Origin of the sequence: Paludifilum halophilum, from assembly GCF_002245355.1 — a bacterium.
Taxonomy (GTDB): Bacteria; Bacillota; Bacilli; order Thermoactinomycetales; family DSM-45169; genus Paludifilum; species Paludifilum halophilum.
On sequence record NZ_NOWF01000002.1, the window covers coordinates 173015 to 285947 of the forward strand.

129 protein-coding genes, 2 pseudogenes and 2 other annotated features (1 of these 133 only partly in view) are annotated in these 112933 nt (G+C 51.5%); of the genes and pseudogenes, 37 read left to right on the forward strand and 94 right to left on the reverse strand.

Annotation, left to right across the window (positions count from 1 at the left end):
• Positions 1 to 231: the 5' end (the start) of a S8 family peptidase gene (locus CHM34_RS03680; protein WP_094263241.1), read on the reverse strand. 906 nt of this gene lie to the left of the window's left edge; only the first 231 of its 1137 coding nucleotides appear in the window; its start codon is at positions 229 to 231; the stop codon falls past the left edge of the window.
• 63 nt (positions 232 to 294) lie between these two features.
• On the opposite strand from CHM34_RS03680, the gene CHM34_RS18925 reads away from it, so the two are divergent.
• On the forward strand, positions 295 to 744 hold the full coding sequence (locus CHM34_RS18925) for a hypothetical protein (RefSeq protein WP_141201624.1): 450 nt from the start codon (positions 295 to 297) through the stop codon (positions 742 to 744).
• A gap of 47 nt (positions 745 to 791) precedes the next feature.
• On the opposite strand, the gene CHM34_RS03690 is transcribed toward CHM34_RS18925, so the two are convergent.
• The 6 genes from CHM34_RS03690 to CHM34_RS03715 form a co-directional block, all read right to left on the reverse strand.
• Positions 792 to 1151 carry a hypothetical protein gene (locus CHM34_RS03690; RefSeq protein ID WP_094263243.1) on the reverse strand — a complete coding sequence of 120 codons (360 nt, stop codon included), beginning with the start codon at positions 1149 to 1151 and terminating at the stop codon, positions 792 to 794.
• 536 nt (positions 1152 to 1687) lie between these two features.
• Positions 1688 to 2314 (reverse strand): cyclase family protein, encoded by a 627-nt coding sequence (locus tag CHM34_RS03695; protein WP_094263515.1) that lies wholly within the window; start codon positions 2312 to 2314, stop codon positions 1688 to 1690.
• Between the two features lie 18 nt (positions 2315 to 2332).
• Entirely contained in the window at positions 2333 to 3877 is a 1545-nt protein-coding gene (zwf, locus tag CHM34_RS03700; protein WP_094263244.1) for a glucose-6-phosphate dehydrogenase, read from the reverse strand.
• A 502-nt stretch (positions 3878 to 4379) separates the two neighbouring features.
• On the reverse strand, positions 4380 to 4910 hold the full coding sequence (locus tag CHM34_RS03705; protein ID WP_094263245.1) for a hypothetical protein: 531 nt from the start codon (positions 4908 to 4910) through the stop codon (positions 4380 to 4382).
• A 58-nt stretch (positions 4911 to 4968) separates the two neighbouring features.
• On the reverse strand, positions 4969 to 6552 hold the full coding sequence (locus CHM34_RS03710; RefSeq protein WP_094263246.1) for an acetate--CoA ligase: 1584 nt from the start codon (positions 6550 to 6552) through the stop codon (positions 4969 to 4971).
• A gap of 148 nt (positions 6553 to 6700) precedes the next feature.
• Positions 6701 to 6925 (reverse strand): alpha/beta-type small acid-soluble spore protein, encoded by a 225-nt coding sequence (locus CHM34_RS03715; RefSeq protein WP_094263516.1) that lies wholly within the window; start codon positions 6923 to 6925, stop codon positions 6701 to 6703.
• Between the two features lie 226 nt (positions 6926 to 7151).
• Between CHM34_RS03715 and CHM34_RS03720 the strand changes: the two genes are divergently transcribed.
• Genes CHM34_RS03720 through CHM34_RS03730 form a run of 3 tightly spaced genes read left to right on the forward strand, consistent with a single transcriptional unit; the run spans position 7152 to position 8244 of the window.
• Positions 7152 to 7403: a spore coat associated protein CotJA gene (locus tag CHM34_RS03720; RefSeq protein WP_094263247.1), complete on the forward strand. Its 252-nt coding sequence runs from the start codon at positions 7152 to 7154 to the stop codon at positions 7401 to 7403.
• Positions 7384 to 7647 carry a spore coat protein CotJB gene (locus CHM34_RS03725; protein WP_439116306.1) on the forward strand — a complete coding sequence of 88 codons (264 nt, stop codon included), beginning with the start codon at positions 7384 to 7386 and terminating at the stop codon, positions 7645 to 7647. Before CHM34_RS03720 ends, CHM34_RS03725 begins: the two co-directional genes overlap by 20 nt.
• A gap of 27 nt (positions 7648 to 7674) precedes the next feature.
• The gene (locus CHM34_RS03730; protein ID WP_094263249.1) at positions 7675 to 8244 is read left to right on the forward strand and encodes a manganese catalase family protein; all 570 of its coding nucleotides are present in this window, start codon (positions 7675 to 7677) and stop codon (positions 8242 to 8244) included.
• Between the two features lie 70 nt (positions 8245 to 8314).
• On the opposite strand, the gene CHM34_RS19205 is transcribed toward CHM34_RS03730, so the two are convergent.
• Positions 8315 to 8476, reverse strand: coding sequence for a hypothetical protein (locus tag CHM34_RS19205; RefSeq protein WP_169713569.1), 162 nt, complete (start codon positions 8474 to 8476; stop codon positions 8315 to 8317).
• 175 nt (positions 8477 to 8651) lie between these two features.
• Positions 8652 to 9110, reverse strand: a complete 459-nt coding sequence (locus CHM34_RS03735; RefSeq protein ID WP_094263250.1) for a hypothetical protein — start codon at positions 9108 to 9110, stop codon at positions 8652 to 8654.
• Positions 9111 to 9457: 347 nt separating this feature from the next.
• Here CHM34_RS03735 and CHM34_RS03740 point away from each other — a divergent pair, with 347 nt between their 5' ends.
• Positions 9458 to 10261 (forward strand): hypothetical protein, encoded by an 804-nt coding sequence (locus tag CHM34_RS03740; protein ID WP_094263251.1) that lies wholly within the window; start codon positions 9458 to 9460, stop codon positions 10259 to 10261.
• Between the two features lie 26 nt (positions 10262 to 10287).
• On the opposite strand, the gene CHM34_RS03745 is transcribed toward CHM34_RS03740, so the two are convergent.
• The 8 genes from CHM34_RS03745 to CHM34_RS03785 form a co-directional block, all read right to left on the reverse strand.
• A complete protein-coding gene (locus tag CHM34_RS03745) occupies positions 10288 to 10578 on the reverse strand; it encodes a cell division topological specificity factor MinE (RefSeq protein ID WP_094263252.1) in 291 nt (96 codons plus the stop codon).
• Positions 10579 to 10599: 21 nt separating this feature from the next.
• The gene (gene minD / locus CHM34_RS03750) at positions 10600 to 11400 is read right to left on the reverse strand and encodes a septum site-determining protein MinD (protein WP_094263253.1); all 801 of its coding nucleotides are present in this window, start codon (positions 11398 to 11400) and stop codon (positions 10600 to 10602) included.
• 221 nt (positions 11401 to 11621) lie between these two features.
• The gene (locus CHM34_RS03755; protein WP_169713570.1) at positions 11622 to 12002 is read right to left on the reverse strand and encodes a YkvA family protein; all 381 of its coding nucleotides are present in this window, start codon (positions 12000 to 12002) and stop codon (positions 11622 to 11624) included.
• Positions 12003 to 12053: 51 nt separating this feature from the next.
• Entirely contained in the window at positions 12054 to 12659 is a 606-nt protein-coding gene (locus tag CHM34_RS03760) for a zinc ribbon domain-containing protein (RefSeq protein ID WP_094263255.1), read from the reverse strand.
• Between the two features lie 1035 nt (positions 12660 to 13694).
• Complete coding sequence (tnpB, locus tag CHM34_RS03770) at positions 13695 to 14825, reverse strand: IS200/IS605 family element RNA-guided endonuclease TnpB (protein WP_094263257.1); 1131 nt, start codon at positions 14823 to 14825, stop codon at positions 13695 to 13697.
• 4 nt (positions 14826 to 14829) lie between these two features.
• Positions 14830 to 15231, reverse strand: a complete 402-nt coding sequence (gene tnpA / locus CHM34_RS03775; protein WP_094263258.1) for an IS200/IS605 family transposase — start codon at positions 15229 to 15231, stop codon at positions 14830 to 14832.
• A gap of 238 nt (positions 15232 to 15469) precedes the next feature.
• On the reverse strand, positions 15470 to 16711 hold the full coding sequence (locus tag CHM34_RS03780; protein WP_094263259.1) for an MFS transporter: 1242 nt from the start codon (positions 16709 to 16711) through the stop codon (positions 15470 to 15472).
• A gap of 167 nt (positions 16712 to 16878) precedes the next feature.
• The gene (locus tag CHM34_RS03785) at positions 16879 to 17118 is read right to left on the reverse strand and encodes a YlbG family protein (RefSeq protein ID WP_094263260.1); all 240 of its coding nucleotides are present in this window, start codon (positions 17116 to 17118) and stop codon (positions 16879 to 16881) included.
• Between the two features lie 230 nt (positions 17119 to 17348).
• On the opposite strand from CHM34_RS03785, the gene CHM34_RS03790 reads away from it, so the two are divergent.
• Positions 17349 to 17678: a hypothetical protein gene (locus tag CHM34_RS03790; RefSeq protein WP_094263261.1), complete on the forward strand. Its 330-nt coding sequence runs from the start codon at positions 17349 to 17351 to the stop codon at positions 17676 to 17678.
• A 6-nt stretch (positions 17679 to 17684) separates the two neighbouring features.
• Here the strand turns inward: CHM34_RS03790 and CHM34_RS03795 are convergent, their stop codons facing one another.
• From CHM34_RS03795 to CHM34_RS03815, 5 genes are all read right to left on the reverse strand, one after another.
• Positions 17685 to 18095, reverse strand: coding sequence for a YlbF/YmcA family competence regulator (locus CHM34_RS03795; protein ID WP_240511858.1), 411 nt, complete (start codon positions 18093 to 18095; stop codon positions 17685 to 17687).
• A 157-nt stretch (positions 18096 to 18252) separates the two neighbouring features.
• The gene (locus CHM34_RS19210) at positions 18253 to 18426 is read right to left on the reverse strand and encodes a hypothetical protein (RefSeq protein ID WP_169713571.1); all 174 of its coding nucleotides are present in this window, start codon (positions 18424 to 18426) and stop codon (positions 18253 to 18255) included.
• Positions 18427 to 18610: 184 nt separating this feature from the next.
• Positions 18611 to 19048, reverse strand: a complete 438-nt coding sequence (locus CHM34_RS20325; RefSeq protein WP_439116307.1) for a zinc ribbon domain-containing protein — start codon at positions 19046 to 19048, stop codon at positions 18611 to 18613.
• Between the two features lie 95 nt (positions 19049 to 19143).
• Positions 19144 to 21036, reverse strand: a complete 1893-nt coding sequence (locus CHM34_RS03810; protein WP_094263263.1) for a helicase-associated domain-containing protein — start codon at positions 21034 to 21036, stop codon at positions 19144 to 19146.
• Entirely contained in the window at positions 21037 to 22719 is a 1683-nt protein-coding gene (locus tag CHM34_RS03815) for a DNA repair helicase XPB (protein WP_094263264.1), read from the reverse strand.
• A 304-nt stretch (positions 22720 to 23023) separates the two neighbouring features.
• Between CHM34_RS03815 and CHM34_RS03820 the strand changes: the two genes are divergently transcribed.
• Positions 23024 to 23935, forward strand: a complete 912-nt coding sequence (locus tag CHM34_RS03820; protein WP_169713572.1) for a protease complex subunit PrcB family protein — start codon at positions 23024 to 23026, stop codon at positions 23933 to 23935.
• A 51-nt stretch (positions 23936 to 23986) separates the two neighbouring features.
• Here the strand turns inward: CHM34_RS03820 and CHM34_RS19215 are convergent, their stop codons facing one another.
• Complete coding sequence (locus tag CHM34_RS19215) at positions 23987 to 24133, reverse strand: hypothetical protein (RefSeq protein ID WP_169713573.1); 147 nt, start codon at positions 24131 to 24133, stop codon at positions 23987 to 23989.
• Between the two features lie 424 nt (positions 24134 to 24557).
• On the opposite strand from CHM34_RS19215, the gene mgtE reads away from it, so the two are divergent.
• Positions 24558 to 26384: a magnesium transporter gene (gene mgtE, locus CHM34_RS03825; RefSeq protein ID WP_240511859.1), complete on the forward strand. Its 1827-nt coding sequence runs from the start codon at positions 24558 to 24560 to the stop codon at positions 26382 to 26384.
• Positions 26385 to 26486: 102 nt separating this feature from the next.
• Here mgtE and copZ read toward each other — a convergent pair whose 3' ends face one another.
• From copZ to CHM34_RS03840, 3 genes are read right to left on the reverse strand one after another with little or no spacing between them, the layout of a single operon-like run.
• A complete protein-coding gene (gene copZ, locus CHM34_RS03830) occupies positions 26487 to 26693 on the reverse strand; it encodes a copper chaperone CopZ (RefSeq protein ID WP_094263266.1) in 207 nt (68 codons plus the stop codon).
• A gap of 13 nt (positions 26694 to 26706) precedes the next feature.
• On the reverse strand, positions 26707 to 29106 hold the full coding sequence (locus CHM34_RS03835) for a heavy metal translocating P-type ATPase (RefSeq protein ID WP_094263267.1): 2400 nt from the start codon (positions 29104 to 29106) through the stop codon (positions 26707 to 26709).
• A 20-nt stretch (positions 29107 to 29126) separates the two neighbouring features.
• A complete protein-coding gene (locus tag CHM34_RS03840) occupies positions 29127 to 29426 on the reverse strand; it encodes a metal-sensing transcriptional repressor (protein WP_439116308.1) in 300 nt (99 codons plus the stop codon).
• 281 nt (positions 29427 to 29707) lie between these two features.
• Here CHM34_RS03840 and CHM34_RS19220 point away from each other — a divergent pair, with 281 nt between their 5' ends.
• Positions 29708 to 29881 (forward strand): hypothetical protein, encoded by a 174-nt coding sequence (locus CHM34_RS19220; protein WP_169713574.1) that lies wholly within the window; start codon positions 29708 to 29710, stop codon positions 29879 to 29881.
• Between the two features lie 367 nt (positions 29882 to 30248).
• Entirely contained in the window at positions 30249 to 31607 is a 1359-nt protein-coding gene (locus CHM34_RS03845) for a hemolysin family protein (protein WP_094263269.1), read from the forward strand.
• A 30-nt stretch (positions 31608 to 31637) separates the two neighbouring features.
• Here CHM34_RS03845 and CHM34_RS03850 read toward each other — a convergent pair whose 3' ends face one another.
• Genes CHM34_RS03850 through CHM34_RS03860 form a run of 3 tightly spaced genes read right to left on the reverse strand, consistent with a single transcriptional unit; the run spans position 31638 to position 34558 of the window.
• Positions 31638 to 32537, reverse strand: a complete 900-nt coding sequence (locus CHM34_RS03850; protein ID WP_094263270.1) for a sulfotransferase family protein — start codon at positions 32535 to 32537, stop codon at positions 31638 to 31640.
• A 6-nt stretch (positions 32538 to 32543) separates the two neighbouring features.
• Positions 32544 to 33530, reverse strand: a complete 987-nt coding sequence (locus tag CHM34_RS03855; RefSeq protein ID WP_169713575.1) for a CgeB family protein — start codon at positions 33528 to 33530, stop codon at positions 32544 to 32546.
• A 17-nt stretch (positions 33531 to 33547) separates the two neighbouring features.
• Positions 33548 to 34558: a CgeB family protein gene (locus CHM34_RS03860; protein ID WP_094263272.1), complete on the reverse strand. Its 1011-nt coding sequence runs from the start codon at positions 34556 to 34558 to the stop codon at positions 33548 to 33550.
• 243 nt (positions 34559 to 34801) lie between these two features.
• Between CHM34_RS03860 and CHM34_RS03865 the strand changes: the two genes are divergently transcribed.
• Entirely contained in the window at positions 34802 to 35563 is a 762-nt protein-coding gene (locus tag CHM34_RS03865) for a sulfotransferase domain-containing protein (RefSeq protein ID WP_206093744.1), read from the forward strand.
• A gap of 78 nt (positions 35564 to 35641) precedes the next feature.
• A complete protein-coding gene (locus CHM34_RS03870; RefSeq protein ID WP_094263273.1) occupies positions 35642 to 36439 on the forward strand; it encodes a PHP domain-containing protein in 798 nt (265 codons plus the stop codon).
• A 108-nt stretch (positions 36440 to 36547) separates the two neighbouring features.
• Here the strand turns inward: CHM34_RS03870 and CHM34_RS03875 are convergent, their stop codons facing one another.
• The 6 genes from CHM34_RS03875 to CHM34_RS03900 form a co-directional block, all read right to left on the reverse strand.
• The gene (locus tag CHM34_RS03875; protein WP_094263274.1) at positions 36548 to 36856 is read right to left on the reverse strand and encodes a hypothetical protein; all 309 of its coding nucleotides are present in this window, start codon (positions 36854 to 36856) and stop codon (positions 36548 to 36550) included.
• A gap of 24 nt (positions 36857 to 36880) precedes the next feature.
• Entirely contained in the window at positions 36881 to 37093 is a 213-nt protein-coding gene (locus tag CHM34_RS03880; protein WP_094263275.1) for a hypothetical protein, read from the reverse strand.
• 172 nt (positions 37094 to 37265) lie between these two features.
• Positions 37266 to 37463 carry a hypothetical protein gene (locus CHM34_RS03885; protein WP_094263276.1) on the reverse strand — a complete coding sequence of 66 codons (198 nt, stop codon included), beginning with the start codon at positions 37461 to 37463 and terminating at the stop codon, positions 37266 to 37268.
• A gap of 222 nt (positions 37464 to 37685) precedes the next feature.
• Positions 37686 to 37886 (reverse strand): hypothetical protein, encoded by a 201-nt coding sequence (locus CHM34_RS03890; protein ID WP_094263277.1) that lies wholly within the window; start codon positions 37884 to 37886, stop codon positions 37686 to 37688.
• Positions 37887 to 38015: 129 nt separating this feature from the next.
• Positions 38016 to 38267, reverse strand: a complete 252-nt coding sequence (locus CHM34_RS03895; protein ID WP_094263278.1) for a hypothetical protein — start codon at positions 38265 to 38267, stop codon at positions 38016 to 38018.
• A gap of 185 nt (positions 38268 to 38452) precedes the next feature.
• Entirely contained in the window at positions 38453 to 39556 is a 1104-nt protein-coding gene (locus CHM34_RS03900) for a S8 family peptidase (protein WP_094263279.1), read from the reverse strand.
• A gap of 229 nt (positions 39557 to 39785) precedes the next feature.
• Here CHM34_RS03900 and CHM34_RS03905 point away from each other — a divergent pair, with 229 nt between their 5' ends.
• From CHM34_RS03905 to CHM34_RS03915, 3 genes are read left to right on the forward strand one after another with little or no spacing between them, the layout of a single operon-like run.
• Entirely contained in the window at positions 39786 to 40874 is a 1089-nt protein-coding gene (locus CHM34_RS03905) for a class II aldolase/adducin family protein (RefSeq protein ID WP_094263520.1), read from the forward strand.
• Between the two features lie 11 nt (positions 40875 to 40885).
• A complete protein-coding gene (locus CHM34_RS03910) occupies positions 40886 to 41707 on the forward strand; it encodes an SDR family NAD(P)-dependent oxidoreductase (RefSeq protein WP_094263280.1) in 822 nt (273 codons plus the stop codon).
• Between the two features lie 57 nt (positions 41708 to 41764).
• Positions 41765 to 42637: a diacylglycerol/lipid kinase family protein gene (locus tag CHM34_RS03915; protein ID WP_094263281.1), complete on the forward strand. Its 873-nt coding sequence runs from the start codon at positions 41765 to 41767 to the stop codon at positions 42635 to 42637.
• A gap of 7 nt (positions 42638 to 42644) precedes the next feature.
• Here CHM34_RS03915 and CHM34_RS03920 read toward each other — a convergent pair whose 3' ends face one another.
• The 3 genes from CHM34_RS03920 to CHM34_RS03930 all read right to left on the reverse strand — a co-directional run bounded on the left by CHM34_RS03920 (position 42645) and on the right by CHM34_RS03930 (position 44890).
• Positions 42645 to 42890 carry a hypothetical protein gene (locus CHM34_RS03920; RefSeq protein ID WP_094263282.1) on the reverse strand — a complete coding sequence of 82 codons (246 nt, stop codon included), beginning with the start codon at positions 42888 to 42890 and terminating at the stop codon, positions 42645 to 42647.
• A 396-nt stretch (positions 42891 to 43286) separates the two neighbouring features.
• Entirely contained in the window at positions 43287 to 44306 is a 1020-nt protein-coding gene (gene aroF / locus CHM34_RS03925; RefSeq protein ID WP_094263521.1) for a 3-deoxy-7-phosphoheptulonate synthase, read from the reverse strand.
• Positions 44307 to 44351: 45 nt separating this feature from the next.
• Positions 44352 to 44600, reverse strand: a binding site (T-box leader).
• Positions 44601 to 44626: 26 nt separating this feature from the next.
• A complete protein-coding gene (locus CHM34_RS03930) occupies positions 44627 to 44890 on the reverse strand; it encodes a hypothetical protein (protein ID WP_094263283.1) in 264 nt (87 codons plus the stop codon).
• Positions 44891 to 45120: 230 nt separating this feature from the next.
• On the opposite strand from CHM34_RS03930, the gene CHM34_RS03935 reads away from it, so the two are divergent.
• Positions 45121 to 45891 carry an HAD family hydrolase gene (locus tag CHM34_RS03935; protein ID WP_094263284.1) on the forward strand — a complete coding sequence of 257 codons (771 nt, stop codon included), beginning with the start codon at positions 45121 to 45123 and terminating at the stop codon, positions 45889 to 45891.
• Positions 45892 to 46020: 129 nt separating this feature from the next.
• On the opposite strand, the gene CHM34_RS03940 is transcribed toward CHM34_RS03935, so the two are convergent.
• The 7 genes from CHM34_RS03940 to CHM34_RS03975 form a co-directional block, all read right to left on the reverse strand.
• Positions 46021 to 46680 carry an SGNH/GDSL hydrolase family protein gene (locus CHM34_RS03940; protein WP_094263285.1) on the reverse strand — a complete coding sequence of 220 codons (660 nt, stop codon included), beginning with the start codon at positions 46678 to 46680 and terminating at the stop codon, positions 46021 to 46023.
• 76 nt (positions 46681 to 46756) lie between these two features.
• Complete coding sequence (locus CHM34_RS03945; RefSeq protein ID WP_094263286.1) at positions 46757 to 48070, reverse strand: short-chain fatty acid transporter; 1314 nt, start codon at positions 48068 to 48070, stop codon at positions 46757 to 46759.
• Positions 48071 to 48253: 183 nt separating this feature from the next.
• A complete protein-coding gene (locus CHM34_RS03955) occupies positions 48254 to 48439 on the reverse strand; it encodes a hypothetical protein (protein ID WP_094263288.1) in 186 nt (61 codons plus the stop codon).
• Between the two features lie 51 nt (positions 48440 to 48490).
• Positions 48491 to 48895, reverse strand: a complete 405-nt coding sequence (locus tag CHM34_RS03960; protein WP_094263289.1) for a YhjD family protein — start codon at positions 48893 to 48895, stop codon at positions 48491 to 48493.
• Positions 48896 to 49038: 143 nt separating this feature from the next.
• Positions 49039 to 49392 (reverse strand): hypothetical protein, encoded by a 354-nt coding sequence (locus CHM34_RS03965; protein WP_094263290.1) that lies wholly within the window; start codon positions 49390 to 49392, stop codon positions 49039 to 49041.
• Between the two features lie 256 nt (positions 49393 to 49648).
• Positions 49649 to 50077 (reverse strand): CBS domain-containing protein, encoded by a 429-nt coding sequence (locus CHM34_RS03970; protein WP_094263291.1) that lies wholly within the window; start codon positions 50075 to 50077, stop codon positions 49649 to 49651.
• Positions 50078 to 50155: 78 nt separating this feature from the next.
• Positions 50156 to 50863: a DUF421 domain-containing protein gene (locus CHM34_RS03975; protein ID WP_206093745.1), complete on the reverse strand. Its 708-nt coding sequence runs from the start codon at positions 50861 to 50863 to the stop codon at positions 50156 to 50158.
• A 218-nt stretch (positions 50864 to 51081) separates the two neighbouring features.
• Here CHM34_RS03975 and CHM34_RS03980 point away from each other — a divergent pair, with 218 nt between their 5' ends.
• From CHM34_RS03980 to CHM34_RS04005, 7 genes are all read left to right on the forward strand, one after another.
• Positions 51082 to 51828, forward strand: coding sequence for a hypothetical protein (locus CHM34_RS03980; protein WP_141201625.1), 747 nt, complete (start codon positions 51082 to 51084; stop codon positions 51826 to 51828).
• A gap of 42 nt (positions 51829 to 51870) precedes the next feature.
• Positions 51871 to 51993, forward strand: coding sequence for a hypothetical protein (locus CHM34_RS19940; RefSeq protein WP_276207676.1), 123 nt, complete (start codon positions 51871 to 51873; stop codon positions 51991 to 51993).
• Entirely contained in the window at positions 51983 to 52369 is a 387-nt protein-coding gene (locus CHM34_RS03985; protein WP_094263293.1) for a GntR family transcriptional regulator, read from the forward strand. Before CHM34_RS19940 ends, CHM34_RS03985 begins: the two co-directional genes overlap by 11 nt.
• Complete coding sequence (locus tag CHM34_RS03990) at positions 52366 to 53082, forward strand: ABC transporter ATP-binding protein (protein ID WP_094263294.1); 717 nt, start codon at positions 52366 to 52368, stop codon at positions 53080 to 53082. The genes CHM34_RS03985 and CHM34_RS03990 overlap by 4 nt, the downstream gene beginning before the upstream one ends.
• Before the next feature lie 13 nt (positions 53083 to 53095).
• On the forward strand, positions 53096 to 54022 hold the full coding sequence (locus tag CHM34_RS03995) for an ABC transporter ATP-binding protein (protein ID WP_094263295.1): 927 nt from the start codon (positions 53096 to 53098) through the stop codon (positions 54020 to 54022).
• Complete coding sequence (locus CHM34_RS04000) at positions 54015 to 54968, forward strand: ABC transporter permease (protein WP_240511860.1); 954 nt, start codon at positions 54015 to 54017, stop codon at positions 54966 to 54968. Before CHM34_RS03995 ends, CHM34_RS04000 begins: the two co-directional genes overlap by 8 nt.
• Positions 54969 to 55061: 93 nt before the next feature.
• Positions 55062 to 55403, forward strand: a complete 342-nt coding sequence (locus CHM34_RS04005) for a YugN family protein (RefSeq protein WP_169713576.1) — start codon at positions 55062 to 55064, stop codon at positions 55401 to 55403.
• 117 nt (positions 55404 to 55520) lie between these two features.
• On the opposite strand, the gene CHM34_RS04010 is transcribed toward CHM34_RS04005, so the two are convergent.
• On the reverse strand, positions 55521 to 55901 hold the full coding sequence (locus CHM34_RS04010; protein ID WP_094263297.1) for an Asp23/Gls24 family envelope stress response protein: 381 nt from the start codon (positions 55899 to 55901) through the stop codon (positions 55521 to 55523).
• A gap of 247 nt (positions 55902 to 56148) precedes the next feature.
• Positions 56149 to 56964 carry an NYN domain-containing protein gene (locus CHM34_RS04015; RefSeq protein ID WP_094263298.1) on the reverse strand — a complete coding sequence of 272 codons (816 nt, stop codon included), beginning with the start codon at positions 56962 to 56964 and terminating at the stop codon, positions 56149 to 56151.
• 138 nt (positions 56965 to 57102) lie between these two features.
• Here CHM34_RS04015 and cax point away from each other — a divergent pair, with 138 nt between their 5' ends.
• Positions 57103 to 58209, forward strand: coding sequence for a calcium/proton exchanger (cax, locus tag CHM34_RS04020; protein ID WP_439116309.1), 1107 nt, complete (start codon positions 57103 to 57105; stop codon positions 58207 to 58209).
• A 149-nt stretch (positions 58210 to 58358) separates the two neighbouring features.
• A complete protein-coding gene (locus tag CHM34_RS04025) occupies positions 58359 to 59183 on the forward strand; it encodes a sulfotransferase family protein (protein ID WP_169713577.1) in 825 nt (274 codons plus the stop codon).
• A 106-nt stretch (positions 59184 to 59289) separates the two neighbouring features.
• On the opposite strand, the gene CHM34_RS04030 is transcribed toward CHM34_RS04025, so the two are convergent.
• The 12 genes from CHM34_RS04030 to glsA all read right to left on the reverse strand — a co-directional run bounded on the left by CHM34_RS04030 (position 59290) and on the right by glsA (position 69806).
• The gene (locus CHM34_RS04030) at positions 59290 to 59586 is read right to left on the reverse strand and encodes an Fpa/YlaN family protein (protein WP_094263525.1); all 297 of its coding nucleotides are present in this window, start codon (positions 59584 to 59586) and stop codon (positions 59290 to 59292) included.
• Positions 59587 to 59815: 229 nt separating this feature from the next.
• Complete coding sequence (locus CHM34_RS04035; protein ID WP_169713578.1) at positions 59816 to 60481, reverse strand: phage tail protein; 666 nt, start codon at positions 60479 to 60481, stop codon at positions 59816 to 59818.
• On the reverse strand, positions 60420 to 60722 hold the full coding sequence (locus tag CHM34_RS04040; protein WP_094263301.1) for a hypothetical protein: 303 nt from the start codon (positions 60720 to 60722) through the stop codon (positions 60420 to 60422). The genes CHM34_RS04035 and CHM34_RS04040 overlap by 62 nt, the downstream gene beginning before the upstream one ends.
• A gap of 5 nt (positions 60723 to 60727) precedes the next feature.
• Entirely contained in the window at positions 60728 to 62383 is a 1656-nt protein-coding gene (locus tag CHM34_RS04045) for a right-handed parallel beta-helix repeat-containing protein (protein ID WP_094263302.1), read from the reverse strand.
• A gap of 13 nt (positions 62384 to 62396) precedes the next feature.
• Complete coding sequence (locus CHM34_RS04050; protein ID WP_094263303.1) at positions 62397 to 64727, reverse strand: LamG domain-containing protein; 2331 nt, start codon at positions 64725 to 64727, stop codon at positions 62397 to 62399.
• A 1-nt stretch (position 64728) separates the two neighbouring features.
• Positions 64729 to 66132, reverse strand: a complete 1404-nt coding sequence (locus tag CHM34_RS04055; protein ID WP_094263304.1) for a phage tail protein — start codon at positions 66130 to 66132, stop codon at positions 64729 to 64731.
• A 460-nt stretch (positions 66133 to 66592) separates the two neighbouring features.
• Positions 66593 to 66781, reverse strand: a complete 189-nt coding sequence (locus CHM34_RS19750) for a hypothetical protein (RefSeq protein ID WP_240511861.1) — start codon at positions 66779 to 66781, stop codon at positions 66593 to 66595.
• Between the two features lie 44 nt (positions 66782 to 66825).
• Positions 66826 to 67194, reverse strand: a complete 369-nt coding sequence (locus tag CHM34_RS19755; RefSeq protein WP_240511862.1) for a gene transfer agent family protein — start codon at positions 67192 to 67194, stop codon at positions 66826 to 66828.
• Between the two features lie 13 nt (positions 67195 to 67207).
• The gene (locus CHM34_RS04065; RefSeq protein ID WP_094263306.1) at positions 67208 to 67633 is read right to left on the reverse strand and encodes a phage tail tube protein; all 426 of its coding nucleotides are present in this window, start codon (positions 67631 to 67633) and stop codon (positions 67208 to 67210) included.
• A 26-nt stretch (positions 67634 to 67659) separates the two neighbouring features.
• Positions 67660 to 68070 (reverse strand): DUF3168 domain-containing protein, encoded by a 411-nt coding sequence (locus tag CHM34_RS04070; protein ID WP_094263307.1) that lies wholly within the window; start codon positions 68068 to 68070, stop codon positions 67660 to 67662.
• A gap of 69 nt (positions 68071 to 68139) precedes the next feature.
• Entirely contained in the window at positions 68140 to 68670 is a 531-nt protein-coding gene (locus tag CHM34_RS04075; protein ID WP_094263308.1) for a sigma factor-like helix-turn-helix DNA-binding protein, read from the reverse strand.
• 224 nt (positions 68671 to 68894) lie between these two features.
• Entirely contained in the window at positions 68895 to 69806 is a 912-nt protein-coding gene (gene glsA, locus CHM34_RS04080; RefSeq protein ID WP_439116310.1) for a glutaminase A, read from the reverse strand.
• 161 nt (positions 69807 to 69967) lie between these two features.
• Here glsA and CHM34_RS04085 point away from each other — a divergent pair, with 161 nt between their 5' ends.
• On the forward strand, positions 69968 to 70333 hold the full coding sequence (locus CHM34_RS04085) for a hypothetical protein (RefSeq protein ID WP_094263310.1): 366 nt from the start codon (positions 69968 to 69970) through the stop codon (positions 70331 to 70333).
• A gap of 118 nt (positions 70334 to 70451) precedes the next feature.
• On the opposite strand, the gene CHM34_RS04090 is transcribed toward CHM34_RS04085, so the two are convergent.
• The 5 genes from CHM34_RS04090 to CHM34_RS04110 all read right to left on the reverse strand — a co-directional run bounded on the left by CHM34_RS04090 (position 70452) and on the right by CHM34_RS04110 (position 73359).
• On the reverse strand, positions 70452 to 70943 hold the full coding sequence (locus tag CHM34_RS04090) for a PaaI family thioesterase (protein ID WP_094263311.1): 492 nt from the start codon (positions 70941 to 70943) through the stop codon (positions 70452 to 70454).
• 26 nt (positions 70944 to 70969) lie between these two features.
• On the reverse strand, positions 70970 to 72022 hold the full coding sequence (locus CHM34_RS04095) for a M42 family metallopeptidase (protein ID WP_094263312.1): 1053 nt from the start codon (positions 72020 to 72022) through the stop codon (positions 70970 to 70972).
• A gap of 122 nt (positions 72023 to 72144) precedes the next feature.
• Positions 72145 to 72399 carry an AbrB/MazE/SpoVT family DNA-binding domain-containing protein gene (locus tag CHM34_RS04100; RefSeq protein WP_094263313.1) on the reverse strand — a complete coding sequence of 85 codons (255 nt, stop codon included), beginning with the start codon at positions 72397 to 72399 and terminating at the stop codon, positions 72145 to 72147.
• 271 nt (positions 72400 to 72670) lie between these two features.
• Positions 72671 to 72949: a hypothetical protein gene (locus CHM34_RS04105; RefSeq protein ID WP_094263314.1), complete on the reverse strand. Its 279-nt coding sequence runs from the start codon at positions 72947 to 72949 to the stop codon at positions 72671 to 72673.
• Between the two features lie 164 nt (positions 72950 to 73113).
• Positions 73114 to 73359 (reverse strand): hypothetical protein, encoded by a 246-nt coding sequence (locus tag CHM34_RS04110; protein ID WP_094263315.1) that lies wholly within the window; start codon positions 73357 to 73359, stop codon positions 73114 to 73116.
• Positions 73360 to 73533: 174 nt separating this feature from the next.
• Between CHM34_RS04110 and CHM34_RS04115 the strand changes: the two genes are divergently transcribed.
• On the forward strand, positions 73534 to 73878 hold the full coding sequence (locus tag CHM34_RS04115) for a hypothetical protein (protein WP_141201626.1): 345 nt from the start codon (positions 73534 to 73536) through the stop codon (positions 73876 to 73878).
• Between the two features lie 79 nt (positions 73879 to 73957).
• Here CHM34_RS04115 and CHM34_RS04120 read toward each other — a convergent pair whose 3' ends face one another.
• A complete protein-coding gene (locus tag CHM34_RS04120; RefSeq protein WP_094263317.1) occupies positions 73958 to 75076 on the reverse strand; it encodes an aminopeptidase in 1119 nt (372 codons plus the stop codon).
• A gap of 169 nt (positions 75077 to 75245) precedes the next feature.
• Here CHM34_RS04120 and CHM34_RS04125 point away from each other — a divergent pair, with 169 nt between their 5' ends.
• Complete coding sequence (locus CHM34_RS04125) at positions 75246 to 75743, forward strand: free L-methionine (R)-S-oxide reductase MsrC (RefSeq protein WP_094263318.1); 498 nt, start codon at positions 75246 to 75248, stop codon at positions 75741 to 75743.
• 119 nt (positions 75744 to 75862) lie between these two features.
• On the opposite strand, the gene CHM34_RS04130 is transcribed toward CHM34_RS04125, so the two are convergent.
• The 5 genes and pseudogenes from CHM34_RS04130 to CHM34_RS04155 form a co-directional block, all read right to left on the reverse strand.
• Positions 75863 to 76291: an NUDIX hydrolase gene (locus CHM34_RS04130; protein ID WP_169713579.1), complete on the reverse strand. Its 429-nt coding sequence runs from the start codon at positions 76289 to 76291 to the stop codon at positions 75863 to 75865.
• 40 nt (positions 76292 to 76331) lie between these two features.
• Positions 76332 to 76808 carry a PaaI family thioesterase gene (locus tag CHM34_RS04135; protein WP_094263320.1) on the reverse strand — a complete coding sequence of 159 codons (477 nt, stop codon included), beginning with the start codon at positions 76806 to 76808 and terminating at the stop codon, positions 76332 to 76334.
• 222 nt (positions 76809 to 77030) lie between these two features.
• Positions 77031 to 77243 carry an SDR family oxidoreductase gene (locus CHM34_RS04145; protein WP_338048643.1) on the reverse strand — a complete coding sequence of 71 codons (213 nt, stop codon included), beginning with the start codon at positions 77241 to 77243 and terminating at the stop codon, positions 77031 to 77033.
• A pseudogene (locus CHM34_RS04150) lies at positions 77242 to 77805 on the reverse strand (GntP family permease); the annotation flags it as partial. The pseudogene CHM34_RS04150 and the gene CHM34_RS04145, both read right to left, overlap by 2 nt.
• A 273-nt stretch (positions 77806 to 78078) precedes the next feature.
• Positions 78079 to 78870, reverse strand: coding sequence for an SDR family NAD(P)-dependent oxidoreductase (locus CHM34_RS04155; RefSeq protein ID WP_094263323.1), 792 nt, complete (start codon positions 78868 to 78870; stop codon positions 78079 to 78081).
• A 265-nt stretch (positions 78871 to 79135) separates the two neighbouring features.
• Between CHM34_RS04155 and CHM34_RS04160 the strand changes: the two genes are divergently transcribed.
• Positions 79136 to 80143, forward strand: a complete 1008-nt coding sequence (locus tag CHM34_RS04160) for an LLM class flavin-dependent oxidoreductase (RefSeq protein WP_094263324.1) — start codon at positions 79136 to 79138, stop codon at positions 80141 to 80143.
• On the opposite strand, the gene CHM34_RS04165 is transcribed toward CHM34_RS04160, so the two are convergent.
• The gene (locus tag CHM34_RS04165) at positions 80140 to 80841 is read right to left on the reverse strand and encodes an AAA-type ATPase lid domain-containing protein (RefSeq protein WP_094263325.1); all 702 of its coding nucleotides are present in this window, start codon (positions 80839 to 80841) and stop codon (positions 80140 to 80142) included. The two genes, CHM34_RS04160 and CHM34_RS04165, sit on opposite strands and share 4 nt — an antisense overlap.
• Positions 80842 to 81033: 192 nt before the next feature.
• Between CHM34_RS04165 and CHM34_RS04170 the strand changes: the two genes are divergently transcribed.
• On the forward strand, positions 81034 to 82548 hold the full coding sequence (locus CHM34_RS04170; RefSeq protein WP_094263326.1) for an MDR family MFS transporter: 1515 nt from the start codon (positions 81034 to 81036) through the stop codon (positions 82546 to 82548).
• Positions 82549 to 82629: 81 nt separating this feature from the next.
• Here CHM34_RS04170 and CHM34_RS04175 read toward each other — a convergent pair whose 3' ends face one another.
• Both CHM34_RS04175 and CHM34_RS04180 read right to left on the reverse strand, forming a co-directional pair.
• The gene (locus tag CHM34_RS04175) at positions 82630 to 83277 is read right to left on the reverse strand and encodes a histidine phosphatase family protein (RefSeq protein ID WP_169713580.1); all 648 of its coding nucleotides are present in this window, start codon (positions 83275 to 83277) and stop codon (positions 82630 to 82632) included.
• 4 nt (positions 83278 to 83281) lie between these two features.
• Complete coding sequence (locus CHM34_RS04180; RefSeq protein ID WP_094263328.1) at positions 83282 to 84484, reverse strand: hypothetical protein; 1203 nt, start codon at positions 84482 to 84484, stop codon at positions 83282 to 83284.
• 233 nt (positions 84485 to 84717) lie between these two features.
• On the opposite strand from CHM34_RS04180, the gene CHM34_RS04185 reads away from it, so the two are divergent.
• On the forward strand, positions 84718 to 85284 hold the full coding sequence (locus CHM34_RS04185; RefSeq protein WP_169713581.1) for a GNAT family N-acetyltransferase: 567 nt from the start codon (positions 84718 to 84720) through the stop codon (positions 85282 to 85284).
• On the opposite strand, the gene CHM34_RS04190 is transcribed toward CHM34_RS04185, so the two are convergent.
• The 4 genes and pseudogenes from CHM34_RS04190 to CHM34_RS04205 all read right to left on the reverse strand — a co-directional run bounded on the left by CHM34_RS04190 (position 85259) and on the right by CHM34_RS04205 (position 89311).
• On the reverse strand, positions 85259 to 85708 hold the full coding sequence (locus CHM34_RS04190) for a hypothetical protein (protein ID WP_094263330.1): 450 nt from the start codon (positions 85706 to 85708) through the stop codon (positions 85259 to 85261). The two genes, CHM34_RS04185 and CHM34_RS04190, sit on opposite strands and share 26 nt — an antisense overlap.
• Before the next feature lie 187 nt (positions 85709 to 85895).
• Positions 85896 to 86724, reverse strand: a pseudogene (locus CHM34_RS04195) (carbohydrate ABC transporter permease).
• 17 nt (positions 86725 to 86741) lie between these two features.
• The gene (locus CHM34_RS04200; RefSeq protein ID WP_094263526.1) at positions 86742 to 88046 is read right to left on the reverse strand and encodes a carbohydrate ABC transporter permease; all 1305 of its coding nucleotides are present in this window, start codon (positions 88044 to 88046) and stop codon (positions 86742 to 86744) included.
• Positions 88047 to 88051: 5 nt separating this feature from the next.
• Positions 88052 to 89311 (reverse strand): ABC transporter substrate-binding protein, encoded by a 1260-nt coding sequence (locus tag CHM34_RS04205; RefSeq protein WP_094263527.1) that lies wholly within the window; start codon positions 89309 to 89311, stop codon positions 88052 to 88054.
• Positions 89312 to 89653: 342 nt separating this feature from the next.
• Between CHM34_RS04205 and trmB the strand changes: the two genes are divergently transcribed.
• Both trmB and rpsD read left to right on the forward strand, forming a co-directional pair.
• Positions 89654 to 90301 (forward strand): tRNA (guanosine(46)-N7)-methyltransferase TrmB, encoded by a 648-nt coding sequence (gene trmB / locus CHM34_RS04210; protein WP_094263331.1) that lies wholly within the window; start codon positions 89654 to 89656, stop codon positions 90299 to 90301.
• Between the two features lie 252 nt (positions 90302 to 90553).
• Positions 90554 to 91153: a 30S ribosomal protein S4 gene (gene rpsD / locus CHM34_RS04220; RefSeq protein ID WP_094263333.1), complete on the forward strand. Its 600-nt coding sequence runs from the start codon at positions 90554 to 90556 to the stop codon at positions 91151 to 91153.
• 175 nt (positions 91154 to 91328) lie between these two features.
• Here the strand turns inward: rpsD and CHM34_RS04225 are convergent, their stop codons facing one another.
• Complete coding sequence (locus CHM34_RS04225) at positions 91329 to 91610, reverse strand: hypothetical protein (protein ID WP_094263334.1); 282 nt, start codon at positions 91608 to 91610, stop codon at positions 91329 to 91331.
• On the reverse strand, positions 91588 to 92616 hold the full coding sequence (locus CHM34_RS04230; RefSeq protein WP_094263335.1) for a hypothetical protein: 1029 nt from the start codon (positions 92614 to 92616) through the stop codon (positions 91588 to 91590). Before CHM34_RS04230 ends, CHM34_RS04225 begins: the two co-directional genes overlap by 23 nt.
• A 690-nt stretch (positions 92617 to 93306) precedes the next feature.
• Here CHM34_RS04230 and CHM34_RS04240 point away from each other — a divergent pair.
• The 3 genes from CHM34_RS04240 to CHM34_RS04255 all read left to right on the forward strand — a co-directional run bounded on the left by CHM34_RS04240 (position 93307) and on the right by CHM34_RS04255 (position 96095).
• Positions 93307 to 94257 carry an ABC transporter permease gene (locus tag CHM34_RS04240; protein ID WP_094263337.1) on the forward strand — a complete coding sequence of 317 codons (951 nt, stop codon included), beginning with the start codon at positions 93307 to 93309 and terminating at the stop codon, positions 94255 to 94257.
• Between the two features lie 703 nt (positions 94258 to 94960).
• Complete coding sequence (locus CHM34_RS04250) at positions 94961 to 95464, forward strand: P-loop NTPase family protein (RefSeq protein ID WP_094263339.1); 504 nt, start codon at positions 94961 to 94963, stop codon at positions 95462 to 95464.
• A complete protein-coding gene (locus CHM34_RS04255; RefSeq protein WP_094263340.1) occupies positions 95457 to 96095 on the forward strand; it encodes a hypothetical protein in 639 nt (212 codons plus the stop codon). Before CHM34_RS04250 ends, CHM34_RS04255 begins: the two co-directional genes overlap by 8 nt.
• A 432-nt stretch (positions 96096 to 96527) precedes the next feature.
• Here the strand turns inward: CHM34_RS04255 and CHM34_RS04265 are convergent, their stop codons facing one another.
• Together CHM34_RS04265 and tyrS are read right to left on the reverse strand one after the other, a co-directional pair.
• A complete protein-coding gene (locus CHM34_RS04265) occupies positions 96528 to 96938 on the reverse strand; it encodes an ASCH domain-containing protein (RefSeq protein WP_094263342.1) in 411 nt (136 codons plus the stop codon).
• A 167-nt stretch (positions 96939 to 97105) separates the two neighbouring features.
• Positions 97106 to 98371, reverse strand: a complete 1266-nt coding sequence (gene tyrS / locus CHM34_RS04270) for a tyrosine--tRNA ligase (protein ID WP_094263343.1) — start codon at positions 98369 to 98371, stop codon at positions 97106 to 97108.
• A 66-nt stretch (positions 98372 to 98437) separates the two neighbouring features.
• Positions 98438 to 98650 (reverse strand) — a binding site (T-box leader).
• A gap of 55 nt (positions 98651 to 98705) precedes the next feature.
• Here tyrS and CHM34_RS04275 point away from each other — a divergent pair.
• Positions 98706 to 101339 carry a transglycosylase domain-containing protein gene (locus tag CHM34_RS04275; protein ID WP_094263344.1) on the forward strand — a complete coding sequence of 878 codons (2634 nt, stop codon included), beginning with the start codon at positions 98706 to 98708 and terminating at the stop codon, positions 101337 to 101339.
• A 48-nt stretch (positions 101340 to 101387) separates the two neighbouring features.
• Here the strand turns inward: CHM34_RS04275 and acsA are convergent, their stop codons facing one another.
• From acsA to CHM34_RS04340, 13 genes are all read right to left on the reverse strand, one after another.
• On the reverse strand, positions 101388 to 103106 hold the full coding sequence (gene acsA, locus CHM34_RS04280; RefSeq protein ID WP_439116311.1) for an acetate--CoA ligase: 1719 nt from the start codon (positions 103104 to 103106) through the stop codon (positions 101388 to 101390).
• A 469-nt stretch (positions 103107 to 103575) separates the two neighbouring features.
• Positions 103576 to 103758, reverse strand: coding sequence for a hypothetical protein (locus tag CHM34_RS04285; RefSeq protein ID WP_141201627.1), 183 nt, complete (start codon positions 103756 to 103758; stop codon positions 103576 to 103578).
• 111 nt (positions 103759 to 103869) lie between these two features.
• The gene (locus CHM34_RS04290; RefSeq protein WP_094263347.1) at positions 103870 to 104292 is read right to left on the reverse strand and encodes a hypothetical protein; all 423 of its coding nucleotides are present in this window, start codon (positions 104290 to 104292) and stop codon (positions 103870 to 103872) included.
• Positions 104289 to 105392 carry a hypothetical protein gene (locus tag CHM34_RS04295; protein ID WP_141201628.1) on the reverse strand — a complete coding sequence of 368 codons (1104 nt, stop codon included), beginning with the start codon at positions 105390 to 105392 and terminating at the stop codon, positions 104289 to 104291. Before CHM34_RS04295 ends, CHM34_RS04290 begins: the two co-directional genes overlap by 4 nt.
• A gap of 220 nt (positions 105393 to 105612) precedes the next feature.
• A complete protein-coding gene (gene cas6, locus CHM34_RS04300; RefSeq protein ID WP_141201629.1) occupies positions 105613 to 106380 on the reverse strand; it encodes a CRISPR-associated endoribonuclease Cas6 in 768 nt (255 codons plus the stop codon).
• Positions 106381 to 106512: 132 nt separating this feature from the next.
• Positions 106513 to 107226 carry a 5'-methylthioadenosine/adenosylhomocysteine nucleosidase gene (locus CHM34_RS04305; protein ID WP_094263350.1) on the reverse strand — a complete coding sequence of 238 codons (714 nt, stop codon included), beginning with the start codon at positions 107224 to 107226 and terminating at the stop codon, positions 106513 to 106515.
• A gap of 41 nt (positions 107227 to 107267) precedes the next feature.
• The gene (ccpA, locus tag CHM34_RS04310) at positions 107268 to 108305 is read right to left on the reverse strand and encodes a catabolite control protein A (RefSeq protein WP_094263351.1); all 1038 of its coding nucleotides are present in this window, start codon (positions 108303 to 108305) and stop codon (positions 107268 to 107270) included.
• Between the two features lie 247 nt (positions 108306 to 108552).
• Positions 108553 to 109644 (reverse strand): bifunctional 3-deoxy-7-phosphoheptulonate synthase/chorismate mutase, encoded by a 1092-nt coding sequence (locus CHM34_RS04315; protein WP_094263352.1) that lies wholly within the window; start codon positions 109642 to 109644, stop codon positions 108553 to 108555.
• A gap of 342 nt (positions 109645 to 109986) precedes the next feature.
• A complete protein-coding gene (locus CHM34_RS04320; RefSeq protein ID WP_094263353.1) occupies positions 109987 to 110751 on the reverse strand; it encodes a zf-HC2 domain-containing protein in 765 nt (254 codons plus the stop codon).
• Between the two features lie 12 nt (positions 110752 to 110763).
• Positions 110764 to 111300 carry an RNA polymerase sigma factor gene (locus tag CHM34_RS04325; RefSeq protein ID WP_169713583.1) on the reverse strand — a complete coding sequence of 179 codons (537 nt, stop codon included), beginning with the start codon at positions 111298 to 111300 and terminating at the stop codon, positions 110764 to 110766.
• A gap of 203 nt (positions 111301 to 111503) precedes the next feature.
• Positions 111504 to 111926 carry an EamA family transporter gene (locus tag CHM34_RS04330; protein WP_094263355.1) on the reverse strand — a complete coding sequence of 141 codons (423 nt, stop codon included), beginning with the start codon at positions 111924 to 111926 and terminating at the stop codon, positions 111504 to 111506.
• A gap of 118 nt (positions 111927 to 112044) precedes the next feature.
• Positions 112045 to 112395, reverse strand: coding sequence for a YtxH domain-containing protein (locus tag CHM34_RS04335; protein WP_094263356.1), 351 nt, complete (start codon positions 112393 to 112395; stop codon positions 112045 to 112047).
• A gap of 19 nt (positions 112396 to 112414) precedes the next feature.
• Positions 112415 to 112837, reverse strand: coding sequence for a DUF948 domain-containing protein (locus tag CHM34_RS04340; protein WP_169713584.1), 423 nt, complete (start codon positions 112835 to 112837; stop codon positions 112415 to 112417).
• Positions 112838 to 112933 lie beyond the last annotated feature (96 nt).

The following is a 112933-nucleotide window of genomic DNA, read 5'->3' on the forward strand; positions in this document are numbered from 1 at the left end:
ATAGGCGATATCCGGATGCCCTTCCAAACTGAATAGACCGTCCTCCCGATAAAACTCCCCGATGACCATTCCCAAATGGGGTAAAACCCGAATCGGACGGCCTCCGCATCGGTTCATCTCTCGAAGGCACTGATGCGGATTGCGGTAGTTTCTGAGATGGAAGATTCGCCGCACCCGCGATCGGCGATTGAAAAAAGGTAACGGTCCCGGAAACCCATCCGGTTTGATCATGTCCTCTTCACTCCTTCTCCTCACTGATGAACCACGGGGTGAATATATTGAGACCGACCGACGATGCACAAAGAGGAGGGTGGTACCATCAAACCGCCAAAGCTGTACACCTCCCAAAACAGGAGCCCCCGTCGCTCCCGCCGTCCCTCGTCCTCCGGAAAAAATAAAGCGGATGTTTCAATTTCAGAAGGGACGGAAAACATCCGTAACATTTCCCGGCGGATCTCCTCAGCAACTTCTACGATGGAGCAATGGGTGAATGCGATGACCAATCTGTCCCACGCCGCCAAAGACCGGAAAGCGTTGAATGAATTGATATCCGCACTTTCGAAAGTAAAGCTGAACAACCCGCCATCCAAGGGATCCTCCTCCCAGCCGAAGTCCAAAAGCGGCGGGAAGACTCCCAGCAAACCCTACTCCCAGGATGGAGACAGCTTATACGATTTGATCAATTCCCCGACTTTTCCCGAGATCATCGACAAGGTCATGAAAAATAAAAAGAAAAAAAAGTAATCCGTAAAATGGGCTACCACGGTTGTAGCCCATCTTTAGTTTTTCCGTCACTTTTTTCGACGGCGTTTTCTTTTGGTGGCTTTTCGGGTTCTCTCTTCCACAGCATTTTCAATCGCTTGAGCTTGTTTTTCAGACAGCTTAACCTGGTTTACCATCCTGCTCAAAGCCTGTTCCGGACCTGTTGAATCCTTGATCGACTCCATCAATTGCCGCATCTGACCATCAGAAAGGGAGGTCTGAGTCATATTTCGGACATATTCGAAAAAACCGTCCAATCCTCTGTTCCGGTAACTTTGTTTTGCTTCCAGCAGTAGACGGTCCATCTTTTTTTCGTTCATCACGTTTTGACCGACCAACTGATTGATGCAATCGGCAAAATCCTTTTTCGAAGGGATGGAATCCGCCACGGAATATCCTCCTTTCAGCACCGGTCCAACGAGAAACAACCTCTATGATTTTCGGTATGGCTCCTACACCCTACATGTATGTATCGCCTAGGGGAATGCACACGTTAAACACCCAACGGAGAAGGAAAGAGGCGGTGGCCCAACGCCAACCCACAGGACTTTTGATGATCCAGTAGCTAGGTGATAAAAAAGGGGAGCCGTTCTGCCTAAGCGACCTTTGCCATCCTACTTAGCGGAGAAGCTAGAAGTCCGGTGAAAAAGTCCCCTGTTCGGGAGGGTGGGATTCCACACGGAGTGCCTTTGGCTCGTCAGAACAACGAAACGGAGTGTGGAACCCCACCCCGACCCACCAAGGACGTGCTCAATAATCACCAGTCTTCTAGTGGGAGGGCGTTTAGGGGCAATGCTTCCGATCGGCTTTGCCCCTGCCTGCACACAAAAAAGACCGGGCGGAAGATCCCGCTCGGTCTTTGTCGACAACCGGCTGTTTTTTATCACATTTCGGACACAAGTTACCGTGATCGAGAAATCCGTACTTATGGATTGTCGAAGAGGAGTACCCGAGCGGGAGCGGCTTCCGTATCCCGCAACTTGATCGGAGCGGCCACCATGAAATATTCTCCCTCGGTCACCTCGGCCAAGCGCAGCCCTTCCACAATGATGACACCGGCCCGGAACAACGTTTTGTGGGTCGGGTGACCCGGCTGGCTCCGCTCCACTCCCAAAGCATCGATTCCGACGCCTCTTACCTTGCGTTCGGCCAAATACCGGGCACCGTCTTCCGCGAGGTAGATGAATTCAAAATCAAAGTGATCCTGGGAGGAATTTCGGGTTTTAAACAGCAGAAATTCCCCCTCTTTTACATGATGAGGCTTGAGATCCTCCGCGGAAATTCCCCCTTCCACTCCGGTCAGATCCAACACCCGTGCCGTTCCTGTCAGCGGTTCGAGAGGAAGCGATTCCATCGTCCCGCCCTCTGGGAGCATATGCAAAGGGGAATCAACGTGGGTCCCGGTGTGAACGTCGAGGCAAACCCGGGACTCACGCGCCGAACCCGTATCAAAGTCCTGTACCACCTCGATGACCGGCTTTTTCTCCGGTTTGTTTTTATAAACCGGCATCTCCTCGGAAATTGTCATGGAAATGTCATAAAACTTGGCCATCATCTCTTCTCCTTCCCATTATTTTTCGATCCGGCTTCCCTGAACGATCGATTTGGTCCCGTGCCGGTAAGCGCGATGCCATCGATGTCCTTCTTCTTTCAAAATCTGGTCCGCCTCAGCAGGTCCCCAGGATCCGGACTCATAAAAGGTAAGGGATTCCGGATCCCGGTCCCAGGCCTCCCGGATCGGGTCCACAAACTTCCAAGCCAGAGATACCTCATCCCAGTGAGTAAAAAAGGTCAAATCCCCTTCCAATGCATCATGAAGAAGACTCTCGTAGGCTTCCGGCGTATCCTCAGCACAATTATTGCAAAAATCCATGGCGATCGGGATTACTTCGTTATCCCCGCCCGGCTTTTTGGCATTGAATTGAAGGGAAAGACCTTCTTCCGGACTGACGGTGATCACCAGCAAATTGGGGCCCAGATCATTGTTTTTGTTGAAATAGAGATTTTGGGGAACATCTTTAAACTGGATCACGACCTCCGTCGATTTTTGCCGCATCCTCTTTCCTGTACGGATATAGAAGGGAACACCGGACCAACGGAAGTTATCCACAAAAAGACGCCCGGCGACATAGGTTTCGTTGACGGACCCCGCAGGAACCCCTTCTTCTTCCCGATAAGGCGGCACCTCCTCCCCGTCAACCCGGCCCGCGAGATACTGACCGCGGACGATATTTTGCGACACCTCATCATCGCTCTTCCACCGGCGCAGGGAGCGAAGCACCTTGACCTTCTCGTCCCGGATCGCTTCCGGGTTGAGCCGGCTGGGGGGCTCCATGGCCACCATCATCAACATTTGCAGGATATGATTTTGAACCATATCCCGCAAGGCTCCGGCGCGATCATAATAAGAAGCCCGGTCCTCCACTCCCACCGTCTCGCTGGCGGTAATCTGCACATTACTGATGTAGCGATTGTTCCATAATGCCTCAAACAACGTATTGGCGAAACGGATGACTTCGATGTTCTGAACCATTTCCTTCCCGAGATAATGGTCGATCCGATAGATCTCCTCCTCTTGGAAGGATTGACGGATCTGATCGTTCAGTTCCCTGGCCGACTCATAATCATGGCCGAAGGGTTTCTCGATGACCAGCCGTTTCCATCCCTCCGTCCGGGTGAGGTGTTCTTCATTGAGGAGACTGGACACCCGGCCAAAAAGCTCAGGGCCGATCGCTAAGTAAAAAAGGCGATTTCCGGGAATCCCTCTCTCCCGCTCACAACGTTCCACCCGTTCGCGAAGTTTTCCGTACCCCTGAGCCGTTCCCACATCCAGGGAAACATAGTGAAACCGCTCGGCAAAGGAAGACCAATCCTCCTCATTCTCCACATCCATGCGGGAGTGGGAGTCTACAGACTCTCGCACGATTTGCCGGTACTGTTCATCCTCCCGTTCCGATCGTCCCACTCCCACTACAGCAAACCGGCGGTCGAGCAGTCCGCTGCGGTACAGGCTGTACAGGGCCGGAAACAATTTCCTCCGGGCCAAATCTCCCGCTCCTCCGAAAATAACCATTACGAAGGGATGTTTTTCACTGGGTCGAGCGCTCGTCAACATGATTCACTCCTATTTCGACCTGTTGTTCGATCCAAATCAGGTGGATAAGATTAACCATATCATTGGACAAGGATGATCGTATTTTGTCACGCTCCCCTTGTTGGACCCAAAGGGCACAAGTCAGCCTAAGGCCTGTCTGATCATAAACGATACGGGGGGCGGACCGATTTCCCACTTCCCTCTCTACAGATTCTCAAAACTGAGTCGGATGGCAAATGTCACTCTGTCAAAATACAATCCCCTTTCAACTCACAGTCATTTGGATAATCACAGCCCTGAAATCCAAAGGGTAACGAACAAGAGGAGTATCAATTAAAAGCGTGATACCTTGGCTCTCTATCCTTCCTATTCCACTCCTTTGACTTTCTCATGCCGATTCCTCAGGAGTTGGATAAAGAAATGATTGGAAAATCATACGCGATACGGAAGAAAAAAAGCTGTTGACCCGGAAAACAGCGTCAACAGCCTTCTATCCGGCGGGAGTACTCCCACCAACCATTTTTCAGTCTCTTCTGATGTTTCGTTTAAAATCGGGAGAGACGGAACAACCGGGAGAAAGAAATTGTGTATCTCTGCCGATTTCACCGGCTTGACTCCAAAACTCAACCACGCAGTCCAAAGGGTTGGACACTTTCCCCTCTTCCGTGAGGAACAGGGTCACTTCATTTCTAGAAGATTCCCCTTCCTCCTCGAAGGTGACATAATAAACGGAGTGACGAAGCAATCCGTGGGTCGGATCTTCAATATCGAAATGCGTTTCATGGCTGATCGTCAAATGGGAAAGATGATAGCCAACCTGATGAGATTCATCGTTCTCCAACCGGGTGATGAAATGGATCGTTTCCCCTTCCAGAGAAACAGCTTCCACATGTCCATAGACGTAGATCTCCCCGCGGGAGACGTCTATAAGCCCTCCGATCATGGACTCACCTTCGGAAATGACGCGATTGAACAGCTCTGTCAATTCCGGGGCGGTCATCTCACGGACGGAAGCTTTAAAATTGACCATATTTCCGTGGGGAAAAACTCGCATGTCCAACTGACTCCTTCTTTGCAACTCCCCAGATTATACCTCAAGAGCCGGTGAAGGATCAAGACGAGCTTGTTTTATGGCCCATCTCCTTTTCCCGCAGTTCGATTCTCCTGATTTTACCACTGGTAGTTTTAGGAAGTTCGCTTACAAATTCAATTTTACGGGGATATTTATAAGGAGCCGTCACCTTTTTCACATGTTCCTGCAATTTTGCTTTTAATTCTTCCGAGGGCTTGCGATCCGCCTTCAGCAGGACAAAAGCTTTTACCACCGAACCTCGTACAGGATCGGGACTAGCCACAACGGCACACTCTCTGACAGCCGGATGTTGGACCAGTGCGTCTTCCACTTCGAAAGGACCGATAGTGTATCCGGCACTAATAATGATGTCATCGGAACGCCCCTCGAACCAAAAGTACCCCTGTTCATCTTCCCGAGCCTGATCTCCGGTCAGATACCATTCTCTCCGGAAAGCCGCCCGGGTCCGTTCAGCATCGCGAAAATACCCTTTAAACAACGCAGGAGAGTCCCGGTGAACCGCGATATCCCCCATCTCGCCCGGGGAGACGGGTTTTCCGTCGGAATCGATGATCGCTACGCGATTACCCGGAGTGGGCTTTCCCATCGAACCCGGCTTCACTTTCATCCCCTTGAGAGTACCGACCAACAGGGTGTTTTCCGTCTGTCCGTAACCGTCCCGCACCTCCACTCCGAAATGGCGGCGGAAGGTGTCAATCACTTCCCGATTGAGAGGCTCCCCCGCACTGGTGGCGCTCTTCAGACTGGAAAGATCGTATCGATCCAAACCGTCCACCTTGGCCATCATCCGATACTCCGTCGGTGTGCAACAGAGGACGTTCACCTGGTAACGCTGCATTAGGGACAAATAAGTTTCCGGATCGAAACGTCCCTGGTACACGAGAGCTTCCGCCCCGCTCCCGAGAGTGGAGATAAAGGGGCTCCATACCCACTTGGCCCACCCGGGACCTGCCGTCGCCCATACCGTATCCCCTTCGCGGATGCCCAGCCATTGCTCGGCCGCCACCGCCTGATGGGGAATGGCCCAACTATGATGATGGATAACTCCTTTCGGCCCGCCGGTGGTACCGGAGGTATAGGAGATAAAGGCGACATCGTCACTTCGGGTTCGGGGCAGTTCTTCCTCCGTCCCGCCCCGACCGACACGGTCCAGCCGTTCCCAGCTTCCCGAATTATCCGCTCCGTGGACAAAGCCGCATTCCAAAGCGGGAGTGTCCGCTGCGGCCTTCTCCACCCGGTTCTTCAATCCAGCATCGAAAATAATCGCTTTTACCTCCGCATGCTGAAGGCGGTAACGGATATCCCCCGCCTGGAGCATCTCTGAACCGGGTAAAACCGTCAACCCCGCTTTCAAGACACCCAAGTAAGCGATATAAGCTTCAGGAATACGGGGAAGCAGAATCATCACCCGATCCCCGGGTATCAAACCCCGATCCAGCAGTCCCAGAGCCAACCGGTGGGACTCTTCTTTCAAATGGCGGTAAGTGAGGCTTCTCTTCTCTCCGCAGTCATTTTCCCATCGAATTGCGATTTTGTCCGGATTTTCCGCATGCCGGTCCACATCTTGAGATATGTTGTAATATTCGGGAATTTGATGCGCCATATGTCTACTCCCCTTTTAAAAAATGATACATTCCGATTCTCTTTATTTCGACAAAAAATGCTCCCTCCCCTTGTCACCAAAAAATAAAAGGTAAAGGCAGCGGAAAATCCGCTGCCTTTTTGAACACCAGATTATTAACTTATTTCACTTACTGCAGGCCGCCACCCAGTTGCTGTTCGGCCAAAGAAACCAGGCGTTTCGTAATTTCACCACCTACAGAACCGTTGGCACGAGACGTAGTGTCAGCACCCAGTTGAACACCAAACTCGGAAGCGATTTCGAACTTCAGCTGATCCAGGGCTTGAGCAGCGCCGGGAACCAGCAGTTGGTTCGTGTTCCGCTCGCGTACTTGCTGTTGTTGTTGTTGGACCATTCTCGGTTTCACCTCCTTGTAGATGGTACTCTTATCATGCATTTGACCGGCAACCCCAATGCGTGTGAATTTCTGGGAACGAGTGAGATCAAACGGCTCATCGATCCCTCTGGTGAAGAAAGCCGCTTCCGCCCAAAAATAGGCGATTTCCCTATTCACATCCGTCTAGAGCCGGCCATAGGATATTCCATATCCGCCCAGTCATACACAAAGGGGTGTTAACAAAATGCAACCGTCCTTTAACCCGTTCAGAGATCAGGTACGAAGTTGGCGACCCTATATCAGTCCCTTTGATCCCTGCCCTCCACAACGAGTCAAGTATTATGTCGTACCGCCCAATCAGTATCTCGGGTTTCAGCCGCCCTGTCTTCCACAATTTCCTCCCCAGCTGGCCTTAAAATACGGAACCCTGTGGCCCATTCTTTACAGTCCATACAGAAAAACGGCTCATACAAAGGGTGTGGAACATGAAAGCTGATTATTATCGACTCCTGGAAGAGTTACAAGCCATTGATTTCGTTCTTGTGGAATTGAATCTGTATCTCGATACGCATCCGGGCGACCCTCAAGCCACCCAGCAATACAATAAGTACTGCCGAATTCGTGATCAGTTGAAAAAGCAGTATGAGGCCCATTTCGGACCGCTGCAACATTTCGGACGCAGTTGTATGGACCCCAGAGGCCAACATTGGAACGAACCCCCTTGGCCCTGGCAGGTATAACCTTCACCTCCAAGGAGGTATTCATCGATGTGGATTTATGAAAAAAAACTGGAATACCCCGTCCGTGTCAGTAAATGCAACCCCCGCCTGGCTAAATTTCTGATCGAGCAGTACGGTGGAGCCGACGGAGAACTGGCGGCGGCTCTCCGCTATCTGAACCAGCGTTATACGTTGCCTGATAAAGTAAAAGGTCTGTTAACCGATATCGGCACGGAAGAGTTGGCACACTTGGAAATGATCGCAACCATGGTTTATAAACTGACCAAGGATGCCACTCCGGAACAAATGAAGAAAGCGGGTCTGGGAGCTCACTACGCGGACCATGACAAGGCCCTTTTTTATCATAATGCTGCCGGAGTTCCCTTCACAGCGACTTATTTCCAAGCCAAGGGAGACCCCATCACCGACTTGTACGAAGATATCGCCGCCGAAGAAAAAGCCCGTGCCACTTACCAATGGTTGATCGATATGTCCGACGACCCGGATATCAACGATGGCCTTCGATTTTTACGGGAACGGGAGGTGGTTCACTCCCAACGCTTTCAGGAAGCGGTGGAAATACTTAAGGAACATCGGGATAGTCAAAAATATTTTTAATCGAAAAACCCCCCGTATCCCGGACCGATACAGGGGGTTTTTCCATATTCCTTCTATCGATAACAGCGGATCATGAAATCCCTTTCGTCATCTGGTGCCACTCCATTTTCAATTGTTCGATTTCTTCCTGAATTACATGCTGTTCCAAAAACTCATGGCGTTCAACCGCCTGTCTGTACTCCTCTTTCTTTAATTTCATTTTGTTTTTCAATTCACGCAATTGGTCTTGCACGGGACAACACCTCTTTGCTGTGAAAAAAGTTGATGTTATATAAATACCCCCTTTTCCCTTTGGTAAACTTTTTTCACCATGCTCCTTTTTCTCGAACCGATTCGGGATTCAATCGCTGATCGGTTTCACAAAACAAACTGCCCATCCCGAGGAGGGCAGTTTGCTGTGATCGACCCTATGCCTGATCCTTCGATTTCACCACGGTGGTACCGGAATTTCGAAACTGACGAACCAACACCGATGTGCGAAATAGTTGGTACATTTTAGACGCATCCACCGCAGTCCACAAGCGCGTCCCGGCTGTAATCGTACGTTCATCCCGAAAACGGATGTAATCATATTTTTTCAACTGCGCCAACACCTCTTGCCATTTTCGGGCGGATCCTAAATGCTCCTGAAAAAGACGATATACTTCATCGAACCGAACACTCCGTTCCCCATTCTTTTTTTTCATGTCCGGGTCCAGCTGGGGATAGATCAGCAAACCCCATAAAACGACTAACGATGCCCGGGAAGGATCATCCCAGTCCCGGTGAATAGGGCGGTCCTCACCGATGTTGTCGTGTTCCCTTCCGCTTGAAGAAAGTCGTGATGTCAATAGAGAACTGATTTTGCCGACGGAACCGTTTTCCATTTCCCTCCTCCTTCCCTGCTTGCTGGAGTTCGTTTTTCTATAACAAATCTTTTATGTATAAATGTTCCATTAGTATATTTATCGCCAGCGAAGAGTTGGTTTATACTATAAAAAAGCTCTGTTTCACCTTTTTTCCTCATTCCCTCTCTTCATTTTTCCCCTATCACGATTTTCTTTTAAATAGTTAATTAAGGGTTCTTAAGCGAAAGTTTTTTACATGGAAAGGGTCCCTTTGTTTAAACCTTATACAAAAGGGTACATTTTCTAACTTTTTGGTGGAAAACGGGATTTCTTTTCTGTTATATTAGTAAATATAGAAGTTTAAAAACGGGGGGGAGAGGGAGGAAATGTTCGATACAAAAAAAGGGAAATATACGGACGAAGAGAATGAACGAATTATTCGAACAATAAATAAAGGCTTGGAACAGGGAATGCGGGAACGGGAAATCCTAAAAAATTTGTCTGTAGAACTAAATCGAGGGTTTGCAGGGATTATGTCCCATGTCAGAAAATTGCGGAGTGAATTTCCTGAACGTTTTATATCGAAGGGAAATTCCGGAGAACGCACTCCGGAAAGCCGATTAAACAGCTGGTCGGAGTCGGAGGAAGAAGTGGTCGTCGAACGGGTTAACCAATACATGGATCAAGGAAGGTCCCTCTCCTCCGCCATCGCCGAGCTGGAAAAAGAACTTCACCGGACACAGGGGGCCATCTATCAACGGATTTATACCTTGCGCAGAAAACATCCCGAACGTTTTACCCGAATGCCCGAACCCCGCCCCCGACGTCGCCGAAAATTGGAAAATTGGCAGATCCAACGGCCGGTCATCCGCGACTTAGACGGAAGCTCTCCGGAAGCGCTCGGCCAGAAAGAAACAGCCGCCTCACTGGAGTCGTCAGCCGCATTGTCTGAGGATCGGGAAAACCATCTGGAATCGGATGTTTCCGAAGAGGAAATGGTCATTAAAGCCTTTGAAAACCGTTACGGTCGTCCCAATTCCGCCACGAGGAGAAAATTGTTGAACCTGATGAAAGAGTACGGGCACACCCGGGTTTCCATCGCTTTGTTCACCCTCCCGGAGGATAAAGAATTCCCGGCGGTCATCACCGGCTTTTTAGAAGATTATCTGGAGAAAAACAAACTGTTTTAACTGGAATAAAAAAGAGCGCGGGGTCTTTAGACACCCGCGCTCTCCTCATCCTCGGAATTTCCCCGGAGTCGAACCGGAATACTGGCATTCAGCACCGTAGTATTATCCTGTTGCCTCGACTGGGGCCGGATCTCCACTTGCCCGACCACGTCGTATCCAAAATCGTCACACAGATCAATCAATCTCACTTGAAATTGCTTTAATTTGCGTTCATCGATATCCGACCGTTGATAACTCAATACCAGCGACAAACGGTTGTCCGCAGTCGCCGCCGTCGGACGCTCCTTCTCTTTACCAAACATATTTAAAAACGCCACAGCATTCACCTCGATAGTTGATCAAGCGATGTGAAAAATTCGCTTGATCCGATTGATGAGGCTCGTTTCCTCCATTTCCAGGAAGGGAACTTCTTCCCCGTGAATTCGGCGACCGATGTGATTAAATGCACGACCCGCCAACGACTTGTCATCGAGTACCACCGGTTCCCCCGTATTGGAAGAACGAATAATACGCCGATCCTCCGGAACGACCCCCAGTAAGTTGATAGCCAAGTGGTTCTGTACCCGTTCGACACTTAACATATCCCCATCCTTGATCATCCCCGGCTGAACCCGATTGACTACGAGGTCGATCTGATCCAAATCCGCCGATTCCAACAATCCGATCACCCGGTCGGAATCCCGAACCGAGGGAATCTCCGGGTTCACTACCAGAATCGCCCGATCGGCAGGGGCGATTGCATTGCGGAAACCGCCTTCGATTCCGGCAGGGGAATCGATCAAAATAAATTCAAATTCATTGCGCAACTCGTCCACCAACTGCTTGATCTGTGCCGGTGTGACCTCTTCCTTGTAGCGGGTTTGCGCCGCCGGTAGCAGTGCAAGATGAGGATACTCTTTATGGCGGACCAAGGACTGGCGCAGTTTGCTCGTTCCTTCGATGACGTCGATCAGATCGTAGACGATCCGGTTTTCCAAACCCAGCATCAGATCCAGCTTTCTGAGGCCGATATCCGTATCCATCACGCATACCTGCCTGCCCAACTGCGCAAGTGCCAGCCCGACAGAGGCCACCGTCGTCGACTTTCCCACCCCGCCTTTGCCACTTGTCACCGTAATCGCTACGGATTTCTGCTCCATAAATCTTTGCCCCTTTCCCTTTGCCCATTCTATCTGTATAGACAGTTCGCAGGGGAAACCATTCCCGGTTTGTTCCACTATGTCGATGGATGGTCACATAAGGTATTTCGTATTTAAATAAAAATTCCAATGATTTTGTTTTATTGACATAGCCCAACAAGTTTCCCTATTATTGTATCAAAAAAATGCCTAAAAAAGAAGGGAGTGGTTCATATTCGGTTTCACCCTGTGTCCGAAGAATGATGGTGATCGCTTGCAAACCGGTCCAATTCCTTCGTCAGTAAGTTCCAGACGAATGCCACGGCCGCGGCGTCATCTCCGTAACCCAACAAAGGAATGAAATCCGGTACGACGTCACTGGGCAAAATAAAGTATAACAATGCCGCACCTGCCAACGCTTTTTTCGCCCGACTGGTTTCAGGATGTCGAAAATACTCGTAAAGCAAATTCAACTTATCGATAATCCGTCCGATTCCACCGACTCGACGAACCTTGTCGTTAAATTCATCCAAAATTTTTCGTTTCCCCGCAGGAGTATCCGCTTTTTTACGTAAAGATCCCAGTAAATGGACGACTTTCTCATTCGTAGTATCAGAAGACATGACCATGATCACTCCTTTCCGAAAAGATCCACCGCCAATCACCACGCTTTTTTAATCATAAACATGTTTGTGACAGTGGGGACAAACCTCCGTATCTTCCTTCACCCTGTTTCCGCAATGGGGGCAAATGAAGATCGCTTCCATGTCAATCCAGTCATCGGCCGCTTCCATTTGTTCCTCTTCCCGATAAACGTTTGCCCCTTCGCCGGTCAACCGGTTGCCAGATTGAAAACGGGCATCGGATGAACCTATCTGATAAGCATACTCTCCATCGTTTGGGCTTTGGCCGGTCTGAAACGGTCCCTGTTCGACGGTTCCCGCCGGCTCCGCGCTTTCCTGAACCGGATCCGATGACTCGACGGCATTTTGTTGCCTTCTCAGCTCCATCAGCCGATCTTCCAATTCAGCGATCACTTGACGCAAATGGTCGATCCGCTCCAAGGTCTCCTGAGTCTGCTCAGTCAATTCCACCTTTTTTTCTTTCTCCCATAGGCTATAAATTTCCCGGCCGAGCCGGATGTAAAGTTGTTCTTCTGTCTCTTTCCTTCCCCGGAGCGTAAGGGTTAAACGGCTCATATCCAGCATCTTGCGGGATTTTTGGCTCGTGGATTCAATCCCTTTTTCCAATTTTTGCTTAATATCCGTTAAAAAACTCACAGGTACTTCTCTCCTTTGATGATACCGAAATGCTACACTCTGACACAGAGTGGGGCAGGAAAACGATCCCTTCAGGCAACTTTGATCTACGTTGAACCGTTGCTGGGTGGTCGGGCCGGTAAGCCGCCTCCCCTCTCTTGCCAAAAACGCATAGCGAGACCCGGAAGCGAAGCGAAGAGGCGAGACTTGTGCCCTTCGGGTGCATAGCGAGACCGGGAGCGAAGCGACCTTGGGCGAGTCCTGTACTGGTGAGTGCAAAGGATCTACGATGGCCTACCTCCTCCCTCACTCGATTTCCGGATGGGGGACGATGCAAGTTCAGTTCTTCATCATTTCTTTTTATTTTACGATGAAATTGTGTTTTCTTCCAGGAGGTTGAAACGATCTTTACATAGAAAAAGGATTGGGATTCATGAACTTCCCGTAATTATTCTCCCGAATCAACGGATCCCATATAAAAAAGCTCCGGTTTCCCGGAGCTTGCTTCACTATTAAAAATCATCAGGGCCGAAGTCACCCGGAAACGGCCCATCCCAAGGTTCCGGACCCCAATCCCAGCCCAATCCGTCTATATCCGGTCCGGGACCGGGGCCGAATCCTCCGAGTTCCGGATCGAATCCAGGTCCAGGACCAGGGCCGGGGCCAGGACCGGGACCAGGACCGAATCCGGGACCGGGACCCGGCGGTCCGCCGAATGCCCCCGCTCCTCCCGGTCCGAACAGTCCCCCTTTACCTATCCGACCCGGGCCGCTAAAACCTTTTCTGCCAAGACCTTTCGGCCGAGGAGCAAAACCGGGTGGTCTTTTTTTACCAAATAGGCCGAACATCTCCCTATCTACCCCTTCCGTGTGGATTAACGACAAGGCCCAGACTTCTGTCTCTGACCCTCACCCTATATCTATGCTCTAGGGGTTTCCCGCGAGTGGACCACCCGCGAGGAACAGGTGCGGATTTTTCAAATCCTTGACCACTCCCCATGCCTAAAGGCAGGGGATTCTTGGGTAATCTCCCGCAACTGGGAGAAATGGACCAAGCTCAAACCGTGAGCCCCACGGCGATGACTCTTAAACCTTCTTGCAGAATGTTTTTGGCGGCGTTGATGTCCCGATCGTGATGAGCACCACATTCTGGGCATGTCCAATATCTCAGGTTTAGATTTTTTACGTCTCTGTTTCTATTCCCGCAGCAGGAACAGAGTTGGCTGGAAGGAAAAGTTCTACCGACTTTGACAAGGGTTCTTCCAAACCATGTAGCCTTATACTCCAACATGGCGGCAAACTCAGACCATGACGCATCGGTGATGGATTTTGCCAACTTGTGGTTCTTTACCAGGCTTTTGACTTGCAAGTCTTCCAAACAGATCCCTTGGTTTTCGTGAATCAGTTTGGTGGACAGCTTATGTAGAAAGTCACGCCTTACGTTGACGATCTTTTCATGAATCTTTGCCACCTTGACTCTGGCTTTGTGCCAATTGGAACCGCCTTTTTGACGGCGGGACAGGATTCTTTGCCAGTGAGCTAATTTCTTTTCGTATTTTCTGAAGTACTTCGGTGCGTTTACCTTCGTTCCATCCGAGAGGATTGCAAAGTCTTTCAAACCCAGATCCACCCCTACCGCTTTCTCACGGTTGACGGGAACATAGGGACAAGCATTCATTTCACAAAGGAGAGAAACAAAGTATTTCCCCGATGGATTTCGACGGATGATGGCAGAAAGAATCCGCCCCTCCACTTCACGAGACTTCGCAAATTTCACCCAGCCGAGCTTGGGGAGCTTCATTTTGTTTCCCGCTACTTCAATCGTAGGTTTCCCGTTTTTCGGGTAGTTGCACTGGCTGGTGTAAGACTGGACGGGATTTTTTCTGCTTTTGAAGCGGGGACGGTCATTTTGTTTCTTGAAGAAACGGGAGAAGGCATCTCCCAGATTTTTTAATGCGTTTTGCAGGGAGGTAGAGTCCACTTCCCTTAACCATTCCCGTTCTTTCTTAAGTTCAGTGAGCAACTTGGAGCAAGCGTTGTAAGTCAATCCTTTCCCCGTTTGCTCGTACTGTTCATTCCACTTTGCCAGAAAGGAATTAAATATGAACCGGCTGCAACCAATGGATTGGTTGATGAGAGTCGCTTGTTCTTTGGTTGGGTACAAACGAAACTGAAATGCCTTGTACATGGGTTCACCTCCTTGTTTGAGTCTCCATGTACTGCTTGATCACTTCCAGGGTGACCGTTCCAACGGTTGCAACAAAATAGGAGTTTGTCCAAAGGGATGGGATTCGTGATTTCAAATGCGGAAATTCCTGTCTAAGGACTCGCGATGTGTACCCTTTGAGATGCTTGACTGCCTTGTGTATGCCAAATTGAGGGTCACATTGTATGAATAAATGCACATGATCGGGCATGATTTCCATACGGGAAATCGTAACTTCCAGCTCTCTTGCTTTTTCTACGAACAGCTCTTTCAGCCGATCACTTACAGGCGAAACCAGCACTTTTCGTCGATACTTGGGACAAAAAACAACATGATACTTGCAGTCGTACACGACATTTCGATTACTTTGAACCGTTCTCAAATTCATCACCTATTGCCAATTTTACAACGAACATTAGATAGATTCAAGATATCTAGTTAAACAGGCGCAAAAAAAGAGAGCAAAAGATGGTCAGGCTTGCGAGAGGAGGAAAACCAACCCCCTCCCTCGCCTGACGCTCACTCTCATCCCCATAGCTGAAGCTAGAGGTTTTCTCGCTCGCAAAGATATAAAAAAAGAACCCCGGTACGGGTTACCGGGGTGTAGCTAACATTTTCCGAATGGGTCACGAAACTTTGTGAGAAACAGAAGCATCGGCCTCATTTTTGGAAGCCTTATAAGAAGAGACCGGGCCACCGAGACCGAGCCGCAACCACCAAGCGCCCAGTAAAAGCATGCCGGCGGTCACGATAAACAATCCCCGAATCCCGATCAAACCGGTCAGAAAACCTCCGGTAATCGGCCCCAACATATTTCCCAGGAAAGTGGCGCTGGTACTGTAACCGTAAGCCGTACTCTCTTTACCCACCGGAGCATGCCGGCGGATCAACGCATTCAGAGAAGGAAGCAAGCCTCCGACGCACAATCCCAGGAAGAAACGAAGCGCCAACAACTGCCAGACGTCAGCCACCACGGAATGCGGGATAAAGATGACAGCGGCTCCCAGCATGGAGAGGAATAAAACCTTTTCCGACCCGTACCGGTCACCGAAACGACCCAACCAAGGAGAAGCCAGCATATTGGCCAAACCGGTGAGAGCCGTTACCAAACCGGCGAAAAAGGCAATATAGCCTCCGGGGGCACCCAGGTTCGATACGAACAAGGACATCTGAGGCATCGGGGCCAACATGGCAAACTGCAACATGAAACCGACGGTGAAGAGAATCAGCAACGGTCGCTGATGCAGGATAAAGGAACCCTCGGCAAAGAATCCGGGCCGCGTCTGATTCCGGTCGGGCTTCACTTCCTCTTTGACCAGAAACAAAACTACAAAGGTGGCGATGGCAATGGTGACACTGGTGAAAAAGAAAATCGTGCGGAAAGGCATGACTTCCGCCAGCAGCCCGCCGATAAAAGGGCCCATGATATTGCCGGCAACAGCGCCTGATTGAAGCATTCCCAGGGCATACCCCGCCTTCTCTTTCGGGGTATTCGTCGCTGTAAGCGAGATGGAGGCAGGGATAAATCCGGAAATCGTCCCGTTTAACAGGCGTAAAAACAGGAGCTGTAAGGGACTGACCGCCATCCCCGTCAACAGGATAACGATCGACATGCCGAATCCCGACCGGAGTACCATAATCTTTCGACCGACTTTATCGGCCAGACTCCCCCAGACCGGAGCCATCAAAAAGGCGGACAGGAAGTTGATACCAAAGATGAGCCCCGCCCACATCTGGGTTTTTTCGGGATCGGTCACTCCCATCTCCTTCAGATAAAGGGGAAGGAAGGGAATGATCATACTCATCGCACCCATGACCAAAAACTGGCATACCATTAAAATGTATAAATTTCGTTTCCAAGACTCCATCGTTCTCTCTCGCTCTCCCTCCTACTCATTTCCCATTGACATTTCGTATAACAGAAGTTCCATATAGCGAAATATACAACCAAAAAAAGCTGCCTCGTCCGTTCACCAGGCAGCGACTTCTCGTTCAGCGTTTCATCAAGCTCATTTCATTCACTCGTTATTCCTGTTTATGAATGGAATTCCGTAGCCAACTCCCGACGAAGAGAGCGCTCTACCCGAGTGACGAAGGGCATCCGCTCGATCCGTGGAATCATCCGGTCGGCTTTCCGTCCGTCGATATAAAGAAACACATACTTCAAGCGCTTGGATACATAGTGAATATTGCCCATGCGCCCCAATGAACGGGCTGCCTTGAGATCCTTAACCCAAACAGCCAAGCCGAGCCGTTCCGCGATCTCAATAGACATGAACCGTATCTCCTTTTCCTCGGGGTTGAAAAGGTGCTTACTTCCTAAGAAAACAACTCCTCAACGGGATTGTCAAACTTCCTTGAAGAGAATTTTTCTGGAACCTTTTTTCTTACAACGTTAACAATATCTCTATATATATGGTAGCACGCTTTTTTCCATAAAGCAAACCCGCGTCGTTTTCGCCCCGGGCGGATTCCGATGTTACAATGGGCCGGGGAGGGAACAAAATGCTGGAACGAATGCGCGATCGACTTATCCGACGGCTGATATCCGCCGAAACGTGTCTGAAAGTGACTTCCCGTACTTATGCGGGAGTTCCCTTTCTGTATATCTTGCCCGGGAAATCCCAGGACGAGAAAAAGATCAGCCAGTCCATCCGTCGCACGGCGGCTCATCTTACACGGCATACGGAGCTTTCCTGGGAGTGCAGCTATGTCCGAACCTCGGGCGAGGAATTGGTCTACCGGTTTCGGTTTTTGTATCCCGACCAAAAGAGTTTTTGTTGCGGAAATCAGTGTTCCGACTGTGTCCTTCAGCGCCGACAAACAAAGGGATAACCTTTTTTACCCGCAGCCTTTATTGGCCTTTTTCAGCTCTCTGGGATCGTTGATGGGTACTTTGATCGAATCGGAAACAGAACGAGCAAGCGTACGACTCACCTCGCTCAGCAGATCATCTAATTTTTCTTCGATCTCCAGATACTCGCGAATCTTGGGGTGCTCCTTCATATGTTTGAGAAAAGCCTCCGCCTCTTCCTTAGCGGCGTGGTAGTCGGGATGGAAATGGCCGAACCGCTGGCAATCCTCGAAGATCTCCTTTTTCCTTTGAAAACGTCGGATCAGCTTTTGCGCTTCCTCATCCTGACCCAATTCACTTTTCAGTTCCAAATAACGGTGCACTTCGGCGGATTCATTGATTCGATCCGCCAGGTTATATGCTTCAAGTACTAAATCTGCCATATTTAACGAACTCACATCGATCCCTCCAACCTTATCTTAACATATAAGGAATTTATCTTCACACAGGGATCCGGGAAAAATGCCTTCATGATCCATTGAATGTTGCCGGAAAAAAAGACCCGCCAACCCCCTGGGGATACCCAGGAATCCGGCAAGCCATGAACATAAGGAGTCAGACGATCTGTTTTCCGGAACGCTCCGTATGAAGGACAACCGCCCGGATCGCCTGCTCCACAGCCCGGTCGATCCGCTCCGGAGTCCAAGCGCGTTCCGTGTCCAATACACGCAGTTTTTTAAATTTCCCCCTGGCGTTGATCGGTTCATGGTCCGAATTCTTTTCGATCAAACCACTACCGCCTTTCTGCCGTCAGCGTCCTTCGCCAAACGCTGTATCCGGCGGGTTTTCAAAATTCGGGCCGCCACCAACAACAGATATTTTCTCTCTAACATTATATCATTTGACCACTCCCCATGCCTAAAGGCAGGGGGTTCTTGGGTAATCTCCCGCAACCGGGAGAAATGGACCAAGCTCAAACCGTGGGCCCCACGGCGATAACTCTTAAACCTTCTTGCAGAATGTTTTTGGCGGCGTTGATGTCCCGATCGTGATGAACACCACATTCTGGGCATGTCCAATATCTCAGGTTCAGATTTTTTACGTCTCTGTTTCTATTCCCGCAGCAGGAACAGAGGCTGAAGCTAGGGGTTTTCTCGCTCGCAAAGATATAAATCCCGGCGAAGGCGAGATGGTCGACCCACACCCGGCGAATATCCTCCACAAACAGTGGCGTTAAAAATAACACCGTTACCCGTGTGGCCCCATAGTTGTACCATTCGCCCAACCTTCCCGTCCACATGACCAGGGAAGCGAAAAAGGCTCCAATGAATTTCCACACAAAATCTCCGCTGAAACGGGGGAATGGCTCCGCTTCGCGCCTTCCCCCCCGCTCTGCAGGCAATGGCTCCATCAACTCCCCTCCCCTGTACTCTTTCGCGCTGGGGAAGGAAAACCCTTCCTTTCCTCTCGAACGATCGATCGAGGAAAGTCCCGATCATCCGCAGATTACAGCTCTTGCCAAGGAGGGAGAATTTGCACCGCCCGGACACGATCCAGGTGAATCCGCTCCGTTTTACCCGTGTCATTCACTCCCTCCGCCATCCAGAATCCACCGATGCAAGCCAAACGTCCGGGGGAAAACCGTCGATGCCCCCCTTCCCGATCCTCCCACTTCAAGTCGAGGCGCATTTGGACAGCTTTGCGAAAAATATCCCGAAGGGTGGAGGGATGGTACGGGCGAAGCGCCGAACTCCACATCCGGGGCAAATGTTGAAAACCGGGAACCGCATCTTCCACTTGAGGAAAGCCGCTGACAGTATTCACAGGCAAGTCCGCCGATTTCCCTTCCCATTCCTCAACAGTCAAAATCGGTTCCCGGGTATCCAGCCACCATGGGTCCTCCGCCTCTTCGCTCAACCGAGAGGAAAATCCTCGTTTTTCCAGCCAATCACGAAGGCCTTCCATCTCTTCTTCTTCAACCAGAAAAGTTCCGGAGGCTCCCACCTGTTTCACACGGGCCTCAACCTCGGGATTTTGGATTAACTCCCGCCGAATCCGATCTTCCCGGATTTCCATCAACCACACCCGGCGAAACGAAATTCCTCCGCCCCGATCGGCCCATTGGCGAACACCGTTTTCCACATTTTTCGGTAGCTTTTCTGCAGACAGATTTTGCAGGGTTTCGATCATTCTTTCCCCGGTCAGCCCTTGATCCACCCCTCGACAGACGGAATCGGCATTGAGATCGTAAACTTGAATTTGTTCTCCGCCCATCCAGTCGGCAAATTGGGCCAATACCCACCGCTGGGATGGGGGAAAGGAAACCGGGACCATCACCTCAAAGTCCGGTTTCACAACCCCTTTCAGCCGGGACTGTTCCCCGGGAACATCGGGGAAAAGGGAGGACCAGCGCCATACACTCTCTTTACGATCCCGTCCCGTTTCCATCCACCCCATAGCAGCCAGGGGACGGATCCATCTCTTTTCCAAATCCTCCGCCAAAGCGCTGACTTTTCCCATGGCTCCGGCTTCCGCCTTCCAGTCCAGCACCCATTGTCTGAGAGCGACAGGATTTTTCCTCCCCCGCCGTTCCATCAACCGCCACAGACTGTCCCGTTCCGGACACGGCCCCAACAGTCGGTCCCGAGAAAACCGATATAGAAGTTCCGTTCGCTTTCCCCATGAAAGATGCAACCAGCTGTGCACACGTTCCGCCTGCAGGGACAGACAACCTTGTTCCTCCCGAACCAGTCCCAGCCATCTGGCGGCATCCAGAACCATTGAAACCACGGGAAAGGCGTCCCCCTCTCCCCAGACGGTCCCGGCCAGATCATCGGCGTCCGCCTCCAGCTCCGCATCCAGCTTCTGCAACATTCGCCTGTGAATCCGGCCTTCCTTTGTCAGCGTCACTTTTTCCCGGTTCACCAAGATAAGAAAATGAAAAAGGAGGTTCCACAATCCATTTCCCGAGGGAACTTCCCATTCCGACTCACTGGCAATCCCGCCGTCTTCCTCCCAAACTGAAGAAAGGAAGGCTTGACGAACCTCATCCGGGCACCAAAAAACCGGGTTTCCCCGGGGCCGTTGCAGCAAAAAGCAGACCCCTTTCTGCCGCAGCAGCGTCAAACCGAGGCGAAGACGGGCCGGTGACAGATTCCCCTTTTCCCAGACGGGATCCTGATCATGGAAGGGACGACAACCGATATGGAAGACGATTTCCTTTAAAATTTGCCGTTCCAGGCAGGTCCATCCCTTCATTTCCCTGACCAGCTTTTTTCCATCGGTCAAAGGCTCAGCCAGGGAAGATGGAGCGGAACTCTTCAACCCCCGACAACGGGCGATTTGCCGGCGGTCTTCCTCCGACATGGCATGAAAACACGTTTGAAGGGAGGGTAACATTCAGATCAACTCCCACTGTTCTGCATCGACGATGGTATACCGATACCCTTGCTCCACGAGAAAAAGCTGTCGGTTCAACGCATAATCCTGATCCACGGTGTTCCGGGTGACAATATGATAAAAATGAGACTGGTTTTCTCCCTTCTTCGGCCTCAGGATGCGCCCCAACCGCTGTGCCTCCTCCTGTCTGGAACCGAATGTCCCGGAGATTTGTACAGCGACACGGGCATCGGGCAGATCGACGGCGAAGTTGGCCACCTTGGACACGACCAGCACCGAAATCTCCCCCTTCCGAAATCGTCGGTACAGCCTCTCCCGCTGTTGCTGCCCCGTCTTTCCCGTGATCAGCGGAGCATCCAGCCGTTCCGCGATCTGTTTCAATTGGGACAAGTACTGTCCGATGACAAGCACTTGATCCTCCTCATGCCGCTGAAGGATGGACTCCAATACGTTCAACTTATCCGGATTTTCCGCCGCGATCCGGTATTTTTTCCGTTTACCCGCCTCCGCATAGATATGGCGGTGTTCCCGGGCCATCGGCGTCCGGATTTCGGTACAGGAGGCTCCCGCAATCCACCCTTTTTCCTCCAGCTCCTTCCACGGGACGTCGTAAATTTTCGGGCCGATCAAGGAGAAAACATCCTCCTCCCGTCCGTCTTCCCGGACTAGAGTCGCCGTAAGACCGAGGCGGCGTCTCGCCTGCAGATCGGCGGTCGCCCGGAATACCGGGGCCGGAAGCAAATGAACCTCATCGTAAAGGATCAGCCCCCAATCCCGACGATGAAAGAGCTCCATATGGGTAAAAGGCTCTTCCTGACTCGCGCGGTGCGTCAAAATCTGATAAGTAGCCACTGTCACCGGTTTCACTTCCTTAAGACTGCCTGTATACTCCCCCACTTGCTCCTCGCTCAGATCGGTTTTATCGAGGAGTTCACGGATCCATTGCCGGACAGAAGTCGTGTTGGGAGCCAGAATCAGCGCTGCCCGACCCACCCGCTCCAAAGCCGCCAATCCCACAATCGTTTTTCCGGCTCCGCAGGGAAGAACCAACACCCCGTTTCCTCCTTCGGGGGATCCGTTCCTGTAAAAAGCCTCCACAGCTCTTTTCTGATAATCCCGGAGAACAAATTCCGCTCCGGATCGACTGGGATTCCGCAACTGAAGGGGTAGGGGCTCTCCTTGTGTGTAACCGGCGCGGTCATCCACCGGATATCCGTATTTGATCAATTCCTGCTTGATCGGCCCCCGCTGATCTCGGGCAAATAGCAGACTCCCATCGGCCATCGGCTCCGCCCGCCTCCGAACCGATGGCAAACGGGCGACCTCGCTCAACAATTCACCATCCCGGGAAGTCAATACGACCTTCTGCCCCCGGGGTTTCAGGCGCAATTGTCCGTAACGGGAAACCGTCTTCTCAATCTCCTGCTCCAAAGACAAAGGGAGAGGAAATTTACTGTTGTCCGTCAATACCTCCACGATCTCTTTTCCGGACATTCCTGCAGCGGCGGCATTCCACATAGAAAGAGACGTGATTCGATATGTATGGATATGATCCGGACACTTGACCAGCTCGGCGAAAGCGGATAAACGGTCCCGCACCTCTTGAAACCGACGGTGATTTGCTTCCAACAATACCGTCCGATCGCTTTGTACAATCAGAGGCCGTTCCCAACAGGATTCCATGCTTTTTCCTCCTTCTCATTGCCCCTTCAAACAGCTTTGATCCGTTTTTGATCCCTGTCCGGGGGCGTAGGCTATCTTTGATCTCTTGCAAAGAATGCACGGATCTCCCGCCCCTCCCAACTGAGTTGTCAGATGGGGTCCATTTTCTATGGTTTGCAATAAGAGACAAAACATGACCGGGACCGACGGATTATGGTAAAATGTTCAAGTAAAGCTTTCCCTTTCGATCAAGGACGATCGCAACTATTTTGACTTTTCTCCCGTCCAAATGGATGAAAAAAGATGGAAGCACGGGAGGAGATCCATGATGCGCTTACGGCAGGTGAACAGAATCATGCTTTTGGTAACCCTTTTGATCGGACCGATCGGCTGTGGTACCTACCTTTCTGACGACAGCCGGGGGGACCGGATTAGTTCGGCGGAGGATGATAATCTCCCCACCGAGCTGTCCTTCCAACAGGAAAAAAGGAACGGGCTCCCCGATCCGGTAAAGGACGAACTGGAAAAGATGGAAAACAAAAATCCTAAAACCCCCTCCCACGCCGAGGTTCAATGGGACGGAAAAACCTACCTCATCCTGACAACCGGGCAAAAATCCACTGGAGGATACACCATCCGTATCGGGAAGGTGGTACGTCTCGGAAATACAGTTCAAGTAAATGCCGAGGAAATCCCTCCTCCTGAAGACGCCCTGAACATCCAAGCACTTACCACCCCAACAACCGTCATTTCCATGAATCCTCCAGGGGAAAATGTCGAGTTCCGCTTGTCTGTCTCGAAGAGGGAAAAAAAATCGGAGGAAAAAGATCAGTCGGTTACCCGGCAAACTCTCTCCGGCTCCGCGGATCAGCTAAAGATACGTCCCGAGCAGGATTCTTCCCTCCCTGATCGAGTCCGAGAAAAAGCGGAACAACTCCGTACACGGGAAGGCGGCGGAAAGGCGGTCATCCCGCAAGGGGAACGGACCTACTTCATCATCGCTCTGGGAGAGCGGAAAACCGGCGGATATCAGGTGGAGGTGGAGGATGTAGTCCGACAAGGGTCTGAAATCCACATCTTCGCCAGAGAAGTCTCCCCCGATCCCGGGATGATGGTTACTCAGGTCATCACCTATCCGGTACACATCGTCTCCATTCCGCGTCCGGAAGACGATCCCGACTACCATTTCCACCTAGGAAAAAACACATCTCCATCTTTTCCCGGAAAGGATTCTTGACAGGAAAACCCGCCCTTGCGAAGGGCGGGTTTTCGATATGGGAGCTTCCACTCAGGCACGGCGCCGCGGCTCGTTCCTGTCAGGCTCCCGCTCCGGTTCGCCCCCCCGCTCCGGCTGCTCCGGCGAAGTGGTGATCGGTTCCCGCGGAGTGGTGATCTCCGGCTCCCGGCGCGGAACTCCGACATCAGGTACACGCATGCACTCTCCCTCCTTCCACCACCTCTACCGTTAGGGTATCCCCCAGCTCGCCGGCTCACACGAACTTTCTTCCTCCTGTTTTTGGTTTCAACAAAAAACCCTTCCGACCATGCGGAAGGATCATGGCAAGGAAGGGAGGAAACCGCAAAAAAGGGTTCCCATAGTATATATGAATTCCCGGCACACCGTATGCCCTTTTCGCCTCGAGCATTTTAAAGGCGATAGGAAGGAAACACTTCTGCCATAATAATCATATCCGACACGTCCGAGGGAAGTACATATGGAGATTGACGCCGCAAGGAGTTATTTCGCTTTCAGTCTTTCTTCCTCCGTTACGGACCCCTTCCAGAAAAGTCGATTTCCCGAATCCAAGGAGACTCCGGCGATTCCGGCGATTCCCACAAAGGGCAAGGATTAAAATCCGATGACGGTCGGGAAGGCTTTTGAGCCGGTCTGTAAGAAAGCATCGGTTCCCATCGGGTCGGACTACAAGGACTTAAGGGCGGATACTGCACTGTCATCGTCGATCTCGATGGCGGCGGCCCAGCAAAAGCAGGAATCCACGGTCCGCCCCACGCGCCGGTATGGAGCGGAAATGGAACTCCGGGCATCCGTTCCGGATAAAATGAACCCGGAGGAGGCGGGTACAAGGGAACACTTCCGGCCGCCCACCGGAACATGCCGCTTCGGATCTCCCGTTTTTTTCGGAGATACCATCAGGATCCCCCTCGTCGAAAAAATCATTTTCTCCATGGATATGGAGCCTGTTTTCGTCCTATGCCGAAACGACTGTTCCGGAATACGCCCCGCCTTTATTTTCAAGGGGGAAACCTTCTGTTATGATAATGAAGGTTTGACAACGGAGAGAAAGGAGGAAACCGACATGTCTGATACGGATGAGCGGCAGCATGAGATTGATTTTAACCAAATTCAAATCGCGCTTCAGAAACGAGAGAAAAAATATCTCCGCCCGCTGATTGAGGAGTTACAACCCTACGACCTGGGACAGATCTTTTTTCGCTTGAGCAAGATCTACCGCACTCCTTTCATCAATATGCTCGAACCCGAGGAAATCGCAGAACTGCTGGAGGAACTGGAACCTGATGAACAACATGAGGTTCTGAACAACCTCGGAGTCGACAAAGCGTCCCAGGTGTTGAACCGCATGTCCTCCGACGAAGTAGCTGACATGATGGGAGAACTGGAGGATCACAATGTTCAATCTCTGCTGAAGACCATGGAACGGGATGAAGCGGACAAAGTACGAGCCCTTCTGCATTATCCCGAGGATACCGCCGGCGGAAAGATGACCATGGAATACGTCAGTGTGTACGATTACTACACGGTGGAAGAGGTCATCCAATATCTTCGCCGGGAAGCACCGACAGCGGAGACGGTTTATTATGTATACGTCATCGATGCCGAGGACCGGTTAGTAGGTGTCGTTTCCCTCAGAGAACTGCTGATCGCCCAACCCGAAACCCCCATCACCGAAATCATGTTTGAAAGAATTATCTCTGTCACCGCCGACAGGGACCAGGAGGAAGTGGCCCGAGTTATGGAGCGGTATGACTTCCTGGCCATTCCGGTCGTCGACAGCGAAAAACACCTGCTGGGAATTATCACTGTGGATGATGTGATCGACGTCCTGATCGAAGAGGCCCAGGAGGATATCTCCAAACTGTCCGCCGTCGGGCAGACGGAAATGGATGTCTTGATCCATCCGTTTTCATCCGCGCGACGTCGGATTCCCTGGTTGGTGCTGCTCCTCTTCATCGGAATGTTGACCGCCAGTCTGCTCAGTTCCTTTGAGAAAACCATCGAACAAGTGACCATCCTCACCCTGTTTATGCCGATGATCGCCGGTATGACCGGAAACACGGGAACCCAATCGCTCGCTCTCGTCATCCGGGGCCTTTCCTCCGGCCAGCTGACCCGGGATAAATACAAGCAGATATTGAAACAGGAAGGAATCGTCGGTATCATTATCGGAACGGTGTGCAGTTTCCTGATCATTACGATTATCACTGTATGGAAAGGGGACTTCTCCCTGGGACTGATCGTCGGAGCTTCCCTCTGGTTCACCCTTCTGTTGGGTACTTTGGCCGGTACATTGATCCCGTTGTTACTCCATCTGCTGAAGGTGGATCCCACAGTCGCCTCCGGCCCCCTGATCACCACCTTGAATGACGTCTTTTCCCTCACCATTTATTTCGGTTTCGCCACCCTGTTTATCAAATACCTTCTCTGACCCCTCTTTGTGAGGGGTTTTTTCGGTTTTCTAATGACTTATTCGATCAAAAAATGAGGCAACGGACGGTTCCCACCGATCCGCTGCCTCCGGTTACGGGTTTTAAGCGATATCGTACCCTTGATCTTCGACGGCTTCCTTCATTTGGTCCGTATTGGCTTGGCTTTCATCATACTGGACCGTTGCCGTTTTTTCTTTCAAATCCACTTCCGCTTTTTTAACACCTTGGACCTTTTCCAGAGCCCCTTTGACTGCTTGCTTACAGTGATCGCAGGTCATGCCTTCCACTTTCAGCGTTGTGGTTGCCAAAAATCTCACCTCCTTATTCGGATGGCATCGGCCGAACCCGTTTTAACCGCAGAGCATTGCTTACGACAGACACGGAGCTGAAGGCCATGGCGGCCCCAGCCACCCAGGGGGCGAGTAAACCGGCGGCGGCTACCGGAATACCGACGGAGTTGTAGAAGAAAGCCCAGAACAGGTTCTGCTTGATGTTGCGCATCGTCAGCCGGCTCATCCGAATCGCTGCCGGAATTGCCCGCAGATCATCGCTCATCAGCGTCAAATCCGCCGCTTCCACCGCTACATCGGTACCGGTTCCCATGGCCATTCCGATATCGGCGGTCGCCAAGGCCGGAGCATCGTTGATCCCGTCACCGACCATCGCCACCAGTCGGTCTTCGTCCTGCAGGCGGTTCACTTCTTTCGCCTTATCTTCCGGCAACACTTCCGCCCGGATGTGATCGAGACCCACTTGATCGGCGATAGCCCGGGCCGTTCGCTCATTGTCCCCGGTGACCATCCACACTTGGATCCCCATCTTATGCAATCGGTCGATCGCTTCGGCGGAGGTTTCCTTCACTGTATCCGCCACCGCGATCAGACCGGCGGGTTGCCCGTCGACAGCGACCAACATGGCCGTTTTCCCTTGATCCTCGAAGGATTCTTTTTCCTGTTCCAGTCGATCAAAGGCGATGCCCCTCTCTTGCATCAACTTCCGTGTACCGATCCATACGGGCGTTCCATCCACTTCCGCCTGAATCCCGTGGCCGGGGATCGCCTCAAAGCGGTCAGAGGTGAACAGCCCCATCCCGCGGTCCTCCGCCGCCTGGACGATCGCCTGGGCCAGGGGATGCTCGGACGCTTTCTCGGCGGAGGCGGCCCATTGCAGCAGGGCCTCTTCGGTCCAATCCGCAACGGGTCTGAGATCAGTTAATTCCGGTTCTCCTTTGGTAATCGTCCCGGTTTTGTCCAATACCACGGTATCGATATGGTGAGCCCTTTCCAGATACTGTCCGCCTTTGAACAGAATTCCGTTTTCCGCACCTTTTCCAGTCCCCACCATGATCGAGGTGGGTGTGGCCAGACCCAGGGAACAGGGGCAAGCGATCACCAACACCGCTGTCATATGGATGATGGCCGATTCCAAGTTGCCGGGGGCAAGGAAAAAGTACCACAACAGGAACGTAGTCAGAGCGATCCCAATGACAATCGGAACAAAGATGCCTGCGATCCGATCCGCCAACCGTTGGACCGGTGCTTTCGCCCCTTGGGCTTCCTCAACAATTCGAATGATCTGAGACAGGGCGGTCTCCCTTCCGACTTTAGTCGCCCGGAAGGTGAGGGTTCCGTTCTTGTTGAGCGTCGCTCCGATCACTTCGTCCCCTTCCGCTTTGTCGACAGGAATGCTTTCACCCGTCAGCATCGATTCGTCGACTGCCGAATGCCCTTCCAGCACCTGTCCGTCCACCGGGATCTTTTCCCCGGGGCGAACCCGGATCGTATCTCCTTGTACCACTTCCTCGACGGGAACTTCCACTTCCTTACCATCCCGCAAGACTACGGCTTTTTTCGCCTCCAGGTCGACCAGCTTTTGAATCGCTTCTGATGTACGCCTTTTGGCCCGGGCTTCCAACAGTTTCCCCAGCAGGATCAGGGTAATGATAATCGCCGCCGTTTCAAAATACAGTCCCGAACCTCCGGCGAGAAGGATGTAAAGGCTGTAGAAATAGGCCGCCGATGTACCCAAGGCAACCAGAACATCCATATTGGCCGACCCGTTTTTCAGGCTTTTATAGGCCCCGCGATAAAACCGCCATCCGGCGTAAAACTGAACCGGCGTGGTCAAAAGCAGTTGAATATATCCGTTGGTAAGAAAGTCGGGAACCAGAAATGCAAGCGGCTCCCACATTTCCAACATGGTCCATACCAACGGAACGGTCAGCAGGGCGGCAATAAAGAACAAACGTTTTTGCGTATCAATCTCTCTGTTCCGTTGTTGTTGCGGGTCGGCCTCCTGTTCCCGCAAACGGGCATCATACCCCAGGTCCTTCACCTTGTTACGGATCCTTCTGAGATCCACCGCCTGGGGGTTAAATGTGACACTCCCCCGTTCCGTCGCCAGATTAACCCGTGCTTCAATGACTCCGTCCATCCGGTTTAATGCTTTTTCGATGCGGGTGGCACAGGTGGCGCAGGTCATGCCTTCGATGTTTAATTCCGCTTGATCGGTTTGGACGTCATATCCCAAGTCCCGGATCTTTTGGGTAACCCCCTCCGGTGTCACCCGATCGGGGTCATAGGTGAGCGAGGCCTTTTCCGTTGCGGCATTCAGGGCGACATCCTCCACACCTTCCATCCGGGACAATCCCTTCTCAATCCGGCTGGCGCAAGAGGCGCAGTGCATTCCCGTAATACCCAACTCCAGGGTGTGCTTCGACACGGAAATCACTCCTCTCTCCTTTAGGATTTGGCAAACTGTTTGACCACTTTCATCAACTCGTCGATATACTCATCCCCTTCTCCCGATTGAATCGCCTGGGACAAACAGGTTCGCGTATGACGTTCCAGCAGGGAATACCCTACCTGTTTCAAGGCCGAATGGGTGGCGGTGATTTGAACCAATACATCCATGCAGTAACGATCTTCCTCCACCATGTTCTGCAGACCCCGGATCTGTCCTTCGATCCGCTTTAAACGATTGAGCAATTGGTTCCGTTCCTTGTCCGACCTTGAAACCAAGGCTTCTTTATGGTTCGACACATTGATTCACCTCTTTCATTAATACTATACCCCCCTATAGTATTTAACGTCAAGTGGTTTCCCCTCGTTTTCTCGCATTTAGATGGATAAACTGTTTTCAAACAATGGAGGAGATTCACGTTGGGCATGGATTATTATCGCCAATCCCGGCCACCCCCATCCGGAGGGTGAATACAGTCCCGACGTTTCCATCATGTGAAGAAGAAGGCCCGTTTCCCGATTTTGTTAGGGTGACGGGGCCCGCAGGGGATCATCCTAATCGGGAAAGGAGGTGGACGATTATGGCCGAACGCAACCGTGAATTTCGTACGGGTGAACGTGTCAACGATGCGGGAAAATATGTGTCTACGGCAGGGGAACAAAATGAGTACCGGGAAGGGGATACCTTCGCAGCCTGCCCGGCAACAGGAAGAGACACCATTTGGACACGCGATAATGACGACTGCGGCTGCTGATCCCTCAAGAGCCCGAGCCCGCCCCTTGCGGCGGGCTTTCGCGGTTCACAGAAGCAGTATGAGCGATAGCGATGTTTATCATCCCCAGGCGAATCTTCGCACTGTTCGACAGAATCGATCCATAGTGAAAACACATCAGCCCGAGCAGGCGCTATTTTAAGCGGAGAGATCGTATTCTATCTCCCGACCACTTTGTTCTGTCTTTCTGGAAGGATGGTTACGGGGTCGGCCAGGCCTGAGGGACAGGTTTCATCCAATCTATACAGGAGATGGTTTTTTTGCTAAGCTGATTATTAATGAAGTAAATTTCAAGGGATCCGCACAGAATGAAAACGGACCCTAATTCTTTTCAGGAGGTTGTCTTCGGTTGGAGAGCTTTCTAGAGATCATCTGGAATCTTATTCTGGTGATCTTTCTCGTTTTTCTTAACGGTTTCTTTGTCGCCTCGGAGTTCGCCATCGTTAAGGTGCGGGCCTCAAGGATTGCCCAGCTCGGGGAGGAAGGAAACCGGAAAGCCAGGGTGGCTCAAAAGGTGATCGCCAAAATGGATGCCTATCTTTCAGCCACTCAGCTTGGAATTACCCTGGCATCGCTGGGGTTGGGGTGGATCGGGGAGCCTGCGATCGCCAAACTGATCGTGGAACCCATCATCGGGAAACTCCCCTTTCACGTACCGGAATGGCTCGTCCACTCTTTGGGATTCGGAATCGCCTTTGCTATCATTACTTTCTTGCACATCGTTCTAGGTGAAATGGCCCCCAAGTCGCTGGCCATCCGCCGGGCGGAGGGAACGACACTGTGGACGGCGACGCCTCTGAACTGGTTTTACAAGCTTTTCTATCCCTTTATCGCCCTGTTGAACGGTGCCGCTAACCTGGCCCTTCGCTGGGTCGGTGTCGGTGAAATGGATCCTGATCAGCAGCAGGCTCATACGGAAGAGGAAATCCGGATGATGGTGGCCCAGAGTCACCGAAGCGGACACATTGATCAAACCGAACTTTCCCTGTTCGACAACATCTTTGAATTTAACGACCGCGTCGCCCGGGAAGTGATGGTACCCCGAGTGGACATGATTTGCTTATATACGGACAACTCCTTTGCCGATAACCTGAACACCATCAAGGATGCACGGCACACCCGTTTTCCCCTGTGTCGGGAGGACAAGGACGACATCGTCGGTATCGTGCACATCCGCCATATCTATGAACAGATGCTGGAAGGAGAAGAACCGGATCTGCCCGAACTGACCCGGGACACCGTCCTGGTTCCGGAAACGATGGAGATCAAGGATGTTCTGCGCATCCTCCAGAAGAAAAAGTCGGAAATGGCCATCGTCGTGGACGAATACGGCGGGACCGCCGGCTTGGTAACGACAGAGGATATCATCGAAGAGATCTTCGGGGAGATTCAGGATGAGTTTGACGACGAACAACCCTTTTTCCAGCCGTTCGGTCAGGAAACTTCTATCGATGCGCGACTGCTGATCGAAGAAGTAAACGATTACTTCGGCACCGATATTCAGGACCCGGATAATGACACCATCGGCGGGTGGATCTTTTCCCAACTGCAGGAGGTTCCCGAGGTTGGAAACGAAGTCTCTTATGAGAATCTGAAATTTATCGTAGAGGAGATTGACCAACGAAGTGTCAGCCGTTTGCTGGTTCAAGAAATAGATGGTGATCCGGAAAATCAAGAGGAAGAACAGGCGAAAGACAATCGCGGATAAATAAGGCAAAAAAGAGCGGTCCGGTCCTTGTCACCGGATCGCTCTTTGTCTGGCAACGGTTAATGAATGTTGGTGCGAGGGCTTCGCCGTCATCCGAAAACCGTGGTACAAGTGTTTCACCTGCTCGTTAAATTTTTTCTTGCGCAACATATCCTCGTTTCTCGCCGCTTGCAGGGATAAACGGTAGATTTTTTGAATCGGCTGGGAAACCTTCTCGGCTTTCAATTGCTTTAAGGAAGATTGACTGTGCTGTAAATTCGGGTCCAGAAAGGAATTCATCCCTTTTTTCAGTTTTCCCTCTGTTTTCGGCCACGGGATATCCAGCACCGAAGCCACTTTCTTTAATTGAGGCTCCCAATCCCTCAACAATCGGTCATAATGAACCACCACCCGCTTGGTCCCAATCGTCCAGAACAGAGAGGATAATGTATAATGCGCCCAGAGGTTTAGAGATTTTTTCATGGGAAACCCGTTTCTTTCCTTTAAGGAAGCGGCCACGTCCAGAGGGTTCCTCACCACAATGACGTGACAAAGTTCCGTATCCAGTTCCGAAAGGATGGACTGCCAAAGCGGAAGCACCAAACAGGTTCGCGGATCTTTCCAAGCCCACAACCGTTTTCCGGAAAAATCGCGTTCCACCAGATTCCGAAGCTCCTCGCGAAGAGGCTGAACCCGGGGAGATTTCCACCAGCGATCGGGAAGCGGCTCCACTGTGTCCCAGGACCGGGAAAAAGTGCGCAAAATCCGATGGTTGCAACGGATCATGCCCGTATGTTCCCAAAACCCCTTGGGATTGGCTTTCCCGGGAGGCAACAGCTTGGACCGGTTCCCCAGATCGGCACCCAAAAGATTGACGGCGCGGCTCATCACAGAAGTACCGCTCCGATGCATCCCTAAAATACAGATGGCTTTCGATCGATTCACTGTCAACAGACATCAGCCCCTTTTCCGCAAAAGGATCTTCAATTGATCAAGGAAGGATTCCAACCGGGCATCATAAGTGTGTTCCCGGATCGTCCGCCGGTATCCCTCCACGGCGATCCGCTCCCTCTCCTCATCCTGAACCAGGTAGCGGTCGATTTTCTCCTTCAGATCCCCGATCCCTTGAAAACAAACGATCTCCTTTTCTGGATCATAGAATCGGTTTAAGTCCCGTCGGCAGTCCAGCAGCTGAAAAGAACGGCAAGCGGCAATATCGAAGGTCCGGTTATTCGGTGTATGAGCGGGGAGAAGCAACGGATTTTTATCGACATCGTTGTTGGCACGGTGGATGTTTAAAACGACTTTGGCTCCGTTGTAATACTTGGCCGCCTCTTTCGGGGAAACGGTCCGGTTCAGAATGTTCGACTTCAATCGACCATACTGTTTTAACCCTTCCCACTTCTTTCCGACGAGGATGAACTTTTTATCCAGAAGATAGGGAGTTAGTTCATCGAAAAAACGGATCCGTGTCGGCCACCCGTTTCCGACGAAGCAGATCTCCGAGCGATAGGGTCCGGAAACGGACTGGGGAGAGTAGACATCCGGATTGGTGGCCAAAGGCAAATGAATGCAAGGGACTTTCATTCGTCGGTAGAAAGGAACACACCCGGATTCCTGAGTCACCATAAAATCGTAGTGAGGAACTTTCCACCGGTAGTTTTCCAGGCTGTAGGGATCGTTCACCACCCAGAGGCCGACAACGGCCCCCGACTTTCTCAGCTGTGGAAGGAGATCATGATTGTCGTGACCGAATATGACCGCGACATCCGGCTGGAAGGAGCGGATTTTTCGCATGAGTTTCCGCCGAGGTTCCTTGAGGGAGAGAAACGATTCAAATCGAAATCCCTTCCGTTTTCGTTCCAGGCGTCGGAACGCTCCAATCATATTGGGATTCAACCCCGACAGTGTCTTTTTTCCGGACGAGAGATAGAACAGGCGCATAACCATCTCTCCTTCGTTTATCCGCGGGCCATACGCCGCTTTCGGGGCTTCAGGATTTGGGAGTACAGTTTGTAAAGCAAAGTACGCATCCGAGCGGTGTAGGTATGCTCGCGAAGGGTCCGCCGGTAGGCCCTGGCGGCAATCTGTTCCCGCTCTTCGTCATGAATGAGATAATAATCGATCTTATTTTTAAGGTCGTCCAACCCCCGAAAAGGGACGATCTCTTTTTCGATCTCAAAAAAGTGTTGCAGATCCCGACGGTGAGAAATCAGCTGAAAAGAGCGGCAAGCGGCAATATCAAAGGTACGGTTGTTCGGTGTATAGGCCGGAAGGCGGAGGGGATTTTGGTCGATATCGTTTCTCGTGCGATGAATGTTCAATACGATCTTGGCTCCGTTGTAGTATTTGGCCGCTTCTCTGGGGGGAACCGTCTCATTGAGAATGCAGGGTTTCAATTGATCATATTGTTTGAGCCGATCCCACCACTGGCCCACGATGGTCAAATCCTTCTGAAGCAGAAAAGGTGCCAGCTGATCGAACATTCGGACGCGGATGGGTAAAGCACTCCCGACAAAACAGATGTCTGAGCGGTATTTTTCCGAAACCGTCAGCGGTCGGTATTTATCGGGGTTAACGGCCAGAGGAAGGTGGATACAAGGTTTGCCCAACTGCCGGTAGCGGGAAACACAGCCTGCATCCTGGGTCACCACAAAATGGTAAGGGCGGGCTTTCCGCTCATGGTTTTGAATATTATAGGGATCATCGACCTCCCATAAACCCACGATCATCCCCCGCTTTTTCAGATAATAGACCGTATTCGGAGGAAGCGACGCCCGAAAAACGAGAACGATGTGGGGCCGTAAAACATGGATTTTTTTTATCAGATCGCTGAGCGAAGATCGATCCGGCAAAAAAGAATCCGCCTGAAAATAGGGGAGTTTTTTACTTAATTGCCGAAAGGCTCCGATAATGTTCGGATCCAAGTGAGACAAGGATGTACTCCCGGAAGAGACATACAACAACCGCATGGGTTCACTCCCCTCGCTCTCAACATGAACTGCTACATTACCCTATTCTCTGAATAAACCGGCGGTTCGTCTCTCCCGTATATTTCGGCATTTGTTCCCGGTTAGCCGCCCGGAGGCCCCCTAAAAAGGGCTGGATCGGCGGATAGGGAGCTGAGGATTTTTTGCCCGATCTTTTAAATCAGGCGCCTTCCCATCACTAGGTTGATAGCCGGAACATACACTGAACCAAAGGGGGTGATACGATTGTCTCTGCCGGACTATATCATCGCGGGAGCCCAAAAGTGCGGAACCACTTCGCTTTATCATTACTTGACGGACAACCGGTATATCGTCCCCGCTAAGAAAAAGGAAGTTCACTTTTTTGATTGGAATTACCGCAAGGGAACATCCTGGTATACGGATCAATTCCCCCTGCCCCTAAAGCGGAAAAAACGCGGGTTCATTACGGGGGAAGCCAGCCCCTATTACCTCTTTCATCCTCATGCGGCCAAGCGGGCTTTTGATACAGTCCCCGGAGCAAAGATCATCGTACTTCTGCGCAATCCCGTCGATCGGGCCTATTCTCACTATAACCACCAAGTGCGACGCGGGAAGGAGAACCTCTCCTTTGAAGAAGCGATTGAAAAGGAAGGGGCTAGACTGCGAATGGAACGGAGGAAAATGCTTCGCAATCCAAACTACAACAGTCAAACTTACTGGCGGTATTCCTATCTGGCGCGGGGCATCTATGTCGACCAACTGGAAAGGTGGATGAAGTATTTTCCGCGAAAGCAAATGCTGATCATTAGAAGTGAAGATTTTTATAAAAATACCGGATCCACTCTCAGGAAAGTTACCGGTTTTTTAGGTGTCCCCGACTCATCTCCGAAAACAACGAACCCCTATAAATCCGGCTCCTACGAGCCGATGAATCCGGATACGCGGCAGTTGCTGATCAACTATTTCCGACCCCATAACCGCCGATTATACCAAAAGCTGAACGTCGACTTCGGCTGGGATCAATAGACGAATCGGCAAGAAAATCCGCTGAACCGGGCCACCTCCTCCCCGTTGTCGATTATAATGTGGGGGAGGAGGTGCCGCATGCGAATATTCAAGGATCTAAAACCGGGAACTTTCGACTTGCACATACACACCACCGCTTCCGACGGAATCTTTTCTCCAACGGAAGTCGTCCATCGAGCCAAAGAGGCCGGTCTGTCCACCATTGCCATCACCGATCACGATACCCTGGCCGGTGTGGAGGAAGCTCTGGCCGCCGGTGAAACATCCGGTGTCCGCGTGCTGTCCGGAGTAGAGATCAGCACTCGATACGGGAAAAAAGGCGTGGATATCCTCGGATATGATATCCACCGGCGGCGGCAACTGCACGAAACCCTGTCCTCTCTCCGGGACGCCCGCCAAGACCGGGCTCTGGGGATTATCGAAAGGTTCGACCGCCTGGGAATGCCGATCACCCTGAAAGAGGTGCAGGAGTTCAGCGGTGACGGAGTGATTACCCGCCCCCACATCGCTCGGGCCATCGTCAAAAAAGGATACGCGGAAGATGTTCAAACGGTATTCGACCGTTATTTAGCCGACGGAAGGCCGGCAAATGTAGAAAAAAAAGTGCTGACTCCCCAACAGGGTATCCAGCTGATCCATCAGTCGGGAGGACAGGCGGTCCTGGCACATCCCATCTATCTCGGTGATGATGAGCTTGTCCGAAGCCTGCTGAAGTTCGGATTTGACGGAATCGAAGTATGGCATCGCAACCATTCGCCGGAGGACAGCCAACGCTATTTCCAAATCGCGGAAGAGTTGAGTCTCCGGGTTACCGGAGGCTCCGATTTCCACACGGAAGCCCATCGGATGGGTGATTTCGGTGCACCGACGGACTAACATGATAGAGCTATGTACTTTTCATGATAACAATCCGGCCGGGAGGGCCCAAAGCAGCCGTCAATCAGGGACGGCTGCTTTATCATTCCTCGGTGGCCACCCCTTCCCTTACAATTTGGCCTTAATTTTTCTATCCATCTCGTTTCTGATTTTATCTTCAATGGCTTTGAGGGCAGACGTCTGACTGGACCTGGGAGCGGCATTCGCTCTCTGGTTGGGACTGACGCCTCCGACGCCTCCGGACCTGGCCATACTATCTCTGACTGTATCCAGAGCCGTGTTGAGAACCCTGGAGATGATGTCGAACAAATCATTTGATCCAGGCTGTTGCATCTGCGGTTGATTCATCGCAGACCGTTGCATTTGAGGGTGATTCATCGATTGATATTGCATGTTGTTGTGATGTTGATCTGACACTTTGATTCACCTCCCCTTTATTCGTTACATACTTTGCTTCAGATCGCCTTTACCGCTTTCCGAAGCCGTTTGTTCAAATTCAACGCTGCCCAGGATATCAATGACAAGGTTATCGCCGGAGTTCACTGCAATCAGCGAACCGGATTGGGAAATCGGACTGGACTTGGCTTTGGCATCGCATTCACCGGCGGAAAAGCGGCCGTGACGCTTCCGACGCTTAAACCTGCATTTACCCATTTCGTAATGCCTCCTTAAGCCTCTCAATATATTTACGATCTTTTTTTCAAGAGGTGGATGAATCGAACAAGTAATAAAAGATCATTTACTTGCTTTAGAGAGACTCTGGCCTCCTATGAATCCACCCCTTTCCCCCTCCCCTCAACCTTGTGGGGGGAGGGGGCGGGCATCTTTAGGTCTGCCTTTGTTTTAAGCTGCCAGGACCGCTTTCCGCAGCCGTTTGCTCAAATTCAACACTGCCGAGCAGGTCAAGAATGAAATTATCGCCGGAGTTAATGGCAATGAGCGAACCGGATTGGGAAATCGGACTGGATTTGGCTCTCGCTTCACACTCATCTTTCTTCTGCTTGCGTCGCTTGAATCTTCTCATTTCATAACACCTCCTCTTTCTTTGCTAACAGTATATGAACTTAGTCTTTGAAGGAGTGGACGATTACACTAGGAAAAACAAACATATTTTGGTTGATTGGAAGAAAGCCGAGTAAGAACCCAAAAAACGCAATGAATTCCCGAACGAATCATTTCGGAACGGACATCTCAAAGAATACTAAAAACTCCCCTCCAAACGATCGGAGAGGAGTTGACCGCCTGATCAGGATTGAAAAACTTTTTGCCTGCCCCGCCCGCTTTCCGACGCCGTCTGTTTAAATTCGATATCTCCACCGGCTGCCAGGAAGTTGTTCCCTGCATTGGAGGCCGTTGCAGCTGCGGACTGGGAAGTCGGATCGGCATTGACATCGATCAAAACATCTTTGCCCGTCTTTTTCCTTCGGCCTTTCCGCTTTTTGAACATCCTGAACAGCACCTCCTCGCTTTCTAGGATTCGAACTCCGGATCACACCCTATTTGATTCCTCAACTTGAATATATGAAAGGTTCTTTTTTTTGCTTCCCGAAGTAAAAAGATCATAGGCCGTTCCTTCTCAGCCGTTTTTTGATTGTTGCTTGCCGGGTCCGCTCTCCGAGGATGTCTGTTCATAATCGATATCACCCTGAGCATCCAACCGGTTGCGGCCTGTATTGGACGCATCATCGGCTGCGGCTTGTGCACTCGGGTTTGCATTGACAACAATTTGAGGACCCCAGGATTTGTTGACCAGTATCTTCAATAGTTTAATGATTTGTTTTAATTCATTCTTTCTCCTGCGGTGTCTGCGACGTCTCTTTCTTCCCATACTCGCACCTCCTGGTTCTCCTGGATAGTTACTACTTCCAGCATATGAGTAGAAATAACAAACGAATGGACGGATACGCCGGGGAAAATGTTCATATTTTAGATGGGCTTTTCGAAAAAGAATCCAAGTAGAGGTGTTGATTCACTCTATGAAACGGGGAGACCCTGAGATCGAAAGCCGGCTACTCACTTCGGGCGCGATGACCGAATCCGTACCAATCCAGCTCCGGTCTGACGCCTCTGTTTCAAGGGCATGGCCCTGGATTTCAACAACCGTTGCAGTGCATCGGGGGAGACTCCGGAAAATCGCTGTTTATAAACGGCGGCAGCCCCGCTGACGTGGGGAGCCCCCTGGGAAGTCCCGCTCAGGAAAGCATATTTTCCGGAGGAGTAAGTGCTCAAAATATCCACACCCGGTGCCGCAATATCCAGAGAAGGCCCCGCAGCCGAAAAGGAAGCCCGACGATTTTCCCTGTCAAGAGCCGCCACAGCGGTGACGGAAGGAATCCGTGCAGGCGCGTCCACTGTATCCCCCCTTCCTTCCGCATTTCCGTTATTCCCGGCAGCAGCAATGACCAGAGCTCCCTTGCGACGAGCGGCATTCACCGCCCGAACCAATGCTGAAGGAATGGTACTCCCCGATCCCATACTCAAATTGATAATATCCAATCCGCAATCGAGGCACCAATCAATACCCTGAACCAAAGTGGTGACCGTCCCCGCCCCGTTTTTATTCAATACTTTGACTGCATAGAGATCGGCGGCGGGAGCCACTCCGACCACACCGCCCCCGCCGGCTCCAGTGGCGGCCACGATCCCGGCGACATGGGTACCGTGCCCATTATCATCCTGAGGAGAATTTTCCATATCGATGAAGTTGACGCCTCCCCTGATATTCCCTTGCAAATCGGGGTGTTTCAAGTCGATACCCGTATCCAGAATACCCACACGAATCCCTTTTCCCGCTCTAAAAGACGGGACCCCTCCCCAGATCCGTTCGATATTCCAGAGAATCTTCCGCTTGGATCGACCAATATCTCCAATACCTTTTTTTCGAATATTAAGACCTATCATTCCTCGGCCGGGAAGGGCAATACGCCGATCTTTCTCCGCCCACAACAGATCCGGATCCTGCAGAATCCCCCGTAACTTTGAAGTGGGAACCATCGCCGACACCAAGCCGCTGTAGCGGCTGATATAGTAAATAAAGCCTCCGGCGTTCCGGATGCGCTTCAAGATTGAATCCCTGCGAGACAAAAACGTATAGAAGGAACGACCTTCTTTACTCATACCAATCACCCCATACTACAAGGTATGAAGAGAGCTTCTCGAAGGTTTGGATGTTTGCTGGTTTCATAGACAGAATGATCCCAATATTGGTTGTACGGGGTGACAGGTAGGTGCGATCGTAATCCGGCTATCGGTAAGCTCTCGTATTCCGACCGATTATCCTTTTCATTTATAAGTTCCGGCTGATTGGTAAAAAATGAATGATGTAATGGAGAAAGGGGAGTGAATGATGTCCACATTTACGATGGTTGGAGATTGGGAAACAAACCCGACATTCAAACCGTTCTCTTCCGGTATTCGCCAGTATATGGTGCAAAACGGATTTCGTTATGTACCGGATACCGATCCCGACGTGCAACTGGTTCTCAACTTTGTGGATCCGCGGGATCCACGCCATTTTCGGCGCAAAGGAAAAGGGACCTTTGTCGTCACGGTAACCGAGAACGATCAACCGGCCGAGAGTGTCCTTCATACCGGATATCCGATACTGATCCGCTCCCTGGGGAATATGATGATTTATTTGGATCGTTCCACCGGTACTCCGCGGACCTACTTTGTCACTTTGGAACAAGGATGCTACGAAATCCCCGGGGAACCCGGAGATGCCGGTTACTTCCGACACGTGTTCAATCGGTTGCAACCGCTGGCCACATCACAGCTGGTGATCGATAATACCTTTTCACCCGACCTTCCGGAATCATTGTGGGAAGGGGATGAGATTACAGCAAGTATCCACCGTGCCGGGAAAAAGCTGGATCAGATGAACCTGCTACCCGCTCCTTTTCCGATCGAAGAACTGCTGCCGCAGAAAGATTACCGGCACATCCAACGTCTGTACGGAATCGGCGGACTCAGCTACGGTAATTTGAGCGCCCGTAAAAAGGACAACCGCTTTTGGATGAGTGCCAGGGGAGTTAATAAAGCCAACCTCCAAAAAATAGGCAAGGACGTGCTGTTAATCAAGGGGTTCGACGCGGAAAGCCCGGCCATTGAAATCAGCGTTCCGCCCCATGTAGAACCCAAACGGGCCTCTGTCGACGCCATCGAGCACTGGATGATTTACTCGGAACACCCGGAAGTCGGAGCGATCGTCCACATCCACGCTTGGATGGAAGGGATTCCGTCAACCGAGATTAATTACCCTTGCGGTACAGTCCAGCTGGCCGAAGCGGTAGCCGACCAGATCCGAAAAGCCGATGATCCTTCCCGGGCGGTTGTGGGATTGAAAAATCACGGGCTTACCATTACAGGGCGGGACCTGGATGATATTTTTCATCGAATCGAAGGACGGATCATTCCCCAGGTCCCCATGTCGTAAAGGGGATAAATATGAACCAACGAATCGTTCTTTTAACCGGGGCTTCCAGCGGAATTGGGAAAGAAATCGCCAGGCAACTGGTTCAAAGGGGGGATTTTCCGATCCTGGTGGCACGAAAGGCGGATCCATTGAAGAGGTTGACAGAAGAACTGGGATCCTGTGATTTTTTCCCTTGCGATGTGACCCAACAAAAACAGGTTCACCGTCTCGCAGAGGAAGTGATTGCCCGGTACGGCCGTGTCGATGTGCTGATCAATAATGCGGGATACGGTCGTTTTGGAGGATTGATGGATCTATCGATCTCCGACTATGAAGGAATGATGGAAACCAACTACTTGGGTACCGTCCGCCTTACGCGGGCGGTTCTTCCCCACATGTTCAGGCGGGGGGCCGGCCGTATCATCAATATCGCTTCGGTGGCCGGACTGACGGGATCTCCGAACCTGGGGGCCTATAGTGCTTCAAAGTTTGCTCTGATCGGTTTTTCCGAATCACTCAGACTGGAGTCCGCCCCCCTCATTCAAGTGGGGGTTTTATGCCCGGGACCCGTACAAACGCCTTTTTTCCGGGGAACCGACCCTTCTCAACTCTTTCCCGGTTGGATCGTTTCCCAATTGCTCGATGCACATACAGTCGCTCGTTACGCCGTTCGCATGATCGATCGTCCTCGATTGAAAGTAATTCCTCGGAGAATGAGTTGGGCAGTGAAAGTACGAAATATCGCTCCGGAGTTTTATATGTGGGCCACAAAAAAGATGTATGAATCCTTTCAAAGGAAAAAGCGGATGACGACCGTTTACGAATCAAACGGCCCTTCCAGGAGCGGGCGGTAGAACATAGGTCTGAAATCATGTTTGTTACGATCTTCTGAATGGGCAGGGGATGTACGAATGCGTTTGTTTATTGTAAACCCGGTCGCGGGTAACGGTCGGGGACGAAAAGTTTGGTCTCAGGTGGAACAAACATTGCAGAGGAAACAAATCCCGTATCATGTCCGATTCACGGAACGCCCCGGCCATGCCGGAGAAATAGCCCGTTCCGACGCGTCCCGGGGGGATTTGACCGCGATTGTCGCCGTCGGCGGTGACGGAACCGTGCATGAGGTGGGAAACGGACTGGTCGGTACCCAGGTGCCTGTTGGCTTTATTCCGGCAGGTTCGGGGAACGACTTTTCTTTGGCCCAGGAAATCCCTGACGACCCGGGAAAAGCTTTGGAACGGGTTTTAGAACACCGGGTTCGCCGGGTGGATACGGCGAATATCGGTGGCCGAACCATGATCGGCTTCGCCGGCATCGGATTTGACGGACGAGTGGCCCAAACCGTCAACCGTTTTCCTTTCAAACACTGGTTGGGCCGGTTGAATTATGTGCTGGGTGCCCTTCAAGTATGGGTTGGATTCCGCCCCATCGAAGTATCTCTGACTGTCGACGGCAAACCATACGACTATTCGGCCGTCTGGCTGATCGCCATTACCAACACCCCTTATTATGGAGGGGGAATGAAAATCTGCCCCCATGCTTGCCATGATGACGGTCAGCTGGATATCTGCTGTGTAAACAATCTGTCTCGAAACGAGTTTTTGCGAATTTTCCCATCCGTTTTCAAAGGGAAGCATATCAGCCATCCTTCCGTCACCCTGTTGCGCGGTAAAGAAATCACTCTCTCATCGGAAAGTCAGCTGGCGATGCATGTCGATGGAGAGACGATCGGTCAGCCCCCTTCGTCGATTACTGTCCAACCCGAATCGCTATGGGTGTTATAGCCCTTTTTCAGTCCTCGTCCCACTCCCGCCAATAAGGGTTTCCGTACCGGACCAACCCCTGCATCAACCCGAAGGAAACAATCGCCAACCCCAAATAGGTCCAAACGCCAAATCCGAGTTGAAACGGATCGATTCCCAGTATCAAGTCGGATAGACAGGACTCCAGACTTAAGACCAAAATCCCCCCGAGCAATGCCAGGATTCCATCGTGCAGATAGAAGGTGAGACTTTTTCTCTCCTTTTTCCGTTCCATCAATGAACCCCCACTGTGTATCCTTTACACTCATTTTGCTTTCCGAGCGATGGGTTATACACGGGCAGCGGAATTCATCAAAAAACCGCCCCGCTTTTCGAGTGGAAAAACAGAGCGGTCGTACCCATGTTTATGAATCTTTCTCTTCAGACACATAAACGATGGCGTCGATCCGAATAGCCCCGGGTTCGGGAATCAACCCGGCACGCTCTAGGACCTGTCTGGTCATTAACGATAACGGGGTGCGGAAACTGATTTCCGACTGCGCGCCGGGTTGCCCTCCACAAATGTGGAACCCAACCCCAAGCCACCAAGGATATGCTCAATCAACAAGGCTATCGAGTGCCCCTCTGAGAATCCTTCCAAAAAGACAGAACAAAGTTGCCTAAAGGGGCACTAGCCTTTACAAGATTCCTGTTTCCGGGGTCGGAAGGCCGCCAGTTCCTCCATCATGGCCGAAAAATTGGACAGGGTCAGAGACTGAGGACCGTCGGAGACAGCTTCTTCCGGACGGGGATGAACCTCGACCATCAGTCCGTCTGCCCCGGCGGCCAATGCTGCCTTGGACATTGCTTCGACATACCGCCATTTGCCGGTTCCATGGCTGGGGTCCACAATGATCGGCAGATGACTCAAGTGTTTGACCGCCGGTACCGCATTCAGGTCCAACGTATTTCGGGTATGGGTTTCAAAAGTGCGGATTCCCCGTTCGCACAGAATCACATTCGGATTTCCCTCACTGAGAATGTACTCCGCCGACATCAACCACTCTTCAATGGTGGCGGACAAGCCCCGTTTCAACAAAACCGGCTTATTCATCCGTCCGACTTTTTTCAGCAGATGGAAGTTTTGCATATTACGGGCTCCCATCTGGAGGATGTCCACATATTCAGCGACCCGGTCCAAATTTTCCGGGTCCATCACTTCGGAAATCACCGGCAGACCCGTCATTTCCCGGGCCTTGGCCAGAAGTTTCAATCCCTCTTCCCCCAACCCCTGAAAGGAGTAGGGAGAAGAACGGGGTTTAAAAGCACCGCCCCGGAGAAGTGCTCCCCCCGCATCCTTGACCGACCGGGCAGTCTCCAGAATCTGCTCTTCACTTTCCACAGAACAGGGGCCAGCGATCACCACCGGATCCGGACCGCCGATAGACACATCCCCTACCCGTATCCGGGTCGGCTCAGGATGGAAAGAACGGCCGGCCAGTTTGTAGGGTTCACTGACCGGGACCACTTTCTCCACTCCGTCAAAGCGCTCCACCGGCAGTTGGGATAAGGTTTCTTTACCGCCAATCAGACCGAGAATCGTTTTATCAACGCCCTTGGAATAATGAATTTGCACTCCCTTTTCTTCCAGACTTTGAACGATACGGTCCACCTGCTCCCGGGTTGCATTCGGCTCCAACACGATAATCATTCCGATGACCTCCCTTTTTCTTAAATAAAAAAATCCCCGCCCCCATAAAGGGACGAGGAGTCTCGCGGTACCACCCTTTTTGAATCGCCGAACGATTCCACCTTCGTAACGCCCCCGAAAGGGGGACGTGCCATCCAGATATCGGTGGGCTCCGGACCGACCTATGACCGCCAAGGTTTCAGCCGTCTGCTCCAAGGGTGTAATTCGCACAGCAGGGCGATACCGGTTCACAGCTGACCACCGGCTCTCTGGGATCGCTCCCTGCCGACTACTTTCCCTCTTCAACGCGTCTAAGTATAAAAATGATTTTGATTAACTTATCATGAACCCTCGGAATTGTCAACGGGGTTTCTCTCTTCCATATCGACCCATCCGTACCGTTTCTCCGTCATCTCCAGTCCCCGCTGCATCAGACCCGACAATTGGCTGCACAATTTCAAACCCGCATCAATCTGTTCTTCCCTGCTTCGTCCCGACTGTTCCAGCCATTGAGCCACCCGAGCCGAAATCTCCGCCTGGGATTCCATTAAACGGGCCAAGGCCTCCTCTTTGCGAACCATCGCCCGCAACCAGGATTGTCGCAATCCTTCAGCATCCTTTCTCCATGGAACACCGGAATCCGAAAAATCGCCGGGTGGATCCGGTCGAAAGAAAGGCGCATCTGTGAGTTGTCGTCAGTCTTTCATCAGAATCCCCGCCTTTTCATCCTACAGGATATGAGCCTAATAAAACCGATGTGAAACGATAAAAAAGCATTCCAGCCGCCGATTCTGTGATAGGATAGAATCAGATTCCAAACCATGAGAAAAAGGCGGTGAATCCCATTCTCATCTCCTTTGACCTGGACCACACCCTGATGGTTAATCCCTTTCGCCGCTGGGTTTTTCCGGATGTCGATAAAGCTGTACATCCCTTGCTGTCCTCCGGCGGAGGGACGCCGGTACGGCGAATGGTGCAAGAACACCTGGACCGGCTGGCCCGACGGGAGTGGGTATCCGCCTACGACTGGGATGATATCCTTCGGACGATCACCGGGGAAAAGAAGAGCCATTTACCCTTTACCGTAGAAGATCGGGTCCGGCACTACGCCAAACCGGGCAGAGTATGGCTTTTTGCCGACGTCCTCCCCGTTCTGAATCGTCTCCATTCTCAAGGGGTTCGCATGGTTGCAGCCACGAACGGATGGGAAAAATACCAGCGGCCGGTAACCGATTGTCTGGGAATCACTCGTTATTTGGATTCATTCCATACTCCGGACACCCGGGGTTTTGCCAAGCCGCATCCGGATTTTTTCGATTTTCCGAACGGCCATCCGCTGGTTCACATCGGAGACCGGATCGACCAGGACATCGCCGGGGCGAATCGGGCAAAGGTGGTTTCTGTCTGGATTAACAGACATCTAACAGAAGAATGGAGGCTTCGGTCACTAAAAGAGCGCCGCACCCACCCGGATTTTCCGCACTTGGTTCACCGACAGCTGAAACAGGAGGGGTGGGAGGATTCCCCTTCCGATGAACAGATCCCCGATTATCTGATCACCTCTTTGGAGGAATTGGAAAAGGTTTTAAACCTTATGCATCCTTGATTCACAAAAGGCGACTTCTAAAAGCGTTGGGTCGGAGTTGGGTCCCACACTCCGTTTCGTAGTTCTTACAAGCCAAAGGCACTCCGTGTCATAGGGACACTGGCAAGAAAGTCGGCTTGTTTACCTCTTCTATCGGATCAGGGGTTCCGGACTGGGAATCGCATCATGTTGTGAAGAATCCCCCCGGTCCGCCGCCTGGATAAAAAGGCGGGCCAAGGCATCATATCCCTGTTGGTTGGGATGTACTTCGTCAAAGAAAAAGTCGCGGCGATGCAAAAAGGAATCAAAGGGGTCGATCAATTGGACGCGGTTCTTTTTACAGATCTCCCGATAAGCCCGGTTCACGGAACGAAGAACACGGGAGCCCAAGAGAAAACCCATCTCATAAGCGGGTAGCGGCAGGTAAAAACCGAGCATATAAATCGTCGCGGAATCGTTGGCCTGACGCACCAATTGCAGCAGCTGTTCCACTTGGGCCCTGACACGGCGCATCGTTCGAACCAGTTCCATGAAATGACGTCCGGATTCGTACCAGTCGATAAAATCGCATCCACCGGTGGTAATGGTTATATGCGACACCCGGGGCAGAAGCTTCCGAATGGCGGGGGTTTCGATCAAGGAATAGAGTTCCAATGAAGTAAGGCCGGAGATCCCCATGTTTCGCATGCGGCACCGTTCTGACACCTTGATGTGGCGAAAATACTGTGCGGCGAAGCAGGAATCCGGCCTCGCCGCCCCAACCCCTTCCGTCAAGGAATCTCCCAGGGCAAGATAGGTAATCGGCTTCATTGCGCCTCCCTCCCCGGTTCCGTCTTGTTAGGCGGTATCACCCTCCTTTAACCTTCCATGATGATAACCCTTTTATTCAGCCCAGCAAGAGCAATCCCGTTCCAATGATGAACCCGGAGTAGAAAAGGATCAACAGGCAAAAGCCCATGATGTCCCGGGCACTCAGTTTGGCAATCGCCAGCAGGGGGAGAGCCCAAAAAGGCTGAATCATATTAGTCCAGGCGTCTCCCCAGGCGACGGCCATCGTCGTTTTGGACGGGGTCACTCCCAAGGCTTCCCCGGCAGGGAGCATAATCGTTCCCTGAACCGCCCACTGTCCTCCTCCCGAAGGTACAAACAGATTGAACAACCCGGCACTGAGGAAAGCAAACAAAGGAAAGGTCGTTCCATCAGCTACGCTGATAAACAGCCGGGAAATCTGTTCACCCAGTCCGGACAAGGCCATCATCCCCATGATCCCTGCATAAAAAGGAAACTGCAAAATAATGCCTCCGGTCTTTTTCACTGCATCTCCCAAGGCGTTTAAATAGTGACGAGGGGTTTGATGAAGGAGAATTCCCAACATCAAGAAGCTGAAATTGACGATGTTGAGATCCAGCTGTCCCCCGTTGTCAGCGACAAACAAAAGGATATAGACGAGTCCCATCCCACCAATCAACCGGGAGATCCACGGGTACATCTCCAGTTTTTCAGCAGGAGTGGCTGGCGTCTCCCGGATGGCTGAAGAGGCGGTTTCATCCTCCAGCAGGGATGGATCGACCTGTACCCGTTCCGACTCCTTCGGTTGCATCCAGCGAACGAACAAGGGCAAGGTAAAGATCAACACGATAACCGGGATCAGGGTGAACCCAGCGAAAATCGTTTCCGAAGTGGGAACGAGTACTCCGAAGGAATCGTCGGTGGCTATCTTAAGGGGAATCGAACCGGAAAGACCGCTGTGCCAAACAATAAACCCGGCATACGCGCCGGCCACCAACAACCGATAATCGGCACGGGGCACTCTTTTCGCCACTTCCTTAGCGAAAAGAGCGCCGACGACCAGGCCGAACCCCCAGTTGATCCAACTGGCCACCGCGCCAACCCAAGTCGTCAACATCACCGCCTGCCCCGGTTTTTTCGCCACTCCCGCAAACCTTTTCAACCCTCGCCGGATGAAAGGCGCTTGTGCCAAAACATGTCCAGTCACCAAAATCAGGACCATTTGCATCGTAAACTCCAAAAGTCCCCAGAACCCTTCCCCCCAATACCGAATCATCTTGACTGGTCCGGTATCGGTAGCAAAGACACCCAGAAAATAGACAACAAACGTAAGCAGAACAGCAAACAAAAAAGGATCGGGAAGAAACCGCTGCACCAATCGGACAGAAAATTTAGTTAATTGTTGAAACAACCTGTCTTCCTCCTCTCCCGTTGTTTATGAACCTGTCGCCGGGTCTTTTGAAGCGCTTTCATTTTTCCGGTAAAGGAACTCAATTTTTTGTTTATTAAAATCATATTATCCCGGATTCTTCTCTTCTTCAACCGGGAGCAACAGAAAAAACGGGCGGTTAACCGGTTAACCCCCCGTTCTCTGTCATCGACGCCGGAGAGCATTCATTCCCCCCAGCAGGATGTGAGCCAGTCCGAATCCGGCTATTCCATATCCGCAAGCTTGCCTCATCCGTTTCCTGGAAACGCGCTTTTCTTCACAATACAAGTGCCACGATCCTAAAGCAAAGACCATCAACCCGATCATGACCGACAGAATTCCTTTTTTCATTCGTTTCCTCCTTTCTTTCCTTAATGTGTACGGCCGGAGGGATTTATTGCATCACTTCCCATGGTATTTGCAGGAATCCGCCTCTTTCGGCCGCCTTTTCACCCCCCAATGGGACAAAAGCAAGTCTTCACACTCACTCCGAAGCCATCCGTTCATATACCGATGGGTATACAGAAAACCGCGGAATCGGGCCCGCACCTTGCGGCAATCCTCCAACTGAGACACCTCGATGATTTCTCCTCCGATCTGCCGAAGAACCCTTCGCTGTTCGCCCAATTCTCGGAAAACCCAATCAGAGGCCGATTCAAACAGGGGGACCAGTGCCCGCCTCATCCGAAAAGGAAACCGGTTCAGACAAACCCGGTCCCTCTCCAGAGCCTTTTCCAACACTTCTAGTAAAACCACCCGTTTTACCCCATCGGCAAACCGGCGATAATCCTCAGGAGCAACCAACATCGTGAAACCCCCCGTAAACCATCTCCCTTCCATTATACGAGAACAAAGGTTCGTATTATCCTGGTACTTTTATGAAACAAAGAAATCAATACCATTTCACAAAAAACCCGCTATTTCCGCAGGAATAGCGAGCAGTAAAGGAATTATTCACGCTCCTCTGTATCAACCAAATGAAAAAAACCTCGTTCCACATTTTCCACTTTCATTACTTCTTTCCCATAGGCGGGGCGTAATTGCAGACTGTACACCACCGGAAAACGGGAGAGGATTTCTTCTTCCTTATGGGCGGTCAAACAGATGAGTTGGATCCGATTTTGTTCAGCAACACGAAAAACCGTTTCCAAAATGTGCGGAGAATGAAAAACGGCAACGACGGCGCGAACGCGAAAAAGCCACGGCCGCCCGGAAAAGTAGAGCAACAGCCCGCCCCAGACCACTTCCACTCCGGCCAGTCCTTTTAAAACCGAATCCTCATATCCGTGAAGGTCTAAAATCATAGCGTGCAATCCTCTTTATTTCCATGATTGCGGGTTGGCAAGTGCCCGGTAGCCGCATCTACACCCGCTTCATCTATGAAAACCATGCGGGAAAGTTCTCATGGAAAAGTATCTTGTGGACGGGATAAGGAGTGTAAAAAACCCGCTCCGGAAATGAAAAAAGAGTTCAAAGAAAAAAGTTGACGCCTGTAAATAAGACGCCAACTCACTGCTTTATCCGGGTTTTTCGCTTTCACCAAATGGAAACTTGACTCGATTACATGTAAGGATTTTTTTCCGAGATATTGCTCAGTGCTTGTCCCGCTTCACTGGCGTGGGGTTGGCGAACAGCCAGATCCCCCAGAGCCACGACCCCGACCAGCTGGTTATTATCCACAACCGGCAACCGCCGGATCTGGTTCTGGGCCATCAACTGGGACGCTTCCGTTGCGTCCATTTCGGGGGTCCCTGTCACCAGATTGGTTCCGCTCATCACTTCTCCCACGGTCACCATTTCGTTCTTTTGCTCAGCAACGGATCGCAACACCAGATCGCGGTCCGTGACCACCCCGCGCAATACCCCGTTTTCAACGACAGGGATCATCCCCACATTATATTGCTTCATCAAATGTGCCGCCTGGTACACATTGTCCTGCGGGGTTACCGCAGCCACATCCGTCGACATGATTTCACGCAGTTGACTCATGATTTTCCCTCCTTTTTGTCCGGTTATGGCTAGGCCATAACGCTTTTTATTTTTTCTTGTTTTCCATGATTTATGTTTTTAGACTTCATCTTTTCTCGTATCCACATACAGACTCCCATCGGATTCCATCGCGGCATAAAACACATCCCGAATCGAGGCGACAGAGGCAACCCGCTTCAATTCATTCATCAGCCACTTTCCATCTTTTCCGATCGAACGCAGATTTTCATAGATAATCTGACCATCCACTACCAATTCCATAGGAATTTGCGGAGGTTTGGGCGGGGGGATCGGCGGAGACTGTTGATGGGCATCCTGTTTCGTCGCATTCTGATGTTCGGGCTTTTTCATCACAGAAACCTCGCCGTCGTTTTCGATGATGGCGTATTGAACCTCGGAAATGTCGAAAACATCTTTTTTCCGCAATAGATGCATGATCTCACTCATATTGAGCCGGTTTTTTCTCAGATTTTCCTCCAGGATCTGCCCATCGGAAATAAATATCACCGGATCCCCCTCCAAGAGCTTCCTTCCCCGACGACTTTTCAGGGACAGATAAGACATCAACAGGGTTAACAAGCCGAATAACACGAGACCGAATAGATGCTTCATCGTCCCGCTTTCGAGATCCGTGGCCATCACACCAGCGATAGAGCCGAAAGTAATCCCATTAATATATTCAAACGGTGTCATCTCGGCAATCTGCTGCTTACCCAGGATGAGAGTTAATACCAATATGCTCCCGAAGGCCAATACGGTTTGATAAAAAACCTCGAAATACGACAACTGATTTCCCTCGCTTCAGTAAAGAGCTCCTTTCGTTATTCTTTCTAAAAAATATCTCAAGATGCGTTCGAACCCTTCATCCATTGAATGCACCCGACACCCACACCAGACCCTCTTGAGATCCCATATTGACAACGCTTTTGCAGAAATGTACTATTTAATTAGTACACTAATACATTCATTAAAAAGCATCCCCATGAAGAAGGAGGCTATGGTTGTTGACCGCCTGGAAGGGATTGTTGCACAAAGATTTTCGAATGGGCCGTACCTGGTTGTTGACCGGTATATTCATCGTCGTCGCAGTAAATCTTTTCATCGCTTTCAGGGTTCCATCGATGGAGAAAAGGTTCGGATGGAGCCTGTTGCCGGTCACATTGCACCTGTTTTACTGGCCGGTCTACCTTTACAGCAGTTTGCAGGTGGAAGCCAAACAATTGCATCAGTGGCTGCACAACACGCAATCCGCCCTTCGCCTGGTGACTTCCAAACTGCTTAACGGGCTGTTGGCGATGCTGATCTCTCTCTTGATCAGTGCCGCTTATCCCTCGTACCTGTTTTATATACTGATCCGGGAAGGCCATATCTTGGTCCGCGATGGCACATCCGCCTTTTCAGCGGAATGGGTCCGCTTCGGCTTCACCGCCTTGGGCAGTTTCCTGTGGATCTCCCTGTCGCTGAGCCTGCTGGTCCTTCTCCTCTGGTCTGCCTATCGCCGGCTGAACCCTTACACCGGGAAATGGACATGGTTGGTTACGGCTGTCGGGGGAATTTCCTTGCTCCTCCTTTTCGGAAAATGGGTACATACCGATCTCTACCTCTGGCTGACCCAGTGGGGATTCATCCCTTACACACTCCCGGGTGAAGCCAACGTTACACCCTACATCGGTGAATATCTGTTCGACTTCCTGTTAAATACCGGTTTGTTCTTCCTTTCCTGCCGGTTGATCGAGAAAGTGGAGGTATGACAGGCCGGACGGAACAAGTCAAAAGGAATGGAGGAACTGACGTTGTCCGCATGGACCTACACACTGAGTAGAGATTACCGCTTAACGAAAAAGGCCGTCTGGTTGGGCATGGCCGGCATTTTATTGCTGGATGCGGTAAGTGGAGGTGTAGCGGTTGAGCGATGAATTTCACCCATCCAGTCCTATCTACCTCCAGCTGGCTGAACGGATCAACCGACAGATCCTCCGCCGGGAATTGAGGCCCGGGGATAAACTCCCCTCCGTCCGGGAGATGGCGATTCAGTCCCATGTCAACCCGAATACTGTGAATCGGACATACAGCGAATTGGAGAGGATGGGGATCGTGGAAAGCAGGAGGGGACAGGGCACTTTTATCACGGAAGATGAGAAACGGTTGTCGCAACTGCGGGAAGATCTCAGAAACCGGCAGATCGAGTTCTTCGTCCGCGCCATGGGAGAAATGGGCTTCAACCCGGAGGAGATTGTCTCTGGTCTGCAAGATTACTTGAAACAGCAAAGAGACAGGGGGAAGGAAGAGTGATCCGGCTTCAGGGAGTTTCCAAGCGGTATCTTCGAAAAAAAGCCTTGATGGATGTTGATCTCCAACTTCCGACAGGAAAAATCATCGGCGTGATCGGTGAAAACGGAAGTGGAAAATCAACGATGCTCAAATTGATCTCCGGACTGGTTCGGCCGAGCTCCGGCACAGTCACGGTGGACGGTGAGAAGGTCGACCGGCGCACTGCCCGCAAGGTATCCTACCTGTCGGAACTGGATACCTATTATCCTTTTTTTACAGTACAGGAGACCATCGATTATTACGCTTCCCAGTTTGCTGATTTCGACGGGGAGACATCGAAGGAGATTTTGAGCTTCATGGGGGTGGATCCGGCACAGAAGGTGAAGCACCTGTCCAAGGGATACCGGAGCCGGGTGAAGATCCTGCTCGTTCTCTCCCGCAAAGTTCCTTACATCCTGATGGACGAACCCTTGTCAGGACTGGATCCGATGGTACGGGACTCCATTATCAAAGGGTTGATCTCTTTCGTCGACTTGGAGAAACAGACTGTTGTCCTGACCACCCACGAGGTGAACGAGATGGAACCTCTTCTCGATATGATCGTGGCGGTCCGCGACGGGGAAGTGATCAAGGTAGCCGACGTAGAAGAACTGCGCAGGACAGAAAACAAAAGCATCGCCGAATGGATGAACGACGTTTACGCAGGAAACACCTGCCGCTCGTTACCAAGCTGAAGGAGGAAGGAACATGGAAAATCAACCGGTCTTGCAGATTCGCCACCTAACCAAGCAAATCGGTAACAAAAAAATCGTCGAAGACGTGACCCTGGACATTTATCCGGGTGAAGTCTTCGGTTTCTTGGGTCCCAACGGCGCAGGCAAAACAACAACGATTCGCATGATTGTCGGTCTGATCTCGATTACAGCGGGAGACGTGATCATTCGGGGAACCAACCTCAAGCAAAACTTCGAAAAAGCAATCGCCCATGTGGGCGGAATTGTGGAAAATCCGGAAATGTATAAGTTTTTAACCGGCCGGCAAAACCTGATTCATTACTGGCGCATGTGCGACGGGGTGAAAAAGGAGCGCATCGATGAAGTAGTCCGCCTCGTCGGTTTGGAACAGCGGATCCACGACCCGGTCAAAACTTATTCCTTGGGCATGCGGCAGCGGCTGGGAGTAGCTCAGGCACTGCTTCATTCCCCTTCCCTGTTGATTTTGGACGAACCCACCAACGGATTGGATCCCGCCGGAATCCGGGAGATCCGGGAATACTTGAGAAAATGGGCTCGGGAAGAAAACCTGGCGGTTATGGTCTCCAGCCATCTGCTTTCCGAAATGGAGATGATGTGTGACCGGATCGGAATCATCCAGAACGGGAAACTGATCGATGTCAAGAAGGTGGGGGATTTTGTCGGAGAGGAAGAACAGTTGAACGTGATCTACACCGTCGAACCGGCGGCGGAGGCCAAAATGTGCTTGAAACAGCTCTTGCCGGGTCAAACCCCTGAAGTCACCCCGCAGGGTCTGCAAGTCACACTGTCCCGGGAGCAAATCCCACAGATCAATGCCGAATTGGTGAAACGGGACATTGCTGTCTACGGCATTCAAACCGCCACCAAAACACTAGAAGACAAATTCCTGGAAGTGACAGGAGGGAATCAGATTGTTTAAATTCGCCCGCTTGATCCAAAACGAAAACATGAAGATCTACCGGCGCATCGGCACCTGGGTGATGATCGGTCTCCTGTTGCTGGCCTCGCTCGGCGTGGCCGCCATCACGAAATACAATGCCATCCAACAACAAAACACCGACTGGAAACAAAACCTGATTCAACAGAATCGCGGTTTGGAAAAAACAATGAGTGAGCAACAGATGACCGATTCTGTTCACGAGCAGTTGAAGGAGCAATACGCGATCAACCAACATCGGATTGAAAACGACATCGCACCGGCAGAAAACACCCTGTGGGGATTCATGAATCGAACGGTGGACCTGACTTCCCTGATCACTCTGTTCACTGTCATCGTCGGGGCCACCAGTGTCGCTGGTGAATTCTCCTGGGGTACAGTCAAATTACTTCTGATCCGCTCTGTGACCCGAACCAAGATCCTGCTGTCCAAATACCTGTCGACGTTGCTCTTCGCCCTCAGCCTTTTAGCAATCCTGTTCCTCTTCTCCTTCCTATTGGGATCCGCTTTTTTCGGAATCGGCGATTGGGGTTCGCCCTATCTCACCTATGAAAACGGACAAGTGGCGGAAAAGAGTATGGTCGTCCATGTAATCAGTCTGTTCGGTCTGGAATGTGTCAACCTTTTGTTGATGGTCACTTTCGCCTTTATGATCTCCACGGTATTCCGGTCCAGTTCCTTGGCGATCGGACTTTCCATCTTCCTGATGTTTACCGGTTCCACGGCGGTCGGGGTACTGGCCGGATTGGATCAGGAATGGGGGAAATATCTTCTGTTCGCCAATACGGACCTCACCCAGTATGTCGACGGACAACCGATGTTTCAGGGAATGTCTCTTTCTTTTTCCATCACCGTGTTGACGGTTTACTTCCTTCTTTTCAACACGATTTCGTGGCTGTTATTCAATAAGCGGGACGTAGCGGGCTAGCCAACGATCCCGCCCAATATTGCGCAATCGGCCGGAACATACTATGATGAAAAGGAATCTTCGGGAATGATCGTCAAAGGAGGAGCACTGATTATGGTCATAGAAGACGCCGGAATCAAAGGGATTACAAAAACCTTCGGTGAAGTGGAAAAAGTGATGTTCCAGGCGGGATTTGTCCGTGCCGGAGCCTGGGACTACGACAAGGCCAGCTTTGATATGAAATTTTCCAATGAAGAATCGGACTTTTACCTGCGGATTCCCGCTTATGCCGTAAGTGGGCGCTTGGAAAACCCCAAAGCCGAAGTGGAACTGGATCATCCGATTTTTATGCGCCACCTCTTCCCCCATGGATTGGACAGAAACGCTGAAATTCCCGAGGATTTCCGGGAAAGAATCGATCAAGCCATTACCGAGGTGAGAGAAGGGTTGTCCTGATCCACCGAAAGAACCGATGACCGAACTTCCTGTTAGATGCTTTGTCCTGCCGGAGGTTCGGTCTTTTTTCATGTAAGAAGACCGGCACCCGGCCGGTCACTCTCCCAAACATCTTTTCTATTTGACGACACGTTCCAAATCGCCGCCTTGCTCTTCTTTAAAGTCGACCCCTTCCACCTTGATGTTAACCTCCACCACCGACAACCCTGTCATCGTCTCAACGGCTTCCTTCACATTCTCCTGTAGCTCGCGGCAAATTTCGTGGATCTTCACTCCGTACTCCACAATGACTCGGAGATCGATGGCCGTTTCTACCTGCCCCACTTCCACGGAAACGCCCCGGGTGACATTTTTACCGCCCACCCGTTTCGCCCAACCCTCCGTGATTCCGCCGGACATGCTGGCAACCCCGTTGGTTTTGGTCGCCGCCAAACCGGCGATTACCGCTACGACATCATCCGCAATCCGAATGGCGCCCTCAGAACCGTTTTCGGACATCTCGCTTCCTCCCTTTTATAGGATGGGTATTTAATCCATTATAAGGTTTTCACCATGCCCCCGTCGACCATGAGCGTTGTGAAAAACGTTTGCCAAAACCCTTGAAAGGGTCTGTTTCGACCAAGCCGTTACCGGGCCGGTTGCTACTTCCCGTTTTTCTTTCTTTGATCAATTTTTCCATCCACCGCTTCGCGGTTGTTTTATTATACCACGAAGGGGGAGCTTCCCCAAATGAAGGAACCGGGCTTTAATCCACCCGATAACCGGCGATACGGACCACAGTGCGCACCTGGGGATGCTGCAGATTGACATAATATCCATAATAAATGTTCCCATCCACCGAGATTTCGTAGGGTTCCAAATAACGTCCCTGAAGTAGTTTGGCGAACAACTGGTTCGCTTCCCCTTCCGTGAGATTTAGTTTTCGATTAAGATCTTTTTTGATCCAGGTGCTGCCGTAACTTTTCCCTGAATTGTTGGGATCTTCATACCACTCGTAAATCTGGATCAAAGCATCCTGAACCAAGCGGTCCATCCGGGAGAGATTTTGGAATTGGGATATATTTAAAAAGTTGAATAAATTATGGGTTTTATCACAAAATTCATGAATCTGGGCGGATTTCGACAGGCTTTCGTCATTGAGGCAAAACAGCTCGACACGTTTCCCTCGGGTCCATAACCGGTCCATCAGAGGAATCATATCCTGGTCGGCACTGACGATGACAAATGTAGTCACCTCGGGAATGCGATGAAGGATATCCATGGCATCCAGGCAGAGCTGGATATCGGCGGCGTTTTTCCTCTCTTCCTCTCCCCTGCCGTTACCGTATACCTGATGGATATGGACTCGCTTTTTTTGCAGACTGGTCATTGACATTTGTAATTGCTCAAAATCGGCATATACTTCCATCATTCGGATGGCCTGACGTCCGTAATATTCCTGCAGCCGCAGAAACAGATTATGGTGAGACTCCGGATGATCCGGATCCATATGATATTTTTTCAACCCGTAATACACATTTTCCAGGTCGATCAATATAGCGATCGATTTATCGACATTCATATCCTATAGTCCTCCTGCGGGTTTTGGTAAAGAATATAATGTGATTAAATTCTACAGCCGTTTCTGCGATTCCTTCGTATTTTTCGATAAAAATCGACAAAGGAACAAACACGATATATACCGAGGAGGAAAGAGGCCGTGAACCCCAAATGGTTTTACCCTGTCTTGATTGGAATGACACTGTTCAGTGCAATCGCTCACTACTTCTTGGGCAATGAAATGATCCGCTTTGCCGCCGCTTCTTTTTCCCTGTTGTTTTGGGCCGTTTTGCTGGGAAAAGCGACAGAGAGTACGGCCCATTATGCTGGAGAACGGTTAGGTGGATTTCTTAATGCCACCTTTGGAAACGCCGCGGAATTGATTATCGCCATTTTTTTGGTTCGTGAAGGGCTGATCGGGATGGTGAAGGCCAGTATTACCGGCTCCATCATCGGCAATATGCTCCTGGTTCTGGGCTTAAGTCTTCTCCTGGGCGGCCTGAAGCACAAAACCCAAACCTTTAATCAGATGTTGGCGGGTCATAACGCTTCCTTAATGATGTTAGCCGTGATTGCTCTGTTTATTTCCGCCGCCTTCTTCAGGGACTTAGCCACCGGTGAAGCCCATCTTTTAAGCCTGACCATCTCCGGTCTGCTCATCCTCGGTTATCTTCTCTGGTTGCTCTTTTCCATGGTGACACACAAAGAATTGCTGAGCAATACGGCCTCTTCTCCGAGGGGAAAGGAAGAGGAGGAAATACCGGCCGTAGCCGCGGCGCAAAATCAGGCCTTCACCGAGGAGAAACCGGATTGGTCCCTTAAGATTTCGATCCTCTTACTCCTGATATCCACGGTCTTTGTCGCCGTTCAAAGTGAATGGCTGGTGGGAAGCATTGAAGCCGTCGCTCATACCTTGGGTTGGTCCGATTTATTCATCGGCGCCTTTCTGATCGCCATTATCGGGAACGCCGCCGAACACAGCGCCGCCATCTTCCTGGCTTTAAAGGACCGCGTCGATGCCACGGTGGAAATCGCCATCGGCAGCAGTTTGCAGATCGCCCTCTTTGTCGCACCCACTCTGGTCTTTATCAGTCTGCTGTTCAGAAAGCCGATGGAATTGATCTTTACCGGATATGAACTGGTCGCCATCGCTGTATCCGTCCTGATCGCCACCTCCATCTCCCGGGACGGTTCAACCAACTGGTATGAAGGTGTTCTTCTCCTCATCGTATACGCGATTTTGGGCACCGCCTTCTTTATGGCCTGATTCGGGAGATATTCCAGAAGGGAAAATTCCACAGATATCCGGGGGATTTATCCGAGCGAAGAGGAGGAACCCGTGGGGAGCCGCTGATACCCTCTCCATTCCGATTGAATAAAGTATGTTATAAAGTTCCATGCAAAGGGATGACAAAAATGAACACTGGTGAACCTCCAACCCGTTTCAAACTGCGGCGGGAAGCTCCAGTGGTAATCGGCGGGGTGGGCGGGAGCGGAACCCGGGTAGTGGCGGAACTGCTGAAGGAGATGGGTTTTTATCTGGGAAAGTTAAATACCTCCAACGACAACCGGACCTTTGCTTCCCTGTTTCGCCGACCGCAATGGCTGATCCGAAACCATAAGCGCAATCCCGAAGCCATTCACTGGGCGTTCCGCCGATTCGAACGTGAGATGTTCGATTCCGGAGAAGCGGGTCACCCCCGTTATCAAGGCTGGGGATGGAAAAACCCGGTCACCCATATCTACTTGAATTTTTTAAATGCCCATTTTCCTCGGATGAAGTACATCCACGTCATCCGTCACGGCTTGGATATCGCCTTCAGCGGAAATAAAAATCAGCTCCGTCTATGGGGGAAATTGTTTCATATCAAAAAACCCGAAACGCCTCGAATGAAACCCAAATCCTACCTTCAGTACTGGATCCGATCCAACCGACGGGCGATTCGCCTCGGGCGTCAATTGTTGGGGAATCGGCTGCTTGTACTGAAATACAACGACCTCTGCCTTCATCCGAAACGAGAGATCCACCGAATCATCCGCTTTTTGGAACTGAACCTCCGCCATATGGATATCCATCGATTGAGCCGGCTGATTCAGCGCCCGGAATCGATCGGCCGATACAAAAAACGGGATCTCAGCCTTTTCGATACGAAAGAAATTCAAGCCGTCAGAAACTTCGGTTTTGCCGTGGATCCCTTCCACGGAGAAAAAGGAAACCGTTCATCCAAAAAAAGGCGTTGACCTGCTGGGCTCACACAGCAAGCCACCGCCTTTGTTCTTACAGCAAAAAAGACTCCTTCTTCGGAGCCCTTTCACGATCCATCGAATCATATCATAGAGCCAATGATCAGCTCTGCTGGTTCGGGGAGGGAAGGACCAAAGAGTAGAGGTGGGCCAGCTTCTGTTCCAGTTCGCTGATGATTTCCCTACCTTGCGCCCGGGTGATCAAACCGGCACGCACCGCAAAGTCAATCTCCCTGGAAAGGCCGAACATCTGGGTGTCCAGAACTTCCTCGTACAAGGGACACTTCGGGGCAGTCAGATTATCCAGCTGTACCGCGATCAACTGTTCAATCTTGTTCGCGTCTTCCCTGAGCAATTGCTCAGCCCGCTGGTTCAAATCGGTTTGAATCGGCGTCGTCAAGTGAACCCCCCCATTCAACAGTTTGCTCCCAAACTGTTCGAAAACCTTTCCTCCATTCAAGGTAAGTTTAACATGTCGGTGGAGGTTTTGCAAAAAAAGCCGGACCCGCAACCGACCCTGTTACCAGGTGAAGCCATAAAAAACCGGACGAATCTGAATCTCCGTCCGGTTTTCATTTTTTCAGACACGGATCCGTCGCAGTTTGACTTCCTCTGTATCTCCGTTTCATCTACTGCCGGATAAAACACCGGACCACAAGATCCGCCTCGACACGGATCGGTCCTTCGGCTTCAAATACCACCCGGTTTTGCTCGCCGATCCGCAAATAGTCCCCGATGTCCACCTCCTGCTGTACCCGGTCGGAACGAACCGCGAGAGAACCGTTGACGGTGACAGTCAGAGCAAAGGGCAAAGACAGCTCCGTCCCTTTTTGCCTTTCGGATCCGGTATAAAAGAGACGGGCTTCGTTCACGAACTCGATTTTCCGATCCAGATAAAAAGACATCGATGCGGAAACATCGACATCGATCTCTTGATCCAGATTGTCGTGGATGGAAAAAGGAACCCCTTGTCCCCGGTGCAACGAACGGATCTCATTTTTCATTCCCCGGATGAGGTCTGACCAGCTCCTCTTCTTTTCCGCCAATTCGATCCCGATCCGGTGACGTTTGTCTTCGTCGTAGTACCGCTCGATTTTAACAATCCGCTCCCGGATATCGATTCCGAAGCGGGGATGAACGATGTGCGCCGTATCCCCCAGCTCCGGTTCACGGTCGCGGTAAGGCCTCTGTCCCCATTCATCTTTCCACTCGGACAAGTCGACCATAGCCGTTTCATAGGTATAATGGGGGTGTTTGTTTTTCTCCAGCAACCGCCGCACTCTCTTCCCGCTCAATTTTCTCCGGCATCCCCGTAAACCGATAGACACCGTTCTCCTTCCACCGGATGAAGGTTTGATGCCGCAACCGCTCCAACGCGCGCTCCGGACGGATGTCAAGGGTGTCGAGTCGGAAGGATTCCAGCGGTGCCTCAAAAGAAAATTCCCCCGCCTTATTCAAAACGCAGGTCTGCTTGTTCTCCCGGGTGCGGGGAATCGGGCCGATCCGGTTCAGCTTGCAATCAAAGACTTCGATCATCCGCCTCACTCCCGATTTCCGGCTGTCGTGACGGTTCCGTTTCCGGTGTCGCGCAGGGAAGAGACGGTTCCCGAACGGTAAAGATCGTTGTTGGTAACCAAATTATCGTTGCAGGTATTGGTGATGCGAATACCGTAATCGGGCCGGGATCCAGTTGCGTCCATCCGGCACAAGTTGCCCTGTACATGGTTCCGATCGGATCCCGAATGAATACCGATGCCGGGAATTTCATCGTCCCCCTTCCGGTTGCCTCCCCGGCAGAAATTGCCGATCACATGATTGTCACTGGATTCATTGACGGCAATCCCGTACTCCCAGACATCCTCCACCCGGTTTTGAGCCAGGGTGCTGTATTCGATCCGGTACACGCTGATCCCCTGGTCTCCCGCCCGGCGGATGACATTACCGATCACTTGAACCCGGGTACAGTAATCCAGGTAGATCCCATCATTGTTGGTCTCTTCGATGACATTCCCAGTAATCACAGCGTCTGTAATCCAGTAAGTTTTTCCTCCTTCTGAGAAACCGTTGAGCCAGATGCCGAAACCCAGATCTTCCCCGTTCATTCGGCGGAAGGTGTTATGGGCGATCGTATAATGGCCCGCCGCCGTCGTCTCGGCATTTCGCATCTCGATGCCCATGCGGCAATTTTCAAAGGTGTTGCCGACGACGGTACAATCCCGGTAGTTATACCCCCGAATCCCTTGACCGGTCAACTCCTTAAAGTGATTGCCGATCACCCGGACATTGGTGTGATAGATATTCGTGGTGGCGGAATGACTGCCGAAACCCCGGGACCAACGGGTAAACGTATTGTAGGCGATCAAAATGTCGTCGCAGGGCGTATTGTCGTAGTTTCCGTAAGCCGGATACTGGGAAGCGGACTTCATCAAGTCGATCTGTACCGCTTCGGAATAACGGGTTCCTGAGTACCCGTCAAAAATACAGTGAACCACTTTTCCGTGGCGAACTGCATTCAGCTCGACGCAGTGATGATGATACACATCTGTCACCTTGGTATCCCGGATGGTAATATATTCGCAGTGACCGAAGGACAGGGAGGTGACGGGGCTGGGAAACCGTCGGGCGTTGCTGTCCCATTCGCCCCCGGTCACTTCCACATCGTGCACCCCTTGGTAACCATCGATATTTCCGATCCCGCTGCGGAGCATATTCCCCAGTTCAGCGTCCCGCACAATCTTGGCGGCAGGGGACAAGCGCAGCCTCGTCCGGCTGTATATCAATAACGTCGCTCGGATCGCATAGGTCCCCGGCGGCACCTGTACCTCGCCGCCTCCTTGCTCCCGGGCTTCATCCAGAGCCGCTTGGATCGCCGGACTGTCATCGGTCACCCCGTCTCCGACCGCCCCCTTATCCTTGACATTGATCATCGGAAGCAACCGGCTCTCCAGGCGATCGATCCGCTCCCGATCCGCCAACAATTCCCCTTCGGCGTTTTCCACCCGTTCATCGGCGGTGGTCCCGGTAAAGGAAAAGGCGGTGGAATCCCGCAGGGCGATCAGTTCATTATCGACGGTTTCTCCGGTTTCCAGGATATCCATGCGACGCTTCAGATCCGTACTTTCATCGGTATTGTGGTTGAACTTTTCACTCCAATCCACCAGACTGTCCTTCACTTCAATTTTTTTGAATCCGGACATAAAAAAGCCTCCTTTATAATAATCGCTTGCGGTTTTGAATCCGCAACCGACCTTCCTTGCGGCAGGGGAAATCGATGGTCACCCGTTGCAACCGGTGAGGCCGGGAAACATCAAAGGTGTGAAAACGAATGCAGTATTGCATCCGTGCATGACTTAAATCCGTATCCGAACGGATCGCCGAAATCCGGCCGTCTGCTCCCACCGGCTCCCAAGAGCCATATCCTCGGCCGAAGTCCCACCGGGTCTCCAGATCCACCGACCCATAGGGGGTCTGCTTAAAGGCCATCCGCCCCTCCGACACGTTTCGCTCCAGGTGGATTCCGATATTCTCGGAGATAAAAAGACCCCCGGATTCTCCCCGGAACCGGCGGTCAAAATCAAAGAGAAGGGACGTCTTTTCATCGTTGGGGATCGGATCACCGCTCGCGGGATCGTAACGCTCTTCGGGATTCCGATCCCGATTGGAAATCCGAAAATCGTCGATCAGGTGGTTCCACTGGCGTCCACCCCGGTTATCGCTCCCGATAAAAAAGGTCTCCACTCCCGAAAAATCGGGGATAAGCTCTGTCCGAGCCTCTCCCGACTCATCCTGCAAAGAAACGATTTCCCCGTCCAAATACCATTCGACTCTGCCATTAACCCATCGCACCTCCCAATAATGCCACCCGATACCAGGGGCGGGAGTCCCTTTCCCGTCAAAGACGTTAGCCCCGTTCATCCAAAGGTTATAGGTTTGATCCCCGGCATAGCGATAGAATAAGAAGCGGTTGGAACCGGCGGTATCCCAGATAAATCCCGCCCTCCCTGTTCCGTCTTTATAAACCCAGACCCCGATCGAACCCGCCTCTTCATTCAGCATCGAGCCACCGGGGATGGAAAGGGTTTCCGCCGCCTTGGTCCCCTCCAGATGCCAGCCCCAGGTGTGGGCGGTCTTGGTCAACATGGGCTGTACCGCCTCAACCTCAAGCTCGTTCCGTCGGGTTCCGCCGTCATCGATCAAGAAAGCGCGTACCGACACCGATCCGGCAGGGGCGGTGTCGGTCAGGGACACGGTGCGGAAATCCTCCGTAAGCTCGTCGGCCACATTCCGGTAAAACGGGGTCAACAACCGGCCTTCCGCATCATAGAAAGAAAGGCGTAACACACAGTGATCCACGCCGCCCGCTTTTCGGAGGTTCACCTGAATCGTGATCTCCTCTTGCTCTGACACCGGTACCGTTTGGTACAGATACACCCTGTCCGTACCGTCCCCGGACGAGGCGCGCAGAATCCGGGCCGCTCCTCTGACCGAATCCGTCGGCTTCACTCCACTGCGATTCCAGTAGGTGTCCAGATCTTGAAACCCGGCATCGGACAGCTCCTGGGTCACTTCCTTCTCCATCCGTACCGCACAACCGGTCTTCCCTGGATCATACCGAGGACCCGAAGCAGGAGTGCCGTCCTCATGGTATCCCGGGGAAGAACGGGAGAATTCCGGAGTGTTCACCGGAATGGTGCCGATTCCCTCCCCTGTCTCCCCATCCGTTGCCACCCGGGTATTGATGAAGCTCCCTCCCTGCCAATCGGCGGTGCCCTGATGGACCACCGTATAAGCGGAATCGCTTTTCAACTGATAATGAACCCGTATGTCGTGTTGACCGTGGGGGATCACCAGCGGATCGCCCACAAGGAAGGCATCCCTGGAAGCGCCGTCTTCCCGGGCGGTCATCCCTTCCAAACCCAAGGTGAGAACGCCTTCCACTCGGCGATCATAGCGGACATCCTGCCCTTCCAACATGAATCGCGGATAATCCGCCCCCTCCACCTCAAAAGTGGGGGGAAGGTCCACCCCCTCATTGTAGTAAGGGATGGAAATGACCGAACCCGTTAACCGGTACTCGGTCCGAACAGGAACCACGGATTGACTGAAATGGATCCAGGGATTGTCCATATTGATTTCGTGATCCCGCCACCTTCTCCAGGCAAAAGGACGATATAACCGGACCTGAGCTTTCAGAATCCCCATTTTGGGATGCTGCGCTTGTGTGGAAAGGTGGATCACTTGGCCGGGGTAGTACCGATCATCTTCCTCCGGCAGAATGATCCGTACCGGCCGGCGCCGGTTGTACAATCGCTGGGAAAAGGCATCCGCATCCCGGTGGAACCGATCCCCGATATACCGGAACATCAGTGTCAATTCCGCTTCGTCCTGTTGCGGAGAAAAGTAGAAGTGACCGGATCCCGGAACCCGCACCGACACGGGATCCAGCGCAATCCGGTCCCGTTCGGCGAATCCGGTATGGACAAAGTGGAAATCCGTTGAATCAAAAGCGTCATCGACGGTTTCAAAGCGAATGTGGTTCACGTTATCGCACCCCCTGCATCGCCGATTGCAAATCCAGGTGCAGCTCCTTGCGCACCGTCGGCATAATCTTTTCGCCGTCCAGCAGGATGTGGATTTCCACCGGTTGGCGGATCGACCCGCCTTCTGCCGACGATCCGGGAACGGTTGACGCTTCTATCTCCCGAGCCGTGTCACGAACCGCCATCCCCACCTGTGGAACACCGGCCCGGATCCCCTTGGAAAACATGTCCATAAAATTAGGGGCCCACTGATCGGCAGAACGCCCCGGTCCCCGCTTGGCCGGCGAAGAGAAACCGAGGAAGTCTCCGACGACCCCCGCCGCATCCCCTAAGGCTCCCGTCAGCTTTCCCATCATCGACCGGATGCCGTCGATGAATCCGCTGATCAAATTCTTGCCCCAAGCCAGTGCCTTTTTCGGGAGGCCGCCCAACATATCGTTAAAGGTATTTCCGATCCCCTTTAAGATTTTTCCAGTGGTCTCCCGCAGGGTGTTTAACGCTTCCCTCCATTTTCCGGTCAGCAATTGAGCCGCGAATTTTACGATCCCCATAACCGCCGTCAAGGCCGTGGAAATCACCCCTTTGATCCCGGCCCAGATCGATGCGGTTACGGTTTTAATGATCGTCCAAATCACTCGAATCGTTCCCAGAATCGCCGACATGGCCACGGAAATAAAGGGCTGCATCCACCCCCAAACTCTTTTTACCGCCTCCATGATCACCTTCCCGTTCTCCTGCCAAAACGCCTGGATTCGCTCCAGTTGACTCTGAAAAAAGGTGGTCACCGCTGTCATCACCGTTTGCACCGTGTCCCGGATAAAGGTGAGTGCCGTAACAAACGCCGTTCGCACAAACTCCCACACCGTATCCACAACCGTGCGAAACCAGGAAAACTGGTTGTAGGCTTGTATCAAGGCATAGGCCAAAGTGGCGAATAGGGCGATGATGGCAACAACAACCGCTAGTATTTTTAGTATTGGTAGAAGCACCGCCCATTCAGCCACAACAAGTACCATAAAAGCAGCTGCGGCATTTGTAATAATCATGGCCAAACTGACCAACAACGCAAGGAATGTACCCGTTAAAGCCATAAACTTTTGAATTGGTGCGGGTAATTGATTAAAAGCGTCTACAAAAAATCGGATAACCTCAATAATTTTTATAATCGTTGGAGCCAGTGCTTCTCCTATATTCTCCTTCGCATCATGAAATGAATCTTTCAGCTTATTAAAAGCCTCTTTTATCTCCGGACTAGCTGCAACCGACAACCCCAATACCACTGAAATCGTCCCGGCTGCAGTAGCCGCCACTTTGGTTAATTGCTCCGTTGCATCGTTCATTGCCGTGGATAAGCCATTAAGCCTTTTATTAAACTCCTTTAAATCCACTTGAACGGAAGCCGACATCTTCTGATCCCTCCTTTTAATAAATTTAAAATACGTGCTTTTACAGGAAAAACTGTTTGTCACAGCGAATAATTTCCATGAGGAGGAGATTTTTCGTCCAAATACCATCTATACTACCATCGATTGGAACGACAACCGAAAAGAGAGACCCTTTTCATCGGAGCTTTTACGTTCTTTTTTATGGGTTCACTTCTAACGATTACGATTATCGGGGGAATCATTGGCATCCCAACACTTGTCATAGGAGGAATGTTCCTGATCATCCGTTCATTCATCAAAGTGATTGAGATTGAATGCCCCTCTTGCCGTGCAAAAAACACCATTGAACCGAAGGTCAAACGTTTTCACTGTATAAGCTGTTACAGACATCTCAACGAGAAAGAAACCTCCAACGCCAAACATCGGATTCAGGCGTAGTAGGCTTTTTTGTATGAAAACAAGGGGCTGATCAACAGCCCCCTTATCCCTTGCGTGAACGGATGAGCCGATTGAAATGGCGTTCCTTTTCTTCTCGGCTCATGTTCCGGTCCTGTCCGAGCAATTTTTTGACGGTCACCTTCTTTTTCAGATGGACGTTCATCACGTTGGCCGCATGCCATGCCAGCCGGTGCATGTCGTATTCCACACGCTCCCGGTATCCTCGGGCCATCTCATCCAACTCTGCCGGTGTCAGACGCCAAAATTCGTCCGGCTTTAAAGCGAGCGGCCCGAATGCGAGGTGCTTGGCCTCTGTCCAATTCCACCCGGACCGCCCTTCCCGTTTTTTCCCCCACCCTGCGGAAAAGCGGCTGTCATCGCTTCCGTTACCTTTTCTGTAATCTCCTCGATCCGTTCCAGATCGATTATGTCCCCGGTCTCCCGCAATGTCAGGTCGGGGGATTCGTGAAGCAGTCCCGCCCAAATCATCGCCCGCAGTTCCCGCATGCCGACTGTTCCGTCATTCAGCTGGGTAACCGGTTTCCCCAGAGCATCCTCCAGTTCCGTCAAAGCATTCAGATCAAACTTGAATCGGCGCTGCTTATCCAATGTCACATCCACATATCCGCGATGTTGGTTGGCCATCGTTTCCCTCCTTTTAAGCGGCGGTCGCCTGTTTCAGCTCGGCGGAACCCCGCAGAGTCGCCGAAAGGGCCACGACATCATCCACTGCGTTGTTCACTTCCCAGGAAGTAACAAAGGCTTTTCCTTCGTATCCCGTCTCTCCTGACCCATCCTTGGGGAAAAGGCGGACCAGGACCGTTCCTCCCTCGACGAGAGCATTGTACAGGTCATCCTGTCCGGCATCGGCGGTGACATAAATCCCTTCCGCTTCCAGCTCCCACTCTTTTAAACCGGGGATATACTCCATCCACCCGTTGCTGGCGAAACTGCTCGCCTCCAGCTCCTCCTGGCTGATCGTCAGCGTCGCTTCTCTCATCTCGGCAATCTCATCATACGTGGTTCCCCCGTCGCTGGAAACATACAGTCTTCCTTGAAATCCGGGGATCGCTTGGGTAGCCACTATGGATCACTCCTTCTGTTTTTGAATCATGTCGCTTGAACCAACAGCTGATAATCGACAAGTATCTTGCGATGGGGAGTTTCCGGATCGATCTCCGCCTCGCCCGCCACATAACGGCATGAGGCGGTTCCGTATCCGTCAACATCCAAATTCCGGTCGGCCAACAATCGGTTCAGGTCTTCGAGGATCTCGTTCGCTTCGGAAAAACCCTGCGCATCGGACCAGATATGCAATGTGAGGGTCACTTCCTCACCGAAACGGGAAAACGTGCGAAAGGGTGAAGAAGTGATTCCTCCGACCGCTACAAAAGGAAAAGCTTCGTTCTCCGGAACCCCGTCGAACACCCCGGACACTTTGGACATCAGCTCCTCGTCTGTAGAAAGATGCTGGGTCACGGCTTGTTGCACCGGTGCAAATGCGCTGTTCGTTTTATTCACCCCTTTCCGTACAGGAACGTATGTTCCCCTTTCATCTATAGGTGGTTTTCGTATGGCAAGGTCCGACCCCTACAATGCTTCTTGCTTCTGGAACGGTGAATGCCTCGAGAAAGCGCTGTTCCATCCTTCTTCTGCCACCGCCCTTCGGAGTTTCGTCTCCGCCCGCCGAACATAGGATTGAACGGCAGCTTTGGAGCAGTTCATCAGAGAAGCGACCCGAGCAAAGCTGAGGCACTGGCCCCTTACTGCCACAAAGGCTTCATATTCGCTGGTGGACAGTCGGCTGAGCAACCGTTCCAACAGCGGATCGTAAGGGCTTGTCCCCTCAGGTTTCAAACTCTCCCGCCACTCGACCTTTCTTTTTGCCGCTTCGGAAAGCTGACTCCAAAAGACCTCCCGCTGATAAAAAGCGCGGCTTTCCATGCCTCGTTGACGAAAGGGCTGACAGCCTGTGACCATCCATTCGATCGTCCACACCAGATCCCTTTCCATCCCGTTCAGCAAACGGCGTTCCTCTTCCCTTCCCTTCAACGGAAGATTCTCTTTGGCCCGCCGCACCTTTTCAAGGGATTGTCGATACTCTTCGATCAGAACTTTCATCCCTTCCCCTCCTCCATGAGAAAGTCAACCAGCACGCATGTTCCCATCAGGGGTGAAAGAAAAAGGTAAGCGCAGATCTCCGAACGCTTACCTCGGACCAACCCTTTCATCCAATAAAAGGGTACCGACAGATTTATCGTACACAAAAATTTCCGTAAATTCAAGAACATATGTTCCCTTTTTGCTCCTTTGTTTCCCCGATTCATATTCCCCAGTCCATGGACCTAGAAAATACTGAGATGATGTTTTCGGGATAAGTCCGCAAGCAGACTGAATCCGGCGATGCTGTTCCCTTTTTCGTCCAGGGCCGGGCCGAAAACCCCGATTCCCATCCGATGAGGAACGGAAGCCATGATTCCGCCGGAAACACCGCTTTTCGCCGGAATGCCCGCTTTGATAGCGAACTCTCCGGAAGCATTGTACATCCCGCAGGTGACCATAAAGGTTTTTACCACTCGAGCCAGCCGTACCGGCACCACCTGTTCTCCCGACACATTTTGACCGGATTGGGCCAAGCACAGCCCCATCCGGGCCAGATCCAGACACTTGACAGAGATGGAACATTGTCTGAAGTAGAGATCCAGGGTCTCCTCCACATCGTCAATGATGTCGAATTCTTTCAGGAAATATGCCAGAGAACGATTCCGGTATCCGGTGTCCTTTTCCGAACGGTAAACCTTTTCATTCACATGGATGTCCGGATTATCCGCCATGGCCCGGACCAATTCGAGGACCCGTTCGATCCTCCGATCCATGGTGGAGCCTTCAATCAGGGAGCTGACGACGAGCGCACCTGCATTGATCATCGGATTCAGCGGTTTTCCTGGCTGTCTCATCTCCAACTTATATATGGAATTAAATGGATCTCCAGTCGGCTCCATCCCGACTTTATCAAAAACAGCTTCTTTCCCGTTGTCCATCAACGCCAGAATTAGCGTCATTACCTTGGAAATACTCTGCAGGGTGAAGGACTCCAGACAATCCCCCGCCCGGTACACCTGTCCGTCACCGGTCACCACGGTAATCCCCAGGGAATCCGGATTCATCCCTTCCAATTCGGGGATATAACCCGCTGTCTTCCCTTCCCGGGTCAAGGGTCGGTACTTTTCCACCAGCTCTTCCAGATCTTTTTGCATCGGGATCCTCCTTAATGCTTGCCTTCATCACTTCCGTTCCGATGGTTTCAGTGAAACGGCTCCTTCGCCATGATAACCCCACCTATTTTTCTCCAAATACCGCTCATGTATAATGAAAGAGACTCATGAATTCAAAGGATTGGTATAGGAGCGTTTTCATCATGAACGATGTCATCGTGATTCAAGGAAAAGTGAAATACCGGATCACCCTGGACCCCACCCTCTGGATCTTCGACGACCGCCGCTTCGATATGAGTGAACGGTTTTCCGGCGTGGACGGGCAGGGAATGGAGTTCGCACCCTTTTTAGAGCATGCGGAGCCGGAACCGGAAGCCGAGGAAGTGATCATCCACCGAGAAGACGGCCGCCAAACGGTTTTGACGATGGAAGAGGCGGAAAAAGCCGTTCTGCAATTCTCCCGAAAAGGAAAACCCATTCAGCCTGACGGGCCGGCTCTTCTCTACTTGGCCGACGGCAGTAACCAGAAGGATCCGATGAACTTTATCAACCGGATCGAAATCCGCTGACGCACTCCCCAAAAAGCGAGGGCCTCACCGCTACAGCAGTGAAGCCCTCGCTTATCTTCAAGGAAGATATCGTATCCAAGCTTTGTGAATCAAACAGATCTAGCCCCTTGAAGGGACACTAGGACCGCTTTCCAGGCCGCTTCAAAACGGAGAAGGTTCCGGTGGCCACAGCGATCTGATGCCCTCTTTCGTTAGCGATGCGGCATTCGGCGACGGCCAGGGTTTGTCCCAGCCGGATCATCCGAGCGTCGGAGATCAGCTCCCTTCCCCGCCCCGGCTGTAAATAATGAACCTTCATTTCCACGGTGACAGCGTAGGAGTTCTCCGGCAGGCTTTTATTGATCAGCGAACCCATAGTCGAATCGGCCAGCGTAGCCGTAATACCGCCGTGGACGACACCGCCGCGATTCAACATATAAGCCGTAATCGGGAGGCGAAACCGGTAGACTCCCTCCTCGACGAAAGATCCGGACAATCCCAAAAACCCGGAAGGGTAAGCGCTGTTTCGGGTGCGCTTTTGTCGAATCGCCTGGACCGCCAAGCGAAGAATCTCCTTTTCTTCCTCCGTTCCCTCTTCCATCACGCTCCGGATCTGTTCCTGAAGTTCCATTTCTTCGACCTCCGGTTGGATTCGCATTACAGCGAGGGAGACTGAATGTACTGCACCAGCAATCGGTAAGTATGTTCCAAAGCCTCCCGGTGAGTTCGTTCATAGGCGTGAGAGGCGTCCACCCCCGGTCCGATCAGTCCGTGAATCAGATCGTGTCCCGCCCGTACCGCCGCACTGGCGTCGGAGCCGTAATGGGGATAAATGTCCACGGCGTATCGGACCCCGTTTTCCTCTGCCAACTGAACCAGCTTCTGTCGGAGACCGTGGTGATAAGGACCGCTGGAATCCTTGGCGCAGATGGATACGCAGTATTCATCCGTTTCCAATCCTTCGCCGATCGCCCCCATATCCACCGCCAAATACTCCCGAACCTTTTCCGGAATGCTGGAATTGGCGCCGAAGCCCACTTCTTCGTTATTACTGAAATAAAAATGGGTGGGGTACGGCAGATGAACGCCTTCAGTAAGAACATGAACCATCAATTCCAAAAGGATAGCGGCACTCGCTTTGTCGTCCATATGCCTTCCTTTGATAAATCCCGCCTCTGTCGTTTCCACCCGGGGGTCGAAAGAGACGAAGTCACCGACGCGTATCCCCAGCTTCTCCGTGTCTTTTTTACTGTTTACCTTTGCGTCCAACCGCACTTCCATGTTTTCTTCCTTCCGCTCCTGCGTGGAGGCATCCGAGTAAACATGAACCGACGTGTGAGTCGCCAAAATCGTCCCGCTCACATGGTTCCCGCGGCTCGTTTTTACCTTGCAATACGCTCCGTCCACAGAATTCCAGGAAAAACCGCCGATGTTGGTGATCCGCAGGCGACCATCAGGCTTGATCTCCTTCACCATCGCACCGAGCGTATCCACATGAGCGGTCAGCAGTCGGGCCGTCGTTGTATCTTCGCCGGGCAGGGTGACACGTACCCCTCCCTTCGCTGTATGCCTGAGAGTGATCCGGCCTTTATATTTCGCCAGACGATCGGTCAGATACCGAATCGCGTCCTCCGCTCTGCCTGTCGGACTCGGGATCTCGACTAGTTCGACCAATGTACGGATCATATCCTCGGTCGGTATCTTTTCCATCTCTTCTTCACCTGCCTTCCCTTGATTGAAGGATGATCGCTCCCATGAAGATTATACCAATCCATCAGCCGATGTCACAAAAAAAAGAAGCCCTAACGGCTTCTCCGGTTGAAAATGCCGGATCAGGCCTCTTCGATGGTCGAAGCCAGCTCGTTGAGGCAATCAACGCAGACGTTTTTGTTTCGGTAGGTGAGTACATTGTCCACCTGGCCGCAGAACAGACAAGAAGGACTGTACTTTTTCAGGATGACATTCGATCCGTCCACATAGATTTCCAGCGGATCCCGAACATCAATATCCATGGTGCGCCGGAGCTCCACCGGTAAAACGATCCGTCCCAGCTCGTCCACTTTTCTTACGATTCCCGTCGCTTTCATTCCTTCACCTCCGATAATAGAAAGAGATATCCCTTATATACCACCTTTAGCTAGTTACAAATCCCCGATTTTCTCGAAAGCCCCTTCCTCGCCTGCCATTTCATTCGGTGGCAACACGGAAATTCCCTTTTTTCCTACAAATCATAGCATAACATAACTATTTTATTTTTTTCGATAAAGAGACAGGTCCAAATCATGGAATCGTAGACGGAGAGTTCTGTGATTGCCCTCCCTTTCTATTCCTGTTTATGGATATTTCAAATAAACAATGCTATCCTTCTTTCCTTTTCATCCCTTTCCACAACCAAACCACCAAGCTGACAATCAGGAACAAAAGAAGACCCAAAGCCATAAACCAAACCGTAAATCCAATGACACCGATCCAGTAAAGGCCGGGAGAAAGCGGAACGGTCTTCCCCGGACTTTCTCCCTCCTCCTGTTCCAACTGAACCGCCGACGGACTGATCATCAGACTGAAAAGCAGCGACAAAACCAGACAAACAACCGCCCCGAGCGCGACCTTTTTCCCCAGCGTTTTCCGATTTAACAAGACGCTCCCCCCCTGCGTCGATAGTCTTAAATGTAGTTGACAAATGAAAAGCACTTGCACCTCGTATATGCTGAAAGTACAACCAAAAGCAAAGCGAGGTTTGCAAGTGCATCTTTAAAATACACTGTCTACCTTCAATTCCATTTTATTTTATAAATTTACCTTCATAAGGCAAAAACCCCTTTATTTAACCGAACATTATTTTCTCGTGCTACAGGAAGCGATATCGGTGGAAAATTCTCCTTTACATTTACACTAACCTTGTGATTATTTTCCTTGATTTTACTTCTTTCAGCAATGGCAAAAGCTTGTGGATTTATAAGACAAAAAACTAAAGCAAAACAAGACAAAAGTTTTGTTTTCTGGTTACTAATCCACCGATAAAATGTTTTTGTTAACATCTTTTTCATATCTAAACTCCTCCATTGATAATTCATGCTTTAATAGTAATTGTGGTCTTAATATACTACAATAGTACTAATAGTCCAAAATATAATGATGACGTGATCTAATCTCCCATTTTCTAACGTTATCTCACCACTCCTTATTATATTTAAAGAATTTAGATAAAAGGAGAGGATACAGTGTTGAAACTGCCTCTTAAGTTCTGTTTGTTCGGTCTGCTGTTGGTCTTTTTTGATTGGGTTGTGGTTCAAATGGTAGCCAGATCTTTGGGCCCCACCTCCGGAGTGTTTACCCTCCTGTTCTGTACCTTTTTATTCAATCCCGTGACTGTGTTTGTCGTTGGATTCGTTGTGATTAAAAACCCAAATCTGGATGTCCGACAAAAAATGTATGTGATCGGTTTTATGACTTTTATTTTGTTTCTCTTTCCCTTCATTATCTACCTTCAGTCCGGTTTGTCCGTTGTTTCTCTTGCAGAAGAGATAATGAGACCCTTATTCATCGAAAAACCGGAAGGAATCTGACATCGGATTCACCATTCGGGTGCAACATCCTAACGCAAAAAAGCGCGGACAGGGTCCACGCTTTTCTTTATCCTGATGCTCATCCTTTTAAATTCTCCGGGTTGAGGGGAATGAGGTCCTCCGCGACGAAAAGGCCGTCTTTGCGTACCAGCTCTCCGTCGAAGTAGATCTCCCCGCCTCCGTAATCCGGCCGCTGGATGCAGACGATATCCCAGTGGATGGCGGATTGGTTGCCGTTGTCGCACTCTTGGTAAGCCCGGCCCGGCGTGAAATGAAAACTGCCGTTGATCTTCTCGTCGAAAAGAGTGTCCTTCATCGGGTGATGGATATCCGGGTTCAGTCCCAGACTGAATTCGCCGATGTAGCGGGCCCCTTCATCGGTATCCAAAACCTGATTGATCCGTTCCGTGTGGTTGGCGGTCGCTTCCACGATCTTCCCGTCACGGAACTTGAACCGGATATTTTCATAGGTTGTTCCCTGATAAACGCTGGTCGTATTATAGGAAAGAACACCGTTGACGGAATCCCGTACCGGAGCCGTAAACACTTCGCCGTCCGGAATATTGTTTTTCCCGGCACATTTGATCGCCGGCATTCCCGTGATGGAAAATGTGAGATCGGTTCCGGGGCCGACGATGCGGACTTGGTCCGTCTTTTCCATCCGGTCCACCAAAGGCTGCATCGCACGGTCCATTCGTCGATAATCCACGGTGCACACATTGAAATAATAGTCCTCAAACGCTTCCGTACTCATGTCGGCCAACTGAGCCATCGATGAGTTGGGATAACGCATCACGACCCAGCGGGTGTGGTTAACGCGCCGACCGTGAACCGGGGTCTCGAATCTTTCGGAGTAGATCTTCATCTTATCCGCGGGTACATCAGCCAGCTCGCTCACATTTTCACTGCCCCGGATACCGATGTAGCCGTCCATATCCTTCATTTGCTCATAAGCATGCTTGGCGATGCGATCCATGTGTTCTTCGTCGATGTCCAAGAGCTGCGCCCGGAGCAAAGTGCTTTGATTTACCTGATAGTGGGGATAGCCGCCGGCCCGATAAATTTCCGAGATTAAAGCGCGAGCCAAATCCACGCTCTCTTGACCGAAAACATCGATGAGTACGTGATCTCCATCCTTCACTTCAATGGAATGGTGCACCAACAGGTGAGCCAACTTTGTAATCCGCTGATCTCGCATCATCCGTCTCCTTTTCCATTATTTTCTTTATGTATCCTTCTCGCCTTTTTCATTGTATCACGGGGGAGCGGGATTGACATCCCGCCACGCTCCCTGCCGTTGAAAAGATATGTTAAAGTGAAGGGGTAACGATTTTAAATCACGACCCATACGGTCGGGAGGGTGAGCCATGTTTGACTTTCAACGGGTGGAAGGAAGTAAGGAGGCCCAATACGAAAACCTCCTGAATCAAGAAAAAAGTCTTCTCCAGGATGAGACGGACTGGTTGGCCAACCTGGCCAACGCCGCATCCCTGTTGTACAACTCTTTGGACCGGGTCAACTGGGCCGGGTTCTATCTGATGAGGGACAAGGAGCTGATCCTCGGCCCCTTTATGGGTTTGCCCGCCTGCATCCGCATTCCCGAGGGAAAAGGGGTGTGCGGAACCGCGGTGGAACAGCGCTCCGTTCAACGGATCCCCGACGTGATGAAGTTTCCGGGCCACATCGCCTGCGACGCGGCGTCGCGGTCGGAAATCGTCATCCCGTTGGAAACCAACGACCGCCTGATCGGGGTATTGGATATCGACAGTCCCGTTCCTGAGCGGTTCGATGAAGAGGATCAAAAATACCTGGAACAGTTCGCTCGCCTTGTCGTCGAAGCGACTGACTGGACAACCATGAGCTGAAGGCGGATCGGCGGCATCCCCGCTTCCCCATTTTTTCAAAAAGCGATGGCCCGCTGTAAGGGACCATCGCTTTTTTGATCGGTGCTTTTCTTGTATTCGACATCAAAGTCACAAACCATTTATCCCGGCGGATAATATTCCACGAAAATGCGGTGCGCCCGACGAATCTCCTCTTTCATCCATTCCGGATAGGGAGCTCCGGACAACTCTTCCATCGGTGTCCATCGATAACTCTCATGTTCGGCGCTCAGTTTCAACCGGCCGGAGGGTTGATGACAGGCGAACTTGACGATAATCAGATGTTTTTCCTCTTGGATGTCGTCGTAAATATACGCAGGACCGATCACTCGGATCTGCAAACCCGTCTCCTCCAACACCTCCCGATAAAGCGCGTCCATTAAGGGTTCGGAAGGCTCCAGCCCCCCGCCGGGAAAGTCCCAGCCGTGACTGTCCTTGGCGCTCCGTTCCTCTGGGGATTTCCGCAGCACCAACACCCGATTCCGATCGAACAGGATCGCTTTCGCTGCTATTTTGTAAGGTTTTTGCATCTTGTGTCCTCTCCATTTCCCCGACAATCGTCGAGAGGAGTCAAGCTTGACGAAAAAAGGTGCCGGATGCCCGGGCGATCCACTTTCCCTGCTCATCCTTCACCTTCGTCTCCATCACTGCAATCGTCCGCCCCCGTTTAATCACCTCGGTATGAGCATTCAACCAGCCGTTTACCGCCGGTTTCAAAAAGCCAACGTTGAGATCCAGGGTCACCGACCGGCGATCCTCGCCCATCTCCTGAAACAAGGTGGAACCCATTGCCGTATCGATGAAAGTGGCCGTAATTCCTCCGTGTAAGATTTCATAACGATTTTTCAGCTCATCGGTTACCAGCATCCGGTGCACATAGACACCGGCTTCCTCATCGAAGCCCAGAGATTGAAAGTTCATCAACTCTTCGATATACGCGAGAGGGCTGACTCGAGTCCGCTTCAAAGCCTGCACCAGCTTATGAATGGTCTCCACTTCACCGGGATTCAAGTCCTGCAACTCTTTCCACAAACCGTCCAAAGTCATTAGGGTTTCCTCTTTCTACATTGGAATCATCAGGGGTTCGTTTCCACTAACAAAATCTCCTTTCATACGATACCATAAACCCCTCCTCCGGAAAATAAGCAAAAGCAACATAAAAACCCCGTGATACCCTCTCCGGGCATACGGGAGATGGTTCCATTCCACTATCATCTCCTTCTGCTTCGATGCATCCGGTTTCTGTCTATTCTCCGACATTCTCCGGGGTCACCATCCCCCGGAAACACTGACTGTCTCTCCCGTGATGGAAGCGGCGGATTCAGAGGCGAGGTAGATTGCGCATGCCGCCACTTCTTCCGGGCGAATGAATCGCTTCAAGGCTTGTTTGTGCAACAAATGTTTGTGTAAGGCCTCCTTTTCGGGTATTCCTTCCTCGGCGGCCAGCTTTTTCAGCTGGTTCCGCACCAGCGGGGTATCCACCGTACCGGGGAGAATAAATGATGTTCTGAATCTGGGGACTCCCCGGAAAGGCGTCCATGGTAAAGGTAAAGGAACCCAGAGCGATCGTTGCGGGAATCAACCGTTTGGGAATATCCGATTCCCGGAATAGAGCGGCGGCAAAAGGATAAACCGCAAAGGCGACCACAAACAGACTAACCCCTCCATAGGTCAGGATGGCGCAGGTGAGCACCACCGCCAAAATCGCCTGGTTTCCGCCGAATGTCCCGGTCAAACCCCGGGCGATGGAACGGGCCGCACCACTGTCTTCCATCATCTTGCCGAAAACCGCCCCCAATAAGAAAATGGGAAAATAAAGCTTTACATAACCGACTGCTTTGACCATAAACACTTCCGTATACGTCGGCAGGACCGGCAGGCCCGACAAAACCGCCGCCAACAACGCAAAAACCGGAGCAAACAGAATCACGGGAGAGCCTCTATAGGCCATGAACATCAACAAGCCCAGCGATGCAAAAATACCTAATACTTCCAATTTCTCATCTCTCCCATCCGCGAAGTCATCCTCTCCATCTCCCCCCATCCATCTCGTTCTGCCCCCTCATTTTTGCAATTTTCGTTCCAATCCGAAGAAAAGAGCCTCTGAACACTCATCGGTCCATCCTTTTGGACTGCAAAAGACCCGATCGGACTTTTCAGGGGCTCTTTCCCCTGTGACCATCCGTCCATCATTCCGGACTATATATCCATTTTTTTAGACTTCATTCCACAAAAAAAGGCCGCCGGCCCGAGCCAAGCGGCGTTCTGTCGTTAGTCGATTTTCACCCGATCCGTTGTAACCTTTCCCTGAATCCCTTCAGATGGACCGGATTATTCCTCCTTCCACCCGTTGGGTGGCTCCGTTGATCGCTGATGTCTTCGGCGAACTCAGGAACAGGATCGTATCCGCCACCTCCTCTACTGTCGCAAATCGTTGAATCAGAGAGGTCGGCTCCATTTCCCGGAAATAATCGGCGGTGAACGCATCCAAATCTTTGCCTTCCGCTTCCGCCGATTGTTTGATGAAGGATTCCACCCCCTCCGTCCACGTGGGACCGGGCAGGATGCTATTCACCGTCACCCGGGTTCCTTTGGTCCTTTCCGCCATCCCCCGAGCCAGTGTGATCAAAGCCGTTTTAGTGACAGAGTAGGGGATCATCTGCGGGAGGGGTTTTATTCCCGCCTCGCTGGCAATATGAAGAATGCGACCGCTGTTCCGTTCCAACATCCGAGGCAGATAATGGCGGGAGAGCCGGACCGCGCTCATGACATTCGCCTGAAAATAGGACAGCCACTCCTCATCCGTCACCTCTTCGAATTCCTTCACTTCAAAAAAGCCGGCGTTATTGACTAAAACATCCAACTCCCCGGCTTCATCCACTCGGCGGACCAGATCATCCGCCCCTTCCGTCGTTGACAGATCCGCCGCCATACCGGTCACCTCTCCCAGCGGTGCCAACTCCTCCACCACCCGATCCACTGTATCCGGACGGCGTCCGCTGATGACCACCCGGGCTCCCTCCTTCAGAAAGGCCCGTGCCGTCTCTTTTCCGATTCCCTTGGTGGAACCGGTAACCAAGACTCGTTGATCCCTCAGTTGCAAATCCATGTTCGTCCACCTCTTTCTTCCATGATTTATGAATCCCTGTCCTAGTTTCCACAAAACCGTCGGGCGAAAACAACCGCAAAGATAAAAATTTTTCATCGGGGTGTGAATGGATGTTATATTCTTTCTTTAAAAGGGAAGGAAAGGATCAGGTCGTATGATTTCCCTCTGTATTCTACGATACTAAGACAGCGTTTCATAAAAACGAAACGAATGTATCCCATTTAAAAAACTCTATCCACCAAGACCGGAAAGAAGGACGAGACTTATGAAGTTAAGTATACTCGATCAATCTCCCATTCCCAAAGGACAAACAGCCCGTGACGCCCTGCAGCAAAGCATAAAGTTGGTTCGGCTGGCGGAAGAGCTCGGTTATCACCGCTACTGGGTCGCCGAACATCATAACATGAACGGGATCGCCAGCTCTTCCCCCGAGGTACTGATCGCCCGTCTCGCCGCCGAATCCAAACGCATCCGGATCGGTTCCGGGGGTGTGTTGCTGCCGCATTACAGCCCTTATAAAGTGGCGGAAAACTTCCACCTATTGTCCAACCTGGCTCCGCGACAAATCGATCTCGGAATCGGCCGCGCACCGGGCGGGGAGAGAATCTCCACCCTGGCCCTCAATGAAGGGCGGCGCAAAAGTCTGGATCGATTTCCTGATCAGGTGAAGGATTTGCAAGGGTATCTGACACAAAACCTGCCGGAAGATCATCCTTATCAGGGGGTGAAAGCGGCACCCCTTCCCCCGGAACCGCCCGAGATGTGGTTGTTGGGCTCCAGCGACGGCAGTGCCGGTTATGCTGCGGACTTGGGGACCGCCTTTTCATTCGCCCACTTCATCAATCCCAACGGCGGTCCTTCCGTGGCCCGTATGTACCGGGACCGGTTTCAGCCTTCCGCCCTGTACGAAGAACCCCGGGTCAATGTCTGTATCTTCGCTGTCTGTGCCGACACCGATGAAGAAGCGGAACGCCACGCTTCCACGTTGGAATTGTGGATGCTGCAAATCGAACAAGGAAAAACCGGCGGCATCCCCACCTTGGAAGAAGCCGAGGCCTTTGATCCCACCCCCTGGGAACGATTTCGGATGAAAGAAAACCGCCGCCGCATCATCGTCGGCAACCCGAACAAAGTGAAGGAACAAATTCTGGAGTTGGCCGCCTCCTATCGAACAGACGAGGTGATGCTGATCACCAATATTTTTGACCAGGAAGCAAGGCTCCGTTCCTATCAACGAATCGCTGAAGCCTTTGATTTGTCATCGGATGCTTAGTTCAACCCGTACTTCTTCATCTTCTGATAAAAACCCGACTGACTGATGCCCAGAAGGCGAATGGCTTGTTCCCGGTTGCCCCCGGCGGCTTGAAGGGCGCTTCGGAATGTCTCCCGTTCCACCGCCTCCTTCAGGGCGAAAGGAGAACCGGTTTCCCGCCGCTCCTGCAGGAGATGAAAGGGGAGATGTTCGGGACGGATCGCAGGACCGTCAGTCAGGTGAAGCGCGCGCTCGAGAACATTCTTCAATTCCCGGACATTCCCCGGCCAGTGGTAGCGAACCAGTATATCCATCGCCTCATCAGCGATCCCCTGGACGAAGATTCCCACTTCCCGGGACAGTTCTTTCAGTACGTGCTCGGACAGTTCCGGAAGGTCCTCGACTCGCTCTCTGAGGGGCGGAACGGAAAGGGTGACGACGTTAATCCGGTAAAAAAGGTCTTCCCGAAATCGGTTTTCCCGGACCATCTTCTCCAGATTTCCCGTCCGGGCGACCACATGCATGCGGGTGTTTTCCACCACCTCCCGTACATGCCGGCCGATCACCTCTTCCACCTTGACTTGGAGGAAACGGGCGTAGGTTTCATTGAGCATCGTGACCCTTCCCTCCGGATCCGTGATAATGATCCCCTCGTAAGCGCTGTCAAAAGCCGCCTCCATGATTTCCTTTGCCGCACGGCAATGCTGATAGTCTTCCAAAAGCCGATGATACTCCCCCTCACTCGCCTATCCAACCATCGCGGTCCCTCCCGAAACGCCTTTTTATTTTAGTGTATATTATGACAAAAACCTTGTAAAACCGGGAGAACGGAATGAAAAACTCCTCCCTTCGCAAACCGAAGGTTTTGAGATACGATAGAATGGATAGAGAACGCAGAGGAGAATCGAAGGATGAAGCGATCGAGACGCAATATCGTAACCGCCGCTTTGATGGCGGCCATGTTTATTGCCGCCGTGGAAGTCACCATCGTAAACGCGGCCATGCCGACAGTAGTCGGGGCTTTAGGCGGAATCTCTTTATACAGCTGGGTGTTTACCGCGTTCATGTTGGCCAATACGTTAACCGTTCCCATCTACGGAAAGTTGGCCGACATTTACGGTCGAAAAAAAGTCTTTATCATCGCCGTCCTGCTTTTTGTGGGAGGCTCCACACTCTGCGGATTCGCCCAATCGATGGGGCAGTTGGTCCTGTTCCGGGCCGTTCAGGGACTGGGGGCCGGTGGAGTGCTCCCGGTGGCCATGACGATTGTGGGGGACATCTTTCCCTTTGAACTGCGGGCCCGCGTTCAAGGGTGGTTTTCCTCCATGTGGGGACTGGCCGCCGTTGTCGGTCCCTTTCTCGGGGGATGGACCGTTGATTATCTATCCTGGCGCTGGGTATTCTGGTTCAACCTTCCCCTGGGGATTCTGATCGTTCTGGTAATCGCTTCTTTTTTATCGGAGCAGTCGGAAGCAGAGAGAAGGAAGATCGACTATCCAGGAGCGGCGCTGTTCCTCCTGGCGGTTTTGGGTCTCCTTTCCGCTACTCAAATGCTCGGCAACGGAGGGTGGAACCATCCGGCGATCTGGATCCTTTTGATTACCGCCCTGGGTCTGATCTACTTCTTTTTCCGCTGGGAACGGGGGGTGGAAGACCCGTTCATCCCCTTAAACCTGTTTCGGAACCCGCTGATCGCATCCAGTAATTTAACTGCATTTTTAACGGGGATGGGAATGTTCGGGATCATTTCCTTCGTTCCTCTGTTTGTTCAGGGTGTTTTGGGGAAATCGCCCACCCTGGCCGGGTTCGCGATCACTCCCCAGGTCCTCGGCTGGAGCTTCGCTTCCGTAGTCGCCGGGCGATGGCTCTTGAAACAGGGTTATCGTCCGCCGATCCTGACCGGAGCTGTCCTGGTCAGCCTTGCCATCGCAGGCTTCACTCAGATGGGAGCCCATACGCCCTATCCTTGGGTGTTGGCGGGAATGTTAGTCCTGGGGACGGGGTTGGGTTTGTCCATGACCTCCTTTATCATCGCCGTCCAAAACGCCGTTCAGGGCAACCAGCGGGGAGCCGCCACTTCATCCCAGATGTTCGCCCGTTCCATGGGCGGCGCCTTCGGCGTCACGCTGTTGGGAACGGTGATGAGCTTTCAACTCAAGGGGCAGATCAGCTCTTATATTCAGCAACACCGTGCCGAGTTAAGCCCGGATATGATCCGGCAATTAAAACAAGCCCAAGGAGTTACCCAACCCGAAGAGCTGTCCACCCTCCCCGCCGGAGTCGCCGAGCAAATCAACCAATTTCTTACTCATGCATTGGACGCCAGCTTCATCACCGCCGCGGCGATCAGTCTGATCGCTTTGGCCGTCGCCTTTGTACTGGTTCCCAAAGGAAGCGCACGCTCTTTGTCAGCCGAAAAAGCGTAACACCGTCAAAAAAGGGATGTCACCCTCTCAAAGGGAGACATCCCTTTTTTTCGTCACCCGCCCACCGAAGGAAACTTCGGTTCATCCTTGCTGATTCGAGAAATGGGAAGCGATCGAGGTGGCGACGGAACCGTCTAAGTGACCGGTTATACTCACCCGCTCCACTCTCCATCCTTTTTCCGAATGATAGACCAGCCGGGAGATCCCAGTATTACGGATACGGCTCTTTCCTGGTCCGTATATTCCACCGCTCACGGCCTCCAACACCGCATTGATACTGCCGCCGTGACTGACAACGACGATGGTTTGCGACAGGTGTTTCTCCGCCAACCTCTGGATTTGATCCATCATCCGCCTTTGCGTGTTCTCTGCCTTTTCGATGCCGTATTTCCCGCCCCGGTTCCAGATTTCTTTCCAATCGCCAGGGTACCGGCGTTCCACTTCCGCTAACTTCAGGCCTTCCCATTCCCCCAGGTTGCGTTCCCGCAGTTGTACAAGGGGCTGAACTTCCAGCCCTTTCGGACGGGCCACGCTTTCCGCCGTCCGGCAGGCCCGCTTTAAATCGCTGGAATAAACGGCATCGATATTCCAGTCCCTCAGATAATCCCCCAATCGTCTCGCCTGTTTCATCCCTTCCTTCGACAGATCCAGGTTCTGATGGCCCTGCACCCGTCGTTCCCGGTTCCACACCGTCTCTCCGTGCCGGATCAGATAAATCACCGTTTCCACTGAATCAGCTCCCTTCCGTTCCTCTCTCCCCGACCTGTTCAAACTGTTGATCCTTTTCGTTCCACAGCAGTTCATAGGTCCGCACGATCCGATCTTCCCCATTTAATTGGTCCACCGTCAGCACACGTTCCTGGTTCCCGTCATCTGTCGTTTGAACAGTGAGCAACAGACGGTAATGGGTTTCCGGATCCTTCGGGATGGAAGGATCCGACAGCACCTGTTCCCGATACACCAACCCCGCCGTATTGCCCCGGTAAAGGACTTCCCCCTCTGCGTCGAAAAGGATGAAGCCGCAGACATCACCCCGGTAGCGCACACCTTCCCTCGGCCCGACCGAAGAAGCGATCGCGTCGCGGACAGCTAGCACACTGTCCGGTCCCTGATCGGTCAGCATCCCCCGGTATACCACTTGCGTATCTCCCCTCAGATATTTGTTCACCCGCCGGCTCAGTGCTTTTTCCGACCAATCAGGACGGAGAAGAGACGTGTCCACTGTGTAAACCAAAGGGCGCAAACCCTTCTCTTTCCGATGGGCGAAAGCGATCACGGACCCCTTTTCCGGAAGGGTAGGCGGGATGACGAACAGCCACCGGGAGGAGAGTTTTTCTCCGGATTTCAGAGGAGCTTTGGATACCCGCCAGCGATGACCTTGGTCATCCTCGGCATGAATGACGGCTCCTTTTTTGCCGATCAACTGAACCGCCCAATCCTTGTTATTCATGTTTACGGTTTGGTTCAAAGAATACTCCCGGGGCTTGACCGGTACTTTGATTTGATACCCCATATCCAGCGTTTCCTGTGTCCCCTTTAACAGCTCCTCCTCGGCGCTGCTGGAATCCCGGGATTCACTCAGCTGTTCCCCCCTGGGAGCGTATACGGTTCCTTCCACCCGGTTATTCCCAGTATGATGGATGTCGATGCGATAAGCCTTCGCTTTTTTGTCGTATACAATCGTCGCCAAATACGTTCCATCATAACTGAATCCCAAGAGGTAAGGCGTTTTTGAAGTATACGCCAAAAAGCCCTTGCGACGGATCAGATCCTTCATCTTGGGAACGACCGGGTCACTGTAGGGTTGAAATTTTTTCTCTGCTTTTTCACTGGATCTCGTTCCAGGACCGAGACCCTGCGTATCCGCCCCTGAAGAATGACACGCACCCAGACCTATGATCGCGAAGCAAATGAATATCTTCAGCCAACGCGGCACCGTGTACAACTCCTCAACGGTTGATTAACCCCTATTTTATCGCAAAGGATTTTCAAAGGGACTCCTGTTTCTTTAAGAATACTCGCCGACGGTTTCAGCCATGATTGGTAGTCTCTCTTTCAAAAAACTCCCTGGCATCAAAGGAGACAGAACGTCTGAAGCTACAAACTGAAAGGATAACCGAATCCCCGTCCGTTCATCGGTTTTCATTCCTTGGTGAGGAGATGAACCCTGTGCTCACCCTATATGCAGAGACACCGATCCGGCTGACACTGCTGGAAAGGCGACACGCTCCGATCCTATACCGCCTGGTTGAGACCAACCGAACCCACTTACAACCCTGGCTGACCTGGGTCAATCATATGCATTCCCTCGCTGACATGGAATCTTACATTCTCCGCTCGCTGTCCGGATACGCTTGTCAACGGGAAGCCCATTTCGGGGTATGGTGGGGTCAATGGCTCGCCGGTTCCGTCACCGTGGAACGAATCGATCCGGTCAATCGAGTGGCGGAAATCGGGTATTGGCTGGATCAGCGCTTTACCGGCCGCGGTGTCATGAGTCGTTCTGTGTCACGGCTGGTGGATTATCTTTTCGACGAGCGCCATATCAATCGGGTGGAAATCCGCACGGTTCCGGCCAATCGAGCCAGCCGTGCTGTTGCCCGTCGACTCGGACTTCACTATGAGGGAACACTGCGGCAAGCCGGTTATTCCAACGGGGTTTTTGTCGACCATGAACTTTATGGATTGCTTCGCTCGGACTGGAAGTTGATTACTGGATCTCACCCACCGGTTTGATCACGGATTGTCCGTCCTCTTCTACGGATTGAAACACGGCGTTACCGGGAGTGAGTCCTTTTTTAACGGAAAAGGTACCCGCTTTTCGGGGCACTTTCACATAGCGAACCACATCATCCCCTTGGACAAACACGACCAACTGATGGGTGTCACTGTTTTCAATGCCTGTCTCTTCAGCCTTCGCCCAATCAAACCCTAATTTCTTCCTGATTTCTTTGGCAGAAGTATAGGGTTGGAACACATACATCCGATCCCAGTCGAAGGTCGTAACATAATTCATGCGCATTAAGCCACTGCCTTCACCGCTTTGCAACCGTTTCACCGATTGAACCAAATCCTCTTTCAGACTGGGTTGAGTCAAACTTCCACAGGCGGACAACAGCAAACAAAGAATGAGAACAGCGGCGATTGTTCTTTGATTCATAGCGGTTCCTCCTCTGATTCGTTCCAAACGGCATCGAGCGACTTTCCTTGTAAAAAAGGGCTCTCTACCATCTTAATCCCAATCGTCCCCTCCGTCGATCCTTTGATTTGTACAAAATAAAACAGATGGCTCTCGACCATCTGTAAGAGTATAAAACAGTTTTATGGAGGAAGAATGGACGGTCTGATTATTCCTTGACAGCGCCGGAGGTCAGCCCGGAGACAATCCGCCGCTGGAACAGGAGGACCATGATCACCAATGGAAGGGTTACGATGACTGATGCCGCTGAGATTTCCCCCCCAGGGTATGGAGTAACGCCCTTGGAACAGGGCGATCCCGACGGGTACGGTTTTCATACCTTCATCGGTATTGATGGTGAGAGCGAAGAAGAACTCGTTCCAAGCGGCGATAAATACCAGTATGGCCGTGGTAAACGTCCCCGGAACCGCCAGGGGAAAGATCACTTTCCAAAATGTTTGCATCGTGGTTGCTCCATCGATTTTGGCCGCTTCCTCCAGCTCAAAGGGAATTTTGCGGAAAAAGGCAGTCAGATTCCACATGGCCAAAGGCAAGGCGAAGGTGGTATAGGGAATGATCAGACCCAGGTAACTGTTGGTCAGCCCCGCGTTTTGCATAAACAGAAAGATAGGGGAAATCGTCGCAATCTGAGGAAACATCGAAGCCGCCAGTACCACTCCCAGTACGATACTCTTCCCCCGGAATCGGAGACGGGCGATGGCGTAGGCCGCAATCGCCGCGATAAAAACACAGTAAAGGGTTGTGGCGACCGCGACAACCGTGCTGTTCCAAAGATAAGAAGCAAAAGGACGTTGGGTAAAAACCCGTTTGAAATTTTCCAGGGTCGGTTCTTCCGGAATCGGGGTAAAAGCCTTTTCCCCGAAAAGTTCCCCCGGGGGTTTAAAAGCCGTACTCGCCTCCCACAGGAAAGGAAACAGAATCACGATTAAGAACCCCGCCAGGAACAGATAAAACAGAGGACCTGTTTTTTTCGGCATCTTTGCTCACCCTTTCCTCACTTGGAGCCTCCGTCGCTGATGAGATCTTTCCCGAGCATTTTGACGAACAACATGCTGATCAGAGCGACGAACAGGAACACGATCACAGCCAACGCAGAACCCGCTCCGAAGTTTAACTGGGCAAACATGGTTTTATAGGCATAGACTGAAATGGTTTCTGTCGCGTTGGCCGGTCCTCCTCCGGTCAACACATAAATGAGATCGAACACGCGAAAGGCGTCCAGAGTGCGGAACAAGAGGGCGACCAGGAGCGTGTTGCGCAACATCGGCAGGGTGATCTTAAAAAACTGCTGTATCCGGGAGGCTCCATCCACCTCCGCCGCTTCGTAGAGATTTTTCGGTATGGTCTGCAACCCGGCGAGGATTAACAGCGTCATAAAGGGAGTTGTCTTCCAAACATCAGCAAAAATAACAGCGAACATCGACCAGAACTTGGTGGTCAGTAAAACGCCCATATGAGGAAGCAAACCGATTTTCTCAAACAGGAAGGCCAATATCCCGTTTTGTCCGTCAAACAAAAACTTCCACATGAGAGCGGCCACCGCTGTCGGCAGGGCCCAGGGGATCAGGACCGAAGCCCGAACCAGTCCGCGGCCGATAAATTCCCGATTGAGCACGACAGCGATCCACAAACCCAATACCAATTCCAATGCGACAGAAATGACCGTGAAAACGAAGGTATTTTCCAGGGAAGCCCACATGCGGCCATCCTGAAGATAGAGCTTGTAATACTTCAATCCGACAAAATTGGGCTCGATCAACGAATCCTGAAGACCTTTGCTCAAACCGATCACCCGGTCCGGATCCTTCAGGCTTTTTTTCAACCCGGCCAGTTCGGCTTCAACCTTTTCCAACTCCCGGGCGGCCGCCTGGGCCTGCTGTCGGTCCACCTCGATGAACCTCTCCTCCTCAGGCACTGTTTCCCCTTCCAGCAGCCGTTCGTCCACCTCATCATACCGATTGGCGAAAGCGGATTTTTCCCGGAAGGCGGCATTGACACGTTCCACCCGATCCTTCAATTTCGTCAGTCGTTCCCTGGTTTCGCCCTTCGCCCCCTCGATTTCATCCTTCAGCGAAGTGAGCAGAAAGGGGAAGTTTTCGGCATACAGTTGGACATTGACCCCATAGTGAGTGTATGCTTCCGACTTTGCAGGATCATTGAGCCGAACATCATAGAGACTGAGCCAAAAAGAGTGAGCCACGGGATACATAGCGATCACAAAGATCAGGATCAATGCCGGAAGGATGAAGAGGTACCCCGTCCTTTTTTCAGAAGGACCCTTCCCTCTCCCTGGAATCATGGCTTTCAACCGCCTTCAACCACCTTTTTTAGCTTTTGCTCCATCCTTTTGACAGCGTTCTCGGGCTTCTCCTCTCCGGCAATGGTTTTGGAGACTTCCACCTGAATAATATCGGAAATCTTCGGATATTCCGGGGAAACCGGCCGAGGAACAGCGGATTTGACACCTTTGATGAATTCTTCGTTCTCAAAAAGGGGACTCGCTTTTTTTACATCCTCATCCTGATACAGCGGGAGATAGGTCGGAGCGAGACCACCGTCGACAGCGGAGATCTTCTGTCCTTTTGCACCATTCATAAACTTGATAAGTTCCCACGCCTCTTTTTTGTGTTTGGAGTTTTTGTTGATCCCGGTCATCCAACCTCCCAGGGCCGCTGTGGATCCTGCGTCTCCCTGAGGAAGGGCGGCAACCCCTACCTTCCCCATAACGTCCGATCCGTCTTCCTGCATTTTGGCGTAGTGGTAGGGCCACTGCCGGCTGAACACCGCCTGCCCTTCACTGTAGATGGCGTCGGTTTCGATTTCGGTGATCGCAGTTACATGACCGGGAACATAATCGGACTGAGCCATTTCCCTCAATTTTCGCAACCCTTCGACGGTCCCCTTGCTGTCGATCACCACTTTTCCCTGTTCATCCAACACCCGACCGCCATATGCACCGATCAACTCAATGAAGTTGCAGACGAGACCTTCATATTGTTTGCCTTGAAACACGTATCCGAATGAAGTTCCTTGTTCACCTTTCAACTCTTCGGCCTGTTCAGTCAACGCTTCCCACGTCTTCGGAACGTCTTCTTCATCCACCATATCCTTGCGGTAATACAGAAGCCCGGCATCCACGAATTTCGGCATGGTCCACTGTTTGCCGTTGTAACGCCCGGCTTTTACTGCACCGTTCACATACTTGTCCAGATCGATACCATCCTTTTGGATGAACCGGTCCAAAGGTTGCAAATATCCCGCCTGGGCAAATTCCGCCGACCAGATGACATCCAGGTCGAACACGTCGATTTCATCCGAGTTTCCGCTAAACATGGTCACATACTGATCATGACTCACTCCGGTATCGGAGGGCATCTCCTTAAATCGAATGTCCATTTGGGGATGTTCCTTTTCAAATTCTTCGATTAATTTTTTCGTGGTCTGGGTTTGGTCTTTGCCGCGGGCATAAGTAATCGTCACTTGGCCGCCGTCACCTTCCGCCCCCTGATCGGATCCCCCGCCGCAGGCAGCCAGGGAGCCGATCAGGGAAAAAGCAATCCCCATCGATACGATTTTTTTCCAGGTGTTCACGTTTGTCTCCCCCTTGAACAGGATTTTCTCCGTGACAACCGTCGTCTACGTTTTTCATCCTCCTGTATCCACCGAGAGCAAGCGCTTCTGTTCAGAGACTTCAGGGCGGTGTAAACGCTGTCAAAAAGCATCCGGTGATACTGATTGTATCGAAATGCAATCGTTTGCACAAGTCTTAAATGAAAGAAAGTTCGCGAATCAGAATCCGACCGATCGAAAACCGGTTTCCCTTTTTCTATTGAAGAAGGGAGTTCAAAAAGACCGTCCTTTTCCGCTATAATATGGAGGCGAGATTGACAGATAAAGGAGAACACCATGCGACTGCGACGAAAACCGTACGCCAAGGAAATGGTCCAAAAACATCCCCGGGTGGTTCTGGAACCGGAACGGGTGAAAGGATTCTGGAAGGAACTCTTCGGCAACGATCGGCCGATTCACGTGGAGCTGGGCACCGGAAAAGGCCGGTTCCTGTCCACCGTCTGCCGGATGCATCCCCGAATCAACTGGATCGGTGTGGAACGGATCGAGGATGTACTGCTACAGGCTTGCCGAAAATCCGATGAAACGGACTGCGACAATCTCCGTTTCCTCTGGATGGACATTCAGCATTTGAACGAGGTTTTCGCCGAAGGAGAAGTCGAAAAGATTTTGCTCCACTTCAGCGACCCTTGGCCCAAAAAAAGGCACGCCAAACGGCGCCTCACCCATCACCGTTTTTTAAATCTGTACCGGAAAATCCTGACTCCTTCCGGAACCCTGCAGTTGAAGACGGACAACGAGTCATTGTTCGCCTTTACGCTCGAAGAACTGGAACACTGCGGTTTCCGTCTGTTGGAGTTCTCCCGGGACTTTCACCGCAGTCCTTACGCCCGGGAAAACGTACAGACGGAGTATGAAGAGAAATTTTCCGAGCGGGGCCTGCCGATCTATTATCTGCTGGCTCGCCCCTCGTCCGCGTATTGACATTGTCAATACAGCCGGTATAATAGATTCTGTATGGCTCAAACGGTTCCTTTCTGAAAAGGGAACACGAGGATAGCACAGCAAAAATAGGTGATGGATTCACCCTCACTGGATCGTCCTGCGGGGCAGCGGCTGTTTTTCCCGGCAGGTGTCCCTCCTTTCGCCGCTATCCGGAAGGTGCGGGCAATAAACAGCGGTCCAGCCATACCCTGTTGTTTGCGATCTGCAAATATGGAAAGGAGCAAAACCATTATGGCACGTTATACCGGACCTCGTTGGAAATTGAGCCGCCGGGTGGGCATCTCCCTTTCCGGAACCGGCAAGGAGATGAAACGGCCTTATCCCCCGGGGGAACACGGTCCTCACCAGCGGCGGAAGCTTTCCGAATACGGGATTCAGTTGCAGGAAAAACAAAAACTGCGTTTTATGTACGGTCTGAATGAAAAACAGTTCCGGTCTCTGTTTGAAAAGGCCGGCAAGATGAAAGGGGTTCATGGTGAAAACTTCATGAGGCTCCTGGAATCCCGCCTGGACAACCTCGTCTACCGTCTGGGCCTGGCCCGCACCCGCGCCCAAGCCCGGCAGCTGGTAGTACACGGCCACATCACCGTCAACGGTAAAAAGGTGGACCGTCCTTCCTACCAAGTGAAGGTGGGCGATGTCATCGGACTGCGGGAAAAGAGCCGCAACTTGGGTATCGTCAAGGAAGCCCTGGAAGAGCGCTCCTTCCTGCCGGAATACCTCACCTTTGACGACAACAACATGGAAGGCACCTACTCCCGCCTGCCGGAACGGGATGAACTCCCCGCCGAAATCAATGAACGTCAAATCGTTGAATATTACTCCCGGTAATCGGGATGATAACCCCCCCTGTCCCATGGGACAGGGGGGGTTTTATGATTGGGGTACAACCTATGATTCTTTTCATCATGTTCAGAAAACGATACTTTATCTCCTCGCCTTCTTATTAATTTTGATTAATCAAGCAAGGAGTCGGAAACTTGTGAACGAATCAGGTTATTTTTTCTTAATAGTCGTAAATAAACTCATACCACTGGCTATACCACGTCCAGTTATCATCATAAGCTCTCCATTCTGCTGCAAACCCACTTTTAGTGGCGATACCGACCAGACTACCATTACTTTTGTATTGTGCTGAGTATTCAACTGTAATGGGTTCATTGTTATAGAATGCAAAGTTATAGCCGTTAAGGGCGTTAGTTCCACTGAACAAAGCACTGTAAAATTGATCTTCTTTATCCCCCGATGTTTCTAATTCAGCTTGATCACCTGTCCATTCGAATTGCACTGCAATGCTTGCTGGAAATCCAAACTGTAGGATCCTCATCAAGATCATACGCTTGAGTATCCGGTTCCCAGTCCATCAACAGGTCTCCTATATAGACATTATCGAAACTCCCTTGATACCCACCAACATTACAACTGCACAACTCCCCTTCACTATCACGAACCGCTGCAGCACCGGAGTATACTCCAACATGAGATTTCATAATAATATAATCAGCTTCTGGATCCTCATCTTGTGCATGATAGGCAGTGTGATCTGCAATATACTTACCGATAACATCGATATCCCCTTCAGTGGGATCTTCGGCGTAATATGTCAACCCCTCTCTTTGGGAAGTCAAAATAGGTGCATCTACGAAAGTCCCTGCATCAGTTTTTACCTTAACTTCTTTCCCTTTCGGGTGATTTTTCCGTATTTTCTTGATATGTTCTTTAAATTGAGTCACTTTTGTTTTTCCAGTAAGACTTTCAACTTGCTCTTTTATTTTTTTGTTCGTGACAATCTCTTCAATATCAGTAGATTTGGGATACGCGACATTTTCGGTAAAAGAAAAGAATTCATCATTGTAGTTGTATACCGTGATGCTAGTAGATACAGATTTCATTCCCTTTTTTTGACCCGTTTTTTTCAGAGTGGGAGGTCCAGAGGATGCATTCCTAGAGGATTCTTCTTCGCTAGAAATATTGATCGTTTTTACTTCAGCACCTTTCTTTTTCTCTAAGTCCGCCTTGTGTTTTTCAACTTCCTTAGGTGACAACATCATCGGTACACTTTTCTCAAAAATCAAATCTAAAACTGGAACTTTATCATTAATTAAACCATAAATCGTAATTGAATTGCCCGACTCACTAATAAATTCACTCATTTCCTCTATCTTTGACTTTTTATTTAATTCCTGCACACTTAAAATTTTGTGGTCATCCGTACTGCTACCATAGACAACAGGTTGTATACTCATTATAAACACTGTAGCCACAAGAATGCTAATTACCATAAGTTTATTCATGAAATAAAAGCCTTCGTTTCATTCTTTATCCATTTAAACTGTAACATTCCATTATGTTTGTTTCAATGATTTTTTTCATATTTTCCCCAGGAAAATAAACGCCTGTAATGGAACCAAAGTTTAGAGTATAAAAAGAGAAGCTCCTTCGGTATAATCGCATTAAAATTCGACTGACACAAAGAAGTAATGAAGGAATTAATCACTTGATATCACAATTCTTTTACAGCAAATAAACGATCCTTACATCCGGCGAAGTGACAGTGCTGGTTCAAAATTTTAGGTGAAACCAAACATCATGGAAAAAGAGAATAACTCATAAGGGAGTGAAAAAGGGAATGAAGCAACTTATAGTGGGATGCACATTGATGCTCGCGGGAATCTTATTGTATGGATTACGATGGGTTGCTGGTGCAATACTGGCTGCTGGACAAGATGTCGGCCTGTCACAAGGACTTAGTCGTATGGGGTTTTTTCCTTTTATTTTTAGTCTATCTCTAATTATAATTGGACTTCTTTTTATTATAGTAAGCGACGATGGAAAACCGATCAGCAAGGTGAATGAAGACAGTAAGAGACGCCAATAACCGTACTGATTTCATGCAGATAAACAAAAGAGACGGTTGATTTTTTGGAATCAACCGTCTCTTTTCACAACCTTATCACATCTTTATATCAAAGGGGCCATCCTTCATGAAACAAGCACTGGATTCATGGAAAATAGAATTACGCTTATTGTCACGAAACTACTGGTCATGGATCGTTCTTATTCTTACTGGGATTTATATCATCTTCGGTTTTCCGGAATTTTTGTTACAGTATGACCCGGGTCGTACATTAATGGGCTCCGCCTATGTGGTGGTCGGAGGAATCCTGATTTTTCTCATTTACGGATGGAGTCTGATCCATAAAGAAAAAGAATCTCAAATCGAAGAAGTGATCGAAAGCCTACCCCATGGCATCCGGGGAAAGATTCTGGGCAAAGGATTGGCACTCGTATCGGTTGTCGCCCTGTCCATGTCCTATTCCATGATTTTGGTTTTCTATCGGTTCTATAAAGCGGATGTATTATCGATCTTTTGGGTAAAAGCTGTCCCATACCTGTTGTTATATTGGGGGCTTCCTTTTCTCGTCGCCGGCTTGCTCGGCATGGTCATCCGATTATCCATTTCATCCAAACTTTCTTACCTGCTGATTCTGGTCGTATGGATTTTGTTCAGTCCGCTGATCAGCATACTCAGTGATATGAATCATTCAACTCCGTTCATCAGTGACTGGATCTCCAAACTTCAAACCTTTAATCTTGGACAATCCGATATCCATACCCCCTATGACCCTGTCTATGGATTGCCGATGGAGATTTACCGCTGGATGAAAGTCCTTTTTTGGCTATTGGTATCCGTTTTTCTTTTATGCCTCCGGTATCTTCAAAAGACTCACCACTCTTTATTTCCCACTCAGGGATGGTATGTATCAGCAGGTTTTCTGGTTTTGATCCTCCCGGTACTCTATTTGTGGAATCTGCCGGATCAGCCGAGGTTTGAACAAGGCAATCGTGTAACTGAAGATTACAGACAGTACTATGGGGATCATCCGAAAATCCATTTTAAAAACGGGGTTCCCTTCACGATTCATTCCTATTGAATCCATGTCGACAGCTTTCGGGATCTGTCCGTAAAAGCGCGAATCAAGATCCAGCCCCAAAAGCCTGCGGACCACATCGTCTTCACCTTGTACCACGGATTAAAAATAAACAGCATTCAATCGGGAAACAAAAGAATTCCCTTTCAACAAAAGGGAGATCAAATTAAGGTATCGCTCCCTCAACCTTTATCACCCGATCAAACGAAAACCCTAACCTTCGTATATGAAGGTGTTTCTTCTCCTTACTTCTTTGCCAATGAGCAAGCCCTCTACTTACCCAATTATTTTCCGTGGTATCCGGTGGCGAAAGCGAAACCAGTGGTCTTGGCAGACGGCAAGTTCAATCCGAATCCCCCCGATCGAAAAACGTTCTTCCAACTGCACTATTCCGGACCTGAACCGCTGTTCACCAATCTCCCCCGAACCGGAGAAGGAGTATGGAGTGGAACAGTACCGCAAGGAATCACCCTTGTATCCGGCATGATGACCCGAACAAGGATCGACGGGAAGGAGATCTATTATCCCCATTCGATGAACCTCTTGCTTAAATCCCTTCCTGGTTATTTGCCGCAGATTTCTAAGATCCAACGAAGAATGGAACGAATCTTAAATATCCCATTGTTCCACTTTGCCGTATTCAAAGGAATCCCGCGAAAAGAACGAGACAAGCAAGTCGATGAAATGATTGAAAGAGTCAACCTGAATGAATACACCGACAGGAAAATTGGACAACTGTCAGGGGGGGACCATCCGGCGTGTCGGGATTGCCCAAGCACTGCTGAAACATCCGGAAATCATGATCGTGGATGAACCGACTGCAGGCTTAGACCCTCAGGAAAGAATTCGTTTCCGGAAATTATTGCGCCAGGTCGGACAAGACTCCATTGTGATCATTTCTACCCATATCGTTGAAGACATTGAAGCGATCTGTGACCATGCGGCAATCCTGCATCAGGGAACCCTCAAAACCGTCGGACCTATTGATGAAATCCGACATAAAGCATCCGGAAATGTATGGGAATTAAAGATCCCTCATCATGAGTTTTACCGTGTATCTGAGCAATGGAACGTTATCTCCCATCAGCGGGAACAAGAGCACTATCGTCTTCATATCTTATCCGAAACCAAGCCGGAGGGAGCCGAACCGATCACTCCCACTTTGGAGGACAGCTACCTTTATTTAATGGAGAAACAAAAGCATGCTTAAACAGATCGACCTTCGTCTGGATTGGAAGTCGATGGGTATTCTGGCTTATGTACCTGTTGCGGTTGTCGCTTTATTGACTGGTTATTACACGATTGATCCGCCCCATGACATTTTTTATGTAATCAGAACCCTCGAAATGAGTGTCCCCGTATTCGCAAGCTGGTGGAGTATCTTTCTGATGCAAGAATATGTAGAGGGTGTAGGGGGAGAGACGCTGTTCAGCTACCCTCTCCACCGGTGGAAAATGGGAACTCTCCGTATTTTAATCTTCTGGATGTTGTATCTATCGATCGTGGCCGTCCTTCTTGGTTGGGTCCAATTCCTCATGCCTGACACGGACCTGTTTTTCAGCCTGTTGATCGAGTTGGGGATACAATCTTTTTTCTTCGCCGGTCTCGGATTTTTATTTATCGTCGTCACCAAAAACACAAGCTGGTCGATGGGATTGGTTATTGTATACACCAGCACGCTCCTGACAGGGGGAAATCTGATTCCTGTCAGCAATATTTTTGTTTTTCGCGATGAACCACCGTCCCTCGACCAGATCCTGTCTCCAGCGATCAAGCCGCTTCTCTTCGGGATCCTCTGTTGGGTGATCGCCCAATGGCGGCTAGGACGCGGCTGGTCATGAACGACTGCCATTGGCCAACTAGTGCCCCTCCAGGAAACTTTGATCTGTTTGATCCCTTGTTGGGGGTGGTCGGGGTGGTAGGCCGTCTCCGATCTCTTGCAAAAACGCAAAGGATCTACGCCGGCCTACCACCCTCCCAACTTGGTTACCAGATGGACTAGAAGCGTTGCGAAAAAGTCCGTTTTCGGGAGGGTGGGGTTCCACACGGAGTGCCTTTGGCTCGTCAGAACAACGAAACGGAGTGTGGAACCCCACCCCGACCCACCAAGGATGTGCTAAAATCACAACGCTTCTAGGTGCGAGAGCCGATGATCAGACACACCTCCATACCAAGGGACCCAATTGAAAACTTAAAATCAATCAACCCGTTACTTTCAAGGAGCTATTCATGTATTAACACAAGCCCCTGTCCCCATGAACAGGGGGGTTCGCTTATTTCTCCAGTTCAAACAGCTCGACGAGCAAAACGGTTTGGTCGTGTAGATGAAAACCTTTTGCGATCTCTTCCGCCCATGCTTGTCTGTGGTCCTCCTGGAACTGCCGTACGTCTTCACCATTCCCTTCCCCGGCTACCAACCGGGGATCCGGGTTTCCGAAGGGGGTTTCAAAGACCTCCTTCATTCGGATGTGACAGCGGGGTTGATGGTGTTTATCGAGGACAGTCACCCCTTTTCCAACGGACTCATCGATTTCTCTTAATTCCTCCTCGGTATAGGCTTCCTTGGGGGCGCAAGTCGCCGTTTTTTCACCCCGGAGGATCTGCTGAATCAATTTTTCACCCAGTCCCCGATCGCCTTCCCAGCCGAACACGGTTGTGAACGGTTGGACGTTTCTCTCTTCCATCTTCGTCCTCCTTAGAAGCGTTATATTAGAAGTATTATAGCGGGCGACAGCGTTTACCCGAACCGCTCCGATTGCGCTTTTAGTGTTTTTACCCAATATTGCTAAAAATCATGATGAAAACGGGTCCGCCCTCTTCGGACCCGTTTCCTTTTCCGGCGAGCACCCGGTCATCCGTCCAGGCTGACCCGGGCGAATTTTCGTTTGCCCACCTGAACTACCATTTCCTTCTTCAGTCGGATTTGGGCGTCGGTGTCAGTCACTTTTTCCCCATCGATCTTGACGGCCCCCTGTTTGACCATGCGGCGGGCCTCCCCGTTAGAGGCGACCAGCTCCAGCCGGCTCAACAAGTGAATGATCCACATTCGCCCGTCTTCCAGATCAGCGGCTGGGATGCTCTTTTCCGGGATGTCGTTGGGCAGGGCCCGTTGTTGGAATACTTTGCGGAACCGGGCTTCCGCTTCTTCCGCCGCTTCCGAACCGTGATACATCCGAACCAACCGTCGGGCCAATCCCATCTTGGCATCCCGGGGATGAAGCGTACCCTGTTCCAGCCCCTCCGCCAGGGACTTTTTCTCTTCCAGGGTAAGATCGGTCACCAGCTCATAGTATTTCTGCATCAAATCATCGGGGACGGACATCGCCTTCCCATACATATCTTCGGGCGTTTCCTCGATTCCGATGTAGTTACCCAGGCTTTTGGACATTTTCTTCACTCCGTCCAACCCTTCCAAAAGCGGCATGGTCAAAATCACCTGCTCCTCCTGGCCGTACTGGGACTGGAGCTGGCGGCCCATGAGCAGGTTGAAGGTCTGGTCAGTCCCTCCCAGTTCCACATCGCTTTCCAGAGCGACAGAATCGTATCCCTGCATCAAGGGGTAGAAAAATTCGTGAACGCTGATCGCCTGCCCCGCATGGTACCGCTTGGAGAAATCGTCCCGCTCCAGCATCCGGGCCACCGTTGTCTTAGCGGCCAGATCGACCACCGCCGCAAAGTCCAGGGGACTGAGCCACTTGCTGTTCAAATGGATCTCCGTCTTTTCCCGGTCCAGGATTCTAAACATCTGATCCGCATAGGTCCGGGCGTTTTCCTTGACTTCTTCCTCGGTCAGCTGCCGCCGGGTCTCGGATTTACCGGTGGGATCCCCGATCCGGCCGGTAAAATCCCCGATCACCAATTGTACGATATGGCCCATCTCTTGGAACTGGCGCAGTTTATTCAGGACCACGGTGTGACCGATGTGAATATCCGGGGCGGAAGGATCCAAACCGAGCTTCACTTTTAAGGGCCGGCTCGTTTCCACCGAGCGGCGCACCTTTTTCACCAAATCCTCTTCCGGTATGATCTCCGCCGCCCCCCGCCGGATCACCTCCAGCTGCTTGTTCACTTCCTCCTTGACTTCGGGAGTCATCGCTTCCTTCTCTTCTTTTTGCATTTGGATCACCTGCCTGATCGCTGATTAAAAAGGGTTAAAATCCATAAAATAACCTCGTCCCCTGAAAAAAGGGACGAGGTTTCACCCGCGGTACCACCCTTGTTGAAGGTGACATTCCACCTTCCACTTATGGGATAACGGGATTCCCTCCCGCCGTTTCCACCGTGAAACGGAGGCTCCCAGGCGTAATTCACACATACAGGGGCCGCTGGTTCGCACCGCCCACCAGCTCTCTGGGGGTCCCGCTGTACGGCTACTGGACCTGTTCAACACCTGAAGACGATTCATGAATGGATAAATCCAGTTTACCCGAGATGGAGGAGAGGATCAAGCGATGAAATCCGGCGGTGGGAAAAGAAATCGATCCGTATGGAAAAGGTGGGGCCGCCGGGGGATCAAAACGGTATTTCTATGTTTGCTCATTCTGTTAACCATGGGCATGGGGGCCGCCGGTACGTTGGGCGGATATTTCCTCTCTATCGCCAAGAAAGAGCCGATCCGCAGTCATGGGGATCTCACCCGGCAGTTGAATGGATGGACACAGACCAGCCACGCTTACTTCCGTGACTCCTCTCCCATCGGATCCATGCGGACCGAGGCGGACCGCAAGCTCATCCGCCTGGACGAGCTCAATCCCCGACTCATCGAGGCACTGGTGGCCACGGAAGATAAGGATTTTTTCCATCACCGAGGTATTGCCCCCCGCGCTATTCTGCGCGCCGCTTACCAATTCAGTGCCCGGACCCCTTCCGTCTCCGGCGGCAGTACGATTACCCAGCAACTGGTCAAAAACACGATTTTACAAAACCGGGACAAGGAGCTGAAACGAAAAGCCCGGGAAATCCTGCTCGCCCTGCGAATGGAGCGACTGTTTTCCAAGGAAGAGATTCTCACCTACTATTTAAACAGTCTCTTTTTCGGCAAGGGGGCTCACCGTCGCAACCTCTTGGGCGTACAGGCGGCGGCCAAAGGGATCTTCGGGGTGGAGGCCCGTGATCTGAATCTAGCCCAGTCCGCCTATCTCGCCGGAATGATTCAGCGACCCAATGCCTACAGCCCCTTTGATGATGAATCCCTGCAAGCCGGGAAAAAACGGATGAGAACGGTACTGAAGCGCATGCGGGACAACAGGTACATCTCGGCGGAGGAGTTCCAGGAGGCACTCGCCTTTGATCTACAGCCCACTCTGGCGGAAGGGGCCCCCAGTGCTTATCGCCGACACCCCTTCGTCATGTCGGCGGTGGAGGAGGAAGCGGCACGGGCCTTGATGAAGGCTGAAGGCTTGAATGCGGCGGAGCTGAGCCGCCAAGGACTGTACCGCTCCACTCTGGAACAGTACCGCAAACGGATCTTGACCGGGGGATACAAAATTTATACCACCTTGGACCCGACACTGGGCGATGCGATCAACCGGGCGGCGCGAAACCCCCATCTCTACGCCAACCCCGCCACCTACACCGTTAACGATGGTTCCCAAAAAAAGGTGATCAAAAACGCCCGGGAAGAAGTGGGTGCTGTCTTGATGGATGTAGAAAGCGGGGCGGTTCGGGCCTTCGTCGGGGGCCGGGATTTTAATCGGGGGCAAACCAATCACGCCTTGAACGCCCGCCGTCAGCCAGGGTCCGCGATCAAGCCCCTCCTGGATTACGGGCCCGCCATCGACCAAAATGGGCTCACCCCTGCCAGTGTCCTGGTGGACGAACCTCTGGAGGCGGAGGGAAACAACCAAAAAACCTATAAAAACCAAAACGGACGCTACATGGGCCCGGTCACCGCCCGGGAGGCATTGAAGCGATCCCTCAACATCCCGGCGATCAAGGTCCTTCGCCGGATCGGAACCGATCACGCTTTCCGCTACCTGAAACGAATGGAATTTCCCCTTCATCCCCGAGACGGGGAAGCCTCCGCCATCGGCGGATTTACCCGGGGATTCACAGTGGAAGAGATGACCTCGGGTTATGCCATGCTGGCCAATGAAGGAATCTACCAGAAACCCTATCTGATCCGTAAGATCGTCGATTCTTCCGACCGTACCGTTTATCGACACCGATTCTCCGGCCGAAGGATCCTGTCCGAGGACGCCGCCTATCTCACCACGGATATGCTGCGGGATGTGGTCAAAAGCGGGACGGGTCAACGGGTGGGTTCCCGTTTGCGAGGGTACGATCTCGCCGGTAAAACCGGGACTTCACAGAAGGGAAACGACCTCTGGTTCATCGGTTATACGCCCCGGATGGCACTGGGGGTATGGATCGGCTACGACATCAATCACCCTCTTCCCGATCACCGGAGGGCGAAGCAGGTTTTCTCCCGCCTCTTCCAGGCAGCGGCCCGTACCGATCCGGGCCTCTTTTCCACCGCCGACCGGTTTCGAGAACCGCCGGAACTGGAAGCCGTCGAACTATGTCAAGTCAGCGGAAAAAAAGCAACCGATGCTTGCCGTCAAGCAGAAGAAACCGCGACAGAGCATTTGCCGCCCTCGATGATCCCGGAGGATGAATGCGATCGACACGCTGTGGAAAACATCGTTCGCTTCAACGGCGAGCGTTACCGAGCCTCCCCTCAGACACCGCCGGATATGGTTTTTGAGGAAGCGGGGATCCGACTGTCGGAGGAGGAAGACCTCTTTTCTTATTACAAAGGGACCGTCCTCCCTTCGGAAACGGATCCCCGCACAGGCGGAGGTGAACTCCAGCCGCCCCACGTGGAAGCATCTTTCCACACCCGAGGTATCTCCCTCAGCTGGGACCACACCGGACAGCCCGGTGTCGTCGGCTACCGTGTCTACCGCGATCAAGAGCGGGTAGCCAGCCTCCGCCTCGGGGAAGAGCTCACCTATATCGGTACCCCCGGAGACTACACCGTCCATGCAGTGGATGTGGACGGAAGGGAATCAGCGCCATCAGAGAAAGTCCGGTTCTTTCCCTCCGCAGGTGAGAAGAAACGAAAAAAGTTTTTACCTTTTTAGCCATGAAAAAGGCGGCCCCGAGGCCGCCTTTTTCATGTATACTCTTTATCAGTCGTCCATTGTAGACAGATCGCCTGTAGGCAGATCCAATTCCCAGGCTTTCAGGACCCGGCGCATGATCTTACCGGAACGGGTTTTGGGCAATTTATCCTTGAACTCAATTTCCCGGGGGGCGGCGTGACCGGCCAAGCCTTCTTTAACGAAACGGCGGATTTCTTCTTTCAGCTCATCCGAAGCCTCATACCCCTTGCGCAGAGCAATGAAGGCCTTGATGATTTCGCCCCGGACGGGATCCGGTTTCCCGATCACCCCGGCTTCCGCCACCGCTTGATGCTCCACCAGCTTGCTCTCCACTTCAAAGGGACCGACCCGCTCCCCGGAGGTGTTGATCACATCGTCGATCCGCCCCTGGAACCAAAAATAACCGTCTTCATCCATATACGCCGAGTCTCCGGAGATATACCAGCCCGGGATGCGGAAATATTCCTTGTATTTTGACTCGTTTTTCCAGATCTTCCGCATCATCGAAGGCCATGGTGTGCGGATCGCCAAATTCCCCATCCGCAAGGGAGGCAACTCGTTGCCCTCATCATCGATGATCGCCGCCTGAATTCCGGGGAAAGGACGCCCCATCGAACCGGGCTTCATTTTCATGCAGGGATAGTTGGAAATGAGAATTCCCCCGGTCTCCGTCATCCACCAGTTATCGTGGATTCGCTTCCCGTAGGTTTCCATTCCCCAGCGGATCACTTCCGGATTGAGAGGTTCGCCGACGCTCAACATATGGCGCACTTTGGACAGATCAAACTGTTTGACGATATCGGCCCCGGCTCCCATCAGCATGCGAAAAGCTGTCGGGGCACTATACCAGACCGTCACTCCGTACTTTTCCAGGGTGCCGTACCAATCCTCGGGACTGAACCGGCCGCCTCGGATCACATTGGTCACCCCGTTCAGCCAGGGGGCGAAGATCCCGTAGGAAGTTCCCGTCACCCAACCCGGATCCGCCGTACACCAGTACACATCGTCCTCCTTGAGGTCCAGTACCCATCGCCCGGTCTGATAGTGATGGATCATCGCGTTGTGAACATGGACGACCCCCTTCGGCTTACCGGTGGAACCCGAAGTATAATGGATGATCATGCTGTCTTCCCGGTCCACCCATTCGATATCCAGTTCGGGGGATACCTGATCCATCTCTTTTTCGAAGCTATAAAACCCTTCCTCTTGTTCGCCCTCGGCACCGACGAGGATCACGTGCTTGAGAGCCGGCAGTTCTTTCACCGGTACCCGGGACAACAGCTGAGGAGTGGTAACCAGGGCGACCGCCTCGCTGTCCTCCAACCGGTCACGCACCGCTCCCTCCATAAAGGCTTCAAAGAGAGGGCCGACGATAGCCCCTACCTTGAGGGTTCCTAAAAAACTGAAATAAAGTTCCGGAGTCCGCGGCATGAAGATGAAGACGCGATCCCCTTTACCGACGCCGATTTTGCGAAGCACATTTCCGAAGCGGTTCGACTGTTCCTTCATCTGCCGGAAGGTGTACTTCTCTTCCCGGTCCGAATCACTGTAGTGCAAAGCGATATGGTCCCCTCGTTCCGACTCGGCATGGCGGTCGATCGCTTCATAGGCGGCATTCACTTTTCCCGTTTCATACCAGGAAAACTCTTTTTCCACATCTTTAAAGCTGAAGTTCTGGTACGCTTCTTCGTAGGATTCAAGATTATTCCCTGCGGCGATCGCTTCGATCGGCTGCGTTTCCTTCACTTGAATGCCCTCCTCTGTCCGCTTTTTCCCACTGCAAGAACCGATGACGGCCAAAAACCCGCTCGAAAGAATGAAAACGTTCCTCCCCGGTGAGTCCATCACTCCTTCCGGGCTCGGAAGGTTCATTGCACTCATTTGAAAACGGATTCATCCATCAGTATTATATCATAGATTGGAACATTCGCAATGTTTCATGGATATCTCTTCCGCCTCCTCATCAAGGTCCTTTCCCAGTCACGCCGCACCGGCTCCAATAGTTGATTCAATGCAAAAAACTACAACACCCAGTCCCGGGCATTCCCCTGCTAAAAGCTGAGATACAGGGAATAACCGGGTACTGGGTGAGGGCTACGAAACCGTTTTTCCGTTTAATCATGTCCTCTATTATAAATTAACATGCGCCTTTTTCATTATTACCGAAGCCCAGCCAAGTCGTCTTTCACTCCCCCCCAGCATGTTAAACACTAAATTACTCCGGCTTTGGGAGTCGTTTATCCTTTTTGATCCGATCGATGTATTCCCGAGCTGTTTCCGACGGAAGAAAACGGTCAGTCTCGCCTTTCACGGGGTAAGTATCGCTGTCTCCAACCTTTGATACTTTCGGTTTTCGGGTTTCCATCATGGAAACTTTCCCGCGGACGATCTCACTCACCAAGTATTCACCCGGCTTGAGGTCAAACGAATGACGGGAGTCATTTTTACGGTAAAACAGCACCTTCCGGTCGGTTTTGGCCACCACGATGATGTTATTGCCCCATTGATGTTAATGTGCGTTTCCCGGGATCGAGAAAGGATACGTTTCTTCCAGTTCAATCGGCTGTCCGTCCACCCGGCCCTCAAATCGGACATTCACATAGTATTGTGACTCGGGTTGATCCACGGGCGTTTTTTGGGGGGATTCCATCGGAATCACCGCTGAACCGTCGTCGGAACGGACCGTATTCGGGTTTTCCCCTTGTTCGAAGAACAACTCAAATGTCCACGTTCCTTCCGCTTTACCCTCCGGTTGCATCCGGGATTGGACAGCAACTTTGGTGATTTGGCCGCTCTCCCCGTCCACCTTAAAGGAATGTTCCGATTCGATTCTGAACAGGCCGGGACCCACCGAGGCGGGGGAAGACACCGCCGATGAGGGGGCGACGAGGAAAAAGAGACACGAAATCATCAATGTACGGTACATATTCACGGGTATTGAGACCTCCTCGCATCCGGCATTTGAATGTCCCCTCCGGCTTGTTCCCGGATGATCCGACCGTTCATCGTTCCCCGGAAAGAGACCGCCACTTTGTAATGTCCCGGTGTCTTCGTCGGAAGTTCAACAGTGATTTTCTTTTTGGAAAAAGTATGACGCACTTCTTTCACCCGTTCTTTTCCCATCAGAGAGAAGATCCACGATCCCTCCACCGGTTGATCCGTTTTCAGCCAGGCAGTGACCCGTACCCCGGACTTGCTTCCCGACTCACTCAACAAGGCCGGTCGAAGACGAAGACGGGATATGGTGTATCGATAGCGAAAAGAATCCGGGTCGGAAAAGGCGGGATCGCCTTGCATCACTTGAACCGGGCTTTGGGGATAACAGTCTTCGTATGTAGTCCCCGCCCAGACCTCCCACGGAATCCCGTCGATCGTTCCCTTCATTTTCACTGTCACACGGGAATTGGGATCTATGTTCACCGTATGCCGGAGTCCTGTAGAAAGACTCGATTTTCGACTGAATTCCGATTCACCTTCATCATTGGGAGGCGGATTCAGAGGATTCGTGACCAGGGACCAGTAGCCCCGAGCTTCCTTGGCATGAGTCAACTCCGACGTCAAGGTGCGGGATCCCTCCTTGCAGACCATCCGAAGGTTCATGCCTGGTACCGTCACACGGTCTTTGGCGGTAACATCCACAGGTTTCCCGTCCACTTCTCCCCGGAAGCGAACCCGGATGTTGAAGGTCTTTCCGGGCTTCAGCGTACCATTCGACAGAGAATGGACGTATCGGGCAGAAGGGCCATAAACGGAAAAATCCCGGATCGGCTCCTTTTTGATCTCTTCCTTCTTCCAGGACCGTTTGTTTCCATTCACCTCAAATGTCCAGTCCCCCGTTGCTTTCTCTCCATGAACCAGAAGAGCTTCGATTTGGAGAGTGGGATTCCGGTCCTGCTCCGTCCCGATCCGGGTAAAGGAAGGTTGAAGGGCCAGCTTGTAATCACTTTTGGAAACCTGATCCAATGAACCCGGCTTCCCTGCCGTCAGGAGGTTGTTGTCCGGCTCCTTTGTCACCCACCAAGCGGTGGCCATGACACCAAGGATCATCAAAACGATCAATATCAAACCATGACGTTGCTGTATGGTTGTTTCCCCCTTCAAAAAGGATCCATTACGAAACCTTTCAATATTGCGTCAAGGGAAAGGCCTCGCCCTAATACCGTTCGCCGTTGACGGTATACCCGACAACCCGGCTGTTTGTGCGACCACGGATCGATCAAAGACATCCGGTACATCACGGCCAAGCCCGAATCTAGACATTACTATGACGCCCTCCCTCCGATTCGACGGGGGTGATACAACCGAATCCCTGGCTCCCCTTGACACCGATCCCCGCGTCCAGGGCCAGTGTCAAGAGACGACGGTCATCCGCCGATAAACGAAAGCGTCCCGTGTAGCCCTTTATGACGGTTCCCTTGTAAAAAGCGACGCGTTCCCGGTGTCTTCCTACCGGCTCGATCTCCAGTCGCGGGGAAGAAGGCGGCGTTTGGTAGACAAGATCAAATTTTTTAAGCATGTTTTTTTGAATCAGTTCGGGGAAATCTTTGGACCGAGGATGAAAATAATGAGTGTATTTGCGCCCGTCAGGACGAAAAAGGGTGCTGTACACCGTCACCGGCGACAAAGTTTCTACCAGCAACCGGCGGTCCGATACCTCATGCTGACCGCCCTCCATATGCACAACCCTGAGGTTCGCCGAGCCGATCCGGATGCTCTCTTTCCGCATGATTCCATCCATGATCGACCGGCAAAAAGCGGATACCGGGGAGTGAAGGCTCAGCGTCACCGGGCCGGTGAAGCGGATTCTTTTCTGTTCCCTCAAAATCCGGTACGCCCCCCGTATCCGGGAAAAGGTAAAAAGGCGAAAACGGCGCTGACCGTGTACATATCCGGTATTATGCAAAAAATCGGCGAATTCCGCATCCAACATATCATACAGCGCCGCCTGAACAAGATAATGATAATGGATCGGAAGCTGAAAGGACGGTGACTCCGATTGAAGGGTCAGTTTGAGCCACATGGAAATGGATTCTCCTTCATTCTGGTAATTTTTCACTGACAGGGAACAACTCCCCGATAAACAAAACCGCCAGGGTCCGGAAAGACCCTGACTGCGTATAACGAATCCGTCTATGGCATCCCTGGAAACCGTTTATTCCCTATCTTTCCCTCTCTGCCGCAGCATGGCCCGGACAATGGCGTTGGAGCGACGCGCGGAAGCGGCGACAAATTCGGTGAAGTTCACATCGGCGGTATGATCCGCCCGGTCGGACATGGACCGGATCACGACAAAGGGAATCCCGTTCAGATGACAGACATGGGCCACAGCGGCCCCTTCCATCTCGACACAGGCACCGTCAAAAGTCTCCCTCAGCTGTCGCACCTGTTCGGGGTCGGCGATAAATTGATCCCCGGACAAAACCTTACCGGTGATCACTTGGCTTTCGGTCCACTTCTCCGCCGCCGCCTCCGCCAGCCGCACCCATCGGGGATCGGCTTTAAAAACGGAAACCGATTGAAACGGAAGGACACCCGGCGAATATCCCAGAGGGCCGGCGTCGATATCGTGCTGCTGACAAGCGGTGGAAATCACGATATCCCCGATATCCAAAGAAGGATCCAGGGCTCCGGCAACACCGGTAAACAAAACCGCTTCCACGGCAAACTGTCGGATCATCGTCTGGGTGCAGACGGCTGCGTTCACTTTACCGACGCCGGACTGGCACACGACGACGGTAGCATCCGCCCACTGTCCTTGAAAAAAAGTCGTTCCCGCGATTTCTTCCTGGGTCTCCAGCTCCATCTCTTCCAGAAAAAGAGCGATTTCCTCCGGCATCGCTCCGATCAAGCCGATCCGTTTTTCCATCCGCTCTTCTCTCCCCTAGAAGCATTGTGATTAAGTACGTTCTAGCCTGTTTGAGTCTCTTTTGTCAACGTGGAATCCGCCAATTCCAGCCGGTATTCCAGGAGAACCTGGTTTTCTTGGATCGGTTCGTCGTTCATGTATTTCGTCAACAGGCGCATCGCTACCGCTCCGATATCATACATGGGTACGGCAACGGTGCTGAGAAGGGGGCGTACCTGATCCGCCAAGGGGATATTGTCAAACCCGATGACCGAAACATCATCGGGAACTTTCTTTCCGAGATCCTGTGCGGCATGGATGGCTCCCACTGCCATCTCATCATTAATGACAAACAGGGCCGTCGGCGCCTCATCGCCGGTGAGCAATTCCTTGGCCGATTGCAGGCCGGAGTGGTAGCGGTAATCTCCCAACCGGACCCACTCTTCGCGCAAGGGAAGACCTTTTTCCTCCAATGCTTCCTTATATCCCTGGTACCGGGGATAACCCAGGATCGGGTCCGTCAGCGGCCCTCCGATCAAGCCGATCTTGTCATGCCCTTCTTCGATCAGGACCGAGGTGGCATCCTTCGCCGCTTGCACCTGGTCGATCGTCACATAGGGACGACTCTCATCCTCGTCATCGTAGGTGGCCGCCAAAACGATCGGTACCGAAGAACCCGCAAATATATCCCGGTGTTCATCCGTTACCTCTCCACCCAGAAAGAGAAGCCCGTCCACCTGCTTTTCCAGCAGTGTTTCGATCAACCGCAACTCTTTTTCCTTTTTCAAATCGGAATTGCACAAGATAATGTTGTAATGGTACATGTTAGCGATATCTTCGATTCCCCGGGTCAATTCAGCAAAAAAAGCGGAACTGATGTCCGGGATCACCACACCGACCGTGGTCGTCTTTTTACTGGCCAATCCGCGGGCAACCGCATTCGGCCGGTAACCCATGTTGCGAATCGTCTCTAAGACTTTTTTCCTCGTAACCGGCTTCACATTGGGGTTGCCGTTGACGACACGGGAGACCGTAGCCATGGAAACCCCCGCTTCGCGAGCGACATCATAAATGGTGATCGTCTCTTTTTTCTTCCCCATTCTTTATTCCACACCCAATTCCGTTATCGTTTGCGAATCAGTTCTCTGTTAGAATACGACAAAATCCATGCTTGGTGCAAACGTCTTCAAAACTTCGTCCGGATCGTCCAAAAGTGTTCAAAAATCCGGAGCCGCACGGTTCATTCCTTCTAGGGAGCGTTTGCCCATCGTTTATCCCGAATGGCAAAAAAGAACCGACCGTAAAAAGCCGGTTCCTCGTCCTATCTGTTCCCATGACTGCTTCATGTTATCCGGTTGTCGTTTTGGCGGGTTTGATCAACCCTGTGACCCGCATATCTTCCATAAACGTCTCAAACTGCGGAATATCAATCTGCTGATTGGCGTCGGACAAGGCCACCGACGGGTCAGGATGAACCTCCAACATGATCCCGTCCGCCCCTGCCGCCAGAGCCGCCTTCGCTACCGGCCTCTGGATATCCCTCCGCCCGGTGGAATGGGTGATATCCACAAACACCGGTAAATGACTTTCCTGCTTCAGGAGGGGAACAGCGGAAATATCCAGGGTGTTCCGCGTCCATTTTTCATAAGTGCGGATTCCCCTCTCACAGAGCATCACCTGCGTGTTTCCTCTGGAGACGATGTATTCGGCGGCGAAGAGAAACTCTTCCACCGTCGCCGACATGCCCCGCTTCAGGAACACCGGCCGCCGAACCGAACCGGCGGCTTTCAGCAGTTCGAAATTTTGCATGTTGCGAGCTCCGATCTGGATGACATCCACATAGCGCTCGGCCATTTCCATATCCGAGGGGTTGACGATTTCGCTGATCACTTTCAGGTCGTATTCATCGGCGGCTTTCCGTAACATCTGCAGTCCCTCTTCTCCCATTCCCTGAAAGTCGTAGGGAGAGGTTCGCGGTTTAAAAGCACCGCCTCGAAGCAGCCGAATTCCCTGCTTTTTCAATGATTGGGCCACTTGACGGACCTGTTCCTCCGACTCTACCGAACAAGGACCTGCCACAATCGTTCGTTTTCCGTCTCCGACCGGTTCGTCTCCCACCATGACCACGGTATCCTCCGGATGCCGCTTTCGGCTGACCAACAATACCTTTTTGTGGTTTTGCTTCTGCAAATCGAGGGAAGCTTTGAAGATTTGCTTAAATAAGTGACGCACCGTGTCATCATCAAACGGACCGGGATTTTTCCCGACGATTTGGTCCAGCATGTCTCTCTCCCGGACAGGATCGAATCGGTTAATCCCCTGCTTCTTTTTCACATCGCCTATGGCTCGAACCAATTCGGCACGCTGGCTCAACAGTTCCAACAACTTCGTGTTGATCTCATCCACCTGTCCCCGTAAATGCTCCAGTTGATGACTCAACGGTGACTCCCCTCTCCAAATTTTTAATGACTATTATATCGAAATTGCAACCGTCTGTCACCGATAAATTCATGCTATAAAAGAACCGATTGGCCCAATTTCAAAGGGACCTATCCCAACACTTCCCGGTTTCTTCTCCAACGCTGGGTACCACACATCCAACACCATAAATGGTTGGATCGGTATCTATTTATATTTCCTCCATCTCTATGGCCATTGGGTCAGCGGAACCCATATCAGAGGCATAAATAACAAAAACCCTGCCAGGATCAGCAGGGATTTTTGTATCGCAATCTTTTGGAATGGATCCAGGTGGTACCGATCCGCCGCGCCGAACAAGACTTATTGCAGTGTTGACGGAGCCGCCAGATTATCAAACCATTGCGAGATGTTCTGTTCATTGTCAGGAAAGGTGAACGTCTCCACTTGAGGTTGATCACCCGTCGTCAAAATCACGGAAATGGGAAATGTGTCCTCGGTAAAGTCGTGATCTCGGTATTGATCCCGGGAAAAGCCCGCTGAATGCAAAAGTTCCTCCATCGTATCCCCGTCGGGTACCCGTATGAAAACGAATCGCTTGATCCTTTTGACCCATCCTTGTCGATCCTTCATCAGGGTGGGGATCGCACTGGGATAAACCATGGCCGTTTCGTAATTCAGATCCCCCTCCATGTGACGGGGACGAATCACCTGGACATAATCGTTTTCGGGAATATGCAACTTCTCCGATGATGTAGCCAGCACCATGACAGTGGATCGGGACACCGACTGTTCCGGTCCCGCCACGGGAACCTGTTCCGCTGTCTGTCCATTCATCGAACCGGATTGATGCTGCTGGAGCTGGGGAACGAAGTAGACCATAAAAGCGATCGCCGTATACACCGCCGCCCATTTGACCATATGGTTGAACACCGTCGCCGGGCGGCGGGAATGTTCATGGCGGCGGATCTCCTCCAGTGAATGGACGAGGGCGATCATCTCCTGAAGGCTCTGTCGGCAGGATCCGCAATGATCGACATGCTCACGCAGGCGCGCCAGATCCGCTTTATCGATCTCCTGGTCCACATATAATTGAATCAATCGATCCATATCCCTGCAAGAAGACATCCGTCGATCCCCTTACTTTTTGGAGAGTCGTTCTTTTAACATTTTCCGCGCCCGGAACAATTGGGTTTTTACCGTTCCCTCGGGAATTTCCAGCGCTTCGCTGATTTCGGTATAGGAGTATCCATGAAAATGGCGCAGGACGACAACCCGCCGATAGATATCAGGCAGGTCCTGAATCTCCTCTTTCACCTGTTCCAGCATCAGCCGCTGTTCCACTTGTTCTTCCACCGACAGCATATCCGTCGAATGGGGGGGCTCTGATTGTATAAACGCGTCTTCCAGGGCCACCAGTTTCAAACTTTTTTTCCGTTTTTGGTCGCGAAACCGGTTGGTCATCATTGTTCGCAACCATGCTTTCAAAGATTTTTCATAGACATACCGGTTGGATTTCCGGTGAGCCTGCCAGATGGTTTCCTGCATCAAGTCCTTGGCATCTTCCGTATTCCCCGTCAGCCGGTATGCGATATGATACAGATAACGCCGGTGCTGCTGAAGGCGTTCCAGAAATTCATCCGTCATCGATTTTTTAGACGTCTCCTCACCACTCATAGGTACCTCCCGCTTCTGTATCGATCCCATCGTTTCGGAACCGGGTTTTTATAAAATCGGAATTATTGTCCACAATCAAAACAACCTCTTCTCAGATACAGGAGAACATGTTCACGAAAAAAGAACAACCCATCCCAATACGGATGAGCTTTCACACAAGCGGGCATTCTACTCGATTCTCTTTTTTTTACATGCGTTTGCATTCAATCCCCCAGCAGGATGACACCAGTCACCACAAAAAGGACTCCCAGAGCCTTACCCAGAGTGACGGATTCCCCGAAGATCATGACAGAGAGGAGAAAAGCCAATACCGGAAAGCTTCCCACCACCGGCATCACCCGTCCCACATCTCCGAACTGCAGAGCTTTGAAATAAAAAAACTGAGCGAACAAAACTCCAAATACGCCTCCGAGGAGAACGTAGATGAGCGATTTCAGATCCAGTACGGCGGCCGACGTACCTCTTTCCGAAAAAAAGAGATAAATGGCGACCAATAACGTGGTAACCGCGGCTCGTAAAAAAAGAGCCATCGTGGGTTCCGTCCGGCTCAGCCCCAACTTTTCAAAAATAGGGGCTATACCAAAACTGAGCGCCGCCAGCAATGCATAAATCATCTCCCTGCTCATGGCAACCCTCGTCTCCTCGATGTTTGTCCTATGTATATGTCAAGGAGAACCCGGATAGACATCCCCGGCAAGATAAAGAAAAGCGCCCGTCAACCGGGCGCTTTTCTTCTTCGTCTTTTCAGGATTTCAGCTTGTTCGCTGTTTTCTCGCCGATTTCCTCCACTTTTTTACCGGCTTTCCCCATCCCCTCTTCGACAGTCGAAGCCGCTTCTTTAAAAGTGTCCGCCGCGGATTCGCGAATGTCGGTCCACTTGTGGGAGGTGACTCCTTTTACATCCCCATAGCGTTGAGCCATCTGTTCCGATTTTTCCTTGACCGCTTCCTTCGCTGTTTCCAATCCCTTGTACAGGTCGGCACGCGTTTCACGGCCGGTTTTGGGAGTGAGAAGCAAAGCGGCCGTCGCTCCAATGGCACCGCCGATGACTGCACCGATAAACAGATCTTTTCCGTTCATCCCGTCTTTGGACATCCTCCCGTCTCCTTTTCCCTTATTTTACCCGGACTCTTTTTTTCTTATCAACGTTCTTATCTGAACGCCACTTTTTGAAGAGATCCAACCCTGCCCCGATCAGGGCGGTCACATTCCCCAGACGTTCCTTCTGAACGGCAGCTGTCCGCGTAATCGTAGAAGATAATTCCTGAATATGATTGCTGACATGTTCCACCGTCTCAAACAGCGAATCCGTCTGCTGGCTTTTCGCCCGCAGATCAGCCAATAACACATGGGCCTCACCGAGGGTTTTCTTTGATTCCTCAGCCACTTCCTCCAATTGGGGCTGGACCTCATTCAGCGTGGTATTCACAGAGTCCAGTGTTCGATTCACCTTGCGCAGAGAAACAATCAAGGCAACCACCAGGGCGACAAAGGCCGCGGCGGCAACACCCGCACTAATCTCGATGATCAGATTCAACACCTCCTCCGACACGATCTCTAGAAGCCTTGTGATTAGCACGTCTTTGGTGGGTCGGGGTGGGGTTCCACACTCCGTTTCGTTGTTCTGACGAGC

What these genes read in the sequence shown, in the direction of transcription:
- CHM34_RS18925 (WP_141201624.1), top strand. Translation starts at nt 295, where the DNA reads ATGCACAAAGAGGAGGGTGGTACCATCAAACCGCCAAAGCTGTACACC.
- CHM34_RS03695 (WP_094263515.1), bottom strand. Translation starts at nt 2,314, where the DNA reads ATGGCCAAGTTTTATGACATTTCCATGACAATTTCCGAGGAGATGCCG.
- zwf (WP_094263244.1), bottom strand. Translation starts at nt 3,877, where the DNA reads ATGTTGACGAGCGCTCGACCCAGTGAAAAACATCCCTTCGTAATGGTT.
- CHM34_RS03705 (WP_094263245.1), bottom strand. Translation starts at nt 4,910, where the DNA reads ATGCGAGTTTTTCCCCACGGAAATATGGTCAATTTTAAAGCTTCCGTC.
- CHM34_RS03710 (WP_094263246.1), bottom strand. Translation starts at nt 6,552, where the DNA reads ATGGCGCATCAAATTCCCGAATATTACAACATATCTCAAGATGTGGAC.
- CHM34_RS03715 (WP_094263516.1), bottom strand. Translation starts at nt 6,925, where the DNA reads ATGGTCCAACAACAACAACAGCAAGTACGCGAGCGGAACACGAACCAA.
- CHM34_RS03720 (WP_094263247.1), top strand. Translation starts at nt 7,152, where the DNA reads ATGCAACCGTCCTTTAACCCGTTCAGAGATCAGGTACGAAGTTGGCGA.
- CHM34_RS03730 (WP_094263249.1), top strand. Translation starts at nt 7,675, where the DNA reads ATGTGGATTTATGAAAAAAAACTGGAATACCCCGTCCGTGTCAGTAAA.
- CHM34_RS03735 (WP_094263250.1), bottom strand. Translation starts at nt 9,110, where the DNA reads ATGGAAAACGGTTCCGTCGGCAAAATCAGTTCTCTATTGACATCACGA.
- CHM34_RS03740 (WP_094263251.1), top strand. Translation starts at nt 9,458, where the DNA reads ATGTTCGATACAAAAAAAGGGAAATATACGGACGAAGAGAATGAACGA.
- minD (WP_094263253.1), bottom strand. Translation starts at nt 11,400, where the DNA reads ATGGAGCAGAAATCCGTAGCGATTACGGTGACAAGTGGCAAAGGCGGG.
- CHM34_RS03755 (WP_169713570.1), bottom strand. Translation starts at nt 12,002, where the DNA reads ATGTCTTCTGATACTACGAATGAGAAAGTCGTCCATTTACTGGGATCT.
- tnpB (WP_094263257.1), bottom strand. Translation starts at nt 14,825, where the DNA reads ATGTACAAGGCATTTCAGTTTCGTTTGTACCCAACCAAAGAACAAGCG.
- tnpA (WP_094263258.1), bottom strand. Translation starts at nt 15,231, where the DNA reads ATGAATTTGAGAACGGTTCAAAGTAATCGAAATGTCGTGTACGACTGC.
- CHM34_RS03780 (WP_094263259.1), bottom strand. Translation starts at nt 16,711, where the DNA reads ATGGAGTCTTGGAAACGAAATTTATACATTTTAATGGTATGCCAGTTT.
- CHM34_RS03785 (WP_094263260.1), bottom strand. Translation starts at nt 17,118, where the DNA reads ATGTCTATTGAGATCGCGGAACGGCTCGGCTTGGCTGTTTGGGTTAAG.
- CHM34_RS03790 (WP_094263261.1), top strand. Translation starts at nt 17,349, where the DNA reads ATGCTGGAACGAATGCGCGATCGACTTATCCGACGGCTGATATCCGCC.
- CHM34_RS20325 (WP_439116307.1), bottom strand. Translation starts at nt 19,048, where the DNA reads ATGGAGCCATTGCCTGCAGAGCGGGGGGGAAGGCGCGAAGCGGAGCCA.
- CHM34_RS03810 (WP_094263263.1), bottom strand. Translation starts at nt 21,036, where the DNA reads ATGTTACCCTCCCTTCAAACGTGTTTTCATGCCATGTCGGAGGAAGAC.
- CHM34_RS03815 (WP_094263264.1), bottom strand. Translation starts at nt 22,719, where the DNA reads ATGGAATCCTGTTGGGAACGGCCTCTGATTGTACAAAGCGATCGGACG.
- CHM34_RS03820 (WP_169713572.1), top strand. Translation starts at nt 23,024, where the DNA reads ATGATGCGCTTACGGCAGGTGAACAGAATCATGCTTTTGGTAACCCTT.
- CHM34_RS19215 (WP_169713573.1), bottom strand. Translation starts at nt 24,133, where the DNA reads ATGCGTGTACCTGATGTCGGAGTTCCGCGCCGGGAGCCGGAGATCACC.
- mgtE (WP_240511859.1), top strand. Translation starts at nt 24,558, where the DNA reads ATGACGGTCGGGAAGGCTTTTGAGCCGGTCTGTAAGAAAGCATCGGTT.
- CHM34_RS19220 (WP_169713574.1), top strand. Translation starts at nt 29,708, where the DNA reads ATGGCCGAACGCAACCGTGAATTTCGTACGGGTGAACGTGTCAACGAT.
- CHM34_RS03855 (WP_169713575.1), bottom strand. Translation starts at nt 33,530, where the DNA reads ATGCGCCTGTTCTATCTCTCGTCCGGAAAAAAGACACTGTCGGGGTTG.
- CHM34_RS03860 (WP_094263272.1), bottom strand. Translation starts at nt 34,558, where the DNA reads ATGCGGTTGTTGTATGTCTCTTCCGGGAGTACATCCTTGTCTCACTTG.
- CHM34_RS03870 (WP_094263273.1), top strand. Translation starts at nt 35,642, where the DNA reads ATGCGAATATTCAAGGATCTAAAACCGGGAACTTTCGACTTGCACATA.
- CHM34_RS03880 (WP_094263275.1), bottom strand. Translation starts at nt 37,093, where the DNA reads ATGGGTAAATGCAGGTTTAAGCGTCGGAAGCGTCACGGCCGCTTTTCC.
- CHM34_RS03885 (WP_094263276.1), bottom strand. Translation starts at nt 37,463, where the DNA reads ATGAGAAGATTCAAGCGACGCAAGCAGAAGAAAGATGAGTGTGAAGCG.
- CHM34_RS03890 (WP_094263277.1), bottom strand. Translation starts at nt 37,886, where the DNA reads ATGTTCAAAAAGCGGAAAGGCCGAAGGAAAAAGACGGGCAAAGATGTT.
- CHM34_RS03895 (WP_094263278.1), bottom strand. Translation starts at nt 38,267, where the DNA reads ATGGGAAGAAAGAGACGTCGCAGACACCGCAGGAGAAAGAATGAATTA.
- CHM34_RS03900 (WP_094263279.1), bottom strand. Translation starts at nt 39,556, where the DNA reads ATGAGTAAAGAAGGTCGTTCCTTCTATACGTTTTTGTCTCGCAGGGAT.
- CHM34_RS03905 (WP_094263520.1), top strand. Translation starts at nt 39,786, where the DNA reads ATGTCCACATTTACGATGGTTGGAGATTGGGAAACAAACCCGACATTC.
- CHM34_RS03910 (WP_094263280.1), top strand. Translation starts at nt 40,886, where the DNA reads ATGAACCAACGAATCGTTCTTTTAACCGGGGCTTCCAGCGGAATTGGG.
- CHM34_RS03915 (WP_094263281.1), top strand. Translation starts at nt 41,765, where the DNA reads ATGCGTTTGTTTATTGTAAACCCGGTCGCGGGTAACGGTCGGGGACGA.
- CHM34_RS03920 (WP_094263282.1), bottom strand. Translation starts at nt 42,890, where the DNA reads ATGGAACGGAAAAAGGAGAGAAAAAGTCTCACCTTCTATCTGCACGAT.
- aroF (WP_094263521.1), bottom strand. Translation starts at nt 44,306, where the DNA reads ATGATTATCGTGTTGGAGCCGAATGCAACCCGGGAGCAGGTGGACCGT.
- CHM34_RS03940 (WP_094263285.1), bottom strand. Translation starts at nt 46,680, where the DNA reads ATGAAGCCGATTACCTATCTTGCCCTGGGAGATTCCTTGACGGAAGGG.
- CHM34_RS03955 (WP_094263288.1), bottom strand. Translation starts at nt 48,439, where the DNA reads ATGAAAAAAGGAATTCTGTCGGTCATGATCGGGTTGATGGTCTTTGCT.
- CHM34_RS03960 (WP_094263289.1), bottom strand. Translation starts at nt 48,895, where the DNA reads ATGTTGGTTGCTCCTGAGGATTATCGCCGGTTTGCCGATGGGGTAAAA.
- CHM34_RS03965 (WP_094263290.1), bottom strand. Translation starts at nt 49,392, where the DNA reads ATGATTTTAGACCTTCACGGATATGAGGATTCGGTTTTAAAAGGACTG.
- CHM34_RS03970 (WP_094263291.1), bottom strand. Translation starts at nt 50,077, where the DNA reads ATGAGTCAACTGCGTGAAATCATGTCGACGGATGTGGCTGCGGTAACC.
- CHM34_RS03995 (WP_094263295.1), top strand. Translation starts at nt 53,096, where the DNA reads ATGGAAAATCAACCGGTCTTGCAGATTCGCCACCTAACCAAGCAAATC.
- CHM34_RS04005 (WP_169713576.1), top strand. Translation starts at nt 55,062, where the DNA reads ATGGTCATAGAAGACGCCGGAATCAAAGGGATTACAAAAACCTTCGGT.
- CHM34_RS04010 (WP_094263297.1), bottom strand. Translation starts at nt 55,901, where the DNA reads ATGTCCGAAAACGGTTCTGAGGGCGCCATTCGGATTGCGGATGATGTC.
- CHM34_RS04015 (WP_094263298.1), bottom strand. Translation starts at nt 56,964, where the DNA reads ATGAATGTCGATAAATCGATCGCTATATTGATCGACCTGGAAAATGTG.
- CHM34_RS04025 (WP_169713577.1), top strand. Translation starts at nt 58,359, where the DNA reads ATGAACACTGGTGAACCTCCAACCCGTTTCAAACTGCGGCGGGAAGCT.
- CHM34_RS04040 (WP_094263301.1), bottom strand. Translation starts at nt 60,722, where the DNA reads ATGATCGAAGTCTTTGATTGCAAGCTGAACCGGATCGGCCCGATTCCC.
- CHM34_RS04045 (WP_094263302.1), bottom strand. Translation starts at nt 62,383, where the DNA reads ATGTCCGGATTCAAAAAAATTGAAGTGAAGGACAGTCTGGTGGATTGG.
- CHM34_RS04055 (WP_094263304.1), bottom strand. Translation starts at nt 66,132, where the DNA reads ATGTCGGCTTCCGTTCAAGTGGATTTAAAGGAGTTTAATAAAAGGCTT.
- CHM34_RS19750 (WP_240511861.1), bottom strand. Translation starts at nt 66,781, where the DNA reads ATGGCCCGAGGATACCGGGAGCGTGTGGAATACGACATGCACCGGCTG.
- CHM34_RS19755 (WP_240511862.1), bottom strand. Translation starts at nt 67,194, where the DNA reads ATGGCCAACCAACATCGCGGATATGTGGATGTGACATTGGATAAGCAG.
- CHM34_RS04075 (WP_094263308.1), bottom strand. Translation starts at nt 68,670, where the DNA reads ATGAAAGTTCTGATCGAAGAGTATCGACAATCCCTTGAAAAGGTGCGG.
- glsA (WP_439116310.1), bottom strand. Translation starts at nt 69,806, where the DNA reads ATGCAAAAAGATCTGGAAGAGCTGGTGGAAAAGTACCGACCCTTGACC.
- CHM34_RS04085 (WP_094263310.1), top strand. Translation starts at nt 69,968, where the DNA reads ATGAACGATGTCATCGTGATTCAAGGAAAAGTGAAATACCGGATCACC.
- CHM34_RS04090 (WP_094263311.1), bottom strand. Translation starts at nt 70,943, where the DNA reads ATGGAACTTCAGGAACAGATCCGGAGCGTGATGGAAGAGGGAACGGAG.
- CHM34_RS04095 (WP_094263312.1), bottom strand. Translation starts at nt 72,022, where the DNA reads ATGGAAAAGATACCGACCGAGGATATGATCCGTACATTGGTCGAACTA.
- CHM34_RS04100 (WP_094263313.1), bottom strand. Translation starts at nt 72,399, where the DNA reads ATGAAAGCGACGGGAATCGTAAGAAAAGTGGACGAGCTGGGACGGATC.
- CHM34_RS04110 (WP_094263315.1), bottom strand. Translation starts at nt 73,359, where the DNA reads ATGAAAAAGATGTTAACAAAAACATTTTATCGGTGGATTAGTAACCAG.
- CHM34_RS04120 (WP_094263317.1), bottom strand. Translation starts at nt 75,076, where the DNA reads ATGCGAGATCAGCGGATTACAAAGTTGGCTCACCTGTTGGTGCACCAT.
- CHM34_RS04125 (WP_094263318.1), top strand. Translation starts at nt 75,246, where the DNA reads ATGTTTGACTTTCAACGGGTGGAAGGAAGTAAGGAGGCCCAATACGAA.
- CHM34_RS04130 (WP_169713579.1), bottom strand. Translation starts at nt 76,291, where the DNA reads ATGCAAAAACCTTACAAAATAGCAGCGAAAGCGATCCTGTTCGATCGG.
- CHM34_RS04135 (WP_094263320.1), bottom strand. Translation starts at nt 76,808, where the DNA reads ATGACTTTGGACGGTTTGTGGAAAGAGTTGCAGGACTTGAATCCCGGT.
- CHM34_RS04155 (WP_094263323.1), bottom strand. Translation starts at nt 78,870, where the DNA reads ATGGATTTGCAACTGAGGGATCAACGAGTCTTGGTTACCGGTTCCACC.
- CHM34_RS04160 (WP_094263324.1), top strand. Translation starts at nt 79,136, where the DNA reads ATGAAGTTAAGTATACTCGATCAATCTCCCATTCCCAAAGGACAAACA.
- CHM34_RS04170 (WP_094263326.1), top strand. Translation starts at nt 81,034, where the DNA reads ATGAAGCGATCGAGACGCAATATCGTAACCGCCGCTTTGATGGCGGCC.
- CHM34_RS04190 (WP_094263330.1), bottom strand. Translation starts at nt 85,708, where the DNA reads ATGAATCAAAGAACAATCGCCGCTGTTCTCATTCTTTGTTTGCTGTTG.
- CHM34_RS04200 (WP_094263526.1), bottom strand. Translation starts at nt 88,046, where the DNA reads ATGATTCCAGGGAGAGGGAAGGGTCCTTCTGAAAAAAGGACGGGGTAC.
- CHM34_RS04205 (WP_094263527.1), bottom strand. Translation starts at nt 89,311, where the DNA reads ATGGGGATTGCTTTTTCCCTGATCGGCTCCCTGGCTGCCTGCGGCGGG.
- trmB (WP_094263331.1), top strand. Translation starts at nt 89,654, where the DNA reads ATGCGACTGCGACGAAAACCGTACGCCAAGGAAATGGTCCAAAAACAT.
- rpsD (WP_094263333.1), top strand. Translation starts at nt 90,554, where the DNA reads ATGGCACGTTATACCGGACCTCGTTGGAAATTGAGCCGCCGGGTGGGC.
- CHM34_RS04230 (WP_094263335.1), bottom strand. Translation starts at nt 92,616, where the DNA reads ATGAATAAACTTATGGTAATTAGCATTCTTGTGGCTACAGTGTTTATA.
- CHM34_RS04240 (WP_094263337.1), top strand. Translation starts at nt 93,307, where the DNA reads ATGAAACAAGCACTGGATTCATGGAAAATAGAATTACGCTTATTGTCA.
- CHM34_RS04250 (WP_094263339.1), top strand. Translation starts at nt 94,961, where the DNA reads ATGAATACACCGACAGGAAAATTGGACAACTGTCAGGGGGGGACCATC.
- CHM34_RS04255 (WP_094263340.1), top strand. Translation starts at nt 95,457, where the DNA reads ATGCTTAAACAGATCGACCTTCGTCTGGATTGGAAGTCGATGGGTATT.
- CHM34_RS04265 (WP_094263342.1), bottom strand. Translation starts at nt 96,938, where the DNA reads ATGGAAGAGAGAAACGTCCAACCGTTCACAACCGTGTTCGGCTGGGAA.
- tyrS (WP_094263343.1), bottom strand. Translation starts at nt 98,371, where the DNA reads ATGCAAAAAGAAGAGAAGGAAGCGATGACTCCCGAAGTCAAGGAGGAA.
- CHM34_RS04275 (WP_094263344.1), top strand. Translation starts at nt 98,706, where the DNA reads ATGAAATCCGGCGGTGGGAAAAGAAATCGATCCGTATGGAAAAGGTGG.
- CHM34_RS04295 (WP_141201628.1), bottom strand. Translation starts at nt 105,392, where the DNA reads ATGGCCACCGCTTGGTGGGTGACAAAGGAGCCGGACAACAACCTCCTG.
- cas6 (WP_141201629.1), bottom strand. Translation starts at nt 106,380, where the DNA reads ATGTGGCTCAAACTGACCCTTCAATCGGAGTCACCGTCCTTTCAGCTT.
- CHM34_RS04305 (WP_094263350.1), bottom strand. Translation starts at nt 107,226, where the DNA reads ATGGAAAAACGGATCGGCTTGATCGGAGCGATGCCGGAGGAAATCGCT.
- ccpA (WP_094263351.1), bottom strand. Translation starts at nt 108,305, where the DNA reads ATGGGGAAGAAAAAAGAGACGATCACCATTTATGATGTCGCTCGCGAA.
- CHM34_RS04320 (WP_094263353.1), bottom strand. Translation starts at nt 110,751, where the DNA reads ATGTCTTCTTGCAGGGATATGGATCGATTGATTCAATTATATGTGGAC.
- CHM34_RS04325 (WP_169713583.1), bottom strand. Translation starts at nt 111,300, where the DNA reads ATGAGTGGTGAGGAGACGTCTAAAAAATCGATGACGGATGAATTTCTG.
- CHM34_RS04330 (WP_094263355.1), bottom strand. Translation starts at nt 111,926, where the DNA reads ATGAGCAGGGAGATGATTTATGCATTGCTGGCGGCGCTCAGTTTTGGT.
- CHM34_RS04335 (WP_094263356.1), bottom strand. Translation starts at nt 112,395, where the DNA reads ATGTCCAAAGACGGGATGAACGGAAAAGATCTGTTTATCGGTGCAGTC.